The organism is Rhizobium sp. WW_1 (assembly GCF_003610155.1).
Taxonomy (GTDB): Bacteria; Pseudomonadota; Alphaproteobacteria; order Rhizobiales; family Rhizobiaceae; genus Rhizobium; species Rhizobium tropici_A.
Window position 1 is genome coordinate 57,672 of record NZ_RAIN01000012.1, and the last position, 111,583, is coordinate 169,254.

General features: G+C 59.3%; 111 protein-coding genes and 2 tRNA genes (1 of these 113 running past the window's edge). 47 read left to right on the forward strand and 66 right to left on the reverse strand.

Annotated elements, in window-relative coordinates; translation table 11 throughout:
• The 5 genes from gyrB to BJ928_RS27785 form a co-directional block, all read right to left on the reverse strand.
• Nucleotides 1–176, reverse strand: partial view of a DNA topoisomerase (ATP-hydrolyzing) subunit B gene (gene gyrB / locus BJ928_RS27765; RefSeq protein WP_047633987.1) — the 5' end (the start) only. The gene continues 2,254 nt to the left of window position 1, outside the view; only the first 176 of its 2,430 coding nucleotides appear in the window; its start codon is at nt 174–176; the stop codon falls past the left edge of the window.
• Nucleotides 177–324: 148 nt separating this feature from the next.
• Nucleotides 325–690: a helix-turn-helix domain-containing protein gene (locus BJ928_RS27770; RefSeq protein ID WP_047633990.1), complete on the reverse strand. Its 366-nt coding sequence runs from the start codon at nt 688–690 to the stop codon at nt 325–327.
• Complete coding sequence (locus tag BJ928_RS27775) at nt 687–1,271, reverse strand: Smr/MutS family protein (protein ID WP_047633992.1); 585 nt, start codon at nt 1,269–1,271, stop codon at nt 687–689. The genes BJ928_RS27770 and BJ928_RS27775 overlap by 4 nt, the downstream gene beginning before the upstream one ends.
• The gene (locus BJ928_RS27780; RefSeq protein WP_047633994.1) at nt 1,271–2,389 is read right to left on the reverse strand and encodes a murein transglycosylase A; all 1,119 of its coding nucleotides are present in this window, start codon (nt 2,387–2,389) and stop codon (nt 1,271–1,273) included. The genes BJ928_RS27775 and BJ928_RS27780 overlap by 1 nt, the downstream gene beginning before the upstream one ends.
• Nucleotides 2,386–3,087 (reverse strand): Tim44/TimA family putative adaptor protein, encoded by a 702-nt coding sequence (locus BJ928_RS27785; RefSeq protein ID WP_047633996.1) that lies wholly within the window; start codon nt 3,085–3,087, stop codon nt 2,386–2,388. Before BJ928_RS27785 ends, BJ928_RS27780 begins: the two co-directional genes overlap by 4 nt.
• Nucleotides 3,088–3,233: 146 nt before the next feature.
• Between BJ928_RS27785 and BJ928_RS27790 the strand changes: the two genes are divergently transcribed.
• Nucleotides 3,234–3,752 carry an FxsA family protein gene (locus BJ928_RS27790; protein ID WP_047633998.1) on the forward strand — a complete coding sequence of 173 codons (519 nt, stop codon included), beginning with the start codon at nt 3,234–3,236 and terminating at the stop codon, nt 3,750–3,752.
• A gap of 96 nt (nt 3,753–3,848) precedes the next feature.
• Nucleotides 3,849–4,331 (forward strand): protein-export chaperone SecB, encoded by a 483-nt coding sequence (gene secB, locus BJ928_RS27795; protein ID WP_047634000.1) that lies wholly within the window; start codon nt 3,849–3,851, stop codon nt 4,329–4,331.
• Between the two features lie 83 nt (nt 4,332–4,414).
• On the opposite strand, the gene dnaQ is transcribed toward secB, so the two are convergent.
• Genes dnaQ through BJ928_RS27820 form a run of 5 tightly spaced genes read right to left on the reverse strand, consistent with a single transcriptional unit; the run spans nt 4,415 to nt 8,054 of the window.
• Nucleotides 4,415–5,131: a DNA polymerase III subunit epsilon gene (gene dnaQ / locus BJ928_RS27800; protein ID WP_047634002.1), complete on the reverse strand. Its 717-nt coding sequence runs from the start codon at nt 5,129–5,131 to the stop codon at nt 4,415–4,417.
• 17 nt (nt 5,132–5,148) lie between these two features.
• Entirely contained in the window at nt 5,149–5,748 is a 600-nt protein-coding gene (coaE, locus tag BJ928_RS27805; protein ID WP_047634003.1) for a dephospho-CoA kinase, read from the reverse strand.
• 1 nt (nt 5,749) lies between these two features.
• Nucleotides 5,750–6,607, reverse strand: coding sequence for a shikimate dehydrogenase (locus BJ928_RS27810; RefSeq protein ID WP_047634004.1), 858 nt, complete (start codon nt 6,605–6,607; stop codon nt 5,750–5,752).
• Entirely contained in the window at nt 6,600–7,199 is a 600-nt protein-coding gene (locus BJ928_RS27815) for a Maf-like protein (RefSeq protein ID WP_047634005.1), read from the reverse strand. Before BJ928_RS27815 ends, BJ928_RS27810 begins: the two co-directional genes overlap by 8 nt.
• Before the next feature lie 33 nt (nt 7,200–7,232).
• Nucleotides 7,233–8,054, reverse strand: a complete 822-nt coding sequence (locus BJ928_RS27820) for a pyruvate, water dikinase regulatory protein (RefSeq protein WP_047634007.1) — start codon at nt 8,052–8,054, stop codon at nt 7,233–7,235.
• 401 nt (nt 8,055–8,455) lie between these two features.
• On the opposite strand from BJ928_RS27820, the gene hemE reads away from it, so the two are divergent.
• The 8 genes from hemE (at nt 8,456) to BJ928_RS27860 (ending at nt 17,342) form a co-directional block, all read left to right on the forward strand.
• On the forward strand, nt 8,456–9,490 hold the full coding sequence (hemE, locus tag BJ928_RS27825; protein WP_047634009.1) for a uroporphyrinogen decarboxylase: 1,035 nt from the start codon (nt 8,456–8,458) through the stop codon (nt 9,488–9,490).
• Nucleotides 9,490–10,035, forward strand: coding sequence for a protoporphyrinogen oxidase HemJ (hemJ, locus tag BJ928_RS27830; protein WP_183079462.1), 546 nt, complete (start codon nt 9,490–9,492; stop codon nt 10,033–10,035). Before hemE ends, hemJ begins: the two co-directional genes overlap by 1 nt.
• Nucleotides 10,036–10,247: 212 nt before the next feature.
• Nucleotides 10,248–11,513: a transcription termination factor Rho gene (gene rho, locus BJ928_RS27835; protein ID WP_028753790.1), complete on the forward strand. Its 1,266-nt coding sequence runs from the start codon at nt 10,248–10,250 to the stop codon at nt 11,511–11,513.
• Between the two features lie 138 nt (nt 11,514–11,651).
• Nucleotides 11,652–12,971, forward strand: a complete 1,320-nt coding sequence (mnmE, locus tag BJ928_RS27840; protein ID WP_245432576.1) for a tRNA uridine-5-carboxymethylaminomethyl(34) synthesis GTPase MnmE — start codon at nt 11,652–11,654, stop codon at nt 12,969–12,971.
• A gap of 108 nt (nt 12,972–13,079) precedes the next feature.
• Entirely contained in the window at nt 13,080–14,960 is a 1,881-nt protein-coding gene (mnmG, locus tag BJ928_RS27845; RefSeq protein WP_047634112.1) for a tRNA uridine-5-carboxymethylaminomethyl(34) synthesis enzyme MnmG, read from the forward strand.
• Nucleotides 14,961–14,986: 26 nt separating this feature from the next.
• Entirely contained in the window at nt 14,987–15,604 is a 618-nt protein-coding gene (rsmG, locus tag BJ928_RS27850; RefSeq protein WP_047634014.1) for a 16S rRNA (guanine(527)-N(7))-methyltransferase RsmG, read from the forward strand.
• Nucleotides 15,605–15,625: 21 nt separating this feature from the next.
• Nucleotides 15,626–16,423 carry a ParA family protein gene (locus BJ928_RS27855; protein WP_047634015.1) on the forward strand — a complete coding sequence of 266 codons (798 nt, stop codon included), beginning with the start codon at nt 15,626–15,628 and terminating at the stop codon, nt 16,421–16,423.
• 34 nt (nt 16,424–16,457) lie between these two features.
• Nucleotides 16,458–17,342: a ParB/RepB/Spo0J family partition protein gene (locus tag BJ928_RS27860; protein WP_047634017.1), complete on the forward strand. Its 885-nt coding sequence runs from the start codon at nt 16,458–16,460 to the stop codon at nt 17,340–17,342.
• 200 nt (nt 17,343–17,542) lie between these two features.
• On the opposite strand, the gene holA is transcribed toward BJ928_RS27860, so the two are convergent.
• From holA to leuS, 3 genes are read right to left on the reverse strand one after another with little or no spacing between them, the layout of a single operon-like run.
• The gene (gene holA / locus BJ928_RS27865) at nt 17,543–18,580 is read right to left on the reverse strand and encodes a DNA polymerase III subunit delta (RefSeq protein WP_047634018.1); all 1,038 of its coding nucleotides are present in this window, start codon (nt 18,578–18,580) and stop codon (nt 17,543–17,545) included.
• 13 nt (nt 18,581–18,593) lie between these two features.
• Nucleotides 18,594–19,115: an LPS assembly lipoprotein LptE gene (gene lptE, locus BJ928_RS27870; RefSeq protein ID WP_047634019.1), complete on the reverse strand. Its 522-nt coding sequence runs from the start codon at nt 19,113–19,115 to the stop codon at nt 18,594–18,596.
• Nucleotides 19,105–21,735 (reverse strand): leucine--tRNA ligase, encoded by a 2,631-nt coding sequence (leuS, locus tag BJ928_RS27875; protein ID WP_047634020.1) that lies wholly within the window; start codon nt 21,733–21,735, stop codon nt 19,105–19,107. Before leuS ends, lptE begins: the two co-directional genes overlap by 11 nt.
• A gap of 199 nt (nt 21,736–21,934) precedes the next feature.
• Between leuS and BJ928_RS27880 the strand changes: the two genes are divergently transcribed.
• Nucleotides 21,935–22,594 carry a YggS family pyridoxal phosphate-dependent enzyme gene (locus BJ928_RS27880; RefSeq protein WP_047634021.1) on the forward strand — a complete coding sequence of 220 codons (660 nt, stop codon included), beginning with the start codon at nt 21,935–21,937 and terminating at the stop codon, nt 22,592–22,594.
• Between the two features lie 295 nt (nt 22,595–22,889).
• Here BJ928_RS27880 and BJ928_RS27885 read toward each other — a convergent pair whose 3' ends face one another.
• On the reverse strand, nt 22,890–23,597 hold the full coding sequence (locus BJ928_RS27885; RefSeq protein WP_047634022.1) for a DUF1013 domain-containing protein: 708 nt from the start codon (nt 23,595–23,597) through the stop codon (nt 22,890–22,892).
• 223 nt (nt 23,598–23,820) lie between these two features.
• On the opposite strand from BJ928_RS27885, the gene acs reads away from it, so the two are divergent.
• Nucleotides 23,821–25,779 carry an acetate--CoA ligase gene (gene acs, locus BJ928_RS27890; RefSeq protein WP_047634023.1) on the forward strand — a complete coding sequence of 653 codons (1,959 nt, stop codon included), beginning with the start codon at nt 23,821–23,823 and terminating at the stop codon, nt 25,777–25,779.
• A 65-nt stretch (nt 25,780–25,844) separates the two neighbouring features.
• On the opposite strand, the gene BJ928_RS27895 is transcribed toward acs, so the two are convergent.
• On the reverse strand, nt 25,845–26,837 hold the full coding sequence (locus BJ928_RS27895) for an alpha/beta fold hydrolase (RefSeq protein WP_047634024.1): 993 nt from the start codon (nt 26,835–26,837) through the stop codon (nt 25,845–25,847).
• A 37-nt stretch (nt 26,838–26,874) separates the two neighbouring features.
• A complete protein-coding gene (locus BJ928_RS27900) occupies nt 26,875–27,102 on the reverse strand; it encodes a DUF1674 domain-containing protein (protein WP_047634025.1) in 228 nt (75 codons plus the stop codon).
• Nucleotides 27,103–27,210: 108 nt separating this feature from the next.
• On the opposite strand from BJ928_RS27900, the gene htpX reads away from it, so the two are divergent.
• From htpX to purH, 4 genes are all read left to right on the forward strand, one after another.
• Nucleotides 27,211–28,209 (forward strand): zinc metalloprotease HtpX, encoded by a 999-nt coding sequence (gene htpX, locus BJ928_RS27905; protein WP_047634026.1) that lies wholly within the window; start codon nt 27,211–27,213, stop codon nt 28,207–28,209.
• Nucleotides 28,206–29,615: an RsmB/NOP family class I SAM-dependent RNA methyltransferase gene (locus BJ928_RS27910; protein WP_047634028.1), complete on the forward strand. Its 1,410-nt coding sequence runs from the start codon at nt 28,206–28,208 to the stop codon at nt 29,613–29,615. Before htpX ends, BJ928_RS27910 begins: the two co-directional genes overlap by 4 nt.
• A 148-nt stretch (nt 29,616–29,763) precedes the next feature.
• Nucleotides 29,764–31,410, forward strand: coding sequence for a heparinase II/III family protein (locus BJ928_RS27915; protein ID WP_047634029.1), 1,647 nt, complete (start codon nt 29,764–29,766; stop codon nt 31,408–31,410).
• A gap of 172 nt (nt 31,411–31,582) precedes the next feature.
• Nucleotides 31,583–33,199 (forward strand): bifunctional phosphoribosylaminoimidazolecarboxamide formyltransferase/IMP cyclohydrolase, encoded by a 1,617-nt coding sequence (gene purH, locus BJ928_RS27920; RefSeq protein WP_047634030.1) that lies wholly within the window; start codon nt 31,583–31,585, stop codon nt 33,197–33,199.
• A 66-nt stretch (nt 33,200–33,265) separates the two neighbouring features.
• Here purH and BJ928_RS27925 read toward each other — a convergent pair whose 3' ends face one another.
• Both BJ928_RS27925 and BJ928_RS27930 read right to left on the reverse strand, forming a co-directional pair.
• The gene (locus BJ928_RS27925) at nt 33,266–34,654 is read right to left on the reverse strand and encodes an MFS transporter (RefSeq protein ID WP_052227826.1); all 1,389 of its coding nucleotides are present in this window, start codon (nt 34,652–34,654) and stop codon (nt 33,266–33,268) included.
• 48 nt (nt 34,655–34,702) lie between these two features.
• Nucleotides 34,703–39,493: an NAD-glutamate dehydrogenase gene (locus tag BJ928_RS27930; protein WP_047634031.1), complete on the reverse strand. Its 4,791-nt coding sequence runs from the start codon at nt 39,491–39,493 to the stop codon at nt 34,703–34,705.
• A 295-nt stretch (nt 39,494–39,788) separates the two neighbouring features.
• Here BJ928_RS27930 and pdxY point away from each other — a divergent pair, with 295 nt between their 5' ends.
• Nucleotides 39,789–40,664, forward strand: a complete 876-nt coding sequence (gene pdxY, locus BJ928_RS27940; protein WP_047634033.1) for a pyridoxal kinase PdxY — start codon at nt 39,789–39,791, stop codon at nt 40,662–40,664.
• A gap of 72 nt (nt 40,665–40,736) precedes the next feature.
• Nucleotides 40,737–41,378 (forward strand): carbonic anhydrase, encoded by a 642-nt coding sequence (locus BJ928_RS27945; protein WP_047634034.1) that lies wholly within the window; start codon nt 40,737–40,739, stop codon nt 41,376–41,378.
• 93 nt (nt 41,379–41,471) lie between these two features.
• On the opposite strand, the gene BJ928_RS27950 is transcribed toward BJ928_RS27945, so the two are convergent.
• The 7 genes from BJ928_RS27950 to leuB form a co-directional block, all read right to left on the reverse strand.
• Nucleotides 41,472–42,293, reverse strand: coding sequence for a lytic murein transglycosylase (locus tag BJ928_RS27950; protein ID WP_047634035.1), 822 nt, complete (start codon nt 42,291–42,293; stop codon nt 41,472–41,474).
• 288 nt (nt 42,294–42,581) lie between these two features.
• Nucleotides 42,582–43,616, reverse strand: a complete 1,035-nt coding sequence (locus BJ928_RS27955) for an aspartate-semialdehyde dehydrogenase (protein WP_047634036.1) — start codon at nt 43,614–43,616, stop codon at nt 42,582–42,584.
• A gap of 375 nt (nt 43,617–43,991) precedes the next feature.
• Nucleotides 43,992–44,501 (reverse strand): DNA starvation/stationary phase protection protein, encoded by a 510-nt coding sequence (locus tag BJ928_RS27960; RefSeq protein ID WP_047634037.1) that lies wholly within the window; start codon nt 44,499–44,501, stop codon nt 43,992–43,994.
• A gap of 294 nt (nt 44,502–44,795) precedes the next feature.
• Nucleotides 44,796–45,545, reverse strand: coding sequence for a glucose 1-dehydrogenase (locus tag BJ928_RS27965; protein WP_047634038.1), 750 nt, complete (start codon nt 45,543–45,545; stop codon nt 44,796–44,798).
• A gap of 159 nt (nt 45,546–45,704) precedes the next feature.
• Nucleotides 45,705–45,995, reverse strand: a complete 291-nt coding sequence (locus BJ928_RS27970; RefSeq protein ID WP_063769468.1) for a helix-turn-helix domain-containing protein — start codon at nt 45,993–45,995, stop codon at nt 45,705–45,707.
• Between the two features lie 114 nt (nt 45,996–46,109).
• The gene (gene lpxE / locus BJ928_RS27975) at nt 46,110–46,874 is read right to left on the reverse strand and encodes a lipid A 1-phosphatase LpxE (RefSeq protein ID WP_047634114.1); all 765 of its coding nucleotides are present in this window, start codon (nt 46,872–46,874) and stop codon (nt 46,110–46,112) included.
• 202 nt (nt 46,875–47,076) lie between these two features.
• Nucleotides 47,077–48,189 carry a 3-isopropylmalate dehydrogenase gene (gene leuB / locus BJ928_RS27980; RefSeq protein ID WP_047634040.1) on the reverse strand — a complete coding sequence of 371 codons (1,113 nt, stop codon included), beginning with the start codon at nt 48,187–48,189 and terminating at the stop codon, nt 47,077–47,079.
• Nucleotides 48,190–48,516: 327 nt separating this feature from the next.
• Between leuB and BJ928_RS27985 the strand changes: the two genes are divergently transcribed.
• Complete coding sequence (locus tag BJ928_RS27985; protein WP_047634041.1) at nt 48,517–48,810, forward strand: GIY-YIG nuclease family protein; 294 nt, start codon at nt 48,517–48,519, stop codon at nt 48,808–48,810.
• Nucleotides 48,811–49,051: 241 nt separating this feature from the next.
• Here BJ928_RS27985 and BJ928_RS27990 read toward each other — a convergent pair whose 3' ends face one another.
• The 3 genes from BJ928_RS27990 to BJ928_RS28000 form a co-directional block, all read right to left on the reverse strand.
• A complete protein-coding gene (locus tag BJ928_RS27990) occupies nt 49,052–49,870 on the reverse strand; it encodes a sugar phosphate isomerase/epimerase family protein (RefSeq protein ID WP_047634042.1) in 819 nt (272 codons plus the stop codon).
• Between the two features lie 276 nt (nt 49,871–50,146).
• Nucleotides 50,147–50,755, reverse strand: a complete 609-nt coding sequence (gene leuD / locus BJ928_RS27995; RefSeq protein WP_047634043.1) for a 3-isopropylmalate dehydratase small subunit — start codon at nt 50,753–50,755, stop codon at nt 50,147–50,149.
• A 193-nt stretch (nt 50,756–50,948) separates the two neighbouring features.
• The gene (locus BJ928_RS28000) at nt 50,949–51,185 is read right to left on the reverse strand and encodes a hypothetical protein (protein WP_047634044.1); all 237 of its coding nucleotides are present in this window, start codon (nt 51,183–51,185) and stop codon (nt 50,949–50,951) included.
• 111 nt (nt 51,186–51,296) lie between these two features.
• Here BJ928_RS28000 and BJ928_RS28005 point away from each other — a divergent pair, with 111 nt between their 5' ends.
• The gene (locus BJ928_RS28005) at nt 51,297–52,229 is read left to right on the forward strand and encodes a CoA ester lyase (RefSeq protein ID WP_047634045.1); all 933 of its coding nucleotides are present in this window, start codon (nt 51,297–51,299) and stop codon (nt 52,227–52,229) included.
• A 36-nt stretch (nt 52,230–52,265) separates the two neighbouring features.
• Nucleotides 52,266–52,472: a DUF1737 domain-containing protein gene (locus tag BJ928_RS28010; RefSeq protein WP_047634046.1), complete on the forward strand. Its 207-nt coding sequence runs from the start codon at nt 52,266–52,268 to the stop codon at nt 52,470–52,472.
• Between the two features lie 54 nt (nt 52,473–52,526).
• Here the strand turns inward: BJ928_RS28010 and BJ928_RS28015 are convergent, their stop codons facing one another.
• The gene (locus tag BJ928_RS28015; protein ID WP_047634048.1) at nt 52,527–52,964 is read right to left on the reverse strand and encodes a metallopeptidase family protein; all 438 of its coding nucleotides are present in this window, start codon (nt 52,962–52,964) and stop codon (nt 52,527–52,529) included.
• Between the two features lie 276 nt (nt 52,965–53,240).
• On the opposite strand from BJ928_RS28015, the gene BJ928_RS39430 reads away from it, so the two are divergent.
• The 3 genes from BJ928_RS39430 to BJ928_RS28025 are packed head-to-tail and all read left to right on the forward strand — an operon-like array spanning nt 53,241 to nt 59,144.
• Nucleotides 53,241–54,221 (forward strand): hypothetical protein, encoded by a 981-nt coding sequence (locus BJ928_RS39430; protein ID WP_047634049.1) that lies wholly within the window; start codon nt 53,241–53,243, stop codon nt 54,219–54,221.
• A 40-nt stretch (nt 54,222–54,261) separates the two neighbouring features.
• Nucleotides 54,262–55,689, forward strand: coding sequence for a DNA polymerase Y family protein (locus BJ928_RS28020; protein WP_047634050.1), 1,428 nt, complete (start codon nt 54,262–54,264; stop codon nt 55,687–55,689).
• Nucleotides 55,686–59,144 (forward strand): error-prone DNA polymerase, encoded by a 3,459-nt coding sequence (locus BJ928_RS28025; protein WP_052227827.1) that lies wholly within the window; start codon nt 55,686–55,688, stop codon nt 59,142–59,144. The genes BJ928_RS28020 and BJ928_RS28025 overlap by 4 nt, the downstream gene beginning before the upstream one ends.
• 3 nt (nt 59,145–59,147) lie before the next feature.
• Here BJ928_RS28025 and BJ928_RS39435 read toward each other — a convergent pair whose 3' ends face one another.
• Nucleotides 59,148–59,447: a hypothetical protein gene (locus BJ928_RS39435; RefSeq protein WP_245432580.1), complete on the reverse strand. Its 300-nt coding sequence runs from the start codon at nt 59,445–59,447 to the stop codon at nt 59,148–59,150.
• Between BJ928_RS39435 and BJ928_RS28030 the strand changes: the two genes are divergently transcribed.
• Both BJ928_RS28030 and bfr read left to right on the forward strand, forming a co-directional pair.
• Entirely contained in the window at nt 59,337–59,597 is a 261-nt protein-coding gene (locus tag BJ928_RS28030) for a (2Fe-2S)-binding protein (RefSeq protein WP_245432582.1), read from the forward strand. The genes BJ928_RS39435 and BJ928_RS28030 overlap by 111 nt on opposite strands.
• A complete protein-coding gene (bfr, locus tag BJ928_RS28035) occupies nt 59,563–60,048 on the forward strand; it encodes a bacterioferritin (RefSeq protein ID WP_047559539.1) in 486 nt (161 codons plus the stop codon). The genes BJ928_RS28030 and bfr overlap by 35 nt, the downstream gene beginning before the upstream one ends.
• Nucleotides 60,049–60,093: 45 nt before the next feature.
• Here the strand turns inward: bfr and BJ928_RS28040 are convergent, their stop codons facing one another.
• The 7 genes from BJ928_RS28040 to BJ928_RS28070 all read right to left on the reverse strand — a co-directional run bounded on the left by BJ928_RS28040 (nt 60,094) and on the right by BJ928_RS28070 (nt 66,635).
• Nucleotides 60,094–60,633, reverse strand: a complete 540-nt coding sequence (locus tag BJ928_RS28040; RefSeq protein ID WP_047634051.1) for an RNA pyrophosphohydrolase — start codon at nt 60,631–60,633, stop codon at nt 60,094–60,096.
• A 40-nt stretch (nt 60,634–60,673) separates the two neighbouring features.
• Nucleotides 60,674–61,861, reverse strand: coding sequence for a divergent polysaccharide deacetylase family protein (locus BJ928_RS28045; protein WP_047634052.1), 1,188 nt, complete (start codon nt 61,859–61,861; stop codon nt 60,674–60,676).
• Between the two features lie 331 nt (nt 61,862–62,192).
• Nucleotides 62,193–63,521, reverse strand: coding sequence for a S41 family peptidase (locus tag BJ928_RS28050; RefSeq protein WP_047634053.1), 1,329 nt, complete (start codon nt 63,519–63,521; stop codon nt 62,193–62,195).
• On the reverse strand, nt 63,511–64,941 hold the full coding sequence (locus tag BJ928_RS28055; RefSeq protein WP_047634054.1) for a murein hydrolase activator EnvC: 1,431 nt from the start codon (nt 64,939–64,941) through the stop codon (nt 63,511–63,513). The genes BJ928_RS28050 and BJ928_RS28055 overlap by 11 nt, the downstream gene beginning before the upstream one ends.
• A gap of 189 nt (nt 64,942–65,130) precedes the next feature.
• Nucleotides 65,131–65,613: a 23S rRNA (pseudouridine(1915)-N(3))-methyltransferase RlmH gene (rlmH, locus tag BJ928_RS28060; protein ID WP_047634055.1), complete on the reverse strand. Its 483-nt coding sequence runs from the start codon at nt 65,611–65,613 to the stop codon at nt 65,131–65,133.
• 115 nt (nt 65,614–65,728) lie between these two features.
• Nucleotides 65,729–66,175, reverse strand: coding sequence for a ribosome silencing factor (gene rsfS / locus BJ928_RS28065; RefSeq protein WP_047634056.1), 447 nt, complete (start codon nt 66,173–66,175; stop codon nt 65,729–65,731).
• A 160-nt stretch (nt 66,176–66,335) separates the two neighbouring features.
• Nucleotides 66,336–66,635, reverse strand: a complete 300-nt coding sequence (locus tag BJ928_RS28070) for a DUF1330 domain-containing protein (protein WP_047634057.1) — start codon at nt 66,633–66,635, stop codon at nt 66,336–66,338.
• Nucleotides 66,636–66,824: 189 nt separating this feature from the next.
• On the opposite strand from BJ928_RS28070, the gene BJ928_RS28075 reads away from it, so the two are divergent.
• Nucleotides 66,825–67,208 carry a winged helix-turn-helix domain-containing protein gene (locus BJ928_RS28075; protein ID WP_047634058.1) on the forward strand — a complete coding sequence of 128 codons (384 nt, stop codon included), beginning with the start codon at nt 66,825–66,827 and terminating at the stop codon, nt 67,206–67,208.
• Between the two features lie 98 nt (nt 67,209–67,306).
• Here the strand turns inward: BJ928_RS28075 and modC are convergent, their stop codons facing one another.
• From modC to rplU, 12 genes are all read right to left on the reverse strand, one after another.
• A complete protein-coding gene (modC, locus tag BJ928_RS28080) occupies nt 67,307–68,380 on the reverse strand; it encodes a molybdenum ABC transporter ATP-binding protein (RefSeq protein ID WP_047634059.1) in 1,074 nt (357 codons plus the stop codon).
• A complete protein-coding gene (gene modB / locus BJ928_RS28085) occupies nt 68,377–69,078 on the reverse strand; it encodes a molybdate ABC transporter permease subunit (RefSeq protein ID WP_047634117.1) in 702 nt (233 codons plus the stop codon). The genes modC and modB overlap by 4 nt, the downstream gene beginning before the upstream one ends.
• Nucleotides 69,079–69,161: 83 nt before the next feature.
• The gene (gene modA / locus BJ928_RS28090; protein ID WP_047634060.1) at nt 69,162–69,959 is read right to left on the reverse strand and encodes a molybdate ABC transporter substrate-binding protein; all 798 of its coding nucleotides are present in this window, start codon (nt 69,957–69,959) and stop codon (nt 69,162–69,164) included.
• A 331-nt stretch (nt 69,960–70,290) separates the two neighbouring features.
• Nucleotides 70,291–70,464, reverse strand: coding sequence for a hypothetical protein (locus BJ928_RS38930; protein WP_156151451.1), 174 nt, complete (start codon nt 70,462–70,464; stop codon nt 70,291–70,293).
• Nucleotides 70,465–70,518: 54 nt separating this feature from the next.
• Nucleotides 70,519–71,100: a nicotinate-nucleotide adenylyltransferase gene (locus BJ928_RS28095; protein ID WP_245432584.1), complete on the reverse strand. Its 582-nt coding sequence runs from the start codon at nt 71,098–71,100 to the stop codon at nt 70,519–70,521.
• Nucleotides 71,101–71,137: 37 nt separating this feature from the next.
• Nucleotides 71,138–72,421: a glutamate-5-semialdehyde dehydrogenase gene (locus tag BJ928_RS28100; protein ID WP_047634118.1), complete on the reverse strand. Its 1,284-nt coding sequence runs from the start codon at nt 72,419–72,421 to the stop codon at nt 71,138–71,140.
• A complete protein-coding gene (proB, locus tag BJ928_RS28105; RefSeq protein WP_047634062.1) occupies nt 72,414–73,583 on the reverse strand; it encodes a glutamate 5-kinase in 1,170 nt (389 codons plus the stop codon). The genes BJ928_RS28100 and proB overlap by 8 nt, the downstream gene beginning before the upstream one ends.
• A complete protein-coding gene (gene obgE, locus BJ928_RS28110) occupies nt 73,580–74,686 on the reverse strand; it encodes a GTPase ObgE (protein WP_047634063.1) in 1,107 nt (368 codons plus the stop codon). The genes proB and obgE overlap by 4 nt, the downstream gene beginning before the upstream one ends.
• Before the next feature lie 269 nt (nt 74,687–74,955).
• Nucleotides 74,956–75,543 carry a GNAT family N-acetyltransferase gene (locus BJ928_RS28115; RefSeq protein WP_047634064.1) on the reverse strand — a complete coding sequence of 196 codons (588 nt, stop codon included), beginning with the start codon at nt 75,541–75,543 and terminating at the stop codon, nt 74,956–74,958.
• Nucleotides 75,540–76,175: a GNAT family protein gene (locus BJ928_RS28120; protein WP_047634066.1), complete on the reverse strand. Its 636-nt coding sequence runs from the start codon at nt 76,173–76,175 to the stop codon at nt 75,540–75,542. The genes BJ928_RS28115 and BJ928_RS28120 overlap by 4 nt, the downstream gene beginning before the upstream one ends.
• A gap of 128 nt (nt 76,176–76,303) precedes the next feature.
• Nucleotides 76,304–76,573, reverse strand: coding sequence for a 50S ribosomal protein L27 (rpmA, locus tag BJ928_RS28125; protein WP_004127267.1), 270 nt, complete (start codon nt 76,571–76,573; stop codon nt 76,304–76,306).
• A gap of 32 nt (nt 76,574–76,605) precedes the next feature.
• Nucleotides 76,606–76,923 (reverse strand): 50S ribosomal protein L21, encoded by a 318-nt coding sequence (gene rplU / locus BJ928_RS28130; protein ID WP_047634068.1) that lies wholly within the window; start codon nt 76,921–76,923, stop codon nt 76,606–76,608.
• Between the two features lie 305 nt (nt 76,924–77,228).
• Between rplU and BJ928_RS28135 the strand changes: the two genes are divergently transcribed.
• Nucleotides 77,229–77,318, forward strand: a tRNA-Ser gene (locus tag BJ928_RS28135).
• Between the two features lie 406 nt (nt 77,319–77,724).
• Nucleotides 77,725–78,102, forward strand: a complete 378-nt coding sequence (locus BJ928_RS28145; protein ID WP_047634070.1) for a hypothetical protein — start codon at nt 77,725–77,727, stop codon at nt 78,100–78,102.
• Nucleotides 78,103–78,558: 456 nt separating this feature from the next.
• Here BJ928_RS28145 and BJ928_RS28150 read toward each other — a convergent pair whose 3' ends face one another.
• Together BJ928_RS28150 and BJ928_RS28155 are read right to left on the reverse strand one after the other, a co-directional pair.
• Nucleotides 78,559–78,954: a cupin domain-containing protein gene (locus BJ928_RS28150; protein ID WP_047634071.1), complete on the reverse strand. Its 396-nt coding sequence runs from the start codon at nt 78,952–78,954 to the stop codon at nt 78,559–78,561.
• Between the two features lie 235 nt (nt 78,955–79,189).
• Nucleotides 79,190–80,110 (reverse strand): alpha/beta fold hydrolase, encoded by a 921-nt coding sequence (locus BJ928_RS28155; RefSeq protein ID WP_047634072.1) that lies wholly within the window; start codon nt 80,108–80,110, stop codon nt 79,190–79,192.
• Nucleotides 80,111–80,262: 152 nt separating this feature from the next.
• Here BJ928_RS28155 and BJ928_RS28160 point away from each other — a divergent pair, with 152 nt between their 5' ends.
• Nucleotides 80,263–80,730, forward strand: a complete 468-nt coding sequence (locus tag BJ928_RS28160; RefSeq protein ID WP_047634073.1) for a helix-turn-helix domain-containing protein — start codon at nt 80,263–80,265, stop codon at nt 80,728–80,730.
• A 30-nt stretch (nt 80,731–80,760) separates the two neighbouring features.
• Here the strand turns inward: BJ928_RS28160 and BJ928_RS28165 are convergent, their stop codons facing one another.
• From BJ928_RS28165 to BJ928_RS28175, 3 genes are read right to left on the reverse strand one after another with little or no spacing between them, the layout of a single operon-like run.
• Nucleotides 80,761–82,440 (reverse strand): iron ABC transporter permease, encoded by a 1,680-nt coding sequence (locus BJ928_RS28165; RefSeq protein ID WP_047634074.1) that lies wholly within the window; start codon nt 82,438–82,440, stop codon nt 80,761–80,763.
• Between the two features lie 11 nt (nt 82,441–82,451).
• Complete coding sequence (locus tag BJ928_RS28170) at nt 82,452–83,411, reverse strand: ABC transporter substrate-binding protein (protein WP_047634075.1); 960 nt, start codon at nt 83,409–83,411, stop codon at nt 82,452–82,454.
• Between the two features lie 32 nt (nt 83,412–83,443).
• Nucleotides 83,444–84,514 (reverse strand): ABC transporter ATP-binding protein, encoded by a 1,071-nt coding sequence (locus tag BJ928_RS28175; RefSeq protein ID WP_047634076.1) that lies wholly within the window; start codon nt 84,512–84,514, stop codon nt 83,444–83,446.
• Nucleotides 84,515–85,051: 537 nt separating this feature from the next.
• Between BJ928_RS28175 and BJ928_RS28180 the strand changes: the two genes are divergently transcribed.
• A complete protein-coding gene (locus tag BJ928_RS28180) occupies nt 85,052–86,422 on the forward strand; it encodes a GGDEF domain-containing protein (RefSeq protein ID WP_047634077.1) in 1,371 nt (456 codons plus the stop codon).
• Between the two features lie 154 nt (nt 86,423–86,576).
• Nucleotides 86,577–87,239, forward strand: a complete 663-nt coding sequence (locus tag BJ928_RS28185) for a flavin reductase family protein (RefSeq protein ID WP_052227829.1) — start codon at nt 86,577–86,579, stop codon at nt 87,237–87,239.
• Nucleotides 87,240–87,276: 37 nt separating this feature from the next.
• On the opposite strand, the gene tetR is transcribed toward BJ928_RS28185, so the two are convergent.
• Nucleotides 87,277–87,882, reverse strand: a complete 606-nt coding sequence (gene tetR / locus BJ928_RS28190; RefSeq protein WP_047634078.1) for a tetracycline resistance transcriptional repressor TetR — start codon at nt 87,880–87,882, stop codon at nt 87,277–87,279.
• A 75-nt stretch (nt 87,883–87,957) separates the two neighbouring features.
• Here tetR and BJ928_RS28195 point away from each other — a divergent pair, with 75 nt between their 5' ends.
• Entirely contained in the window at nt 87,958–89,205 is a 1,248-nt protein-coding gene (locus tag BJ928_RS28195) for a TCR/Tet family MFS transporter (RefSeq protein WP_063769469.1), read from the forward strand.
• Between the two features lie 73 nt (nt 89,206–89,278).
• Here BJ928_RS28195 and BJ928_RS28200 read toward each other — a convergent pair whose 3' ends face one another.
• Nucleotides 89,279–90,196: a DUF1003 domain-containing protein gene (locus BJ928_RS28200; RefSeq protein WP_047634080.1), complete on the reverse strand. Its 918-nt coding sequence runs from the start codon at nt 90,194–90,196 to the stop codon at nt 89,279–89,281.
• A 474-nt stretch (nt 90,197–90,670) separates the two neighbouring features.
• On the opposite strand from BJ928_RS28200, the gene BJ928_RS28205 reads away from it, so the two are divergent.
• Nucleotides 90,671–91,627, forward strand: coding sequence for a hypothetical protein (locus BJ928_RS28205; protein ID WP_047634081.1), 957 nt, complete (start codon nt 90,671–90,673; stop codon nt 91,625–91,627).
• Nucleotides 91,628–91,692: 65 nt separating this feature from the next.
• Here BJ928_RS28205 and BJ928_RS28210 read toward each other — a convergent pair whose 3' ends face one another.
• The 5 genes from BJ928_RS28210 to BJ928_RS28230 all read right to left on the reverse strand — a co-directional run bounded on the left by BJ928_RS28210 (nt 91,693) and on the right by BJ928_RS28230 (nt 94,598).
• Complete coding sequence (locus BJ928_RS28210) at nt 91,693–92,178, reverse strand: DoxX family protein (RefSeq protein ID WP_047634082.1); 486 nt, start codon at nt 92,176–92,178, stop codon at nt 91,693–91,695.
• A 91-nt stretch (nt 92,179–92,269) separates the two neighbouring features.
• Nucleotides 92,270–93,025: a DNA-binding domain-containing protein gene (locus BJ928_RS28215; protein ID WP_047634083.1), complete on the reverse strand. Its 756-nt coding sequence runs from the start codon at nt 93,023–93,025 to the stop codon at nt 92,270–92,272.
• Nucleotides 93,026–93,035: 10 nt separating this feature from the next.
• Nucleotides 93,036–93,890 carry a DUF692 domain-containing protein gene (locus BJ928_RS28220; protein WP_047634084.1) on the reverse strand — a complete coding sequence of 285 codons (855 nt, stop codon included), beginning with the start codon at nt 93,888–93,890 and terminating at the stop codon, nt 93,036–93,038.
• 110 nt (nt 93,891–94,000) lie between these two features.
• Nucleotides 94,001–94,285: a DUF2282 domain-containing protein gene (locus tag BJ928_RS28225; protein WP_047634085.1), complete on the reverse strand. Its 285-nt coding sequence runs from the start codon at nt 94,283–94,285 to the stop codon at nt 94,001–94,003.
• A gap of 46 nt (nt 94,286–94,331) precedes the next feature.
• Entirely contained in the window at nt 94,332–94,598 is a 267-nt protein-coding gene (locus BJ928_RS28230; protein WP_047634086.1) for a DUF2282 domain-containing protein, read from the reverse strand.
• Nucleotides 94,599–94,889: 291 nt separating this feature from the next.
• Here BJ928_RS28230 and BJ928_RS28235 point away from each other — a divergent pair, with 291 nt between their 5' ends.
• The 4 genes from BJ928_RS28235 to BJ928_RS28250 all read left to right on the forward strand — a co-directional run bounded on the left by BJ928_RS28235 (nt 94,890) and on the right by BJ928_RS28250 (nt 98,220).
• Entirely contained in the window at nt 94,890–95,456 is a 567-nt protein-coding gene (locus BJ928_RS28235; RefSeq protein WP_047634087.1) for a sigma-70 family RNA polymerase sigma factor, read from the forward strand.
• Nucleotides 95,443–96,078, forward strand: coding sequence for an NrsF family protein (locus tag BJ928_RS28240; protein ID WP_047634088.1), 636 nt, complete (start codon nt 95,443–95,445; stop codon nt 96,076–96,078). The genes BJ928_RS28235 and BJ928_RS28240 overlap by 14 nt, the downstream gene beginning before the upstream one ends.
• 240 nt (nt 96,079–96,318) lie before the next feature.
• Nucleotides 96,319–96,392: transfer RNA gene (locus BJ928_RS28245), tRNA-Gln, on the forward strand.
• Nucleotides 96,393–96,480: 88 nt separating this feature from the next.
• Nucleotides 96,481–98,220 (forward strand): site-specific integrase, encoded by a 1,740-nt coding sequence (locus BJ928_RS28250; RefSeq protein WP_147413948.1) that lies wholly within the window; start codon nt 96,481–96,483, stop codon nt 98,218–98,220.
• On the opposite strand, the gene BJ928_RS28255 is transcribed toward BJ928_RS28250, so the two are convergent.
• On the reverse strand, nt 98,207–98,446 hold the full coding sequence (locus BJ928_RS28255; RefSeq protein WP_047634090.1) for a hypothetical protein: 240 nt from the start codon (nt 98,444–98,446) through the stop codon (nt 98,207–98,209). The two genes, BJ928_RS28250 and BJ928_RS28255, sit on opposite strands and share 14 nt — an antisense overlap.
• Nucleotides 98,447–98,922: 476 nt before the next feature.
• Here BJ928_RS28255 and BJ928_RS38605 point away from each other — a divergent pair, with 476 nt between their 5' ends.
• The 4 genes from BJ928_RS38605 (at nt 98,923) to BJ928_RS28280 (ending at nt 102,346) form a co-directional block, all read left to right on the forward strand.
• The gene (locus BJ928_RS38605; protein ID WP_147413949.1) at nt 98,923–99,198 is read left to right on the forward strand and encodes a hypothetical protein; all 276 of its coding nucleotides are present in this window, start codon (nt 98,923–98,925) and stop codon (nt 99,196–99,198) included.
• 25 nt (nt 99,199–99,223) lie between these two features.
• A complete protein-coding gene (locus BJ928_RS38610) occupies nt 99,224–99,460 on the forward strand; it encodes a hypothetical protein (protein WP_147413950.1) in 237 nt (78 codons plus the stop codon).
• Nucleotides 99,461–99,591: 131 nt separating this feature from the next.
• Nucleotides 99,592–101,310: a protein rep gene (locus BJ928_RS38935; RefSeq protein ID WP_183079463.1), complete on the forward strand. Its 1,719-nt coding sequence runs from the start codon at nt 99,592–99,594 to the stop codon at nt 101,308–101,310.
• A gap of 184 nt (nt 101,311–101,494) precedes the next feature.
• Nucleotides 101,495–102,346 carry an HNH endonuclease gene (locus BJ928_RS28280; protein WP_082011936.1) on the forward strand — a complete coding sequence of 284 codons (852 nt, stop codon included), beginning with the start codon at nt 101,495–101,497 and terminating at the stop codon, nt 102,344–102,346.
• 45 nt (nt 102,347–102,391) lie between these two features.
• Here BJ928_RS28280 and BJ928_RS28285 read toward each other — a convergent pair whose 3' ends face one another.
• Nucleotides 102,392–103,378, reverse strand: coding sequence for a hypothetical protein (locus BJ928_RS28285; protein ID WP_047634095.1), 987 nt, complete (start codon nt 103,376–103,378; stop codon nt 102,392–102,394).
• Between the two features lie 496 nt (nt 103,379–103,874).
• On the opposite strand from BJ928_RS28285, the gene BJ928_RS28295 reads away from it, so the two are divergent.
• From BJ928_RS28295 to BJ928_RS38940, 3 genes are all read left to right on the forward strand, one after another.
• Complete coding sequence (locus BJ928_RS28295; RefSeq protein WP_047634098.1) at nt 103,875–104,180, forward strand: hypothetical protein; 306 nt, start codon at nt 103,875–103,877, stop codon at nt 104,178–104,180.
• Between the two features lie 3 nt (nt 104,181–104,183).
• Entirely contained in the window at nt 104,184–105,455 is a 1,272-nt protein-coding gene (locus tag BJ928_RS38615; protein WP_047634100.1) for a plasmid recombination protein, read from the forward strand.
• A gap of 134 nt (nt 105,456–105,589) precedes the next feature.
• Nucleotides 105,590–105,997, forward strand: coding sequence for a putative Ig domain-containing protein (locus BJ928_RS38940; protein ID WP_047634101.1), 408 nt, complete (start codon nt 105,590–105,592; stop codon nt 105,995–105,997).
• Nucleotides 105,998–106,000: 3 nt separating this feature from the next.
• On the opposite strand, the gene BJ928_RS28305 is transcribed toward BJ928_RS38940, so the two are convergent.
• The 3 genes from BJ928_RS28305 to BJ928_RS28315 form a co-directional block, all read right to left on the reverse strand.
• Nucleotides 106,001–106,318 (reverse strand): hypothetical protein, encoded by a 318-nt coding sequence (locus tag BJ928_RS28305; protein WP_047634103.1) that lies wholly within the window; start codon nt 106,316–106,318, stop codon nt 106,001–106,003.
• Nucleotides 106,319–106,514: 196 nt separating this feature from the next.
• A complete protein-coding gene (locus BJ928_RS28310; RefSeq protein ID WP_047634104.1) occupies nt 106,515–107,282 on the reverse strand; it encodes a hypothetical protein in 768 nt (255 codons plus the stop codon).
• Nucleotides 107,283–107,297: 15 nt separating this feature from the next.
• Nucleotides 107,298–107,669 (reverse strand): hypothetical protein, encoded by a 372-nt coding sequence (locus BJ928_RS28315; RefSeq protein ID WP_147413952.1) that lies wholly within the window; start codon nt 107,667–107,669, stop codon nt 107,298–107,300.
• A gap of 2 nt (nt 107,670–107,671) precedes the next feature.
• On the opposite strand from BJ928_RS28315, the gene BJ928_RS28320 reads away from it, so the two are divergent.
• Both BJ928_RS28320 and BJ928_RS28325 read left to right on the forward strand, forming a co-directional pair.
• Complete coding sequence (locus BJ928_RS28320) at nt 107,672–109,135, forward strand: DNA sulfur modification protein DndB (protein ID WP_197070139.1); 1,464 nt, start codon at nt 107,672–107,674, stop codon at nt 109,133–109,135.
• Between the two features lie 79 nt (nt 109,136–109,214).
• Nucleotides 109,215–111,029 carry an ATP-binding protein gene (locus tag BJ928_RS28325; protein WP_052227830.1) on the forward strand — a complete coding sequence of 605 codons (1,815 nt, stop codon included), beginning with the start codon at nt 109,215–109,217 and terminating at the stop codon, nt 111,027–111,029.
• Nucleotides 111,030–111,583 lie beyond the last annotated feature (554 nt).

The window sequence follows — 111,583 nt, forward strand, 5'->3', positions numbered from 1 at the left end:
GCTTCATCGATGGCGTTGTCGACGACTTCGTAGACCATGTGATGCAGGCCCGAGCCGTCATCCGTGTCGCCGATATACATGCCCGGACGCTTGCGCACGGCATCGAGGCCCTTGAGAACCTTGATGCTGTCTGCGCCATATTCGGCATTGCCGCCGTTATCGGTTATATCGGTCATTTTATTGAAGTCTTTCCAGTGTTTAGAGAATCTCGCCGATTGCTGACGAATCAGCGGTTTTTCCTAGCCTGAATATAGGATGTTTCACCCTGAAGTTCCAAACGGAAGGCCCCGAAATCAGGTATAAAACAGGGGATTAAGGCGGTTTTCAGCCGGTTTTTCCGGCATTTTCCAGAACCCGGGATAGCTCGCGGATGGTTCCTGCGTCAAGGTTGCGAATCTTGCCGGCCAAGTGGTTGACGAAGGCCGTATATTCCGGCGAAAGCCCGGAGGTATCGACGACGACGCGCGGGTCGGAAAATCGCGCCAGCAGGAACAGTTCCTCGGCTTCGTCCCAGATGATGTTGAAATATCCGGCAATGCGCTGCAGCAGATCGAAGGTCGGCAGGCCGCGCTTTCCATGTTCTAAGGCGGATAAGTAAGCCGGCGTCACGTTGAGCGCCGCCGCCATCTGCTTTTGCGAGACGCCCTTGCGCAGCCTTAATTTGCGCACCGCTTCGCCGAATGGGGTCAAAGCTTCTCCCCCTTCATGCGCGACAGGCGGATATAGAGCGCGCCCTCGCCGCCGTGATGTTGCGCCGCCGTCTCGTAGGAGGAGATCAAGAACCGGAATTCCGGCTTGGAGAACCAGAGCGGCACGGCACGCTTCAGCGCTCCCTCGCTGCCCATGGAGCTGCCCTTGCCCGTTATGACGAGCACATGGCGAAGGCCGCGGCTATGGGCCCGCAGGAGAAAATCCAGAAGCATGCCGTGCGCCTCGCTCTGGATGAGGCCGTGAAGATCGATCCTTGCTTCGAGCGCCAGATGGCCTCTCGCGATCTTGCGCTTGACGGGACGTTCTAGCGGATGGTGGCGACCGGCCGGCTGCTTGACAGGCGCCGGAGCTTCCTGGGTTTCCATCGATATGGGCGCCGGTTTCGCCTTCGCGGCACGGGCACTTTCCTCACTCTCGGCTTCGGCTTGCAACGCCGCTTCGAAAGCGTCGATATCGGTCATGCGGCCCGGCATGGGGCGCGTGCTTTTGGCGACCTTGCCCCAGAGGATACGATCCTCCGCGCTGAGCTTTCGTTCTTTGTCCTTCCGTTCCGGGGCCATCAGCCGAACCTCTGCGCCGCCGCCTTCGGAATGAGTATATAAAAATCGGCGTCGTTGCGCACGGTGCCGGCGAGCTCGCCTGCATCGTAGCCGGAGCCGGTAAAGATATCGCCACGCGCCGGTCCGACGATCGCCGAGCCTGTGTCGAGCGCCAGCATCAACCGCGCGAAGGGCTTGCCGTCGTCGAGGTGTGTGAGGCTTTCCGAACGGATGAAGAAGGGAAAGCCGAAGGTGTGGATCAGCCGATCAACCGCAAGGGAACGGCCTGATACCAGCGGCACCTTGGCCGCCGCGATCGGCCCGAGAGCGGGATCGCTGACATCGGCTTCGCGGAAGAAGATATAGGATCGATTGTGCCAGAGAACTTCATCGACCTCGTCCGGATGCGCATAGAGCCAGTCGCGGATCGTCTGCATGGAGATCGTCGCACGATCCAGCAGGCCACGGTCTATGAGCAGGCGCCCGACGGCGGAGAAGGGATGGCCGGCCTTGGCGGCATAGGTGATGCGGCCGAGACGCCCATCCGGATAGCGCAGACGCGCCGCACCCTGGACATGCACGAAGAAGACATCGACCTTGGATTTCGCCCAGGCGATCTCCAGGCCCTTGCCGTCGAGATAGCCGCGATCGATTTCGCCACGATCTGGATAGGCGGAAATTGCGTCGCCCTGAAGCCTGCCGAACATGTAGGAGCGATCGAGTTCCGCAGGCCGATTGCCATCGTCGAGATCGATCAGATCGTCCGGTCGGCGATAGAAGGGATAGCGATAGGTTTCGTCCAACGTTGCCGAAACTTCGATCTCCGGCTCGAAGAAGGCGGTCACAAATCCGCTTGCGCCGCCTTCCTTGCGAACGAAGAAGGGCTGGCAGTGCTCCTCGAAAAGGGCTCGTGCTTCGGCTGCGTTACCCGGCTCTTCCCCTTCTGCCGCATCGAGAAGTATCAGGAGATCGTCGGCTGTCAGCCCGGCGACGCCGGTGCGATAGGGCTTCACATTGCGGATATGCGCCCGACAGTCCTTCATTGCGCGAAAAAGGCTGGAAGGATCATCGTCCTTCCAGCCCTTCAGATCGGCGAAGGTTGCCGGCTCCAGCCTGAATTCCTGCGATGGGCTCGTCATTGTTCCGATTCGGTCGCCACGAGTTTCCAGTTCGGATCGCGCGAGCGCGTGTCGCGGGCGAAGGTCCAGAGATCGCTGACTTCGGCCACGGCTTCGGCATCGCCATCGATCAGCGTATCGGCCTTGTCGTAGGTCGCGGAGATCATCTGGCTGACGACGCGCATGGTGACGAAGGCTTCGGTTCCCTTCATCTCGGCGGTGACGATATCGGCCTTGTCGATGCCGACGAAGGTGGATTTCACCTTCTCGCCCTTTGCCTCGCGGTCAGCGATGGCGGCATCGAAGCCGTCATAGACCTCGCGCGACAGCAGTCCCTTCAGCGACTTGCGGTCGCCATCGGCAAAGGCCATGACGATCATCTCGTAGGCCATGCGGGCGCCGTTGACGAATTCCTTCGGATTGAACGAGGGGTCGGCCTTGTTCACTTCGCGCAGCGAATCATTGAGCGGCGTGCCGGCCGGGGTGAAGGCATCGATGGCAGCAAAACGGTCTTCCTCATCGGTTCCGTCGCGCCGCGGCAGCGTCACCACCTTGCCGGCGTCCGGTGCAGTCTGGCTATTTGCCGGATCTGCAGAACCATAGAGATCGCGCGGCGGCTTCTCATTCCCCGTGCGGCGGCCAAGAACGCTGCGCAACTGGAAGAAGATCAGCACCGCCGCCACCAGGAAAAAGATCGTCACAAAGTCGTTTGCACCCATCTCGTATCGGAACCACCGTTAAAATTAAAAGATCAATCCCCATATAGTCCGCATCGATCTATCATTCAAATAGCGGACCAGTTTCTTTATTATATGCGAGAAACCAACGCTTACGCGAAGAAACCCGCTTTCAGGACCACCTTAACATGCGCCTTTCATTTCTTCCTATCTTCGTTTTTCTGATGCCTCTGGCCGAAATTGCCGGATTCATCGTCGTCGGAAAGATGATCGGCGTCTGGGCGACATTGGGGCTCGTTGTCCTCAGTGTGTTGCTCGGTGCCGCTCTCTTGAGAATTCAGGGCATCGGCATCCTTCAGCGCATCTCGGCCGAAAGCCGCAACGGCGGCGATCCCGGTCGCGAGATGGTGCATGGCGCCATGATCGTCGTTGCCGCCTTCTTCCTGATGCTGCCCGGCTTCATCTCCGATATTATCGGCCTGCTGCTGTTCATCCCCGCCGTGCGCGACCTCGCCTGGAAGGTGCTGCGCAAACGCATCGTCGTCGTTGGCAATTCGCGCGCCTTCCGCCGTGGGCAGGGTCCCGGCGCTGGACCACAAGGTCGGCCGAACAAACCCGGAAACGTCGTTGATCTCGACGAAAGCGATTTCCATCGCGAACCGAACAGGAAGTCGCCCTGGTCGGACCAAAAGCGGCTGGAAGACTGACATAACGGCCTCGGAAGCGCCGGAGCCATAAGGGTTGTAAGCCCCTTTTCTAAATGCTAGATGGCGACACCCATCGAGACGTGAGAGGACACCCCCATGGCGAACGAAACCAACGGCAACGGCGCAGCCACCCCGAGCCTCAGCATCCTTGCTCAATACACCAAGGATCTTTCCTTCGAAAATCCGGGTGCTCCGCGCTCGCTCCAGGCCCGGGAAAACGCTCCCGACATCAATATCAACGTCAACGTCAATGCCAACCCGCTGTCGGACTCCGATTTCGACGTGGTGCTGACGCTGAGCGCCGAAGCCAAGGATGGCGAGCGCGTTCTCTTCCACACCGAGTTGGTTTATGGCGGCGTCTTCCGCGTTACCGGCTTCCCGCAGGAACACATGCTGCCGCTGCTCTTCATCGAATGCCCGCGCCTGCTGTTTCCGTTTGCCCGCCAGATCATCGCCGACGTCACCCGCAATGGCGGCTTCCCGCCGCTGATGATCGACCCGATCGATTTCGCGCAGATGTTCACGCAGCGCATGGCTGAAGAACAGGCCCGCGCCCAGGTTTCGGCCGTTCCGAACTAAGCCTGCATTTCTCCATATTGAAAATGAAAATGCCCGGACATCGATCCGGGCATTTTCATTCGGGTCTTGCTCGATAAAACAGCTTACTCGGATGTCCGGTATTTGGACCAGATGCCCTTCACGCCGAGCTTGGCGACGAGTGCGGCATGCGCCGAAAGTTCTTCCTCGCTCACCCGGCTGGGCAACGGATTGGGTCGAGCAAGGACATCGGCGACAGCATCCTCCGCATCATCACTCTGGCGCGACCGCGCGGACGAACCATTGCTGCTGCCGAGACCAAGCGCGGTCTGCCGGCCACCGATCATCTCGATATAGACTTCGGCGAGCAGTTCGGAGTCGAGCAAGGCGCCGTGTTGCGTGCGGTGCGAATTGTCGATGCCGTATCGACGGCAGAGCGCATCGAGCGAATTCGGACCCATCGGATGCTTGCGCCGGGCCATGGCGAGCGTATCGATCACCATGTCCGGCAGGATCGGCGGTCGGCCGAGCCTTGCGAATTCCGCGTTAACGAAGCCCATGTCGAAAGTTGCGTTGTGCGCGATCCACTTGGCACCCTCGAAGAATTCGAGGATCTGGTCGGCGACCTCTTCGAAGGGCGGCTTGTCCTTCAGCGATTCATCGGTGATGCCGTGAACGGCAAGCGCGTCCGGGTGGACCTTGCGATCGCCGGGATTGATGAAAAGATGCAGTGTCTTGCCTGTCGGGAAATGATTGATGAGCTCGATGCCGCCGATTTCGATGATGCGGTCGGCTTTGTTGTCGAGGCCGGTGGTTTCCGTATCGAAAATGATTTCGCGCATATCGGGACTTCGCTTTCCTATTTCTCTATCTGCCGCTTGCGCCGCAGATCCGCAATGATTTCTCTCACCTGTTCGCCGGCCGCCTCGATGCTTCCGCCCGTATCGATAACGTAATCGGCGCGTGCCCGCTTTTCCGCATCGGGCGTCTGGCGGGAAAGAATCATGTTGAATTTTTCCTCCGTCATGCCTGGCCGGGCAAGCACCCTCTCCCTCTGAATCTGTGGATCGCAGCTGACGACGACGATCTTATCCACTCTCGTGTCGGCTCCGGTCTCAAACAGCAGCGGGATATCCAGCACCACCATCTCGGCGCCGGCCTGGCGGCAACGCTCCAAAAACAGGCGCTCTCGCTTTCGCACCAAAGGATGGACGATCGCTTCCAAACGCTTGAAGCCGGAAGGATCGGCCGCCAGCTTGCGGCTGAGCTCCTGACGGTCGACCTTGCCGTCTGAAGTCGTGCCCGCGAACGCTGCCTCGACCAGAGGAACGGCTTCACCGCTATAGAGATCATGCACGACCGCATCCGAATCGTTCACCGGGATTCCAGCTTCGGCGAATAGCTTCGCCGAGGTCGACTTTCCCATGCCGATCGATCCGGTGAGCCCGATCCTGATCATATCAGTGCTTGTCCATGTCCGCGATGATCAACGCTCTCAAGGTTTCATCGACCGCCGGCCGCGTCCCGAACCATTTTTCGAAGCCAGGGACGGCCTGATGCAGCAACATGCCGAGGCCGTCAACAATGGCAAAACCCTGTTCTTCGGCCTGGGTGAGAAGCGGCGTCTTCAGCGGTATATAGACAATGTCGGTAACAACAGCCGCTTCTGCAAGAGGCGAGAAGTCGATCCGCGGCGCCGCTTCACCATCCATGCCGAGCGACGTCGTATTGATAAAGAGACCGGCGCCTGAGATGACTTCGCCAAGCGCTGCCATCGGATGGGCATGAACCCGCTCGCCAAACCGATTCGCCAATTCCTGCGCCCGCTCGACCGTGCGGTTGACGACATGAATTTCCTTAAAACCACGATCGCGAACCGCCTGGATGATGGCACGGCTTGCACCCCCTGCCCCGAGGATCACGGCGCGGTCGCTTTGGTCCCAGCTCGGATGACGTTCGTCGAGGTTGGCCGTGAAACCGCGGCCGTCGGTATTTGTGGCATGGAGCAAGCCATCCTGAAGCCAAAGGGTGTTGGAAGCACCGAGCTCTCTCGAAAGCTCGTCCGGCCGATCGGAGAGTTTGAAGGCCAGCTCCTTATGAGGGATGGTGACATTGCCGCCGACGAAGCCGCTTTCGCCGTCCTTCAGTGATGAGATAAAGGCAGCAAATTCCTCGACGGGCACTTCATGGGCACGATAGCTGCCGGCCAGACCGAGCTGCTTTAGCCAGTAACCATGGATCAGCGGCGAGCGCGAATGCCTGATCGGATAACCCGTTACGAAAGCGTTTACGCCGTGTGTTTCACGTGAATCATCCATCGATCGTCCCCAACTCTCGCAGTTTTTCCAGAAGCGGCAGCATCGGCAATCCGACGATGGTGAAATAGTCGCCGTCGATTTTCGAGAAGAGCTGAATGCCCTCGCCCTCGAGCTGATAGGCGCCGACGCTCGAGAGTGCCTTTTCGCCGACACAGCTCAGATGGCGATGAATGAAATCGGCCGGCAGCTCCCGCATCGTCAGATCGGCGTGGGACACATGCTCCCATATGATATCCCCATTGCGCGCGAGGGCTATCGCGCTGTTCAGCCGATGGGTCTTGCCCGAGAGTGTCCGCAGATGGTTTTCCGCATCGGCCATCGATTTCGGTTTGTGAAAGACCTCTGCCCCAAGCGACATGGTCTGATCCGAACCGATAATGAGGGAACCGGGAAAACGATCGCTCACCTCTTTCGCCTTTGCCTTTGCCAGCACGAGCGCAACGGCATCCGGACCCGCACCGTTCCGCTCCAGCGGTGCCTCAATCGCCCGCTCGTCGATATCGGCGGCAATGGCTTGAAAATGCAGCCCGGCATTTTCCATCAGCATTCGCCGGAACGGGCTGGAGGATGCAAGGATAAGGGGCGAGGTCATGACGGCTGCCTCCGAGATAATGATGTGCAGCGCTTAGCGCAGCTTGGGGCGCAGGGCAACAATGGCGGCGGCCGTCTCTTCGATCGAGCGGCGGGTGACATCGATGACCGGCCAGTTGTGCCGCGCGCAGAGCGAACGTGCATATTTCAGTTCTTCGGAGATCGCAGCCCGATCCGTATAATCGCCGCGATCGAAGCCCGGAGTTGCGCCGAGAATGCGATTTTCGCGGACCTGCGTGATCCGGTCCGTGGTCGCGACCAGTCCGACGATCAATGGTTTCGTCGCCCTGCTCAGGCTTTCGGGCAGGGGGACGCCGTGGACGATTGGAATGTTTGCGGTCTTGATGCCGCGGTTCGCCAAATAGATGCTGGTCGGCGTTTTCGATGTGCGGCTGATGCCGATGATGACGACATCGGCATCGTCATAGTCGTCGGGCATCTGGCCGTCGTCATGATCCATGGTGAAGTTCAACGCTTCGATGCGGGCGAAATAATCCGCATTCATAACATGCTGGGCACCGACGCGACGGCGCGACGCCGTGCCGAGATAGGTTTGGAAAACATTCATGACCGGCTCGAGAACATTGACTGATGGTACTCCCATCTCGCGGCAACGCTCGGCGATGAAATCGGCAAGCTCGCGATCGACGATCGTATAAAGCACAATACCGGGACTGTGATCGATCGCCTCCAACACAGGCAGAAGCTGCTTGCGATTCCGAATCAGCGGATAGACGTGCTCGATCGGCTGGCTGGCATGGAATTGCACGGAAGCGGCGCGGCCGGCGGAGATGAGAGTCTCGCCGGTTGAGTCAGAAATCAGGTGCAGATGAAAGAAGCTTGTCCGGTTTTCCACGCTACTTTCCATCACCTGTTGATATCTCGGGAGAAAAGAGAGGTACGGGAAGGGGGGCGTCATGGGCAAGTGGAAAACGGCCGAGTTTTCCACATTTGGAATTTTCGAGAAGCGGCTTTCGCGCAGGCTGTGGGCAATGTGGACAAGGTGAAAAGCATCGCGACAATCCCCGCTTTGTCCCCAGAAGGGGATAGAGCAAATTTCTCTGCAAGCTGCTCAAAAGATTGAAAGATCGTCTTCGTTTTCCACATATCGACTCCTCGCCTTCGATTTTCTGCAAATTTCCGGGTGAGGCGCGACAAATTGGACAGGCAAGGGATGAACTTTAATCCTTGCTACTCACCGACTCTAAGAAATAGAAACCTTTCAATATATGTTTGATTTTATATAGGACGACGTCTGTGATCGATGAACGCCGGAAGATCATGCGGGTCTTGAGCGGAGAAGCGCTGACCCCTCCCCCGCTCTGGCTGATGAGACAGGCAGGCCGTTATCTACCGGAGTATCGCGAGACGCGCGCGAAAGCCGGAAGTTTCCTCGATCTCTGTTATACGCCAGACCATGCGGTCGAAGTGACGCTGCAGCCGATCCGGCGTTATGGCTTCGATGCCGCCATTCTCTTTTCCGACATTCTGGTGATACCGGACGCGCTGAAGCGCAACGTTCGCTTCACCGAAGGGCACGGGCCGGAAATGGACCCGATCGACGAGGCCGGCATCCTGGCTTTGAAACCGGAAGGGGTGATAGCGCACCTGGAGCCTGTCATGGAGACGGTGCGGCGGCTGCGGTGGGAGTTGCCCGCGGAGACGACGCTCCTTGGCTTCTGTGGGGCTCCCTGGACCGTTGCGACCTATATGATCGCCGGACATGGCACGCCCGATCAGGCCCCTGCCCGGCTCTTTGCCTATCGTTATCCGAAGGCGTTCGAACATCTCCTGATGCTGCTTGCGGAGATTTCCGCCGATTACCTGGTGGCGCAGATCGATGCTGGCGCCGATGCCGTGCAGATTTTCGATTCCTGGGCCGGTGTGCTCGGCGAGAAAGAATTCGAAGCCTTTGCCGCCAGGCCGGTTGCGAAGATGATTGCGTCGGTCAAAGCGCGGCGACCACAGGCCCGCATCATCGCTTTTGCTAAGGGTGCCGGATACCAACTCAAGACTTACAGGCAGAAGACAGGCGCCGATGCGATCGGTCTCGATTGGTCGGTGCCTTTGGCCTTTGCCCGGGAGCTGCAGAAGGAAGGCCCCGTGCAGGGAAATCTCGATCCCATGCGGGTCGTTGCCGGCGGCAGGGCGCTGGAAGAAGGGATCGACGAGATCTTGCAGCAGCTCGCGCACGGACCGCTGATTTTCAATCTGGGGCACGGGATAACGCCGCAGGCGGATCCCGCCAATGTCACGGCGCTTGTCGAACGCGTGCGGGGATGGAGGAACTGATGACGGTGGAAAAGCAGACGGATTCCGCTCCGGGCCAAAGAGCCGGACGGCGCGCCTATTTCATGATCCTGATTTTTGCGGTTTTGGCGATCGGGCTCTTCGCCTGGCATCCGGCCGATCTCTATCTCTGGATCAAGGCTCTGCATATCATCGCGGTCATCTCATGGATGGCCGGCATGTTCTATCTGCCACGGCTTTTCGTGTATCACGTGGACGCCGAGCCGGGTTCGCAGCAATCCGAGACTTTCAAGGTGATGGAGCAGCGTTTGCTGCGCTACATCATCACCCCGGCGATGATCCTCACCTGGATCTTCGGGCTTTATCTTGCCTGGTCGGTTTATGATTTCCACGGCGGCTGGCTGCACGCCAAGATCGGGCTCGTCGTGATTCTTTCGGGTATTCACGGCCATTTCAGCAGTGCGGCGCGTGCCTTTGCCAGGGATGAAAACAAGCATTCGGCGCGGTACTGGCGGATGATGAACGAGGCGCCGACACTGCTGATGATCGCGATCGTCATTCTGGTGGTCGTCAAGCCGTTTGCGTGAGGCCATTTGGGTAAGGAGGGGCTGTATTAGGGGCGACGTTAAATTTCCTTCATTTTGCGCGCCCCCCTTGCGGTTCAGAAAGTGAGTCGCTATTTTCCCGCCATCTTCTCTTCGTGGCATGTATCCATTCTGTCGCCCGCGAGCGCCCCTGTCGCGGTTCTGAATACGAACAACATTGCCTTTCCCCTCCTAAAAAATGAGTACTTCCCTTCATGGCTGAAATGAAGCTTCAGGAACTGAAAAATAAATCCCCGACCGATCTGCTGGCCTTTGCCGAATCGCTCGAGGTGGAAAACGCCAGCACGATGCGCAAACAGGAACTGATGTTTGCGATCCTCAAGGTGCTGGCGAGCCAGGATGTAGAAATCATCGGCGAGGGCGTCGTCGAGGTTCTGCAGGATGGCTTCGGTTTCTTGCGTTCCGCTAACGCAAATTATCTTCCCGGTCCGGACGACATCTATATCTCTCCCTCCCAGATCCGCCGCTTCTCACTGAAGACGGGCGACACGGTCGAGGGACCGATCCGCGGACCGAAGGAAGGCGAGCGCTATTTCGCGCTGCTGAAAGTCAACACCATCAATTTCGACGATCCGGAAAAGATTCGTCATAAGGTTCACTTCGACAATCTGACGCCGCTCTATCCGAACGAGCGCTTCCGCATGGAACTCGATGTTCCCACCTCGAAGGATCTTTCTCCCCGCGTCATCGATCTCGTGGCCCCGCTCGGCAAGGGCCAGCGCGGTCTGATCGTTGCTCCGCCCCGTACCGGTAAGACCGTTCTCCTGCAGAACATTGCCCATTCCATTACGGCAAACCATCCCGATTGCTATCTGATCGTTCTTCTGATCGACGAACGTCCGGAAGAAGTGACCGACATGCAGCGCTCCGTGCGCGGCGAAGTCATCTCGTCGACCTTCGATGAGCCGGCGGTTCGCCACGTGCAGGTTGCCGAAATGGTCATCGAGAAGGCCAAGCGTCTGGTCGAACATGGCCGCGACGTCGTCATCCTGCTCGATTCGATCACCCGTCTCGGCCGCGCCTACAACACCGTCGTTCCCTCCTCCGGTAAGGTTCTGACCGGTGGTGTCGACGCCAACGCCCTGCAGCGCCCGAAGCGCTTCTTCGGTGCTGCCCGTAACATCGAAGAAGGCGGTTCGCTGACGATCATCGCGACCGCGCTGATCGATACCGGTAGCCGTATGGACGAAGTCATCTTTGAAGAATTCAAAGGTACGGGCAACTCGGAAATCGTTCTCGACCGTAAGGTTGCTGACAAGCGTATCTTCCCGGCAATGGATATCCTCAAGTCCGGCACGCGTAAGGAAGACCTGCTGGTGCCGCGCCAGGATCTCCAGAAGATCTTCGTTCTGCGCCGCATCCTGGCTCCGATGGGTACGACGGACGCAATCGAATTCCTGATCGACAAGCTCAAGCAGACGAAGAACAATCCGGATTTCTTCGAATCGATGAACACCTAATCCCAGGCCGGGATATCTCGTGCGGCTCGGCCGCGCTGATATAGGAAATGGTGCTACGATCGGGCCGCATTTTGCGGCCCGCTTTTGTTTGTTGGATCGGTAGTCTTTCGGCAATCGATTCGGATGCGGATCAATCTCATGCTGACGAAGAATGAAACAATCTATGCGCTGTCAAGCGGGTCTGTACCCTCTGGAGTTGCGGTTATCCGAATTAGTGGTGCGATGGCTTTCGTTCTCGCGAGATCTCTTGCCGGAACATTGCCAGCTCCCCGCCAAGCCGCGCTTAAAACGATTCGGACTCGTAACGGTCTGATGATCGACCGCGGCCTTGTCCTGATTTTCCCAGGGCCTGCCTCTTTTACGGGTGAGGATTGCGCCGAGATTCATGTTCACGGCGGCAAGGCTGTGGTGAAGGCGCTTCTTGATGAACTCTCGACCTTCGAGAGTTGCCGTTTAGCCGAGCACGGAGAGTTCTCGCGGCGAGCTCTTGAGAATGGCAAGATGGATCTCGTCGAGGTGGAGGGCCTTGCTGACCTCATCAGCGCGGAAACGGAGATGCAGCGGCGGCTCGCCTTGGAGCATGCCGCTGGCGGGCTGTCGGTCCTTTATAATGGCTGGGCCGACAGACTGACGCGCGCACGGGCTCTGATCGAGGCGGAGTTGGACTTTGCCGATGAGGATGATGTGCCGGGTTCCGTATCGGACATGGTATGGACTGATATGCAGCATCTGCGCGCGGAACTTGCCGATCATCTGGCTGGTGCTGATCTTGGCGAGATCATTCGCGACGGTCTGAAGGTGGTGATTGTCGGAGCGCCTAACGCTGGCAAGTCCAGTCTCATGAATGCACTGGCAAAGCGCGAAGTGGCGATCGTTACGGATATCGCGGGAACAACCCGCGATGTGCTGCATGTCGATCTGAATATCGAGGGATATGCGGTCAGGCTCTACGATACCGCAGGCTTGCGGGAGACCGACGAGATTGTCGAACGTGAGGGTATTCGTCGTGCGCTGCGAACGGTGGCTGATGCGGATCTTGTTCTGTCTCTTGCCGAGATTGGCGATGAGGCGCAGCGGGACTTTCCGGGTTTCACCGGTAAAGTGCTGACACTCGGGACGAAGTCTGATATTCACCCCGGGACTCATGACAGATATGATGTGTTGATTTCGTCAGCCACGGGCTCTGGATTGGCGGGCTTGCACGAGCTTCTTCGTCAAGATCTGCAGCTGCGTTCAGGGATGCTGTCTCTGGCTTTGCCAAGCCGACTGCGCCATCGCAAATTGCTGACAGAGAGTCTCAGTGCTGTCGAAGCCGCACTCGGCGCAGAAAATCAGGGTCTGGATATCAGGGCTGAATACTTGCGTCAGGCAGCGACCAGCCTTGGGCGCATTACCGGGCGTGTCGACGTGGAAGATCTACTGGATGTGATCTTCTCGGAATTCTGTATTGGAAAATGATTCACGTGAAACAGGGCGTCACGCGGCTCCTGGTTGACGTTTCACGTGAAACCTTCTTGACTCCTGAAATTGGTGTGCCAAACAAACGGCACGACCGAGGACGTGATGATGTTCGATGACGTGTATGATGTGATCGTTGTGGGTGGTGGCCACGCAGGCAGCGAGGCTGCCGCTGCGGCTGCGCGCCTCGGCGCGCGTACGGCGTTGGTGACGCATAGGCGTGACACCATCGGGGTTATGTCCTGCAATCCGGCGATTGGCGGTCTCGGCAAAGGCCATCTGGTTCGGGAAATTGATGCTCTGGACGGCTTGATGGGCCGCGTCGCCGATGCAGCCGGTATCCAGTTCCGAATGCTGAATCGCAAGAAGGGTCCCGCCGTGCGTGGCCCGCGTACACAGGCGGACCGTAAGCTCTACCGCTTGGCGATGCAGGCCGGGATTGGCGCCATCGACAACCTCGATGTTATCGAGGGTGATGCGTTCGATCTTGCTTTTGAGCACGGCCGGGTGTCGGCAGTTGTCCTGAAGGATGGCCGTAGCATTCAATGTGGTGCCGTCGTGTTGACCACCGGCACTTTCCTCCGTGGCCTTATCCATATTGGCGACAAGAAGATACCGGCTGGCCGGGTCGGCGAAGAGCCGTCCGTCGGGCTTTCCAGCACGCTGCTTCGACACGGCCTCGCGCTCGGACGGCTGAAGACCGGAACCCCTGCCCGCCTCGATGGTGCGACCATTGATTGGGATTCGGTCGGACGACAGGGCGCGGACGAAGATCCGACGCCCTTCTCCTTCATGACCGATTCCATCGTGAATCCACAAATCGAATGCGGCGTCACCCGGACGACGCCGGAAACGCATAGGATTATTGCCGAGAACTTGAAGCGTTCGGCGATGTATTCCGGCCAGATCGAAGGTGTGGGGCCGCGTTACTGCCCGTCGATTGAAGACAAGATTGTCAAATTTGGTGAGCGGGACGGCCATCAAATCTTCCTTGAACCGGAGGGTCTCGATGACACGACTGTCTACCCCAATGGCATATCGACCTCGCTTCCCGAGGAAGTCCAGGACGAATTCATAAGAACCATTCCGGGTCTGGAACGAGTCCGCATTCTTCAGCATGCTTATGCCATCGAGTATGATCATGTCGATCCACGGGAACTGAAGCTGTCGTTGGAAGTGGAGAAAATTCCCGGCCTTTTCCTGGCGGGCCAAATCAATGGCACGACGGGATATGAAGAGGCTGGCGCTCAAGGCCTCGTTGCTGGGTTAAACGCCGCGCGGCTTGCGTCTGGTGCCAAGCCGATCGAGTTCAGCCGCACGGATTCCTATATCGGCGTCATGATTGACGATCTGACATCGCGCGGCGTTGCCGAGCCATATCGCATGTTCACGTCGCGCGCAGAATACCGCCTGTCGCTTCGCGCCGACAATGCAGACGTCCGTCTGACTCCTGCTGGTCTCTCCATCGGCTGTGTCGGTTCTGCCCGCGCTTCGCGTTTCGATCGATATATAAAGAGCCTCGAGCAGGCCCGCGAACGATTGAAAGGTCTAACGGTAACGCCGAACGAGGCAGAGAAGGTCGGAATGCATCTTAATAAGGATGGTCAGCGACGCTCCGCCTATGAACTTCTCTCGCATCCTGGTCAGTCCGTCGGAAATCTCTCGCGCCTTTGGCCAGAATTGCAGTCGATCGAGCGCAAGGTTGTCGAGGCTATCGAGATTGAAGCGGCCTACGCCGTTTACATGGATCGACAGACTGCTGATATTGTCCAGGCTCGGCGGGAAGAAGAGCGCGCTATTCCGCCGGAGTTCGACTTCTCCGTCTTGTCCGGTTTGTCCAATGAGCTGAAACAAAAGCTCGAGATGGCACGCCCGAAGAACATTGCGCAGGCCTCGCGGATAGACGGCATGACGCCAGCTGCAATCTCTCTGCTGTTGGCATATTTACGGAAAACGGGCGCCGCGGAACAACAGCAGCTTGTTTCCTGATACTGCAAGGTTAGAGAGTCCATAGAATGGAATTGAACGGTGTACGTGTTTCACGTGAAACACAGGAGCGGCTGCAGCATTTTGCCGAGCTTTTTCAGAAGTGGGCGAAGACGATTAATCTCGTTGCACCGTCTACGATTGATGATCTTTGGCGCCGCCATATCGCTGATAGTGCGCAGATCTTCCAGCTGCACCCCTCAACCGATCACTGGGTCGACCTGGGTAGTGGTGGCGGGTTTCCAGGGGTGATAACGGCGATCCTGTTGGCCGAACGAGGCGCAGGACATGTCGATCTGGTTGAAAGCAATCAGAAGAAGGCTGCTTTTCTGCGCGTTTGCCTGCGCGAATGCGATGCACGCGGCGCGGTTCATGCAATTCGAATCGAGGAAGCACCTGCGGTTATCGGAAATTGTGATGTGATTTCCGCGCGGGCGCTCGCCGAGCTCGAGATGCTGCTGGATTACGCAGCTCCCTGGCTTGAGCGCAATGAAAATCTGCGCCTGCTGTTGCATAAAGGCCGGGATTACGAGCGGGAGCTCAAGAAAGCCCGTGGTCGTTGGGAATTCGATCTGGTAAAACATGAGAGTGTCGTCGAGCGAGATTCCGTCATTCTGGAGCTAAGTCGCCTTCGACGCTTGATTTAACCATAATTGGATATGCGGCAGATGATCGGCGAGCGAAACCGGATTATTACCATCGCAAATCAAAAGGGCGGCGTCGGAAAAACCACGACTGCGATCAACCTGGCGACAGCCCTTGCCGCCATCGGTGAGCGCGTCCTGATTGTCGACCTCGACCCTCAGGGCAATGCCAGCACGGGTCTGGGCATCGAGCGACGTGATCGCAAGCTGTCCTCCTATGATCTGATGGTAGGAAGTCATGGTATCAAGGATACGGTTCAGGAAACGGCCGTGCCCAATCTCTTCATCGTGCCATCGACTATGGATCTGCTTGGCATCGAGATGGAGATCGCGCAGCAATCGGATCGCGTTTTCAAGCTTCGTCGCGCGCTGAATGCGTCGGACGCCCTCGCCTTCTCCTATATTCTGGTGGATTGCCCGCCTTCCTTTAATCTGCTGACGATGAACGCCATGGCGGCGGCACATTCCGTTCTGGTACCGTTACAGTGCGAATTTTTCGCCCTGGAGGGCCTCAGTCAGCTTCTGGAAACGGTCGACCAGGTCCGTCGGACAGTCAATCCCTCCCTTGATATTCAGGGAATCGTCTTGACCATGTTCGATTCTCGCAACAATCTGGCGCAGCAGGTTGTCAGCGATGTCCGCACGCATTTGGGCGAGAAGGTCTACCATACGTTGATTCCGCGCAACGTTCGCGTGTCCGAGGCGCCGTCCTATGGCAAGCCGGCCATTCTTTATGATCTGAAGTGCGCGGGCAGCCAGGCCTATCTGCAGCTGGCGTCTGAAGTGATCCAGAGAGAGCGGCAGCGAAAGGCTGCCGCCTAATGACGTAATATTTGTTCCAGAGTGAGTATCGGCGATGAATGATGATCTTTCGAAGCGGCGTCTCGGGCGCGGATTGGCGGCTCTCATCGGGGAGATGGATCAGCCGGTGCCCGTGGATGCCGGTAGACCGGCCGTCAATCCCGATCGCCTGATCCCGATCGAATTCATCAGCCGCAACCCGCGCAATCCTCGTCGCTACTTCGATGAGACCGAACTGCACGATCTCGCTAGTTCCATTCGTCAGCATGGCATCGTCCAGCCGGTAGTGGTCCGCACTGTTTCCACTGACCGGTTCGAGATTATCGCCGGTGAAAGACGCTGGCGGGCGGCGCAGCTTGCCGGTCTGATCGAAATCCCGGTCATCGTTCGAGATGTCGATGACAAGACCGCGCTTGAGATTGCTATCGTCGAAAACGTCCAGCGCGCCGATCTCAATCCGCTGGAAGAGGCGTTGGGCTATGAGCAGCTGATTGCCGAGCACGGCTATACGCAGAACGATCTCGGCGAGATCATCGGTAAGAGCCGCAGCCACGTCGCCAATTCTCTGCGTCTGTTGAAGCTTCCCGATCCGGTGCGCGATATGCTCGCTGCGGGCTCGCTGTCTGCCGGCCATGCCCGCGCTCTCGTTTCGACGTCCGATCCGACGGCGCTGGCGCGCACCGTCGTTTCAAAGGGGATGTCGGTTCGCGATGCCGAGCGACTGGCTCAGAACGATATCAAGGCGCAGAATGACCCTCGCCCCGCCGGGGCGCGCAGGGACGAGAAGGATTCCGATACGCTCGCGCTGGAGCGCACGCTCTCCGATACGCTCGGTCTGGATGTCTCGATCAACCACCGCGGCAATGGCGGCCAAGTCAAGATCAGCTACAAGACGCTGGAGCAGTTGGAAGAGATCTGCCGGCTGCTGGAACGCCGCTAGAGCCGGATGATTTTTGGGTATGTTCGATCTAAAATCTGAATCCGCCCTAGAATCAAAGAAGTAGAGCATGGTGTCGTCCGAAAGCCGCTCACACTTTTCGGCATCATGCTCTAGAAGCTCTATAGTAGTTTAAAAACAAATAGATAGCGTCACCTACAGATTGCCGCGCGATAGGCGCGTGACGTGTTTCTTGTGAAACATTAGCCCTTGCGGGCCGACTGCAGAGTGGTTGCCAGCAGGGTCTGTGTTGCGATCGTGTCTTCAAGGCTTGCACGCTGCCGCGTCTGCAGAATGGCGGATTGAAGCCTGTTCATTTCACGGGCGATGGCGGCCGCAGACCACGTTTTGAGAGCCTGTTCGATGATTGGCTTGCGTCTGAAATGCAGGTGGCGTCCATGCGTCTGCATGACTTGCGTGGCCGCAATCCGCTTCTCATCCATCTCTGCCCGCATGGTGTCGAGCATCTGAAACTGTCGGAGGCATCCCTGCAGCACGAGAAACATCGGGGTCTTGGAAGATGCTATCTTCTGCATGGCGTGTAGAAATGCTTCCGAATCGCCCTTCAGGATGGCATCGACGGCATCGTCGGTGGAAATCGCACTGGCGTCGCCGATGATTTCATTCACATGGTTTTCTTCAATGGTCCCCTGCCCTCGGCAGTAAAGCGCCAGCTTGCGAACCTCGTTGCGCGAGGCGATGCGGTCGCCGCCAAGAAGCTCGAGCAAGGCCTGACGGGCAGACGGCGCAATGCGTAGCCCCTCACTTGCCAGTTCGGTGTCGATCAGACCATTGAGAGCTCTGGCATCGTCGGCATAGCAGGGGATCGCTGCGACGGAGCGCGCCGGCTCCGCTACTTTCCGCAAGCCTGAGCCCTTCTTGAGATCTCCGGCTTCGATGATGACGAAACTGGCATCCGGCGGGCTTTCAGCAATGATTTGCAGGGAGTCGACCAGCGACTTCTCGTTAGCGGCGCCGCGAATCCATACGAGTTTCTCGCCGCCGAACAGGCCGATGGCGTTGACTTCATCAAGCAGGCGTCCGGCATCGTTCTGCAGATCGCCAACGTCGAGCTTGATAAGGGAAAAGGCGTCGTTCAGATCGACGCCGGTCTTGCCGGCGATCAACGTGGCACGCTCGGAAACCAACCCGCGATCGGGGCCGTAGATCACGAAGACCCGGTAGTTGCGCGCGGCATTTTGGAGGAATCCATCGAATTCGTGAGATTTGACTTCCGCCATGCCGCGCCCTTGATCAGCGGCTGAGCGCAGCGGCGATGTCGGCCGCTACCATCTCGGCAACTTCCCTGGCGGCGCGGTCTTCCGAATCGCGAATTGCGCGCTGCTTGGCGAATTCCTGCGTCGGGAAGTCGACGAGCGATGTCACCGCGCGGCTACCGGACTTGATGACTTTGCCAGTGCTGATTTCCTTCAAGGTAAAGGAGGCTGTTACGGTCGTGCGACCTGCGCCGGACGTGTCCGAAGATGGAAGATAGAGCACGCCGCCAGTACCGGAGCTGACGCTCAGATCGACATTATATTTCGGCGTCTTGGTCTCGCCCGCGCCTCGTCCAGCGATGAAGATCAGCTGATTGCGGACTTCCTGGCTGACGCGCGTACCGACTTGGGAGAAGGAAACCTCCGAGAGCTTCTGCGTGACACCCGTGCTGACGGCATAGAGCGGCCGTACCTGGCAGGCCGACAGAAGGCCAGCAACAGCCACCAGAGACGCAACGCCGGCGATGCGGGCGAACTTGAAAAGAGTATCAGACGACAATGTTTACGATCCTCTGTGGAACGACGATGATCTTCTTTGGCGCCTGACCGTTCAATGCGCTCGTAACGGCATCCAGGGCGAGCACGGCCTGTTGCACGGCATTCTGATCTGCATCGCGCGCGATTGTCAATTCGGCGCGCTTCTTGCCGTTGATCTGAACGGGATAGATGATCTCGTTCTCGATGACGAGCGTGTCGTCGTAAACGGGCCATGGGCTGGTTGCGACCATGTTGACGTTGCCGAGCGCCGCCGAACATTCTTCAGCCAGATGCGGTGTGATCGGCGCGACCAGCGCAATCAGAATTTCGACGGCCTCGCGAGCGGCAGAGCGATAAGCGTTATCCGCCTGGCCGGCCGCGACCTTGTTGAGCGGTGCCGCCAGTGCATTGACGAATTCATAGATGCGCGCCACGGCCTTGTTGAAGGCGAGCTTGTCGTAATCGCCCTGAACCGCTTTCAGCGTGCGATGGGCGATCTGCGATATAGCCAGCGCTTCGCCTTCCTTAGCCGGAGCCGATTCGACGGCTTTCAGGGCATCGGCGGCTTCGGAGATCAAGCGCCACATGCGCTGGGTGAAGCGATGCGCACCTTCGACGCCGGCTTCCGACCAGATGACATCGCGATCTGGCGGGGAATCGGACAGTACGAAGAAGCGCGCGGTATCGGCGCCATAGGAAGCGATGATGTCGTCGGGGTCGACGACATTCTTCTTCGACTTCGACATCTTCTCGATCGAGCCGATGGTAATGTCTTCGCCACTCGACAGCAAAGTGGCTCGGCGCTGGCCGTCCACTTCCACGATGTTGATGTCGGCCGGAGAGACCCACTCGCGCGTCAGGCCATTGCCGCGGCTATAGGTTTCATGCACGACCATCCCTTGCGTGAACAGGCCCTTGAAGGGTTCCTTGACATCGAGATGGCCGGTTTCGCGCATGGCGCGGGTGAAGAAGCGCGAATAGAGCAGGTGCAGGATCGCGTGCTCGATGCCACCGATATACTGATCGACAGGTAGCCAATGGTTCGCGGCAACCGGGTCCGTCGGCTGGTTTTTCCAGGGAGCGGTGAAGCGGGCGAAATACCAGCTCGAATCGACGAACGTATCCATCGTATCGGTTTCACGGCGAGCATCCTTGCCGCATTGCGGGCAGGCGACATGACGCCAGGTGGCGTGCCGGTCGAGCGGATTGCCCGGCTGGTCAAAAGTCACGTCGTCGGGCAGCCTGACGGGCAGATCCTTCTTCGGCACCGGCAGCACACCGCAATCGTCGCAATGGATGACCGGGATCGGGCAGCCCCAATAGCGCTGGCGCGAAATACCCCAGTCGCGCAGGCGGAAATTCACCTTGCGCTCGGCCTGCGGCGCGTTGCCGAGGCTCGTTTCCGAGAGCTTCGTCGCCACTGTCTGGAAGGCGTCCTCGGTGCTCATGCCGTCGAGGAAGCGCGAGTTGATCATCACGCCGTCGCCGTCATAGGCGGTATCACCGATGCTGAAGCTTGCCGCATCGGCATCCGCAGGCATGACGACGGGCACGACGGGCAGGCCGTATTTGCGGGCGAAATCGAGGTCGCGCTGGTCGCCGGACGGGCAGCCGAAAATAGCGCCGGTGCCGTAGTCCATCAGCACGAAATTGGCGATGTAGACGGGGAGTTCCCAGGATGGGTCGAAGGGATGGCGAACGCGGATGCCGGTATCCATGCCCTTTTTCTCGGCGGTTTCGAGCGCGGCCAGCGAGGTGCCGGCGCGGCGGCATTCCTCACAGAAGGCCTCGATCGCCGGGTCCTTGGCAGCAGCTTCCTTGGCCAGCGGATGGTCGGCCGAGATCGCCAGGAAGGAGGCGCCGAACAGCGTATCGGGACGGGTTGTATAAACCGAGATCTCGCGATCGCTATTGGGAGCGGTTTCCGGCACGATCTCCCAGCGAACGGTCAGGCCCTCGGAGCGGCCGATCCAGTTCTTCTGCATCAGCCGCACTTTTTCCGGCCAATGATCGAGCGTATCCAGGGCATCCAGCAGCTCCTGGCTGAATTCGGTGATCTTGAAGAACCACTGCGTCAGCTCGCGCTGCTCGACGAGCGCGCCGGAGCGCCAGCCGCGGCCGTCGATGACCTGTTCGTTGGCGAGAACGGTGTTGTCGACCGGGTCCCAGTTGACCTTGGACTTCTTGCGATAGACCAGATCCTTTTCCATCATGTCGATGAAGAGCATCTGTTGGCGATGGTAGTAGTCGACGTCACAGGTTGCGAATTCGCGGCTCCAATCCAGCGACAGGCCCATAGCCTTCAGCTGGGTGCGCATCGAGGCGATGTTCTGGTAGGTCCATTCCTTCGGATGCACCTTGTTGTCGCGCGCGGCGTTTTCGGCCGGCATACCGAAGGCGTCCCAGCCCATGGGATGGAGAACGTTGTAGCCGCGGGCGCGCTTGTAGCGGGCAACGACATCGCCCATGGCGTAGTTGCGTACATGGCCCATGTGGATGCGGCCCGACGGATAGGGAAACATTTCTAGAACGTAGTATTTCTCACGCGGATCGGCATTATCTGTCACGAAGACCTTTTCTTCGTTCCATTTTTCCTGCCAGCGGGGCTCGGCGTCGCGCGGATTATAACGTTCGATAGACATCTGATCTTGTATTCCGGAAAATCATGGGGAGTAAGGCGTGACCTTCACCACGAAACCACCCAAGCGTCAAGTTTAGCAGGTGCAGCAAGTGCCTTATCTTGCAAAGCAAAGCCGGATTCCGGCCCATTCGCCCTTGGCAAAGCCGACCAGCCTCATTACTGCAGGGATTGAGAAGCAAACGAAATATCGAGGCGAAAATATGGAACTTCAAGAGCGCCTGAACGAAGTTCGTTCCCATATCGAGGCTGCCGAGCGCCAGGCCGGCCGGGCGGCTGGCTCCGTGCAGCTCGTCGCCGTTTCGAAGACATTCAACGCCGATCAGATCCGTCCGGCAATTTCGGCCGGCCAGCGGGTGTTCGGCGAGAACCGGGTACAGGAAAGCCAGGGCAAGTGGCCGGAGCTGAAGGCGGAAACGGCCGGGATCGAGCTGCACCTGATCGGGCCGCTGCAATCGAACAAGGCGGACGATGCCGTGGCGCTGTTCGACGTCATCGAAACCATAGATCGGGAAAAGATCGCACGGGCCGTCGCCGATGAAATGAAGCGGCAGGGCAAGGCCATGAGGCTCTATGTGCAGGTCAATACCGGGCTGGAGCCGCAGAAAGCGGGCATCGCGCCTGACGATACAGCTGCTTTCGTCGAGCTCTGCCGCAAGGAGCTCGGGCTTTCGATCGAAGGTCTGATGTGCATTCCGCCGGCCGAGGAAAATCCGGGGCCGCATTTTGCCCTGCTCGCAAAACTTGCCAGGGAGGCCGGCGTCGAAAAACTCTCAATGGGCATGTCGAGCGACTATGAAACCGCCATCGCCTTCGGCGCGACCAGCGTTCGCGTCGGCTCGGCGATTTTCGGCGCGCGGTAGATTTGGTCGAAACAAAAGGCCAGGCGACCCGCCCTCGTGGTTCGAGGCTTCGGCCCCTTCGACAAGTTCAGGAACCTACGCACCTCATCATGAGGGCTGATTTCCTGTGCAAGCCTCTGTATTGAACTGATCTCAGGCTACAGGAACTGGCTTTATGCCACGGAGTTTTCTCCATCCTCACCCTGAGGAGCGCAGCCTCGAAGGGCGAGGATGGCCCGGTCCTTCCGGCTAACAAGAACCAACAAAAAAGCCCCGGTCGAAAACCGGGGCTTTGGGAAATCCCTATCGTTGGATCTTAGAACTGATCGTCGTCTTCGTCGTCGCGGCTGGTCGACTTCAGCGACTTCAGCTTGGCGAAAACGGCGTCGGCGTCGATTTCCTTTTCCTTGGGCTCGTCGCGCTCGTAGCTGAAGCCGAGCTTCTCGGTTTCCTGCGCCGGCTGCAGCGTCGCGCCAAGTTCGGCGGCGGTCGGCAGCGGGCGACCCTTGGCGGCCTTTTCGACTTCCATGTCGAGGTCGATCTGGCTGCACAGGCCGAGCGTTACCGGGTCCATCGGCGCCAGGTTGGCGGAATTCCAGTGGGTGCGGTCACGGATCTGTTCGATGGTCGACTTGGTGGTGCCGACGAGGCGGGAAATCTGCGCATCCTTCAGTTCCGGATGGTTGCGCACCAGCCAGAGAATGGCGTTCGGGCGGTCCTGACGCTTGGAGACCGGCGTGTAGCGCGGGCCGCGGCGCTTGGATTCCGGCACGCGGACCTTGGGCTCGGAAAGCTTCAGCTTGTGGTTCGGATTGCCTTCCGCGCGGGCGATTTCATCGCGGGTCAACTGGCCGGTCGAGATGGGGTCGAGGCCCTTGATGCCCTGCGCAGCTTCTCCATCGGCAATAGCCTTCACTTCGAGCGGATGCAGCCTGCAGAACTGCGCGATCTGGTCGAATGACAAGGCCGTATTGTCGACAAGCCAGATGGCGGTTGCCTTCGGCATGAGCAATTGTTGAGCCATGGATATAGTCCTTCTGTCAGTCCGCGCCGGTGTCGCGGTCCGGGGTGTAACACCACAATGTCCGGGAAATACGGCCCTATATAACGATAGTGTCGCGGAATTGCAATTCTTTGCGCATGAAATGCACTTTGTCCAATTGCTGTCGTAGTTTGACCTGCTATTTATTGCGCGGAAAGAGCACTCGCAGTTGCAAATCGGAGTGCGAGGATTTGAGGAGGAAACAATGTCGGAAAAGATCCATCCTGTGACGAAGCCGGTCAAGGCGCACGCCCTGATCGACAAGGCGAAGTACCAGAAATGGTATGAGCAGAGCGTCCAGGAGCCCGACAAGTTCTGGGGCAAGCATGGCAAGCGCATCGACTGGTTCAAGCCCTATACCAAGGTCAAGAACACGTCCTTTACCGGCAAGGTTTCGATTAAGTGGTTCGAGGATGGCGTCACCAACGTTTCCTATAATTGCATCGACCGGCATCTGAAGAAGCACGGCGATCAGGTCGCTTTCATCTGGGAAGGCGACAATCCCTATATCGACAAGAAGATCACCTACAACGAGCTTTACGAGCAGGTCTGCCGGCTGGCGAATGTGCTGAAGAAGCACGGCGTCAAGAAGGGCGACCGCGTCACCATCTACATGCCGATGATCCCGGAAGCTGCCTATGCGATGCTCGCCTGCGCCCGCATCGGCGCGGTGCATTCGGTCGTCTTCGGCGGCTTCTCGCCGGAAGCGCTTGCCGGCCGTATCGTCGACTGCCAGTCGACCTTCGTCATCACCTGCGATGAAGGCGTCCGCGGCGGCAAGCCCATTCCGCTGAAGGAAAACACGGATACGGCCATCCATATCGCCGCACGCCAGCATGTTGTGGTCAACAATGTTCTCGTCGTTCGCCGCACCGGCGGCAAGACGGGCTGGGCTCCGGGCCGCGACAGCTGGTACCACGAGGAAATCGCCAAGGTGAAGGCGGATTGCCCACCCGCGAAGATGAAGGCTGAAGACCCGCTGTTCATCCTTTATACATCGGGTTCAACCGGCAAGCCGAAAGGCGTGCTGCACACGACGGCCGGCTATCTCGTCTATGCGGCGATGACGCACGAATATACGTTCGACTACCATCCCGGCGATATCTACTGGTGTACGGCCGATGTGGGCTGGGTGACCGGCCACTCCTATATCGTCTATGGGCCGCTCGCCAATGCCGCGACCTCGCTGATGTTCGAAGGCGTGCCGAACTATCCCGACCAGGGCCGCTTCTGGGATGTCATCGACAAGCACAAGGTCAATATTTTCTACACCGCGCCGACGGCGATCCGCTCGCTGATGGGCGCCGGCGACCAGTTCGTCAAGCGCGCCTCGCGCTCCAGCCTGCGCCTGCTCGGTACGGTCGGCGAACCCATCAATCCTGAGGCATGGGAATGGTACTACAAGGTGGTCGGCGACAGCCGCTGCCCGATCGTCGATACCTGGTGGCAGACTGAAACCGGCGGCCACATGATCACCCCGCTTCCGGGCGCGACCGATCTGAAGCCCGGCTCGGCCACCCTGCCCTTCTTCGGCGTGCAGCCGCAGCTGGTCGACAATGAAGGCAACGTGCTGGAAGGGGCAGCCGACGGCAATCTCGTCATCGCCGACAGCTGGCCGGGCCAGATGCGCACCGTCTATGGCGATCACGAGCGCTTCATCCAGACCTACTTCGCCACCTACAAGGGCAAGTATTTCACCGGCGACGGCTGCCGCCGCGACGAGGACGGCTATTACTGGATTACCGGCCGCGTCGACGATGTGCTGAACGTCTCGGGCCATCGTCTCGGCACGGCGGAAGTGGAATCGGCGCTGGTGTCGCACAAGCATGTGTCGGAAGCGGCCGTCGTCGGCTATCCGCATGCGATCAAGGGCCAGGGCATCTATTGCTACGTGACGCTGATGGTCGGCCAGGAAGGCTCGGATGCGCTGCGGCAGGAATTGGTGAAGCATGTTCGCGCCGAAATCGGTCCAATTGCCTCGCCGGACAAGATCCAGTTCACCCCCGGCCTGCCGAAAACCCGCTCCGGCAAGATCATGCGCCGCATCCTGCGCAAGATCGCCGAGGATGATTTCGGCGCGCTCGGCGATACCTCGACGCTCGCCGATCCCGCCGTCGTCGATGATCTGATCGCCAACAGGCAGAACAAGTCGGACGCGGCTTGATCTGAGCTACGGCGCCGAGCCTTGCTACCTTGGGCGAGAGCTAGCCTCTCGCCTAAATTCCATTTTCATGTCGCAGCGCTGAAAAAACTAATCGCGATCTGAGCAACATGGTCATGCACGTGTTCTCGCACCAAACCTTCGACGTCGGTAAAGACGTCTGGCGCTGCTCTCAAGCCCTGTGGTGTGGGCTCCGGTAAAAACGCATAGTGGCCGACCCCGCCCTTCAGGATGTCCAGAGAGCTGGTTTGCACGTTCTCACGGAGCCAGGAGCAGCACTCTGCCGCTGGAGCTATGACATCGGCGTCGCCACCGATAATGTGAATGGGCACGGTTATTTGTTCGAGGCTTTGCTTTGCAAACCCAAGGACCGAGCGACCTGGCGCGATCGCCAAAGCGGCTTTTACTCTGTCGTCCTTGAAGCTGTCTCGTCGTCGATTCCACGATTCCAAAAACATTCTGTCTTGGAGAAGTGACGGGATGTGATCTGCCAAGTCAGGGAATTCTCTCGGGCCGCGTATGGGGCTCTTTTGCGGATTGTCCGGCTCGAACTGGGAATAGGCAACACGTGCGCCGACAAGCAGCATAGCCGTATAGGCGCCCGCTGAGAAACCCGCGACATAGGCATGGTTCTCGACGGCCCCGCCCAAAACCTCTCTCCAGTCATCGCTATCAAGCAAGGCAGTCAGGTCGGCGGCTCGTTCCCAGAGACAGAGGAACCCCTCGGCTCTATACGGTTCCGACCCTGTATGGCCATGATGGTCGATGCCCAGCGCGACAAAGCCGGCCTGCGCCAAGCGATGTCCGAGCCATTCCAATCCGATGGCAAGGCCGCCCGACCCGTGGGACAGCAGTACCAGAGGGTGCGGATCGGAAGACTTCCTCAACGGCGCGTTGGGCGCGACCGGCTTTTGCTTGAACCAAGATGGCGAAGGTACAATTTCGGCTGCATCATCATCGGCCGGATACCATGCGCACCAAGCCAAAGGGCGATGGTCCGTATCGCTCCAGTTTGTGCGCTTCCTGTCAAAGGACAGACCTTGAGAGAAACCTACGGGCATAATTCTCTCATCGAATGATGGCTAATCTAAACTTATCTCAAAAATCGATCGCCCGGCCGTTGATTTCCCAGTCACCAAATCGGGCGGGGTCGGCGCCGCCGCGGCCGCCGATTTCGGGGGGGAGTTCGGTCTGTGCTTGAGCTTCCTGTGCCTTGCGGCGCTCCTCGGCTTCTGCAAGCGCGCGTTTGGCCGCAGGCGATAGTGGCTTGCGAGTGATTTCACCGGTTTCGGCGTCGAGTTTGTTGTCGTTATCGGCTGTCTGCATGATCTGATCGGTCCGGAACCGTTGAATTAAGCGGAGGAATAGCCAAATCATAGTGCGTCCGGCCGCAAAGAAAAAGGTTTGGACGACAGATGTGTTGGAGGCCTTTCGATGAATCTCATGCGTACTGCCATGCTGCTTGCCTTCATGACCGCGTTGTTCATGGGCGTCGGCTATCTGATCGGCGGTCAATCGGGCATGCTGATCGCATTTGTCGTCGCAGCCGGCATGAATTTCTTTTCCTACTGGAATTCGGACCGCATGGTACTATCAACCTACGGTGCGCAGGAGGTGGATGAGCGCAACGCGCCGGAATTCTACCGGATCGTTCGCGATCTCGCCCGCAATGCTGGCCTGCCGATGCCTAAGGTTTATCTCTATGACAGCCCGCAGCCGAATGCGTTTGCGACAGGCCGCAATCCGGAAAATGCCGCCGTTGCCGCCTCCACGGGCCTGTTGCACGCGCTAACTCCGGAAGAAGTGGCCGGTGTGATGGCGCACGAGCTTGCCCACGTCCAAAACCGCGACACGCTGACCATGACGATTACGGCGACGCTTGCCGGCGCTATTTCCATGCTCGGCAACTTCGCCTTCTTCTTTGGCGGCCGCCGCGACAACAACAATCCCCTTGGCATGATCGGCGTTCTCGCGGCGATGATCGTTGCGCCTCTGGCCGCCATGCTGGTGCAGATGGCGATCAGCCGGACGCGCGAATATTCGGCCGACCGCCGCGGCGCTGAGATCTGCGGCAATCCGCTATGGCTCGCCTCGGCACTTGGCAAGGTCGCCCGTGGTGCGGCGCATATTCCGAATGAGGAAGCCGAGGGACATCCGGCAACGGCGCATATGTTCATCATCAATCCGCTCTCCGGCGAGCGCATGGACAACCTGTTTTCCACCCATCCGAACACGGAAAACCGCATCGCCGCGCTGCATGACATGGCCCGTTACGGCGGCGGTAGTGCCTCGCCGATGACACCCTCTTCAGGCCCATCTTCGGGCTTTGGCTCGACGGGGCCGGTTCTGACTGCTAATCCGGAGCGCAAATCGCGCTCCGTGCCGAATACGGGTCGCGGTGGTTCGCAACCGCCGAAGGGTCCCTGGTCTTGAGTTCTGACACGAAAAACAACGCTTCCAACAAAGACGGAAAACGATCGGGAAAGCGGCCGCAACAGTCGCGGCCGGCCGATTCGTCTCCGCCAAAGCCCGGCCTTGCGGCCCGCGCGGCGGCGTCGAAGATCCTGGGAGCGGTGCTGGACCGCAAGACGCCGCTCGACGGCATGCTCGACGCCGAAGGCGGCAGCGCTGCCTATACGACACTCAGCGATGGCGATCGTGCGCTGGTACGCGCCATCTTGAACAGCGCGCTGCGGCACCTGCCGCGCATCGAGGCGGCAATATCGTCGCTGCTCGATTCGCCGCTGCCCGAGGGTGCCCGCGCCCTGCATCACGTGCTCGTCGTCGGCGCGACGCAGATCCTCTATCTCGACGTGCCGGATCATTCCGCCGTCGATCTCGCTGTCGAGCAGGCCAACCGCGATCCCCGCAACCGCCGCTTCGCCAAGCTGGTCAACGCCATCCTCCGCCGCATCGGCCGTGAGAAGCAGGAGATTCTCGAGCGTGTCGCGAAGGTGCCGGCCATGCCGGACTGGTTCCTGTCTCGCCTCGAAGCTGCCTATGGCGCGCCAGCCGCGTTTAAAATTTCCGACACGCAGCTTGAGCCGGCCGCGATCGATCTCACCGTGAAATCCGATCCCGAAGGCTGGGCGAAGCGGTTGAACGGCACCGTGTTGCCGACCGGCGGCGTGCGGCTTGCTGCATTCGAGGGGTCCATTCCCTCGCTGGAAGGCTTCGACGAGGGCGAGTGGTGGGTTCAGGATGCCGCCGCCAGCATTCCGGCCAAGCTTTTCGGCCCCTTGACCGGCAAGCGGGTGGTCGACCTCTGTGCGGCACCAGGCGGCAAGACGGCCCAGCTTATTCTCGCAGGCGCCCACGTCACGGCTCTCGATCAGTCCGCCAACCGGCTGAAGCGGCTGTCAGGCAATCTGGCACGCCTCGGCCTGGAGGCCGAGACTGTCGTTGCCGATATGAGCAAGTATCAGCCCGACGAACTTTTCGACGCCGCTCTGCTCGACGCTCCCTGTTCTTCGACGGGAACGACGCGCCGCCATCCCGACGTGCTGTGGACCAAGGGGCCGGAGGATATCGCCAAGCTCGCCGGCCTGCAGGCGCGTCTGCTTCGCCATGCCCTGACACTGGTCAAACCCGCCGGCGTGGTGGTCTTTTCCAACTGCTCGCTCGATCCCGAAGAGGGCGAGGATCTCGTCGCGCGGCTGCTTGCCGAGAAGGACGATGTCGAGCGCGTGCCGATCGACGCGGAGGATTGGCCGGGCCTGGAGGCGGCGATTTCGCCGCTTGGTGCCTTCCGCACCACGCCGGATATGCTGCCGCTTGCCGATGGTTTTGCCTCCGGCCTCGACGGCTTTTTCGCGGTCGTGCTTCGACGCACGCGCTAGCTTTCGTTCGGCTCGTCACCCACCAAGCGGTTAAAAAGCCGGTAATATGTCCTTAATTGGTATATCTGTAACCTCTTTTTAACCACGGGTAATGAGAGTAAGCAGAAGCAAATATGCAGATCTGCGGCAGGGTTTTGTGAGTTCATACATGCGGGAAGCATGGCGGCGGATGTCGCGCCGCGCGGCGTTGACGCGATTGCGTCTCACCCGCCACACGATGCGTGTGCCGGAACGATTAATCGTGGCGCCGACCGACCTTCGCAGCGTCGATCCTTTTTTCGTCGAAGAGCTTCTGAACGGTCGCATCCTGCTGGCCGGACGCGTTCTCGAAACGCAGGGTGCTTCGCCCTTTTCGCTTGAATTGCCGTCGCTCGCCTTTGCCGCGCGGCTGCATAATTTCCGCTGGCTGCGGCATTTACGGGCGGAAAAGAGCGATCAGGCCTCGGCCATGGCGCGCTCGATCCTCACCGATTGGATCGCGGTTCACGGCCGCCGACTGCATGGCCTTGCCTGGTCGCCCGATATAGCGGCGCAGCGGCTGGTCGCGCTCCTCTCGCATTCGCCTGTGCTCCTGCAGGGCACCGATAGCGGCTTTTACCGCCGTTTCATGCGCATGCTCGTCTTCCATGTGCGCTTTCTGCGGCGGATCGTGGCCTCGTCGCCCGATGGCGTTACCCGGTTCCGCGTGCGCATCGCGCTTGCTATGGCCTCCGTTGCCATGCCGAGCAGTTCGCTGACGCTGAAACGGGCCGGTCAGGCGCTCGACCGCGAGATCGACCGGCAGATTCTGCAGGATGGCGGCCATATCTCCCGCAATCCGCGGGCGTCGCTGGAGCTGCTCCTCGATCTGCTGCCGCTGCGCCAGACCTACGTCAATCTCGGCCATGATGTGCCGGTGCGGTTGATCCCCGGCATCGACCGCATGTACCCGGCGCTGCGCTTTTTCCGCCATCAGGATGGCGATCTGGCGTTGTTTAACGGGGCGACATCGACGCTCGCCAACGAACTGATGTCGGTGCTGCGCTACGACGAGACGGCGGGACAGGCCTTCAAGGCGCTGCCGCATACAAAATATCACCGGCTGGCGGCCGGTCAGGCCGTCGTCATTGTCGATGCCGGCGCTGCGGCCTCGACCGATCTCAGCCGGACGGCGCATGCGGGTTGCCTCTCCTTCGAGATGTCCTCGGGCAAGACGCGCTTCATCATCAACTCCGGCGCGCCGGAGTTCGCGGGCGATCGCTTCATGCAGGCGGCGCGAGCGACGGCTGCGCATTCGACCGTCACGCTCAACGACACCTCGTCCTGCCAGTTTTCCAAGTCGAAATCGCTGGGGCCGATCATGGTCGGCGGCGTCAAGAAGGTCATCGTCGAGCGCGCCGAGACAGAAGACGGGCGCGATTATGTCCGCGCGGCCCATGATGGCTACCTCTCCGCCTTCGGTTACGTCCACGAGCGCGAGATAAGCCTCAACGCCAGCGGCACCATCGTCGCCGGCCGTGACCGGTTCTTTACGCCAGAAGGCAAGAAGCATCAGCCGAAGGGCGAAGGCATCGCTTCGGCCCGTTTCCACATCCATCCCTCCATCAGCCTGCTGCAGACCGAGACGGATGCGGCACTGCTGATTGCGCCGGACGGAGAGACCTGGGTCTTCTCCTCGCCCGGTAACGAGGTGCTGGTGGCGGAGGATATCTTCTTTGCCGATCCCTCGGGGATGCGCTCCTCCGATCAGCTCGAGATCGTTTTCAAGATCACCGAAAAGCCGGAAATCCGCTGGTTTTTATCCCATCGGCCATAGGCTAAGCGCGTCAGCTATGCTAACGGGGCGGCATTCCCGTCCCGCGCTATTTCTGCCGGACCTGTTGTCTCCCTATGCCAGAGCGCTTCCGCTCTGTTTTTTTGTTATCGCAACTCCGGACGGAAAACCGCCATACACTTTTCCTGGAGTTGCTCTAGATCGGAGAAAGCCCATGGCCGTCGTTTCCAAGAAAATTCCCGCTCCCGACAAGGTGAAGGTGAAAACCGCGCTTCTGTCCGTCTTCGACAAGACCGGCATCGTCGAGCTGGCGCGTGCGCTCAGCGAACAGGGCGTACGGCTGCTGTCGACCGGCGGCACGCACAAGGCGATCGCCGCGGCCGGCCTTGCCGTGACCGACGTGTCGGAAGTAACGAATTTTCCGGAGATCATGGACGGCCGTGTCAAGACGCTGCATCCGAAGGTGCATGGCGGCCTGCTCGCCATCCGCGACGATGCCGAGCATCAGGCTGCGATGAAGGAGCACGGCATCGAGGGCATCGATCTTGCCGTCATCAACCTCTATCCCTTCGAAGACGTTCGCAAGGCCGGTGGCGATTATCCCACAACGGTGGAGAATATCGATATCGGCGGCCCGGCGATGATCCGCGCTTCGGCCAAGAACCACGCCTATGTGACGACGCTCACCGATCCCGCCGACTATACCGAGCTACTGGCCCAGCTCTCCGCAGATGCCGGCCAGACGACCTATGATTTCCGCAAGCGCATGGCTGCCAAGGCTTTTGCCCGCACCGCTGCTTACGACGCGATGATTTCCAACTGGTTTGCCGAAGCGCTCGATATCGCCACGCCGCGCCACCGCGTCATCGGTGGCGTTCTGCGCGAGGAAATGCGCTACGGTGAAAACCCGCACCAGAAGGCGGCTTTCTACCTGACCGGCGAAAACCGCCCCGGTGTTTCCACGGCAACGCTCCTCCAGGGCAAGCAGCTTTCCTACAACAACATCAACGACACCGATGCGGCCTATGAGCTCGTTGCCGAATTCCTGCCGGAAAACGGTGCGGCCTGCGCGATCATCAAGCATGCCAATCCCTGCGGCGTCGCCACCGGCCCGAGCCTCGTGGAAGCCTACAAGCGCGCGCTTGCCTGCGATTCCACCTCGGCCTTCGGCGGCATCATCGCGCTGAACAGCCTGCTCGACGCCGAAACGGCGGAAGAGATCGTCAAGCTTTTCACCGAGGTCATCATCGCGCCCGATGTTACCGAGGAAGCCAAGGCGATCATCGCCCGCAAGCCGAACCTCCGTCTGCTTTCGGTTGGTGCCCTGCCCGATCCGCGTGTCGCCGGCCTGACCGCAAAGACCGTCTCCGGCGGCCTGCTGGTGCAGAACCGCGACAATGCCTTGGTCGAAGACATGGAGCTCAAGGTCGTCACCAAGCGCGCGCCGACGGCGCAGGAGCTTGGCGACATGAAGTTCGCCTTCCGCGTCGCCAAGCATGTGAAGTCGAATGCCGTCGTTTACGCCAAGGATGGCCAGACGGCCGGCATCGGCGCGGGACAGATGAGCCGTGTCGATTCCGCCCGCATCGCTGCCATCAAAGCAGAAGAAGCCGCCAAGGCCATGGGGCTCGCCGAGCCGCTGACGCAGGGCTCCGCCGTTGCCTCGGAAGCCTTCCTGCCGTTTGCCGACGGCCTGCTCTCGGCGATCGCCGCCGGCGCCACCGCCGTCATCCAGCCGGGCGGCTCGATGCGTGACCAGGAAGTCATCGACGCGGCCAATGAGCATAATGTCGCGATGGTCTTTACCGGCATCCGCCATTTCCGCCATTAATCGTCGGATATACCCGATCGAAAAATTTTATATCCCGGCAGGCAAACCTGTCGGGATTTTCTTTGCCTACTTCGTCTTGTCGGCCGGATAGGGCGTCGGCAGCAGAAGCAGGAGGCCGCCGGCAAGGAAGATGACGAGTGTCGCCATGCCGAGGCGGGCCGAGCCGCTCCAATAGGTTACCAGCGAAAAGAACAGCGTCGCCATGAAGCTGGTGGCGCGGCCGGAGAGGGCATAGATGCCGAAGTAACGGCCGGCTTCCGAGAGGCTGACGCTGCGGGCGAGATAGGAGCGCGAGGAAGCCTGTACGGGGCCGAAGGCGATGCCGATCAGCAGGCCGTAGCCGATATAGGCCTTTTCTGCTGCCGTGCCGAAAAGGCCGCCGGAGCTGACCGTGGAGAGCGGAACGAAGCCGAAGAGCGTGAAGCCGGGACCGGTCGAGAGAATGCCGAAGGTGGCGATGAGAAGCAGCGTCAGGCTGATGATAACCGTCGTCTTCGAGCCGAGCCAGCGATCGACATAGCCGGCGGCAAAGCAGCCGAAGATGGCGATGACGTTGAGGATGATGCCGTAGATGCCGATCTCGATCGTCGCCCAGCCGAACATGCCGGCCGCGAATGTGCCGCCGAGGATAAGCAGGCCGTTGACCCCGTCCTGATAGACCATGCGGGCGATGAGGAAGAAGCTGATGCCGCGCCGGCGCTTCAGCTCGCCGAGGGTCGTCGAGAGTTCGCGCAGGCCCGAGCGGACGGCGGTGCGAAGCGGCAGGCCACGGGCGGCGTCCGGCGTGAACAGGAACATCGGCAGGATGAAGATCAGATACCAGACGGCCGAGATCGGCCCGGTGATGCGCGCATCCTCGCCGAGCGTGGCATCGAGGCCGAAGAGCGGCGTCAGGCCGAGGATGGTCCTGCCGGTCTGCGGATTACCGGCCAGCAGCGCGACGACGGTGATCAGCACGATCATGCCGCCGAGATAGCCGAGGCCCCAGGCGGCGTTCGACAGCCTGCCGACATCGTTCTTGCTGACCAGCCGCGGCATCATCGAATCGTTGAAGACGATCGAGAATTCGGCCGAGATCGAGGCCAGGATCATGAAGATGACAGGGTAGATGACAGGCGATCCGGGGGCTGCACCCCAGAGACAGAAGAGGCTTGCGATCTTGATGACGGCGAAGAAGGCGATCCAGGGCTTTCTGGCGCCAGACTGATCGGCGATGGAGCCGAGGACCGGGGAGAGAATGGCGATGATCACCGAGGAGATCGTCGCCATATTGCTCCATGTCGTCTGCGCGGAGACGGGATCGGCCGTCAGCCGCGCAACGAAATAGGGGCCGAAGATGAAGGTGGTGACGACGGTGAAGAACGGCTGAGCCGCCCAGTCGAAGAACATCCATCCCCAGATGCCGCGTGCCGGCACTTTGGCCGGCACGTCATTGTCAATTTCGGTTGCCACCAATCCCGCCCCTCAATCCCTTACCCGTATGCCGGGTCTGGGCGGACTGTGTCACCTTGCCCGGCCGTTCGCAAGGTCGCTGAGCAGGCCGGCGGCAACGGTGATGCGGGCGAGATTCGGATCGCCGCTTTCGCTGAGGCCGCCGAGCTCTTCGGCGATGCGATTGATGCGGATACGGTCTTCGGCATGCCATGCCTGAACCGGCTGCTTGTCCTTCGGATGATTGGACAGTGCCGAGATGACAATATCGCGGCGGGCGCCGGCGATCTGGTCGAGGCTGCGCGCAAGCGCGAGGCTCTCATAGTGATCACCTGTCACGATGCGGCTACCGGCAAGCAGCAGGCGACCGACACGGAAGGTTTGCGACACCGTGAAGTAGCTTTCGGCGGCACGGTTCAGCGTGTCGCCGGTGCGCTCGGCGATCTGCATGATCTCCGGCACGAGAACGAGCGCATAGATTATCGCGATCTCCGAAGCCAGCTTTTCCGGCAGGCCGGCGGCCTGATATTCGGCTTCGCGGGCCGCGATCTCGGCTGCGAAATCCGCCGGGATGTGGGTGAGGAAGACGGGTCGCAGCTTCTTCAGTGCTGCGCGAAGCCGGCTAACGGTTTCCTCGATTTCGCCCTTGGCCGCGCCGGTCTTCAAGAGCAGGCGGGTCAGCACGGTATAGACCTCGGTGATCTCGCCGTAGACGCGGTTCTGCATCTGGCCGCCAACCTTGCCATCGAGCGCGTCCGTCTCATTCCAGAGCCGGTCGAGATCGAACCCGTCGCGGGCGATGACTGCGGCCTTGACCACTTCGGCAGCCGATGCCGCCGTCGCATCCATCATGCTCACAGCAAAGCCCGGGCCACCGCGGTTGATTGCTTCGTTGGCAAGCGCCGTGGCAATGATCTCACGGCGCAGGCGATGGCTTTCGATATCGGTTGAATTCGAGCGCTGCATCTTGGCCGGGAAATAGCGGCTGAGCGTTGCGGCGAAGTAAGGATCGTCGGGCAGGTCGCTGGCAACAAGCGCGTCGAAGAGGACGATCTTTGCATAGGAGAGCAGCACGCCGATTTCGGGGCGAGTCAGCGGACGGCCATTGGCGTAACGCTCGGCGAAGGTCTGGTCATCGGGCAGGGTCTCGACCTTGCGGTTGAGCTGCTTGGCCGCTTCCAGCACGCTCATGAAGCGGCTGAGTTCCAGTCCGTTGCCGGTGCCCTTGCGCTCCGTCAGCGAGATCGCCAGGGATTGCAGGTAGTTGTTGCGCAGGACGAGCGCGCCGACTTCGTCGGTCATCGATGCCAGCAGGATATCGCGCTTGGCCCGCGTCAGCCGGTCATCGAACATGGCGTTCGCGAGCGCGATCTTGATGTTGACCTCGACGTCGGAGGTGTTGACGCCGGCGGAGTTGTCGATGGCGTCGGAGTTGCATCGGCCGCCCTTGAGGCCATAGGCGATGCGGCCCTTCTGCGTCACACCGAGATTGGCACCCTCGCCGATCACCCTGGCGCGGACTTCCTCGGCCGTGATGCGGATCGGATCGTTGGCGCGATCGCCGACTTCCGAATCCGTTTCGGACGGCGCCTTGACGTAGGTGCCGATGCCGCCGAACCACAGGAGGTCAACGGGAGCCTTGAGGATCGCCGTCATGATCTCGAAGGGCGTTGCGACCGACTTGTCGATGCCGATGGCAGCGACCGCTTCCGGCGTTAGCGTCACTGATTTGGCCGAGCGGGAGATGATCATGGCGCCCTTCGACAGGACGGACTTGTCGAAATCCTGCCAGCTGGAGCGCGGCAGGTCGAAGAGGCGCTGGCGCTCTGCTAGCGTCTTTGCCATGTCCGGATCGGGATCGATGAAGATGTCGCGATGGTCGAAGGCGGCGAGCAACCGGATCTTCGGGGAGAGCAGCATGCCGTTGCCGAAAACGTCGCCGGACATGTCGCCGACGCCGACAACGTTGAAGGGCGTCGTCTGGATATCGATGTCCATTTCGCGGAAATGCCGCTTCACGGTTTCCCAGGCGCCGCGGGCGGTGATGCCCATCTTCTTGTGGTCATAGCCGGCCGAGCCGCCGGAGGCGAAGGCATCGTCCAGCCAGAAGCCGGCTTCCTGCGCCAGCGCATTGGCGGTGTCGGAGAAGGTGGCGGTGCCCTTGTCGGCGGCGACGACGAAATAGGGATCGTCGCCATCGAGGCGCACCGTATCGGCCGGCGGAATGATATCGGCGCCGGAGATGTTGTCGGTGATCGACAGCAGCGTGCGGATATAGGTCTTGTAGGCCTCGCGGCCGGTGTTGAAGATCTCGTCGCGGCTGCCGCCGACCGGAAGCTTCTTCGGATAGAAGCCGCCCTTGGCGCCGACGGGCACGATGACGGCGTTCTTGACCTGCTGTGCCTTCACGAGGCCGAGCACTTCCGTACGATAGTCTTCAGCGCGGTCCGACCAGCGCAGGCCACCACGGGCCACCTTGCCGAAGCGCAGGTGAACGCCTTCGACTTCGACGCCGTAGACGAAGATTTCGCGGAAGGGGCGCGGCTCGGGCAGGCCGTCCAACAGCTTCGGATCGAGCTTGAAGGCGAGCATGGCCTTGGGGCTACCGTCCGCATTTTTCTGGAAGTAGTTGGTGCGCAGCGTCGCATCGATGGCATTGACGTAACGGCGCAGGATGCGGTCGTCGTCGAGGCTAGGCACATCGGCAAGCTCGGTTTCGATCGCGGCATGGAGATCGGAAAGCTTCTTAGTGCGGCTCTTGTCGCTGAGCTTCGGATCGAGCGTATCGTGGAAGAGGCGGAAGAGCGATGCGGCGATGCGCGGATACTTATCCAGCGTCGAGGAGATGTAATCCTGCGAATAGGCAATGCCGGCCTGGCGCAAATAGCGGGAATAGGCGCGCAAGACGTTCGTCTCGCGGGCGGAAAGATCGGCGGAAACGATCAACCGGTTGAAGGCGTCATTGTCGATCGTGCCGCCGAAGGCAGCGAGGAAAGCTTCTTCCAGCGCGGCGCCATGACGGGCGAGATCGATCGTCAGGCCGCCACGGGCTTCCAGCTCCATGTCGTGCAGCACGACATGGCCGGTGGAGCCGTCCTTGGCGGTGACGTAGATATCGAAGGTGCGTTCGCTGATGACGTTGAAGCCGAGATTTTCGAGGAGCGGCACGCGGCGCGACAGCGCCAGGTTGCCCTGCCCGTGGAAGATCTTCAGCGAGAGGATGTCGCCTGCCTCGTCCTTGCGGATATAGAAGCCGATGCGGATCGGCTCGGCGCCGGACGTGGCGACGATATCAGGCAGATCGGCAAAGGCGTCTTCCGGCGAGAAGGCTTCCTGGAAGGCCTGGCTGACGGAGATGCTGGGCGCCTTCGGGCCGGCCAGCATAAGGAAGCGTTCGTCCCACCGGGCGGTGATGGCGCGGATTGCCTCTTCAAGCTTCGCCTGGGGAACATGCGGTGTCTTGTCGGCGCTGCGGCCGATGATGAAGTGCACACGCGCCACGCCGCCTTCGGGGAAGGCCGGGTAATAGGCGGAGACACGGCCGTCATAGACCGTTTTCAGGTAATTGCCGATCTTCTCGCGGACGACGGAATCATATTCCTCGCGCGGAACATAGACGATGACGGAGACGAAGCGGTCGAAATGGTCGATGCGCGGCAGAGCTCGCACGCGCGGCCGGTCGGTCAGGTCATTGATCTGCTCGGCGAAGCTTGCGAGCAGGGTCGTATCGATCTGGAAGAGGTCGTCGCGGGGATAGGATTCCAGCGTGTTTTCGAGCATGCGGCCGGAGTGGCTGGTGGGGTCGAAGCCGAAGTGATCCTTGACCTTTTGCACCTTCGAGCGCAGCAGCGGCACTTCCGCCGCGGCGCTGGTATAGGCCGTCGAGGTGAAGAGGCCGACGATGCGCAGCTCGCCCGTCACATTGCCATCGGCATCGAAGCGCTTGACGCCGACATAATCCATATAGGCGCGGCGATGGACGATCGACTTGACGTTCGCCTTGGTGACGATCAGGAAATCCGGGCCGTCGAGGAAGGCGAGGATTTCCGGTGTCGTGGTGACGGCGTCCTTGCCCTGGCGGAGAACGCGCACGTCCGGATTGGAGAGGATGCCGAGGCCGGCACCGCGATCGCGCTCGACCTTGGCGTCGGCACCCTTGCCGGAATAGACATATTCGCGCATGCCGAGGAAGGTGAAGTTACCATCCCTTAGCCAGGCAAGGAAGGCGAGCGCTTCGTCGCGGTCGTTCTTGCGGCGGCCGGCCGCTTCATAGGTCGACAATTCCGATATCACGGTGTCGAGGCGCGCCAGCATCGGCTTCCAGTCGGAAACGGCAAGATGCGTCTGGTCGAGCACGGTCTGGACCCGCTTGGTCAGATCCGTTGTCTGCGCCGTCGTCAGGGGCGAGAGATGCAGCTGGATATGGCTGACGCGGTGGGCCGGATCGCTCGGCTGATCGGCGGAATAAAGGCTCGGCTGCTTGCCGGCTTCGACGACCAGGATCGGATGCACCGCCATATAGAGATCGCGGTAGCTGCTGGTCACCTCGCCCATGATCGATTCGTAGAGGAAGGGCATGTTGTGATCGGTGATCGACAGGATCGACACGGCAACGCCATCGGGCTCGATATTGGCAACCTGTTCGATGCTGACGCGGGGAGAGGTGCCGCTCCAGGCCGCCAGTTCCTTGGCCGCGTGCGCTGCGGCAAGCGCCAACATTTCCGGGCTGTAACGCTCCATGTCGTCATTGCTTGCCCGGCCGAACAGGATCTCGGGGTCGAGATGCGTCTCGCCCGTCGCCGCCGCTATTTTGCGTGCCGCTTCGATCTGCTTTTCCCGTTTCGGATTGGTTTTGGGCGCCATGGAATTCCTCCCGATTTTCGAATTTTGACGACAGTAGCAGAAGGTTTAGCGAAAAAACTGGCAAAAAGAATGCGAATTTGGTTGCTTTCGGACTGATTTTGGCCGGTTTTTTTAAAAATCTTGCCGGAATGCGCGATCCTGATGAAAAGCGGATATCATCCGCGTGAAATCGGCGGGAATCAGCCCGTCAACAGAGGTTTTCATGACTCTGTGAAGTGCGGTTGACAGAGTGCGGTCAAAGGGATCATCAACGGCGCCATTGCAGTTTGAAGCCCTGAACTTGAAAGCTAGCATCATGTCGCAAGTGTCGGCCGGCGCCGTTATCGTCATCTCCAGCCATGTCGTCAGAGGGTCCGTCGGCAATCGCGCTGCCGTTTTCGCGCTGGAAACGCTCGGCCATCCCGTCTGGGCGCTGCCGACTATCGTTCTGCCCTGGCATCCGGGTCATGGCCGCTCGACGCGGCTGACCTTCAACGAGGCAGATTTCGAACACGCCATCGACGATCTCATCGCCGCGCCCTGGCTTTCCGAGGTCAAGGCGGTGCTGTCGGGATATTTCGGCAATGCTGCTCAGGCGCTTTCTGTTGCAAAGCTGGTGACGGCTCTGCGGGAAAAGAACCCGGATCTCATCTATGCCTGCGATCCCGTCATCGGCGATGCCGGCGGGCTTTACGTGCCCGAGGCGACGGCGGAAGCGATCCGAGACCACCTGATCCCCCTGGCGTCGCTTGCAACGCCGAACCGCTACGAACTCGCGTGGCTGGCTGGCGCCCCTCTTGAGGATAACAACGCCATCATGGAGGCGGCTCTCGCGCTCGGGCCGTCGCGCATGCTGGTGACGTCGGCGGTGCCGATGATGGCAGGCGGCATCGGCAATCTCTATCTCAGCGGCCGAAATGCGCTGCTTGCCGAACATCGCAGCGTCGAGGGCGCACCGAACGGGCTTGGCGATCTGTTGTCCGCCGTCTTCCTGTCGCGCCTGCTGTCGGGCATGGACGAGGAGCGTGCCTTGCAGCTGACGACGGCCAGTGTCTTTGAAGTGCTGGCGCGTGCCGTCAAGCGCGGCAGCAACGAGCTGACGCTCGCCGTCGATTCCACGAGCCTGTCGACGCCGATGGCTATGGTGCAGCTGAGGCACCTCGTCCACCCGGCGCAGCGGAAGAAAAAATAGCGCCCGCGAGGGCGAAAGCTTTTTGCAGCGCAACAGTTGCCATCGGCCACAGCGCGCTGTAATCCAATATCCATGCAAAGCTTTCCCGACACCCTTCTGAACGGCTATCGCAATTTCATGAGCGGGCGTTACGTCGATGAGCGCGAACGCTATCGCACTCTGGCGGAGCTCGGCCAAAACCCGTCGACGCTCGTGATTGCCTGTAGTGACTCCCGCTCGGCGCCGGAGATCATCTTCGATGCAGGACCGGGAGAGCTGTTCGTCATCCGAAACGTTGCCAATATGGTGCCGCCCTATGAGCCGGACAGCAATTTCCATGCGACCTCGGCAGCGCTCGAATTCGCGGTTTTGTCGCTGAAAGTTTCCGACATCGTCGTGATGGGTCACGGCCGTTGCGGCGGTATCCGCGCAGCACTCGATCCGAATGCGGAACCGCTGTCGCCGGGCGACTTCATCGGCCGATGGATGGCGCTGCTGAAGCCTGCCGCCGAGCAGATCCAGAGCAACGACATCATGACGCAGACCGAGCGCCAGACGGCGCTGGAGCGTATTTCGATCCGCAATTCGCTGAACAATCTTCGCAGTTTCCCGGAAATCAAGGCGCGCGAGGAAGAGGGCAAGTTGAACCTGCACGGTGCGTGGTTCGATATTTCGACCGGCGAACTATGGGTCATGGACCCGAATACCAAGGATTTCATCCGACCGGAGATCTAAGGTCGCCTCCACATCCAGTGGATGGAGTTGGACCAAACGAAAAGGCGCTGCAGACCAACGGGTCGCAGCGCCTTTTTTATTCATGAGATCAGGTTACCTGCCGTCGATCTGCTGACCGATATAGGCGATTGCCTGCTGATAGACCTTTGCATCGTTCCAGCCGGCGATGGCGGCGAAATTCGGTTCGCCCGGCTGATAGCCGGCGCCCGGCTGCCAACCATGGCCGCGCAGGAAGTTGGCCGTCGAAGCCAGCGCGTCTGCGCGCGATCCCACAAGATCGACCCGGCCGTTGCCATCTTCATCGACGCCGTAGAGGACGACGTTCTTGGGCATGAACTGCGTCTGGCCGATTTCACCATGGGCGGCGCCGCGGGCCGACGGGTTGAGATAGCCTTCGCCGACGAGTTTCAGGGCGGCATAAAGCTGATCGGTGAAGAAGGCCGAGCGGCGGCAGTCGTAGGCAAGGGTCGCTACAGCCGAAAGCGTATGCTGGTCGCCCATATAGCTGCCGAAGCCGGTTTCCATACCCCAGATCGCGATGATCGGGCCGGGGGGGACGCCGAACCGCTTCTCGATCTTGGCAAACAGCGCCGCATTGGCCTGTTTCATGCTTTTACCACGATTGATGATTGTCTGACCGCCGCGCTTCTTCATGAATTCCTCAAAGGAAAGCTTGAAGCTCTTCTGGCCGCGATCGGCGCGAATGGTGGGCTGGTTGTAATGAACGTTCGCGAAAGCCCTGTCGAGGGTGGAGGGGCTGACACCCTGTCCCTGCGCTTCCCGCTTGAATTCCTGCACCCAGTTTTCGAAGCCGGCGGAAGTATTGCCGCAAGAGGCGGCATTTGCCGCAATCGGCATTCCCAGCAGCAACCCGCCCGCCACGAGAGCTGCCATTCCAGACTTTGTGAAGCGCATTCAGTGTCCCCGAATTCTTACCGCGATGCGAACGCGGTAACCGTTTTTCAATGGCGCGCAAACCCTTACAAGCCAGGGGATCGCGCGCGGTTAGTCACCATCGGACCATGCCAGCATCCGACCGCCATGTCATTACTACATTTTAGCGACCGGTGTTTTTCGTTTCATGTGAAACATTGCCGCCGATGCATTTACAAAAGCCCCGCCTTTCATCCGAAATGGCGAGGCTTCCATTCTATCCTGCATAGCCAATGAGGGTTGATAAACCGTAAATTGGTTTACAGATCCTTATGCAGCCTGCTTGCGCGGCTTGATCAGGCCGCGATTGACGAGCAATTCGGCGATCTGGATGGCGTTGAGAGCGGCGCCCTTGCGCAGGTTGTCGGAGACGACCCAGATGTTGAGGCCGTTTTCGACGGTCGCATCTTCGCGGATGCGCGAAATATAGGTCGCATCTTCGCCGGCGGATTCGTAAGGCGTGATGTAGCCGCCGTTCTCGCGCTTATCGATGACGAGGCAACCGGGAGCCTCGCGCAGGATGTCGCGGGCCTGGTCGGCCGTGATCTCGTTTTCGAACTCGATGTTCACCGATTCCGAATGGCCGATGAAGACGGGGACGCGCACGGCCGTGCAGGTGACCTTGATCTTCGGATCGAGCATCTTCTTGGTTTCGGCCAGCACCTTCCATTCTTCCTTGGTGTAGCCGTCTTCCATGAAGCTATCGATATGCGGAATGACGTTGAAGGCGATGCGCTTGGTGAACTTCTTCGTCTCAATCGGATCGGCAACGAAGACGGCGCGGGTCTGGTTGAACAGCTCGTCCATGCCGTCCTTGCCGGCGCCGGAGACCGACTGGTAGGTCGAGACGACGACGCGCTTGATCTTGGCGAAATCATGCAGCGGCTTCAGGGCCACGACGAGCTGCGCTGTCGAGCAATTCGGGTTGGCGATGATGTTGCGCTTGGTGAACTGCGTGATGGCATCCGGGTTCACTTCCGGAACGATCAGCGGCACGTCGGCGTCGTAGCGCCAGGCGGAGGAGTTGTCGATGACGACGCAGCCCTGGGCGCCGATCTTCGGCGAGACCCTCTTCGAAACGTCGCCGCCGGCCGACATCAGGCAGATGTCGGTGTCGGAGAAATCGTAGTTTTCCAGGTTGGAAACCTTCAGCGTCCGGTCGCCGAAGGAAACTTCGGTTCCCTGCGAGCGGGCCGATGCGAGCGCCACGACCTCATCGGCCGGGAAGCCGCGTTCGGACAGGATGTTGAGCATTTCGCGGCCGACATTCCCGGTCGCGCCCGCTACTGCAACTTTGAAACCCATTTCTCAAGCTCTCTTTCTCTTCTCTCCTCTTTGGCGAGGGGGGAACCGCGGCCGTGACGACCGGTTCCTGTCCCCGACCGAGCCGGGGAGAGAGCGGCAGGCCAGAGACGTCAGACGGTTTTCGTCGTCGTTTTGGCCTTGGTTTTGGAAGAAACCGGAAAACAGACATCCTGCCCAGCGTCATCCGCTAGGTGACTGAGACTATCGATCTGTTCGAAACGAACCATGGAAGTCTTCCTTTTCCGCCGCCGGTTCTAAGATGTTTTCCACAGGAGTCAAGGATTTCCTCGCCGTTGCCGGGGCGCGAGCGGGGAAATCGGAACTGCTGCGAGCCACCTTCAACTTATCGTGTTCGAAGGCGGAGGCTTTTTCATGTCAACGGTTGGACTTGCGCGTGGTTTCAAACAGGAACCAGATGCGGCGCTCGGTTTCGTCCAGCCAGTTTTCGAGCAGGCTGGCGGTGGCGACATCGCCATATTCGTCGCAAACGTCGTGAACCGCGCGCATTTCGGCCGAGAGTTTGAGGTTGTCGTCCGCCAGCTCGGCGAGCATGTCCTGCGGATCGACATATTCCGCGTCATTGTCCGGAATGCGCTGGAGCTTGGCGATCTGGCCAATCGAGCGCAGGGTCGTTCCGCCGATCTTTCTGGCGCGTTCGGCCATGGGGTCGGTCATCGCGAAAATCTGATCGCCGTGCTCGTCGAGAAGCAGGTGATAGTCGCGGAAATGCGGGCCGCTCATATGCCAGTGAAAGTTCTTGGTCTTCAGATAGAGGGCGAAGACATCTGCCAGCAGGGCACTCAGAGCCGCGGAAATATCGCGTGTCGCTTCCTCGCTGAGATTGGTGCGCGTGCCCAGCTTCGACTTGGTATTGGTGGTATTCATAAAGGCGTCCTCCGTTTTTTGTTCACGACAGCGATCGCCGGCGGATCTTAAGGGAGTTCGATGACATCAGCTGCTGCGTGGGATCGCATTGAAGACAGGGTCTGTTTTTAGATCGCGCGGAGGACATGCGCTTCACGGCATGGTCGACTGCGCTGTTACGCGGAAAACCCGAGCAGCTTTACTAAATAGGAAAATGAGGCGGTTTGGCAATCGTCCGCTAACATACCGGCGCGGCGTGCGTTTATGCCGCGCCGGAGACACCGCCCCTTGCCGGGGCAGTGTTGTGATTGATGGCTACTTCAATCCGCCGCCGACATAGATGGTTTCGCCGGTCACCCAGGCGGCGTCCTGCGAAGCAAGGAAGACGGCGACCGGGGCGATGTCGGTCGGCTGGCCGAGGCGGCCAAGAGGCGTCTGGGAGACGAGATGCTTTTCAAAATCGCTGCCGATGACGCCGGCGGCGACGACGCCTTCGGTCTCGACGCCGCCCGGGGCCAGATTGTTGACCCGGATATTGCGCGGACCGAGTTCCTTGGCGAGGATCTTGGTGATGGAATCCACGGCTGCCTTGGTTGCTGTGTAAACCGAAGCGGTTGGCAGGTTCATGCTGACGGCGTTGGAGCCGATATTGATGATACTGCCGCCTTCCGGACCGAAATGCTTCACGGCTTCGCGCGTGGTCAGCAGCGTTCCCAACACGTTGATATTGAATTCACGATGGAATTCTTCCTCGGTGAATTCCTCGATCGGCGCGAATTGGTAGACGCCGGCATTGTTGACGAGGATGTCGACGCGGTCGAAGGCCTGCCTGGTTTCGGCAAAGAGACGCTTGACGTCCTCGGATTTGGAAACGTCGCCGTGGACGGCGAGTGCCTTGCCGCCCTTGGCGGAGATTTCTGCAACCACCCTGTCGGCGCCTTCGCGGCTCGATGCGTAGTTGACGATGACGGTAGCACCCGCCTCGGCCATCGCCTTGGCGATGCCCGCACCGATGCCCTTGGATGCTCCGGTCACGATCGCGACCTTGCCTGTCAGTTTGCTCATGTCAGTTTCCTTCGGAAATTATTAGACAATTTTATAATCATCAAACTATTTGGCGCATGCGACCCGAAAACTGATCCGCATCGTCACTTTGATATTTAGATAATCATCTAATTGATACAAGAGCCATGGCAAGAAATGCTGATGGCAGGGATGGAAGCGTCAGATTTTGGAAAGCTCCGCCATATAGGCGTTCAGCGTGTCGCGGCGCAGCACGAGGCTTGCGAACTTGCCTTCGCGCTGGATCTCGATGAGCCCGGCGTTTTCAAGTTCCTTGATGTGATGCGACATCGTCGCGGCGCTGACCGCGTGGCATTCGTTCAGGGTGCTGCAGGGCATGGGTTCGGTGCGCGTGCCGATCTCCTTCAGGATCTGCACGCGTCGCGGCTCGGCAAGGGCCCGGGAGATCAGCCCCATCTGCCTTTCGCTTAAACGTATCGGCCCGGCATCCATGGTGTTCATCGCAAGCGGAAACGAAATCGGATTGACCGCCTTCGGTCATCCCTGCCTGCAGATATATGAATGCGTGAGGGTCTTGGCAACCTTTGCGATGCAACCGCAATCAGCTCAGGAATCGGTCTGTTGCGGTTTGCTGCGTTTGAAGAGCGGCCATCGCAGCGTCGGCCAGCCGGCGGAATTGATGCGGAAGAGCAGGCCGTAGCGCGAATAGACGATCGCCATCATGAAGGAGAACCAGCCGCCAAGAGCTAGGCCGGCGATGACATCGCTTGGATAGTGGGCGCCGACAATAACGCGGGTGATCGCCAGCCAGAGCGCACAGGCGGCAAAGATGTAGCGATAGCGGGGAAACAGGAGGGCAAGCGCCACGAACAGAGCACCTATCGTGGTCGCATGGCCCGATGGGAAGCTTTCGAAGCTGGCGCGGCCGTTGAAGGGCGAGAAGCCGAAAGGTCCCCAATCGGCAAAATGCGTCGGGCGGGCGCGGCCGATGGCGCGCTTCAGCAGATTGGCCAGGAGGCCCGAAAGCGCAATGGTTGTCAGCAGATAGCCGCCAACCTGGCAGATACGCAGCGCCTGACAGCGACAGCGCTGCGAATGCAACAGCCTGCTGCCGGCCCATCCTTCGAAGAACAGGAAAGCGCTGACGAGGAGAATCCAGCCGGATTCACCGAAATTGGTCAGCATTCCGCCGAAGAAGCGAACAGATGGCGACAGGCTCTTGAGTGTGGCGCCGACAGGCCAATCGAACAGGAGAGCCGAGAGAAGGACGATATTGGCCGTTATAAACAGGCAGATTTTCCAGTGAGAGGGTGCAAATGCCGCATCGCTCCGCCGCCAACGCCTGTCGAGAGACGTCAAGATCGCCTGCATAATCATCGCCTATTGTCGATTTCCAATCAGTTCGACAAATAACAGGCAGTTGTTACAGTTTTTCTAAAAAACGGTGACAAGAGCCGAAGCAGCGATCCTGGATCTGGACGAGCCTATCCTGTTTGCAACGAAAAACCCCGCTCCTTGCAGAGCGGGGTTTCATGTTTCACGTGAAATATATCAGACGATCCAATGCCGGAGATCAGGCCGACAGAGCCTTGAACTCGGCAAGGATAGCGTCGCCCATTTCAGCGGTGCCGACCTGGCGGCTGCCAGCCGACATGATGTCGCCGGTACGGATGCCGCTGTCGAGTACGTTGGCGATCGCCTTTTCCAGCGCGTCGGCATCGGCAATGAGGCCGAAGGAGTAGCGCAGGCACATGGCGAAGGAGGCAATCATGGCGATCGGGTTGGCGATGCCCTTGCCGGCGATGTCGGGTGCCGAGCCATGGACTGGCTCGTAAAGCGCCTTGCGCTTGCCGGTCTTGGCATTCGGTGCGCCGAGCGAGGCAGACGGCAGCATGCCGAGCGAGCCGGTGAGCATGGCCGCGACGTCGGAAAGCATATCGCCGAACAGGTTGTCCGTGACGATGACGTCGAACTGCTTCGGTTGGCGGACGAGCTGCATGCCGCCGGCGTCAGCGAGCATATGCTCGAGCTGCACGTCGGCATATTTTTCCTTGTGCGTCGCGGTGACGACCTGGTTCCAGAGCACGCCAGACTTCATGACGTTGCGCTTTTCCATCGAGCAGACGCGGTTGTTGCGGGTGCGCGCCAGTTCAAAGGCGACGCCGGCGATGCGCTCGATCTCGTAGGTGTCATAGACCTGGGTGTCGATGCCGCGCTTCTGGCCGTTGCCGAGGTCGATGATTTCCTTCGGTTCGCCAAAATAGACGCCGCCGGTGAGCTCGCGGATGATCAGGATATCGAGGCCGTCGACCAGCTCCGGCTTCAGCGACGAAGCCGATGCCAGCGCCGGATAGCAGATGGCCGGACGCAGGTTGGCGAACAGCTTGAGATCCTTGCGCAGGCGCAGCAAGCCGGCTTCCGGGCGCACTTCGTAGGGAACATCGTCCCACTTCGGACCGCCGACGGCGCCGAAGAGAACCGCATCGGCGGCCATTGCCTTTGCCATATCGGCATCGGAGATCGCCGCGCCATGCGCATCATAGGCGCTGCCGCCGACGAGGCCTTCATCCGTGACGAAGCCGGCATCCTTCGCCTCGTTCATATAGGCGATGATCTTGCGAACCTCACCCATGGCCTCGGGGCCGATACCGTCGCCCGGCAGGAGGAAAAGATTGCGAACTGTCATGGGAAAGCCTCCGCGAAAGAAAAAGTTGCGGGGTTTTTAGACCTGCAAATGCGGCTTTTCAAGCGAGGAAGCGGCCGAAACGGTACGGTTTTCGGGCTTTTGCGACGTCACCCACCCTCGCTCTTCGAGGGCCTGCGAGCCACCTCAGGGTGAGGGCTGATCTTTTGCGCTCGCCGGAATCAATTCCACACTCATCCTGAGGAGCGCAGCCGAAGGCGGAGCCTCGAAGGACGAAGGTGGCCCTGATTTGGAAGCGGCGGAAAAGAATTGATCACTCAGTGCAGCCAATGGTAGAAGATTTGGCAATCTTAAACCGAAAGTTCTGTCATGGAAGTCACTGTCTGCATTCTGCGTTGCAGCGACGGTTCCTATTACACGGGCCTTACGAAGCAAGGGATAGAGGCCCGGGTGTGGGAACATAATGCGGGTATTTATGATGGCTACACGACCAAGCGGCGACCAGTCGAGTTGGTGTTCCATGAAGTCTATGACCGTATCGTTGATGCGATCGCGCGTGAACGGCAGATCAAAGGCTGGTCTCGCCGGAAGAAAGAAGCGTTGATTGCGCTGGATTATGAAGTGCTGCCGGCGTTGTCCCGGCGCGGGCCTGCGCGACAATAACCGGGATTTAGGGGCCGACCCTCGTGGTTCGAGGCTACACCCTTCGGGCTTCGCACCTCACCATGAGGGCGGAGGTGGTGCCGCGCAACCACAGGACACATCTCGATCTCTTGGCAAATTCATCCTTCGACAGGCTCAGGATAAGGACGGAGCAAGCTGAGGGCCGAAAGAGGAGACTAGCCCTCATGGTGAGGAGGCCCAAAGGGCCGTCTCGAACCACGAGGGCGGGTGATCGTTTCACTTACTCGGCCAGGCCGAGCGAAGCGAGGTAGGCGGCCGATGCCGGGATCTTCGACTTGTCCTTGATCTCGATGATCAAACGCGGATTGCTGCTGAGCTTGGCAAGGGCGGCAAAGACGGCGCGCCAGTGGATGTTGCCTTCGCCGAGGCTCCAGTGGCGGTCGGCATAGCCGTCCGCATCCTGCAGGTGGACGTGCTGCAAGCGGTTGCCGGCGGCGTGGACGTAGTAATCGACAGGCGGGGCGCCCGTGTAGCCATGGGCATAATGGGCATGGCCGGTGTCGATCGAAACGGCGACGGCGGGCGAATTGAAGCTGTCGGCGAGACCGACGCGGATATGCGGGTCCTTGTCTTCGATATTCTCGATGACCATCGTGAGCCCGATGTCTTCGGCGCGCTTGACCGCTTCCTTCAGCGTCTGATGCGTATATTCGATGATCTTCTCGCGCTCGCCCCTGTTGTTGTCGAGGTTGTTGTAGGACCAGGACGTATAGGGGCTATGGATGACCATCTGCGTGGCGCCGATATTGGCGCAGACGTCAAGGGCCTGCAGCAGGCGCTTGGAAACGACGGCGCGGACATCCGGGTCCTGCGAGGCGATGACGAAGCCCCAGAACGGGCCGTGGATGCCGAGGCGGCCCTGATGGCCGTCGAGCAGCTTGCGGGCACGCTCGGCAAGCGGGCCCCAATCGCCGTTCAGGACTTCGGCTTCGACGAAGCTCTGCAGTTCCAGATCACGCGGCTTTTCGAGCAGCCAGTTGCGATGGATTTCGACGTCGTCGAGCGTCATGGCGGCGCCGACAATGGGAAGGGAGGTCATGGAGAAGCTCCAGTGTGTGGAGAGGAATGGGGGTGGGAGAGAGGCCCGAAAAGCCTCGGCAGGCCTATATGGACCCGCTTCTTGTCGATCATATTACAGCCGACGGGAAAGATGGTGTCGAGCTGTTTTCAGAGATTTGCGTTTTCCGCTTTTGAGGTGCCGTAACTGCGGAATGGTCCCCTCTCCCCGCTTGTGGGGAGAGGGGGTGTTTTCGGCATGAAAAAAGCCGGGCTGTAAGGCCCGGCTTTGAAACACTTAGAGATAACGATAAACCGATCAGGCAGCCCAGGGGCGAGATGCGGCGTTCGTCTTTTCGAAGGTGTCGATCGCGGAGGATTTTTCCAGCGTCAGGCCGATATCGTCGAGGCCATTCAGCAGGCAGTGACGCTTGAATTCGTCGAGTTCGAACTTCAGCGAGCCGCCGTCCGGGCCGGTGATTTCGAGGTTTTCCAGATCAATCGTCAGGATGGCGTTGGAGCCGCGCGAGGCGTCGTCCATCAGCTTGTCGAGATCTTCCTGGCTGACCTTGATCGGCAGGATGCCGTTCTTGAAGCAGTTGTTGTAGAAGATGTCGGCGAAGCTTGTGGATATGACGCAGCGGATACCGAAGTCGAGGAGTGCCCAGGGCGCATGTTCGCGCGAGGAGCCACAGCCGAAATTATCGCCGGCGACCAGGATTTTGGCGTTCTGATAGGCCGGCTTGTTCAGCACGAAATCCTCGTTCAGCGAGCCGTCTTCGTTGTAGCGGGCTTCAGCGAAGAGCCCCTTGCCGAGGCCGGTGCGCTTGATGGTCTTCAGATAATCCTTCGGGATGATCATGTCGGTATCGACATTGACGACCGGGAGGGGCGCTGCGACGCCGGTCAACTTCACGAACTTGTCCATGGGGTCCTGCCTTCATTCTCGTCTAAGCACGAATTATCCAGCCAATAGAACAAATCCGGCCCGAAATGAAGGAGAATCTTGGAAATGCTCTAAAAGTGAGCGCTTTGGTCGCCCTGCCCTTGAGGGCGAACCATGATCGGCGAAAGGGTTCTGGTGGCCGGCAACAGCGAGCCACCTTGTCCTGCTTTCAACCTCAGAGGTCGATGATCGTGCCGCGACCGTCGTTCCAGATGCGCATTTCGCGCTGGCCGTTCGTCTTTGCCTTAGCACGGACCGGCGCCGGCTTCATGCGCAGCGAAATCGCGCGCGCTGCCATAAGCACGGTGAGGATACCGCCCACGGCAAGCGTGATCGAAACGGTAAACAACGCCATGGCTGCAAACACGGTGATACCGGCGAGCGCAATGAACAGGGAACGAATATTCTGCATGGTCGAGACCTCTCTACTCCCAGCAATGTGGTCCTCTTCTTTTCCCTCTGCAAGAGGAGCATGGCTTTTTGTTGACTTGTGTGGCGATTAAAAGCGCGGCAAAACGGCACAATGAGCGAATTTTCCCCGTCCCGTCCCGCCCGCCTGCGCCGTTCGGTCTTGAGCGTTCCCGCAATCAACCGTCGAGCGCTGGACAAGCTTTCGAGCCTCGATTGCGATGCCGTCATCTTCGATCTGGAAGATTCCGTCTCGCCGGAGAAGAAGGCCGAGGCGCGGGAGAATCTAAGAGCCTTCTTCGCGGCCTCGCCGCTGCCGGGCAAGGAGCGGATTATCCGTATCAATGGGCTTTCCTCCAATTTCGGTGCCGAGGACCTGGCGCTGGTCGCGGAGCTGGAACCGGATGCCGTGCTGCTGCCGAAGGTGGACGATCCGCAGGATGTCATGGTCGTCGGTGACTGGCTTGCGGAAGCCGATGCGCCGGAAAGCCTGCGCATCTGGGCGATGATCGAGACGCCGCGCGGCATCTTGAACGCGGCTGCGATCGCCGAGGCCGGGCGCACGGCCGGCAGCCAGCTCGATTGTTTCGTCGTCGGTCTCAACGATCTCAGGAAGGAAACCGGCGTCCTGCCGCAGCCCGGCCGCCCCTATCTCGTGCCCTGGCTGATGCAAGTGATCTTGGCTGTCAGCGCCTACGGGCTCGAGGCCATCGACAGCGTCTTTAACGATTTCAAGAATGCCGGGGAATTCGAGGCCGAATGCGGCCAGGGCCGCAGCATGGGCTTTTCGGGCAAAATGCTGATCCATCCGAACCAGATAGAAGCCGCCAACCTGCATTTCGGCCCGGATGCGGCGGCCATCGCCGAGGCCGAAGCCATCATATCAGCCTTCTCGGAGCCGGGCGCCGACGCCCTTAATGTCGTGAACCTTGGCGGGCGGATGGTGGAGCGGCTGCACCTTGTTCAGGCGGAAAGACTCATTCATAAAGCTCGCCTGATCGAACAACGCTCTTCGGGCGCCGTCGCAGCGTCTCGCATAGAGACCTGACGTCGCACTGACTGGTCAAACAAGAAAGATGCCTTGATGAAACTCTACCGCTTCCTCACCGGACCCGATGATGCTTCCTTCTGCCACAAGGTGACTGCGGCGTTGAACAAGGGCTGGGAACTATCGGGCTCGCCGACCTACGCCTTCAATGCCGCGACCAATCAGATGCAGTGCGGCCAGGCCGTCGTCAAGGAAGTGGCCGGCAAGGATTACGATCCGGATATGAAGCTCTCCGAGCAGTAAGCACGGACTGAAATTCTTCGCCTCTCCCCGGCCGTCTTGCGGTCGGGGTTGGTATCACCGATCCGTCGCTTCTTCGGCGCTCGCCTCGATGCGCTCCATGTCCTCGTCGCTCAGGCCGAAATGATGGCCGATCTCGTGGATCAGGACGTGGGTGATGATGTCGCCAAGGGTTTCGTCGTTCTCGGCCCAATAATCGATGATTGGCCGGCGATAGAGGCGAATCTTGTTGGGCATGTCGCCGGTCTGGGCGGTAAAGCGCTCCGAAATTCCACGCCCTTCGAAGAGGCCGAGCAGGTCGAAGGGCGTTTCCAGCGCCATGTCCTCGAATACCTCGTCGTCCGGGAAATCCTCGATGAGAATGACGAGGTTGCCGGTGAGCGAGCGGAATTCGTCCGGCAGGTGGCTGTAAGCCTCCATTGCCAGGGATTCGAATGTGCTGATGGAGGGCGAGTGGCGGTCCCGCCAATCTTCGCTCTGGTCGACGCGAGCCATGAATATTCCTTCCTTGGCTGGTCATATAGAGACTTTGCGCGGCTTTTACGAGAGCGGATTAGAGCATGATGCCGAAAAGTGTTTGAGCGGTTTTCGGACGATATCATGCTCTACCTTTTTGATTTTAGAGCGGATTCAGATTTTTGGTCGATCAGACCGAAAGTCATCTGACTCTAGGCAAAGGAATATTTTCTCATAAAATGGTGTTGACTCTTTTTCCGACCTCTGGAATCCATAAGAACATAACAGGAACATTGTCGATCTGGAGTGAACGTCATGGCCGAGGCTGCCGTGGCGCGGGAAACGCTTTTTGCCCTGCGTGAAACCATTGCCCGACTGGAAGGCAGGCCGATCCCGGCACTGGCAGCAGTGGCGCATGACATGCTGGCAGACAAGCCGGCGATGGGGACGGTGGGCATTGCGAAGCCGATGTCTACCCAGCCTATGCCTGAACAGCCACTCCTTCCGATCGGCGTCGATAATCTCGACGCGGCGCTGCAAGGCGGCCTGCCGCTCGATGCGCTGACGGAAATCCGTTCGCTCGGCCTGCGCGATGCCGGGGCGGCAAGTGGTTTTGCCTTGGCGCTCGCAGCGCGGCTGCATGCACAGGCGTCGGATGCGGTCGTGTCCAAGTCCCCGATCCTGTGGATCGGTGACACGGTCGCGACGATGGAGGCGGGCCTGCCCTATGCCATTGGGGTCAGCGATTTCGGGCTGGAGCCTGCGGCTTTCCTGCAGGCCTCGCCGCGCAAGCTGGACGATGCGCTCTGGGTGGCGGAGGCCGCACTTGGCAGTGCCGCCTTTGCTCTCGTCATTCTGGAAGTGCGCGGGAATCCCGCCCGTTTCGGCCTGACCGAAAGCCGGCGGCTGGCGCTGAGGGCCAAGGCGGCGGGGCGGCCCTTGTTTCTGTTGCGACAGGGAGGCGAGGAGGAGGCAAGCAGCGCCCTCTTCCGCTTTTCCGTCGAACCTGCGCCGGCGCAGGCGCGGCCCCTGCCGGATGGATCGCTGCTTGGCGGCAGCATCGGTCATCCGGCCTTTCGTCTGACCTTGGAAAAGAGTCGCAACCCGGCGCCCCTTTCCATAACCCTGGAGTGGAATGCCCATGACCGCCGTTTTGCCCCCATCCTCGACACTCAACGCCCTGCCTTTCCCGGGGAATACGCAGCGCATTCTGGCGCTGACCTTCCCGCATCTGCCGACCGACCGGATCGCGCGCAAGCGCTGGGGTCTGTCCTGGCGTTCGACAGGCAGGCTTGAAGCCCCGCCGCTCGCCTGTGCCGGCAAGCTCAACAATGCCATGCGACTGACCGCGCTCAACGAGCGGGCTGAAATGATCGGCCTGAAGCCGGGTCAGGGCGTGGCGGAGGCCAAGGCAATCTGCCCCAATCTCGATGTGGTCGAGGAGGACCCGGCGGCGGACCGTAAGCTTCTGGAAGCGATCGCCGACTGGTGCGACCGCTATACGCCGCTGGTGGCGATCGATGGCAAGGATGGCCTGTTTCTCGATATTACAGGCTGTGCCCATCTTTTCGGCGGCGAGGAGGCGCTGCTCGAGGACATCCTGATCCGGATTTCCCGGCTGGGGCTCGATGTGCGCGGCGCCATTTCCTCCGCGTCTGGCCTGTCCTGGGCCGTCGCTCGCTTTGACGACAGCCGCATCGTTCCTCCCGAAGCCATGGAGGAAGCCTTGGCGCCGCTGCCTGTCGTGTCCTTGCGGCTCGGGGAGGAAACGGTTGCGGCCCTGCAGAAGATGGGCCTGAAGCAGGTGGGCGATCTTCTGGCCGCGCCGCGCGCGCCGCTTGCCCGCCGTTTCGGTGCGCAGTTGCTGCTGCGGCTCGATCAGGCCGTCGGCCTTGTCGAGGAGCCGATCTCGCCGCGTCGCCCGGTCGCGCAATTGTCGGCCGAGCGCCGGGTGGCCGAACCGGTGCAGGCGGAAGCCGATCTTCTGGAACTCGCCCGGCAGCTCGCCGAAACGTTGAAGCCGGGGCTGGAAGCGCGGGGTGTCGGCGGCCGTTCCTTCGAGCTTCTGCTCTTCCGGGTGGATGGTGCGGTCTTCCGCATTGCCGCCGGCGCATCGCAGCCGTTGCGGGAGCCGAGCCGGATTTCAAGCCTGTTCACGGAGCGCTTTACCGCCATTCATGATGACCTCGATGTCGGCTACGGTTTCGAGATAGTCCGCCTCAATGTGCTGCAGCATGCGCCTTTCGATGCAGCGCAAGGCGATTTCATCGGAGAGAACCGCCAGGATGGCTCGCTCTCGGCCTTTGTCGACCGGGTGGCCGCACGGCTGGGGCCGGATTGCCTGCAAGGGTTCGAACTGCGGCAGAGCCATATCCCCGAGCGTGCCGTGCGGCCGCTGCCGGCCATGGCTATCCTCGCTTCGAAGCGGCGCACGGGCAACGAGGATGCGGGGTCCGGCTTCTTCCGCGGCGAGCGACCGCTACGGCTGTTTCGCATGCCGGAGCTGGTCGAAACCATTGCCGCCGAAGTGCCTGATGGCCCGCCCCGGCAGTTTCGCTGGCGGCGGGTCATGCATCGGGTCAGCCGGGCCGAAGGGCCGGAGCGGCTTTCGGCAGAATGGTGGCTCACGGAAAAGGAAGAGCCTGCCCGCGATTATTTCCAAATCGAGGACGAGGAAGGCCATCGTTTCTGGCTGTTTCGCAAGGGGCTCTATGGTCGAGGCGGCACGGCGCCGGATTGGTATATGCATGGGGTCTTCGCATGAACGCGCGCCCGAGCTTTCACGACCCCCTGCCCTTCTGCGAGATCGGAGTGAGAACGAACTTCTCTTTTCTCGAAGGGGCCTCGCATCCGGAGGAGATGGTGGCACAGGCTGCCCTCCTGAAATTGTCCGGATTTGGCATTGCCGACCGTAATTCGGTGGCCGGCGTCGTCAAGGCGCATGCGCATACCAAGCTTCTCCAGGCGAAATATGATGATGTCATCAAGGAAAACCTTGTGCTTCGAGCCCAGGGTAAGCCGGCGGAGCCGTTCTTGAAGCCGGTTCGTTTCCAGCCTGGCGCCCGTCTAGTGTTTTCGGACGGCACGCCCGATATTCTTGCCTATCCGCAGAACCGCAAGGGCTGGGCGCATCTCTGCCGGTTGCTGAGCGCCGGTAATCTGCGCGGCGAGAAAGGCGTATGCATCCTTCATGAAAGCGACCTCGTGGAATGGGGTGACGAGATGATGCTGGCGCTCATTCCCGATGCTGAGAGTGTCGAGATGCCGGAGGGGCAGGTAAGGCTGGAGGAGTGCCTGAAGCGGCTATGGATGCGTTTCGGCAGAAAACTCCATATGGTCCTGTCGCCGGCCTACGACGGGCGGGACCGGATGGTCTTTGCCACGCTTTCCATTATCGCACAGCGCAACGGCGTGCGGCCGATCGCCAGCAACCAGCCGCTCTATCACGCGACCGAACGCAAGCCACTTGCCGATATCGTCATTTCGATCCGCGAGCACGTGCCGATCACTGAAGCCGGCTTCAGACTGGCGGCCAATGCCGAACGCTATATGAAGGACGCTGCGGAAATGGCGCGTCTCTTCCGGGATTATCCGAAGGCCATCGCCAATACGCAGAAGTTTTTTAGCCGGCTGTCTTTTTCGCTGGATGAGCTGAAGCATAACTATCCTGATGAAAGCACCAAGGGTGAGACCGTTTCGGAAACGCTGGAGCGACTGACGTGGGAGGGGGCGAGATGGCGCTTCCCTGAAAAGATCCCCGAAAAGGTCTCGATGCAGATCGAGCATGAACTCAAGCTCATTCATGAGCGGCAATATGAGCCTTATTTCCTGACGGTGCACCGGATCATGGAGTTTGCCCGTAGCGAGAATATCCTTTGTCAGGGAAGGGGATCGGCCGCCAATTCGACGGTCTGCTATTGTCTCCGGATTACCGAGGTCAACCCTGAAATAACGAGCTTGCTCTTCGAGCGCTTCATCTCCACAGACCGGGAAGAGCCGCCTGATATCGATGTCGATTTCGAGCATGAAAAACGCGATCAGGTCATCAAGTTCATTTATGATCATTACAAGATGGAGCATGCGGGATTGACGGCGGCAGTCACCAGTTATCGTGCGCGCTCAGCCGGGCGTGAAGTGGCGAAGGCCTTCGGCATGTCAGAGGATGTACAATCCGCTCTTGCGAGCGGCGTTTGGGGTTGGTCGACGGAAAAATTGTCTGATCGCGAGGCCAGGCTCGCCGGCCTTGATCTTAAGAACAAGACGACGGAACGTATTCTTTTGTATGCCACCACACTGATGGGTTTTCCACGGCATCTGACCCAGCATGTTGGTGGTTTCGTTATTACCAGAGATAGATTGGATGAGGTGGTGCCGATCATGTACACGGCGATGAAGGATCGCTACATGATCGAATGGAACAAGGACGATCTCGACAATCTCAATATATTAAAGATCGATGTCCTGGCTCTCGGCATGCTGACCTGTCTCGCCAAGGCTTTCGATCTGCTGCTCCTACATTACGACGTGAAGAAAGAGCTCGCCGATCTTGGTAGCGGCGAATATCCCGATCGTATACCGGTCTATGACATGATCTGTCGCGCCGACACGGTCGGCGTCTTCCAGATTGAGAGTCGGGCGCAGATGAGCATGCTGCCGCGTCTCCGTCCTCGCAAATTCTACGATCTGGTCATTGAGGTAGCGATTGTCCGACCTGGTCCCATCCAAGGCGACATGGTTCATCCTTACCTCAAGCGGCGGGATGACGATCTTCATAACCGGCCGATCGAATATCACCGTCCGGAATTAAAGGCTGTCTTGGAGCGAACATTAGGGGTTCCGCTGTTTCAGGAACAGGCGATGCAGATTGCGATTACGGCAGCCGGATTCTCGGCGGCGAAGGCCGATAGATTACGCCGATCCATGGCGACGTTCAAACGGACAGGGAAGGTTGACGAATTCAAGCAGGACATGGTTTCGGGTATGGTCGCGAACGGTTATCCTCGAGACTTTGCCGAGCGCTGTTTCAGCCAGATCGAAGGTTTTGGCGAATACGGCTTTCCCGAAAGCCATGCGGCGTCCTTTGCCTTGCTCGTCTATGCCTCCTCCTGGCTCAAGGCCTATTATCCCGATGTCTTCTGCGCGGCGATCCTCAATGCCCAGCCTATGGGCTTCTATGCGCCGGCGCAGCTGGTGCGCGATGCGCGCGAGCATGGCGTCGAGGTTCGGCCGGTGGATGTCAATCATTCCAGCTGGGATTGTCTGCTGGAAAAGGCGCGCTTCGATCCAGGCGCAATCGACCGGCGGCATGCCTCGATGCACGACGATATCAAAACGCAATGCGCGGTCCGTCTCGGCTTCCGGCAGGTCAAGGGCCTATCCGAGGATGAGATAGAGCAGCTCGTCAAGCACCGTGGTGATGGCTATCGGTCCGTGCGCGATCTCTGGCTGCGATCCGGGCTTGCCAAGGCGCAGATCGAGCGTCTGGCGGATGCGGATGCGTTCGGCTCCATCGGCCTTAGCCGGCGCGACGCGCTTTGGGCCGTGCGGGCGCTCGATGCTGGCAGTGCCGCCGAAAAGCTTCCCCTCTTCGATCTCGGCGACCATGCGGAGCTGCAGGTCGAGCCCACCGTTTCGCTGCCGGAAATGCTGCCCGGCGAACAGGTCATCGAGGATTATCGCTATCTGTCGCTATCCCTGAAGGCGCATCCGGTATCTTTCCTGCGTGACGATTTCGCGCGGCAGGGCATTGTGCGGAGCCGGGATCTGCCCGGCATCGCCAGTGGCCGGATGGTGACGATCGCCGGGCTGGTGCTGGTGCGCCAGCGGCCGGGTTCGGCCAAGGGCGTGATTTTCATGACTTTGGAGGACGAAACCGGTGTGGCCAACGCGATCGTCTGGCGGAAAAAATTCGAAAAATACCGGGCCATCGTCATGGGCGCGCGGCTGGTGAAGATCCGCGGACGTCTGCAGAGCGAAAGCGGCGTCATTCATGTGGTGGTCGATCATATCGAGGACATGACACCCGCACTCGGCATTCTCCAACGCGAGGCACGGCGCTTCGGCGTGAGCGACCGGGCGGATGAGACGCTGCGGCCGACGATGGATCACAGGCAGAAGAAGTCTGCTCAGCCGCCGCGTGGACCCGTGGCAGCGGCGGAAGGCCGCAGCAATAGCGCGGAAACGGCAAGAGTCATGCCGAGAGGGCGCAATTTTCATTGAGATTCAGGGTGCCGTAACTTGGAGCAAGTGGCCGCCGGCCTTGCCGGCGGATTCATTCGAATCGTTTCTTTCTTGACAAAGGGCGTCTTCTTTAGCAGATAACAAGACAGCGGATGTCATGTTTGACGGGCTGAGCGAAGAATGCTGGTTTGCAGTTGTAATTACATCACCGACAAAGAAATCCGGGAGGTCATCACCGAACTCCTCGATCGGGACTGTTGGCAGCTCATAGTTCCCGCCAAGGTTTATCACGCCATGGAGAAACGCGGCCGTTGCTGCGGCTGTTTCCCGAATGTTGTTGATATCATTATACAGACAACCGAAGAGTATCATGCCCGTCGCCACTCGACGGAAGCCGAAATTTTTGATTTCATGTCCCGCCTGAAGAAATTCCATGAAGACAACAGGAGAGCGGACATTGAAAGGCGACAAAAAAGTCATCGAGCGGCTTAACGAGGCACTGTTCCTCGAGCTTGGCGCAGTCAATCAGTATTGGGTTCATTATCGACTCCTCGAAGATTGGGGCTACACCAAGCTCGCCAAGAAGGAGCGTGCTGAGTCCATCGAGGAGATGCAGCACGCCGATCGTCTCGTCGCCCGCATCATTTTCCTTGAAGGTCATCCCAACCTGCAGACGCTGGCGCCGCTGCGCATCGGCCAGAACGTCAAGGAAGTGCTGGAAGCCGATCTTGCCGGCGAATACGACGCCCGCACGGCCTACAAGAAGTCGCGCGATATCTGTCATGATGCCGGCGATTATGTTTCCATGAAGCTGTTCGAAGAGCTGCTGATGGATGAGGAAGGCCATATCGACTTCCTCGAAACCCAGCTCGAACTGCTCGGAAAGATCGGCGAAGCCAAATACGGCCAGCTCAACGCCGACTCCGCCGATTCTGCGGAATAATCGACATCTTGCGAAACCGGCCGCAAAGCGGCCGGTTTTCTTCATTCAGTCTTCGGCCTTCAGGCCGGCCAGGTGGCTGAATTCCGCAACGACCTGCTCGTAGACCGATCGCTTGAAGGCGACTATCAATCCGGGAAGTTCGGCCATCGGCTTCCATCCCCAGGCATCGAATTCCGCTTCATGGCCGCCGGGCGGTGGATTGATGGCGATCTCGCTTTCATTGCCGTCGAAGCGGAAGGCGAACCAGCGTTGCGTCTGGCCGCGATATTTTCCCTTGAGGCCGATGCCGATCAGCTGCGGCGGCAGATCGTAGTTGATCCAGTCCTTTGCTTCCGCCATCAGGGTCACGGTTTTCATGCCCGTTTCCTCGTAAAGCTCGCGATAGGCGGCTTTCAATGGGTCCTCGCCCTCGTCTATGCCGCCCTGCGGCATCTGCCAGAGCTGCGGCGAACCGTCATATTCGGAATTGCCGTCAGGGATGCGGCGGCCGGCCCAGACCAGGCCGTCGCGGTTCAGGATCATGATGCCGACACAGGGGCGGTAGGGCAGGTCTTCGGCTCTCACGGGCGCGTGGGGCGTGCTCATTTCTCTCTCCAGCAGTCGGGCCCAGGGATCGGGCCGGGGATCACGGATGTTTCGGGTCGTCGGCAAGCGCCGAGACGGCAACGATTTCAATGCCGCGCATGGCGGCCTCCTCGCTCCATTTGCTGATGGCGTCGACGCTTTCGTCGAAGGCGGAAGCGACGCCGATCGCGGAGCCGTTGCGGCGGGCGATGCGCTCAAGCTCGTCGAGCTTCCGGAGGATCGCGTCCTGCTGCAGTTCCCCGTCGAGCTGGATGTCGGCAAAGGCGTGCGGCACCTCCAGCGTCTTGGCGAGCATTCCGGATTTCGATTGCGCTGAAGAACCATCATCCAGGAACAGCAGACCGCGCTTGCCGATATCGCGCAGCACGGGTTCCATGGCGCCGGGATTGGCAAGGAAGCGGCCGCCGAGATAATTCATCACGCCGGTATAATTGGTGATCTTACCCATGGCCTTGTGCAGGTTGTCGATGTTCTTCGCCGCCGAAAGCGACGTCAGCAGCGTATCCGGGCCGGGATTGTTGCTGGGATAGTCGAAAGGCTCGAACGGCACCTGGATGAGGATCTCGTGGCCGCCGCGGCGCGCCTCCTGCATCCAGCGCTGCAGGCTGTTGCCGCTGACGGCGAAAGCGAGCGTGATTTCCTCCGGCAACTTCTCGATGGCGCGCTGCGTGCCGGTCTGGCTAAGGCCAAGGCCGCTGACGACGATGGCAATGCGGGTGCCGCGGGCGCCAGACCAGGGCCGGGCATATTGATCCATCGGACGCAGGCCGCTCGGTCCGATAATCGGCAGTTTGCCGAACGGCGAATCTTCGAGCAGGCTGTCATTCGGCGTTGCCGCCATGCGCGGGTCCTGACCCACCTGATTGGCGTTGATCAGGACCGGGCCGCTGCCGTCGCGGTTGCTGGGGCTGAACATGGTCACGACGGAACCGTCGCCGGTGACGATGCGCGTGGTATTGGCGCCGGATTGGGGGCCGACATGCGTCAAGCCCGCCTGGGCGTTTGCAGCCGGCTTCGCGTCAGCCGGCGGCGGCGGAGCCTCTTCCTTTTTTGCCGTCTCGACCGGCTGGGTCTTTTGCAGATGATCGCGCAGAAGCGCCGAATAAAGAGAAAAGCCAGCGACTGCGATCAGACAGAAGCCGCCAAGGATGCGTCCAACGGGGATTGAGCGCCGGCGGCGGCCGGGGCCGCGATTCTGTCCCAACGGTGCATGCAAATCCGTTCCCAAAGTTCCAATCCACCCCAAGCGGAAAATCGTATCGACAGCGAGTATAGCGTTCGTAAAGGAACGGAAAAATGCCCACGGCAGTCAAAATGCCCGAGCATTTCCGCCTTTTTCTCGAATTGCGAAAACGCCCTCTTTTCTTCAAGCATTTCGGACGGAAAAGCGTTGTCCGCCTTTCCCGGAAATGCTCCAAAACATCAACGAAACCGTTTTGAACATGGCCGAATTCATTCGGCTGCGGAGAGCGGAACGACGCGTGCCATCCCGCTCCCTTCTTATGCCCGTTTCCTCCTTATGAAAGCGCCGGGTCTGTTTCCAGCCCGGCGCGATCTCCTTACTTGGAAGAAACTGCCTTTTCGGGGTTCGGCGGGAAGGCCGGGTCCGTCTTCGCGCCGCGCAGCAGGTCGAGCGCGTAGTTGAGCTGGATGTCGTCCTTCGGGTCCGGCGGCACGTAGGCCGAAGAGCCGGAGCCCTTGTCGGTCTCGCTCTGGCCCTTGATGTGGCCCGGCAGGCTGGATTCGCCTTCCGATGTCAGCTTGCCCTTCAGATCATCCGGCAGCGGCTGGTCGACCTTGATGTCCGGCGTGATGCCGGTGCCCTGGATCGAGCGGCCCGATGGCGTGTAATAGAGCGCCGTCGTCAGGCGCAGCGCGCCGTTGCCGTCACCCAGCGGGATGATCGTCTGAACGGAGCCCTTGCCGAAGGACTGAGTGCCGAGAACGGTGGCGCGACGCAGATCCTGGAGGGCGCCTGCGACGATTTCCGAAGCCGAAGCCGAGCCGCCGTTGATGAGCACGATGATCGGCTTACCGTCCGTCAGATCGCCCGGGGTCGCGTTGAAGCGGCGGGTTTCGTCCGGGTTGCGGCCGCGGGTCGACACGATCTCGCCGCGTTCGAGCACGTCGTCGGCGACGTTGATCGCCTGGTCGAGCAGACCGCCCGGGTTGAGGCGCAGGTCAAGAACGTAGCCCTTCAGCTTGTCGGCCGGAATATCCTTCTTGATCTTGGCGATCGCGGCTTCGAGGTCCGGCGTCGTCTTTTCCGTGAAGGAGATGATGCGGATATAGCCGACATCGCCGCCTTCCTCGCGCGACTTGACGGCGGCGATCGCGATGATGTCGCGGATGACGGTGATTTCGATCGGCTTGTCGACGCCCTTGCGCATCAGGGTCAGCTTGACCGGGGTCTTCACCGCGCCCTTCATCTTGTTGACGGCGTCTTCCAGCTTCAGGCCGCGAACCGACTGGCCGTCGATCGCGGTGATATAGTCGCCAGCCAGGACGCCGGCCTTGGCGGCCGGCGTATCGTCGATCGGGGTGATGACCTTGACGAGGTCATTGTCCATCGTCACTTCGATGCCAAGGCCGCCGAACTCACCCTTCGTCTGGGTGCGCATGTCTTCAGCATCCTTGGCGTTCATGTAGCTCGAATGGGGGTCCAGCGAAGACAGCATGCCGTTGATGGCGGCTTCGATGAGCTTGTCTTCCTGCGGCGGCGTCACATACTGCGCGCGGACGCGCTCAAAGACGTCGCCGAAAATCGACAACTCCTTGTAGGTGGAAGTGCCTGCGGCTTCCGCCGGCGCGACCGCCGAGTAGATAACGCCCATCGCGGTCGCACCCATCAATGCGCCGACGAGAACAAGAGAAGCCCTACGTATCATTGCGTGCCTTTCCAGTGTCTTTGGAGGTCCACCAGGGCCGAGAATCGACCGGTTTTCCATCTTTTCGGAATTCAATGTAAAGCGTTGGCCGATCCGTTTCCAGCGCCAATGCGGTCGCGCTCGCGACTCTTTTTTGGCCCATGGTGGCCAGCGGCTCGCCAGCAAACACAAATCTGCCAGGGCGCGTCTTGATCGCGTCCATGCCCGACAGCACCATGTGATAGCCGTCGCCCGTATCCAGGATGATCATCTGTCCGTAGCTGCGAAACGCGCCGGCATAGACGACCGTGCCGTCGGCGGGAGCCGTGACAAGCGCATCCGGGCCGGTCGCAACGGTCAATCCCATCGCGGTGTGGTCGGTGCCGTCGTCGTCGCCGAACTGGCGGAGAATATCGCCCGCCACGGGCAGCTCCAACTTCTTCTTCAGGTCTGAAAAGGGATATGCGGGCGTAATGCGGTTTTTATCGGGCACGCCGTTCTCTGCAAGGGCTTTGGCCTGCTCGCGCTGCTGCTCGGTCATCTGCGCCCGGCGCGCCTCTTCCGCACGGGCAGCGGCGGCGGCATCGCGCACCGAGCCGATCTGGCTTTCGAGAGAGGCGACGAGCCCTTCGAGGCTGGTCGCCTGGCCCGCCAGCTCTTCGGCGCGCTTGCGTTCCGCGTCGAGTTGATCGGCATTCTCCCTGCCGTGCTTGTCGTTCTCGGCGATCAGCAGGTCCATGCGCCGCTCCTCCTCCAGACTGTTGGTCATGGTGGTGGTGAAGCTGGCCTTTTCGGCCGTCGCATCGGCCTGCAGCTTGCTGAGATCCGTGAGATCGGCGATGAGCTTGTCCGTCTCCTTGCGCATTCCGGGCACCACGGCGCCGAGAAGGATGGCGCTGCGCACCGAGGCAAGCGCATCGTCCGGCGTCACCAGCAGCGCCGGCGGCGGATTGCGTCCCATGCGCTCGAGCGCGCCCAGAACTTCGGCCAGCAGAGCGCGACGGTCGTGCAGCGACGCACGGATCTTGTCTTCCTTGACGGCGAGATCCGTCAGCGTCTTTTCGCTTTGCTGGATCTTGCGGTCGAGATCCTTGCGGCGGGCGGCGCTGTCGATCAGCGCCTGGCGTAGGCTGGCCGTGCTCTTGTCGAGCGAGGCGATACTGTCTTCCAGCTCCTTGGTCTTGTCGGAGGAGAGGCTGATCGTCTTCGAAAGCGCATCGAGTTGCGCGCGGGTTTCGTCGCGCTTGCGGGCGAGGTCCGCCGCCGGATCGGGCGCCTGTTGAGCCGGCGTCGTCGCGGAAGGGCGGTCGTCGGGCGCTTGCGGTGCGGCGGCATCGGCTTCCTGGGCGATGGCAACGTCCCGCTGCGAGAAAGGGCCTGCCATATAAACGCCCACGCCGAGAGATGCCGCCAAGGCTGGCAGCATGAGACGCGAAAGCATGGGCGGGGCTTTTCTCATCCAGTCGGTTCGGGCCTGGTCCCTTCGGATCGCGCGAAAATAAGCTGATTTGCCGCGATCAGCTAGGAAGCATCGTCATTTTCAGGGCGGGAATCAAAACACGCCTGTGTGAGCGTTTCGTTAACGCAAAAACATCGAAAGCCAAACTGTTTTCGAAGCCGGGATAGGCGCTCACACCCGATGGTAGGGGTGACCGGAGAGGATGGTCACGGCCCGGTAGAGCTGTTCGGCGATGAGGATGCGCACCAGCTGGTGCGGCCAGGTGAGCTTGCCGAGGCAAATGGTCATGTCGGCCTTGTCGTAAAGCGCCGGGTCGAGACCGTCGGCGCCGCCGATCGCGATCGTCAGGTCGCGCTTGCCCTGATCGCGGTATGTGCCGAGCATGGCGGCGAAGGCTTCGCTGTCGAGCGCCTTGCCGCGTTCGTCGAGAAGGATGAGGACGCCGCCTTCCGGATGCGCCTTTTGCAAGAGACCCGCCTCTTCGCGCTTGCGGGTCTCGCTATTGGAGGCACGGCTTTCGGCAACCTCGGTCATGCGCGCCATTTCCAGGCCGATAGCTGGTCCGGCCTTGGCGAAACGGTCGAGATAACGAGCCGCAAGATCCTTTTCCGGGCCGGCTTTCAGCCGTCCCACCGCAAAAAGACCTATCCGCATTCCCGCTCCCACGCACATCCGCCGTCATAGCGGCACAAAACGAAACTCTTGCCGGAGGTTCATCTCCGGCGATCAAAAGCTGCGAACCGAGCCGGGAAAGCGTTCCTGGGGTCCGTTAGTGCAGCCTGCCTTCATCGAGATCGGGTGCTGCCCACATCTTTTCGATGTTGTAGAACTCGCGAATCTCGGGTCTGAAGACATGAACGATGATGTCGCCGGTGTCGATCAACACCCAGTCGCCGCCATCGAGACCTTCGACGCGGGCATTGCCGAAGCCCTCGTCCTTGAGATCGGTCATGAGATGGTCGGCAATCGCCAGGACATGGCGGTTCGATCGGCCGGAGACGACGACCATGTAGTCTCCCAGCGCAGACTTGCCAGCAATGTCGATGGTGACGATATTTTCGGCCTTGGAGTCCTCGAGGCTTGCGAGGACGGCTTGCAGGGCGCGGGCAGCGGCATCGGCGCCACGTTCCGTGCTCTTCGGGATAACGACAGGCGTTCTTCCCTTGGCGTGTACTGTTGTCAGTGCTCTTCCTTCCTTGAGTAACAGAACATGCACATAAATGATCTGAGTCGATCACGCTACAAAGATAGGCATCAAAGCATTAAGGTTTCAAGACGCAGACGTCCAACTTCGAGCGTTCAGGACAAGGATTTGTGCCTGAACAGGGCTCTTTTGCACCAGATATAGGTGAACATCCGTCGAAAAAGGCCGGGAATCAGCCTTCCGGGCTCACTCCGTCGACGAGAATGAGGTTGCGGCTAAGGGCATGATCGCGCACCTCGAGGGCATGCGCATATTCCGGCGAGCGATACCAGGCCCTCGCCCGTTCCAAGTCCGGAAACTCGACGATCACGATCATTCGCGGCGACCAGCCGCCCTCCAGTCTTTCGATCGGGCCGCCGCGGACGAGATAATGCCCACCATGATGGGCGATGGAGGCGGCTGCGCGGGTTCGGTAGGTCTGGAACGCTTCTGCATCCCTGACGGTGATATCGGAAATGATATAGGCCGGCATGGTGTCTGAAATCTCCCTGATATCCGGGTTGTGAGATCCTGGGCCCGTGCGGTTCCTGCCCGGCACGCGAAGGCTTTCTGACATTGAGATCGGATAGGCGGACTCAACCGCTTGTCCATTTCCCATCGGCATGTACAGCCGCATGAAGACCGCATATACACTACGGAGACCTCAAACGTTACAGATGCCATGACAGATGCTCCGCAGCCATCGTTGAAGCCCATCCTCCGTATCAGTTTTTCGGGGCAGGACCGGCTCGGGCGCGGCAAGATGGAGCTTCTCGAACATATTCAGGAGACCGGCTCGATTTCGGCTGCTGGCCGCGCCATGGACATGTCCTATCGCCGGGCCTGGCTGCTCATCAGCGAATTGAACCACATGTTCCGCGAGCCGGTGGTGGAATCGCAACGCGGCGGCCAGAAGGGCGGCGGAGCGGCTCTGACACCTTTCGGCGAGGAACTGCTGCGGCGTTTCCGCGGTATGGAAACGACGCTGCGCACGGCGATCGCCGACGATCTGAGCTGGCTCGAGATTAATCGTAACCCGGCGGACACCGCGTCCAAGAAAGCCTGACCGGCCCGAGCCTTTCCGCCAATTGCGAAAACGCTCGATGCTTTTGTTTTTACGCAATTCCGGACGCAAAGCCGCCAGGCTCTTTTCCTGGACTTGCTTCAATGCTCCAGTGCCACGGTCTTGATGACCGCATGGATCGGCAGACCGATCCGCAGCCCCATCCGCTCGGCCGAAAATTGCGTGATGCGGGCGCTTACGATGTCGCCGCCGCAATCGACCCTGACCTCAGTCGTTCCGTCTGTCGCCGTGCCGATCCCCAGCACTTCGCCGTCGAGGATGTTCAGGGCGCTGAGGCCTTCCGGCCGGGCGGTCGCGAGCATGACGTCGCGGGCTGGAATATGGACGCGTACGGTCTTGCCGACAGCGGCGGCCTGACCCGGCACGAAGAGTTTTGCCGTCTTCAGGGCGACGACGGTCAGATGATGCCGATCATCCATCGATTCGACGCGGCCTTCCAGAAGCACGCCGGCTTCACGGCGGTCGGTGGCGAGAGGGCCGGACAGCTGGCTGAAGATATCGACGGCAGCGCCGATCGTCTCGACCTTGCCGTCGCGCATGACGACGACGCGGTTGGCAAGCCGCGCCACTTCGGCGATGGAGTGGCTGACATAGATGATCGGTATCTTCGTCTCGTCGCGCAGCCGCTCGAGATAGGGCAAGATCTCTGCCTTGCGGGCTTCGTCGAGCGCGGCAAGCGGCTCGTCCATCAACAGAAGTCGCGGTGAAGAGAGCAGGGCGCGGCCGATCGCGACGCGTTGCTTTTCGCCGCCGGAAAGTTTCGCCGGCCGGCGATCGAGAAGCGCGCCGATGCCAAGGAGATCGACGACGCCGTCGAAGCTTTCGTTGCGATCGCCTCTGGGGGCGAACCAGCGGCCGTAGTTGAGGTTCTGCCGCACCGAAAGATGAGGGAACAGACGCGCTTCCTGAAAGACGTAGCCGAAGCGGCGGCGATGACGCGGCACGAAGATCTTGTTGTCGGTATCGGCAAGCACGGTGTCATCGAGGCTGACGCGGCCGTGATCCGGCCGGATGAGGCCGGCGATGATGCGGACGATCGATGTCTTGCCGGAGCCGGAACGGCCGAAAAGGGCGGTCACGCCGCCCTCGGACGTAAAGGAGGCTTCCAGCGAAAAGGCGCCGAGGCGGTGGCGGATGTCGACCGAGAGCGTCATTCGAGATCAACCCTCCGGCCGGCGAGATAGGCGAGGAACTCCGAGGCGAGCAGCGCCGCCATGGAAATGATGATGGCGACGATGGTGAGCCGCATGGCGCCGGCATCGCCGCCCGGGACCTGGGTGAAGGTGTAGATCGCCGACGACAAGGTCTGCGTCTCGCCGGGAATGTTGGAGACGAAGGTGACGGTGGCGCCGAATTCGCCCATGGCCTTGGCAAAGGAGAGGATCATGCCGGCAATGATGCCGGGCAGGATCAGCGGCAGGGTCACCGTCATGAAGGTCCAGACGGGGCTGGCGCCGAGCGTGCCGGCCGCCTCCTCCAGCTTGCGGTCGACTGCCTCGATCGACAGGCGGATGCTTCTGACCATCAGCGGAAAGCCCATGACGCCGCAGGCAAGCGCCGCGCCCGTCCAGCGGAAGGAGAAGACGAGGCCGAGATATTGCTCGAACAGCGCACCGATCGGCCCCTTGCGGCCGAAAAGAATGAGAAGGATGAAGCCCGTGACAACAGGCGGCAGGATCAATGGCAGATGGATGAAGCCATTGAGGATAGACTTGCCCCAGAAGCGGCCGCGCGCCAGCAGATAGGCGGCGCCGATGCCGAAGGGCAGGCTTACCAGCATGGCGACGATGGACACGCGCAGGCTCAGCTCAATGGCTGTCCATTCGTCGCTGCTCAAACCCAATATGTCCAATGCCCGCCTCTCGAAACAAATCAGGCTCGCCATGAACCGGCGAGCCTGGGTTCTTCCCTATCCCGGATGTGTCGCGATGATAGTTATCGCTTCAGGACCGTGAAACCCTCATGTTCGAAGAATGGAACAGCCTTAGCCGATTTCAGATAGTCGAAATAGGCTTGTACGTCGGGGTTCTTGCTGCTGGCGGTGATGGCGATCGGGTAGACAATCGGCGGGTGGCTGTCGGCCGGGAAGGTGCCGACGACGGCAACACCCGGATCGGCCGAGACATCGGTCTGATAGACGATGCCGTAAGGGGCTTCGCCGCGCGAAACCAGCGCGAGGGCTGCGCGCACGCTTTCAGCGCCGGCAACCTTCTTTTCGACCGACGACCAGACGCCGAGCTTTTCCAGCGCGCTCTTGCCGTATTTGCCTGCCGGCACCGATTCCGGCTGGCCGATCGCCAGTCGGCCGTCGCCGAGGAGTTTGGCCAGATCGAAGCCGTGCTTGATCTCGACCGGCTTTGCCTTGTCCTTGGCGGCGACCAAAACGAGCTTGTTGCCGAGAAGATTGACGCGGCTGTCGTCCTTGATCAGCTTCTTGCCAGCGACATAGTCCATCCAGTTGGTGTCGGCGGAGATGAAAACATCTGCCGGTGCGCCGTTTTCAAGCTGCTTGGCGAGCGGACCGCTCGCGGCGTAGGAGACGGTGACTTCCTTGCCGGTTTCCTTGGTGAAGGCGGCGTCGGCATTGTCGAGCGCGTTCTTCATGCTGGCGGCGGCAAAGACGACGATCTTGTCGGCGGCGAGCGCCGGCGTCGGAATTGCCGAAAGGCCAAGCCACGCGGCTGACACTGCGGCAGTTGCAAGCTTGATCCATTGGCGTCGGCTGGTGCCCATCTTAATTTCTCCCCAAAGATGTCGACATGCATCGACAGATATAACGGCGCGAGCAACTTAGCTAGGGATATGTTTGCAAAAATATAGCGTGAAATCGCCGCGTAACCCCACGAATTCTATGGATTTTCAGTTGCGTGGCGCATATGAAGGGTGCTGGGCATTACAAAAATGCATGACTGGATTCGCCCAATAGATTGGCGAACGCTCACGAAACGAGACGTAACGTTACGAACCGTGCGATTATCGGCCCTTATTGCAGCCGCTCGATCCCGATCTTGAAAATTCGAACGCCGCGAAATTGCAAAAGAAGCGTTTTTTGGGCAGGAAATTTTCATAGCCATGCTTTCAACGCATTGCTGCATTGCGCAATCGACCATTTATCAATCGGTAAAATCTGGTAAAACACAATCATCGAAACGGCGATCTCCTCCTCCCAATGCCGTTCGATATGGATCAGCAACTCTCCTCCTCCCAGTTGCTGATCAGGTTCAAAAGCCCGACGCATCCTCCTCCCGCGTCGGGCTTTTTATTTTCCAGACTTTCTCAAGAAATCAGCTAGTTATTGTGCGGCGCGCAAGGCGGTCGAGCTAAGTGCCGAGCGCGGTCCATGGATGAAGGTCCAGGCCGGCGCACGCTTCTTCCAGAGCACACGCGCGTCGTCTTCATCGACGCGGGCATAATGGAATGTCTTTGCCATCTTTGCCGAGAGGTAGGAGAGCGTCGATCCCGGCCGGTCGATGACGGCGATCGGGAAGGTGCGAGCGATTTCTTCCCATTTCTGCCAGCGATGAAACGTATTCAGGCTGTCGGCGCCCATGATCCAGATGAAATGCACATGCTTGTTGCGCGCCTTCACATGCGCGAGCGTATTGGCCGTATAGCTCATGCCCAGCGTCTGTTCGAAAGCTGTCACCTTGATGCGGGGATCGTGAAGCATTTGTTCGCTCAGCGCGATGCGCTCGGCGAGCGGCGCCAGATGGTTGTGGTTCTTCAGCGGATTGCCCGGCGTTACCATCCACCAGAGCTGATCAAGGCCAAGCCGGCGAATGGCGATCTCGGCGACAAGCGCGTGGCCGCGATGCGGCGGGTTGAACGAACCGCCGAAAAGACCGACCACCATGCCGCGCTCGGCATGGGGCATGCGCAGATAGCGTTGATCGACCTCTTCCTTCAGCACGTCAGGGCCGTATCTGTCCGGTGCCGCGAACGCGATATTTGAAGGAGGTGAGCTGCTCGACGCCAACAGGCCCGCGCGCATGCATCTTGCCGGTGGCGATGCCGATTTCCGCGCCCATGCCGAATTCGCCGCCATCGGCAAACTGCGTCGAGGCATTGTGCAAGAGGATTGCCGAGTCGATCTCCGTAAAGAAGCGTTCGACAACAGCCGGGTCCTCGGCGATCACTGCCTCGGTATGGTTCGACGAATATCTGTCGATATGCTCGATTGCGCCCGAGATACCGTCGACCAGCGCCACCGAAATGATCGCGGCCAGATATTCCGTCGTCCAGTCTTCCTCGGTTGCGACCTTGAGGCCGGGTTCGAGCTTCAGCACGTCAGCCGAGCCGCGGATTTCGCAGCCTGCCGCAGCCAGTCCGTCGAGCAGCGGCTTCAGATGGGTAGACGCAACCTTGTTGTCGACCAGCAGCGTTTCAGCGGCGCCGCAGATGCCCGTGCGGCGCATCTTGGCGTTGACGACAATGGATTTCGCCATGTCGAGATCGGCCGAGGCATCGATATAGATATGGCAGAGGCCCTCGAGGTGGGCAAAGACCGGTACGCGGGCCTCGCTCTGGACGCGGCCGACGAGGCTTTTGCCGCCGCGCGGCACGATAACGTCGATATTGCCTTCCAGCCCGCGCAGCATGGCGCCGACCGCTGCGCGGTCGCTGACGGGTACGAGCTGGATCGCATGTTCCGGCAGGCCGGCGGCCTTCAAGCCTTCCACGAGGCAATCATGAATCGCTTGCGACGAGCGGCGCGAATCGCTGCCGCAGCGGAGAATCACGGCATTGCCGGCCTTCAGGCACAGCGCGCCGGCATCGGCTGTCACGTTCGGCCGACTTTCGAAGATGACGCCGATGACGCCGAGCGGTGTGCGTGTGCGCTCGATCTTCAGGCCGTTCGGGCGATCCCAAGCGGCGATGACTTCACCAACCGGATCGGCAAGCGCAGCAATGGCGCGGATGCCTTCGGCCATCTCGGCGACGCGCTTGTCGTTGAGCGTTAGGCGATCGACGAAGGAGGCGAGCATATCCGTGCCCTCGACGTCCTTCAGGTCTTTCGCGTTTTCGGCGAGAATATGATCCTTGCGGGCCAGAATGGCGTCCGCCATGGCATTCAACGCCTTGTTCTTGCTCTCAGTCGAAGCAAAGGCCAACGGTCGCGACGCAGCCCGGGCCTTGCGGCCGATATCGTTCATCAACGCATCGATGTCGGGGCTTTGTGCGACAGTATCAAGCATGAGCTTCATCCTTCTTCAATGTCTCGGCCTTCGTCTTGACGGACGCGGTCATGACGAGGTCGTCGCGGTGCACCATGGCGGCGCGGCCGGCATAGCCGAGGATCGCCTCGATGTCAGCCGATTTGCGGCCGGTGATCTGGCGGGCCTCCTCGGCGTCGTAACCGGCAAGACCGCGGGCGATTTCGCGGCCCGAGGGGCCAATGACGGCAACCGTGTCGCCGCGGCCGAAATGGCCGACAACGCTGCGAACGCCGGCGGGCAGCAGGCTCTTTCCCGCGCCGAGCGCGGTAACGGCGCCGTCGTCGACATGCAATTCCCCAGCCGGCTGCAGCTGCCCGGCAATCCAGGTCTTGCGGGCTGTCACGGGCGTGCCCGATGGCGCGAACCAGGAGGAGCGGGCGCCGCTTTCGATCGCGTTCAGCGGCCGGTCGGTCTTGCCCGATGCGATGATCATGGCGCAGCCCGCGCCAGTGGCAATCTTGCCGGCATCGATCTTGGTGCGCATGCCGCCGCGCGACAGCTCCGAGGCGGCGCCGCCGGCCATGGCCTCGATCTCAGGCGTGATGTCGGCGATCGTATCGAGGAATTTCGCCTGCGGGTCGAGATGCGGCGGGGCGGTATAGAGCCCGTCGATGTCAGACAGCAGCACGAGCAGATCGGCGCCGGTCATCGTCGCGACGCGGGCGGCGAGGCGATCATTGTCGCCATAGCGGATTTCGCTGGTCGCAACCGTATCGTTTTCGTTGATGATCGGCACAGCGCCGATCTTCAGAAGCTGGTTGATGGTGGCGCGGGCGTTGAGGTAACGGCGGCGCTCTTCGGTGTCGCCGAGCGTCAACAGGATCTGGCCGGCGACGATATCGTCATGCGACAGACTTTCCGACCAGGCGCGGGCAAGCGAGATCTGGCCGACGGCCGCGGCTGCCTGGCTTTCTTCCAATTTCAACGCGCCGGAGGGCAGATCGAGCACGGAGCGACCGAGCGCGATTGCGCCCGAGGAAACCACCAGAACATCGATGCCCTTGGCCTTCAATGCGGCGATATCGGCACACATGCCGTCGAGCCAGGATTTCTTCAAGCCGGTCTTGCGATCGACCAGGAGGGCAGAGCCGATCTTGATGACGATGCGGCGGTAGCGGTCGAGCGGCTTGCGGGCTGTCATCCCTGATGATCCCCGTCTTCCCCAAGACGTTCGTCAGCGGCCTCATCGTCTGAGGCCTGCATGTCGCGATGCCGTACCTTGGGGGCCTTTGCCGGCTTGTCCGCTTCGCCGGCATTGGCCTCGACGATCACATCGCGCAGCGCGCGCAGCACTTCGGTCATGCCGCGGCCGGTGACGGCGGAAATCTGGAACGGCGTCTTGCCGCAGGCACGCGCCAGTTCGCGGGTCTTCTTCTTCAGCGTTTCCTCGTCCACCACGTCGATTTGCGAGAGCGCAACGATTTCAGGCTTGTCGGGAATGCTGTTGCCGTAGGCTTCGAGTTCGTGCTTCACGGTCTTGTAGGCCTTGCCGACCTTCTCTTCCTGGGCGGAAACCAGATGCAGCAGCACGCGGGTGCGCTCGACATGGCCGAGGAAGCGGTCGCCGATGCCGACACCCTCATGCGCGCCTTCGATCAGGCCGGGAATGTCGGCAAGAATGAACTCCTGGCCGTCGATGGTGGCAACACCGAGATTGGGGTGCAGCGTCGTGAACGGATAGTTGGCAATCTTCGGCCGCGCGCGGCTGACGGCGGCGAGAAAGGTCGATTTGCCGGCATTCGGCAGGCCAACGAGGCCGGCATCGGCAATCAGCTTCAGCCGCAGCCAGATGGTCTTTTCTTCGCCGGGCAGGCCGGGATTGGCCCAATCCGGCGCCTGATTGACCGAGGATTTGAAGTAAGCATTGCCGAAGCCGCCATTGCCGCCGGCTGCGAGACGGAAGCGCTGGCCTTCCTGCGTGATGTCGCAGATCAGCGTTTCGCCGTCTTCCTCGAAGATCTGCGTGCCGACAGGCACCTTCAGCGTCACGTCTTCGCCCTTGGCGCCGGCGCGGTTCTTGCCCATGCCATGCGTGCCGATCGTGGCCTTGAAGTGCTGCTGATAGCGGAAATCGATCAGCGTGTTGAGGCCGTTGACGGCCTCGACCCAGACATCGCCGCCGCGGCCGCCATCGCCGCCATCCGGGCCGCCGAATTCGATGAATTTCTCGCGTCGGAAGGAAACGCTGCCTGCGCCGCCATCGCCCGAGCGAATAAAGACTTTTGCTTCATCGAGAAATTTCATCTTGCTACGTCCGTCACCCGGTATCGGCGCATATCCCTTCGGATCGAATGGGATTCACAAAGCCTATGCGCTCTTTTCAATTGCTGCCATCTTTTACATCCGGAAGGACGCATCGGACGGCCATTTGCCCGTCATGTCGCCTTCGATATAGGCGCTTCGGGCTGAGGTCAAAGAATATCGTGCGGTTCCAGTGCCATAAAGGGGCGGAACTGCATTGATGGCATGATGGTCATCGCCGTTTTGATCGGCGACGACCGTTTTCGAGGACCTTAGGCCGCCTGCGAGAGCCGCAGCGCGCCCGGCTTCAACACGGTTTCGATGTGCGGAACCATGGTGTTGCGGGCAAAACTGTAGATCTCCGAGCAACCGGTGATCTCGAAGCCGAGCCTCTGCTGCAGCTTCAAGGATGCCGGATTGTCGGCGAAGGCGCCGGAATGGATGGCGACTTCGGGCATGCGACGGGCAAAGCGTTCGAGCGTAGCCTTGACCGCTTCGGTCATGATGCCTTGCCGCCAGTAGAAGCGGTTCAGCCAGTAGCCAAGGTGCCAGCGGCCGTGGCGGAGCTCGATGCCGACGCAGCCGATATGGGCGTCATCCCGCTCGGTGATGGCCAGTTCCCAATCGGCGTCGAGGCCGGAGGTGTGCTCGACCAGCCAGTCGAGCGCATCCTGCCGGTCATAGGGCGCGGGGACGCGGGCCAGCATGCGGGTGACGGCGAAATCGGACAGCGATTCCGCAATCATATCGGCATCGCCGAGCCGGTGCGGGCGCAGCGTCAGTCGGCCCGTCTGGATGACCGGCGTCGGCCCGGGCATGAGGATCCGGGCATCGCGGCGGGTGAGGGCGAGAGCGTTCATCTCATGCCTCCCCAGCTGCGCAACGATATCCAGGTCTTGCGATCGAGCCTGTACCATTCGACCGGCACGGTGCTGCCGAGCGCGAGCGACGCGGCAAGGCCGGAGCCCTGGAATTGGAAGCCGCACTTCTGCACGACCCGCCTCGAAGCGACGTTCATGACCCGGCAACGGGCGTCGATCTGGGCAACGTTCTCGCGGGTGCGGAAGACCATGTCGACCAGCGCATGCGCCGCCTCGGTTGTATAGCCCTGGTTCCAGTAGGGTTCGCCCAGCCAGTAACCGATCTCGACGGTGTTGGGATCGCCCGTGGGTTCGACCCCGCAGCAACCGAGAAAGGCGCCGTTGTCGGCTTTGGTAATGGCATAGACGCACTTGCCAATCTCGCCAAGCTTCGTGCGTCGCACGAAATCGGCGGCATCGGCGATCGTATACGGGTGCGGCATACGCGATACCATTGTGGCGACATTGGCGTTGTTGGCGAGATGGGCAAGGGCGTCGATGTCTTCTTCGTGGGGCGCGCGCAGAACGAGCCTTTCCGACAGTAAGACAGGGCAATCGGTCCTTAACCGTTCCGGCCTCAGCCGCTCTTCGGGAGACCGCGATTGGCCTTCCCTTAACAATTCGCCTTGCATGGTTCAGTCCTCCTTGGTTGAGGGTAAAGAAAAAGGGGAGATGGCGCCCCATCTCCCCTTTTTCTTGACTGAACCTTGTAGCGTCAGCCGGGTCGATGAGACGCCGGCTGTTTTAGAGCGCTACCGGCTTATTCCGCTGCTTCCGCTTTCGGCATTACAGACACGTACACGCGGCCATTGGCCTTCGTACGGTAGTTCACGTTGCCCGCCGTAAGCGCAAAAATCGTGTGATCCTTGCCGAGGCCAACGTTGGAACCCGGGTGCCACTGCGTGCCGCGCTGACGCACGATAATGTTGCCTGCGATGACGGCTTCGCCGCCGAACTTCTTCACGCCAAGGCGCTTGGATTCGGAATCGCGACCGTTGCGCGAGGAACCGCCAGCTTTTTTGTGTGCCATTGGAGTTCTCCTTTAAACCTTGATCCCGTTACTTACTTGGCAGCCACGATGTCCGTGATACGGACAACGGTGTGGTGCTGGCGATGGCCGCGCGAACGCTTCGAGTTCTGACGACGGCGCTTCTTGAAGGCGATGACCTTCTTGCCGCGGTTGTGCTCGACCACTTCGGCCTTGACGGAAGCGCCCTGGACGAAGGGAGCACCAATCGCAGCGTCGGCGCCTTCGCCGATAACGAGGACTTCGGTGAATTCTACGGTGCCGCCGGCGGTGACTTCGAGCTTCTCGATGGTCAGCACGTCGTTTGCTGCCACTCGGTACTGCTTACCGCCGGTCTTGATGACTGCGAACATTTTTTATCCTTTCATGTTCGTTCCGGCTCTCTCGCCATGAGGACGAGCGGCCGTCTTTTTATCAGTCGAAATTTAGCAGGAATTCCAAAGGCCTGAGGCCTTGTAAAAGATCTGCCGGTGAAACCCTGCGCGATGCAGGGCGGGCAAGGCGCAGACTTATCCACACCTATTGCGTCGCACGGGATATATAAGCGTCCCTGATCTGTCAAGGCAAAAGGATGAAAAGCTTTCATATTCGCCCTTGCTATCCTCTTCGTCTCTCGCTATGTAGCCCTCCGCGCCGAACAGCGCCGACCAGCATAACCGGAGAGGTGGCAGAGTGGTCGAATGCACCGCACTCGAAATGCGGCATGCCTGCAAGGGCATCGTGGGTTCAAATCCCACCCTCTCCGCCATAAACATGTGTATTATCATGTATTTACAGTGTTCACGCTTGCGACAAGCGTCACCTGTTTCGCTCTCTGCGATCACAGTTGATCACAAGGCCACGCTGCAGGCGCTCCCGAAGAGTTGCCGCGAAGCTCGCTGACTTCTCCTTACGACATCCTCGGACTGCGGGCCGAATCGAGTGAGATATTTCATGAGTCGGTCGGTATCGTTGCGGTTCTTTTTTCTAAGAGCAAACGCGACTGTTAACACGTTCCTAAGAATGTTCTGCAGCAGATAGATTTTTGCGTGTGGCGAATGGTTCACACCAGCCTGAGGCTGCATACCGCTCAACCAGATTGCCATCCACGGATAGAAATGTAGATGCTTAGAAAATTTTTTGCCGAACTTCTTTCTATAGAACTAGGAAAGAGAATGGCTGCAACTAAACATATATCCGACTATGTCGGCGTCCTTACGAGAATTTCATTTTTGATAGGTATATTAACCTACATAATTAACAAGTGGGAGTGGAGTGAGTTCCTATCTTTACATTTTATGACCGGACTATTTGTTTGTGTTTTTATTTCGATCAATATTTTATTGATGATTATTTCGATGGGCCTCGTTACGCATCGGGCCTTTTATCTCTCAGTATTGTTTGAACCGGAGAAATTTGAGGAGGTCGCTAACAGGAAGATTCCGGTTAGAATACAATCCGCCTTTTGGGGCACCGCTTGTTTCACAATATTGTTTTTCGTGGTGATCATCGCTGCGATGGTTCAGCTGGTTTCTTCGCTCGTTTTCTTCTGAACGGCAGCCGAGCCAGGCAAACATAAAACCCACCTGCCTGACCTAGCTCGCTTTTGGACCAAAAGCCTGAGTCGAGGTGGTTGATGATCAGGCCGGGATAGTCCTTGGCCCTCCTCCAGGGGAGGCCGCTCGTCGTCTTGGACGTCGATTGGCGATTATGATGTGCTTGTCTTTGCCGGTGATCGGACGTTAATCGCTTTCTGTCATTCCTGAGGGAACAGGAGACGGTAATGTTTAAGATCGAAAAGGCAGATAATCGGATCGAGCGGCTTCCGGCGAATCCAATCCGCGCAGGTTCGCCGTCTCTTTTTCTGCCTAAGTTCCCTGTCCATACGCGACCTCCTCAATCCTTCAGAGGATGAGGCAGCGGAAGGACCGGCGCAAATTCTGCGGATATTCCCTGCTGTCAGTTTTTCTCAACCGAGATGACGGCAAGGGGGAACGACAGAGAACGCCTCACCCCTCCGGAAACCGATAGACCACATCCGCAAACGATCCCGTCGGAAATACATAGAAGAATTTCAGGTTGGCGGATGATTCGTTGCGGATGCCGTGTTCGGCGTTGCCGGGGATGAAGACGGTTGTGCCTGACTTGACCGTCGTTTCCTCTCCGTCGATCCTAACGATGCCGGTTCCCTCGAAGATGAAGTAGATTTCCGAGGGGTCGTGGCGATGCGGCTTCAACTCGCCGCCGGGCGCGAGATCGGCGATGCCGGCGCTCATGCTGTCGGTGGGGGTGATGTCGCTGCTCAAGAGCGTGTGCCAGGAGATGGAGCCGTGGACGGGGTCGTTCCATCCGTCGCGCGGACGTTCTTCTGCGGTGGTGATAACGGCTTGCGATCGCTTTGTCATTTTGCCTCAAGACGGTGGTCAGCTGCCGTGCGGAACGGTGTCACAACCGTGGAGAATGTCAATCGAATCGGCATTCAATCGTCTGATATCGGCCGCCGTTCGCCGGCTCTCAAGTGCTTTCCGAAAGCGCCATGTGGCGGGGCTGGCGGAGGGTCGAGCCATGCCGTGGCTGACAGAAGCGGGAAGATTTCTCGCCTCTGCACTTTGCATCGAACTCAGTCCTGAATCGTGGTGCTCAGCTCCGTCGCAGGAAATCCGCGATCAGGCCCGAGACAGTCTCCGGAGCATCTTCGAAGCAATAATGGCCGACGCCGGGAAGGCGTTCGATCCGGGCTGATGGGAAGATGGCCGAGAAGAGCGGCAGGAAATGCTCGGCATGCAACGTCCTGTCTGCCTCGCCCCAGATGGCGAGTGCCGGCTTGTTACGGATGGCGCGATCGGCGGCCGGATCGGGCGTTTCGAATTGATGGGCGCCGGTCGCAAATCCCTTGGCCCAGCCGAGCGCGCCGAAACACTCGGCTGCCGTGGCAAAGGGCGCGCCATAGGCGTCGAGCCAGGTGTCGGTGATGACGGCATTGTTCTCGAAGCCGTTGAGTTTGAGCGTGCTGAGAATGTTGAAGCCGAGATTGTTGAGCACCGGTTCCAGTGTGCCGTCGGCCTCGGTCTTGATGATCCATTGAAACCATGGGGAGACGGCGGCGTTTGCCATCACCCGATCGACAAGATCCGGCTGGCCGAAGGGTGTCGGGCCGTTTGCCGAGATGATGCGGCGGATGCGGTTGGGGTGGCGGGCGGCAAAGCCCATGCCGGCCAGGCTGCCGAAGTCATGCATGACGAGGGTGATGTCGGTGAGGCCGAGCGCAAGCGCGAAGGCCTCGAGATTGACGACGTGGTCCTGCAGCCAATAGCTGCGTCCTTCGGGCGTCTCGCTCTTGCCGAAGCCCATATGGTCGGGAACGATGACGCGGTGCGTGCGGCTCAGCGTCGTGATGAGATGGCGAAAGAGATAGCCCCAGGTCGGTTCGCCATGCAGGCAAAGGAGGACCTCGCCGTCGCGAGGCCCTTCGTCGACGTAGTGCATGCGGAAACCCGGTGCGTCGGTGAAATGCGGAGTGAAGGGAAATGTGCCGGCGAATGTCTCATTGGCAGGAATCACAGTTGTTCTCCTAGTGTGGTTTTAATTTGCAACCATGATTTCAGTATCTCTTGTGGTTTTAATTTGCAACCGCTATATTGCGAGCGTGCTATAGGCGCTCATTCGCGCCTGTAGCGATTGGGACATAGGAACGTGAGCGAGGGCAGGGCGGCATGGCCAAGAGAGTGAGCCACAAAGATTCGATGTGCGGGGTGGCGCGGCCGCTGGATGCGATCGGCGACTGGTGGTCGCTGTTGATCATCCGTGATGCCTTCGATGGCCTGCGCCGGTTTGGCGAGTTTCAGAAGAGCCTCGGCCTTGCCAAGAACATCCTCTCGGCCCGGCTGCGCAATCTCGTCGCGCACGGCATCATGGATATGGTGCCGGCTTCAGATGGCGGCCCCTATCAGGAATATGTGCTGACGCAGAAGGGCCAGGGCCTGTTTCCGCTGCTGGTGGCGCTTCGCCAATGGGGCGACGATTTCTTCTTCGAACCGGATGAGCCGCATGTGACGCTGGTTGACAGGGTGACACACCTGCCGGTGCGGCGGCTGGAGCTGCGGGCGCAGGATGGGCGCATGCTGATGGCGGAGGATACGGTGATCGTGGTGCCGCCGGAAAAACAAGAGCAAATAAATTAGCCGGAGAATATCTTTCGGCTCTTTACGCGATTACTCGGCGACGAGGCCGCTGCGGCGCAGGAGCGACAGGAAGAGAAGCGGGATCAGCGTCGTCAGGATGATCGTCACGAAGGCCATGGCCATGCCGAGGCCGATCGAGCCCTGCTCGAACTGCCGCCAGATGAAGGTGGCGATGGTCTGCATGCCGACGGGTGCGAGCACGATCGAGGCGACAAGCTCGCGCGAGGCCAGTGCAAAAACGAGCAGCATGGCGGATGCCAGGCTCGGCAGCACCAGCGGCAGCAGGATGCGGCGGAAGACCGTCAGCGTGCCGGCGCCGGAGACGCGGGCGGCGGCCTCGAGATTGTCGCCGATCTGCTGAAAGGCGGCCGAGGAATAGCGCGCCGTCTGCGGCAGCAGGATGCAGCAATAGGCGAGCAGCAGGATGATGCCGGTGTTGTAGGGCGTGAATGGCAGACCGGGCATGTTCCAGACGAGGATCAGGCCGACGGCGACGACGATGCCGGGGAGCGCATTCGGCAGTACAGTCATGATGTCGATCAGCATGCGGCCGCGCATCTTCGTCTTGACGACGGTATAGGCGGCCACGACGCCGATAAGCCCGGTGATCACGGCAGTGCCGACGCCGAGCGCCAGGCTGTTGCCGAGTGCTGCGAGCGCGCCGGCGCTGTTGCCGAAGACGGAAGCAAAATTGTCGAAGCCGAGATTGTCGATGACGAGGCCGCGCGAGATCGTCTTCGAAAGCGCTGTTGCGAGGATCGACAGCATGGGCACGCCGGTCGCGAGGAAGGAGACGACGCCGAAAGCGAGCAGGACCGGCGCGGTCATCGCGCCGAGCGGCCGCTTGTCCTTGTTCTGCGGTTTGCCGCTGACGGTCTGGTAGGAGCGGCGCGAAAGAATCCGTCGCTGGATGAGGAATGCGACCAGCGAGATGATGACGAGGGTCAGCGACAGGACGGCCGCGCCCGGCAGATCGATCGGCCAGTCGCCGATGCGGGTGTCGATGCCGGTCACAAGGACCTGGAAGCCGGCGCGGCGGCCGAGTGCTGCCGGCGTGCCGTATTCCTCGATCGCGGCGGCAAAGACCAGCAAAAGGCTGGCGGCGAGGCCGGGGGCGGAGAGCGGTAGCGTGATGCGCCAGAAGGCGCGTGCCGGCGAGGCGCCGAAGACGCGACCGACATCGGCATAGCGGGCGCCGACGGCTTCGACCGTGCGCGAGACGGCGAAGTAGACGACCGGAAAGGTGTTGAAGGTCATGACCACGGTCATGCCCGCCAGCGAAAAAAGGGTCGGGGCGAGGTTGAAGCCGGCGATCTGCTGGAGATAGCCGCGCGGCTGCAGGGTCATGATCCAGCCGAGCGTGGCGATATAGGGCGGGATCATGAAGGGCGTCAGCAGCAGCACGTCCCACACCGGCGCGAAGGGAATGCGGTAAAGCGCCCGCAGCACCCCGAGGGGAACCGCGATCAGCGCGGAGGCTAGGACGACGGCGCAGCCGAGAAGGATGGTATTCGCGGTCATGCCGAGCAGCGCTTCGTCGGCCAGCGTCTTGCCGATGGCCGAGAAGGGGGCTGCAAACGAGCCTTGCCCGAGCGAGGGAAAGACGGCCTGCAGCACGACTGCGACGAAGGGAAAGGCGACAATGATGATCAGCCCCAAGGCTGCGAGCCAAGCTGCCGGCACCGGAGCGCCTGTTCCCTTCGCACTCATTCTTTCAAGCCTTACTTGCCGCCGAACAGATCGCTGATCTGCTTCAGGGTTTCCTTGCGCTTGCCGTAGACGGCGTTGACGTCGTAATCGAGCAGCTTCAGATCGCTCATCAGCGGCCGCGAGGCCGGGATGTCGGAACGGGCCGGCATCAGGTAGGTGGCGGCAACCAGCTTCTGGCCTTCATCGGACAGCATGTAGTCGACGAACTTCTTGGCTTCGTCCTGATGCTTCGACCAGTTCAGGATCATGACCGGCCGCGGCGCGATGACCGTGCCGGATTGCGGGAAGATGACGTCGATGCTCTCGCCCTTGGCCTTGGCGGCGAAGGTGATGTAGTCGACGGCGCCGAAGACGGCGGCCTTGGCGCCCTGCAGCACCGGGTTCAGCGCTTCGGCGTTGGCGCCGGCGATGATGGCGCCGTTGTCCTTGAGATCCTTGAAGAGCTTGTCATTGTCCTTGGCGCCGAGGGCGGCGGTCAGCTCGAAGGAGGAGCCGGACTGGGCGGGATCGGGAATATTGACGAGATCCTTGAACTCGGGCTTGGCGAGATCGGCCCATTCCTTCGGCTGAGAGGTGCCGCTCTTGGTGTTCCAGGCAATGCCGAGCGCTGAGACGCCCTGGGCGACTGCGGTGTCCGTCTTGAGGGAGGTCGGAACCTTCTCGGCATTCGGGCTGGTGTAGGAGACGAGCCAGCCGCGCTTGGCGAAATCGGTGGCCGTATCCCAGGAGGCCGAGATCAGCACGTCGACGGCCGGGTTGGCGGCTTCCGCCTCGATGCGCGCCATGACCTTACCGGTCGTTGCCTGGAAGACGTTGACCTTGATGCCGGTCTGCGCGGTGAAGCCGGCGGAAAGCTTGTCGATGAGGTTCTGCGGGCCGGCGGTGTAGACGGTGATATCGGCATGGGCAACGCCACCCAAAAGGGCGGTCGATAATGCGAAAATTGCAATCGATTTCAGCGGTTTAAACATATCTTCCTCTCTATGGTTTCGTCATGTTCCTGCTAGAACCACAGGATGCTGTTGGCGTCGACGACAAGGCCGATTTGCTCTCCCGGCCGGACCTTGATCGGGCTTAGGACCTGCAGTTCGACACCCGTCGTGCCGTGCGGCGCGACGGTGACGAGATGGCCGTCTCCGCGGAAATGCGAGCGCAGAGCCGTCGCTGGCAGGCTCGGCCAGGCGGCTTCACCGATCGAGATGGCGCGCGTCGGAATGAGAATCCTGGCCTTGTCCTGCCCTGGCCGGACTGCATCGGAGAGCACATGCGGGCTTCCCGCCAGCCGCCAGCCATTGTCGCTCCATTCGAGATCGGCAGTGCTGCCGAGCCGCAGGAATTCGGCAACCTCCGGGGAGGCCGGGCTTTCGATCAGCATATCCGGCGAGGCGAGCTGGGCAATTTCGCCGGAGCGCATGATGGCGACTTCGTCGGCAAGCGTCAGGGCTTCGCTGTGGTCGTGCGTGACGTAGATCGCCGTCAGGCCGAGCGTGGCGATGAGTTCGGCAAGCTCGCCGACCATGTTTTCGCGCAGTTCGCGATCGAGGTTCGACAGTGGTTCATCAAACAGGATCAGCTGCGGTTCGGCGACGATGGCGCGGGCGATCGCGACGCGCTGCTGTTGGCCGCCGGAAAGATCGCTCGGGCGGCGCTGCGCGAGGGTTGCCAGCCCGACGCGCTCCAGCGCCCGCATGGTGCGTGTTTCCCGATCCGCCTTCGGGATGCCGCGCATTTCAAGGGGGAAGGAGACGTTGCCGCCGACTGTCAGATGCGGCCAAAGGGCATAGTCCTGGAACACCATACCGAGATTGCGCTTTTCCGGCGGCACGAAAATCTTCGTCGCAGCATCGGCAACCACCTGGCCGGAAATGCTGATCCGGCCCTTGGTCGGCGCAAGAAGACCGGCAACGAGGCGCAAAAGAGTGGTCTTGCCGCAGCCGGATGGGCCGAGCAGCGCCAGTGTCCGTCCCCTGGCGAGCGCAAGATCGATGCCACCAAGAACGATCGTCTTGTCGTAATGAAGTTCCAATCCCGTTGCCGAAACGGCAGCCTGGATACGGTTCGCGTCGCTTGTCATCTAAAAATCGGTGTTTCGAAAAGTTGCAAGCCTGAGTAGAGGCGCCGCATGACAGCGGCATGACAATGGCGTGACGAATTTACTGCAAAACTAGGTGGCAGAAGACGATGCGACAATGATCACGGAAGTGGCCACAAGAAGATCGTTCCTATAGCCGGCATGTCATAAGTTGATCACATGGAGAATCGGCACAGAAGGCCCCTCAATTTCACTAAAAACAAGATTTTGATCGATTAGATCGGCAATACAGCCATTCATTTTTAGTGCAACAGAAGGGGTTTACTCGTCACCTTTATCGGCTATTTGAGCCACTCAACTCATTTGTTCGATTCTGATCCGTCTCGATTTGCGGTCGAAATGTGTGGGTGACGGAGCGCCGGCGGATCATTTGCATGGGGTTCCGGCCCTCATTGCAACTTCGGGACGGAAACGGGATTCGTGCAATGGGCGTGCCTCCGAAGTCCGGTCTCAAGGGCGGAGCACCGATCGAACGGCGCAATATCAGGGAACCGATTCTTGAGTGTAGAAAGTACCGTAATGCCTGAACGTATCGCGCGGGAATGGAATAGCCTTGTCGAGCAGACCTCGGCCGAAACACATCAGATCATCTATGCGATCGTCCACGATCATGAAGGCGAGTTGCAGCAGCGCTACCGGGCCTATCTGGAAGGCGATCCAGACCTCGCTTCCCTCGTCGGTGAGGATGCCAGCCTGACGGCTTTCACGGCCCGGTTCATGGAGTGGATGAAGAGACTTGTCGACCCGAATGCGACCTCCGGCGAGCTATTTTTCTCCGAGCAGGACAGCCTTGGCGAGACCATGGCGCGCATCGGTTTTCCGCCGCACGCCGTCTCCCGGTCGATACGCAAGATCAAGCTTTGGTTCCTGCGGCATCTCGCCGAAGCGGATTTTTCCCGGCAGCAGTTGGTCGATGCGATGGCCTTCGTCATCGGGTTGTTCGATATAGCGCTGGAGGTTCGCGAAGCCAGCTATCAGAAGGGCGTCGCCTCGAACGCGCGGGTGAACGAAGCCTATCGCTTGCATCTGCTCGGCCAGAATCTGGCGATGGAGCGGGAACGCCAAAGGGCTGCCCTGATGGAATGGGGGCACGGCATACTGGCCGCCTTCTATCAGAATGTGGCTTCCAACGAGCTGCCGCGGCTCTGGAAAAGCGAGTTCGGCCTATGGCTGAATCACAAGGCGCATATTCTGTTCGAGCGCCAGCCGAAACTCGAGCTCATCAAGCAGCTCGTCAGCCGCATCGACGTCGAGCTCGTTCCCGTGCTGGAACGCGCAAGCTTCGGCGATCGCTCACAGATCAGCGACGCCGCCGGAAAGATCGAGGAGGAGTTGTCAGCGATCAAGTTCCTGCTGAACAGCATCTTCGAAGCGCATATCGAAGTCGAAAGCGGCCGTGATCCCCTGACGCAGTTGCTGACGCGCCGGTTCATGCCATCCGTGCTGATGCGCGAGATACAATTGCAGAAAATGTCCGTTGCTGCCGGCTTCTGTGTGTTGCTGCTGGACATCGATCACTTCAAGCGCATCAACGATACGCATGGCCACAAGATCGGCGATCAGGCATTGAGGGCCGTCGCGGCGGCGATCACCGAAACCGTTCGGCAGACCGATTTCGTCTTCCGCTACGGCGGCGAAGAGATGCTGATCGTGCTTGTCGAATGCGACGAGGCGATGGGTTTGCAGGTCGCAGAGAAGATTCGGGCGGAGATCGCCAGGCTCTCGCTTCCTCTGGCCGATGGCGGCAGGCTTGCCGTTACCGCCAGCATCGGCGTCGCCGCCTTCGGGGGCGAACTGGATTATGAGCGTATCCTGGCCCGTGCCGACAAGGCGGTCTATGAGGCGAAGGAAGGCGGGCGAAACAGGATCACGCTGGCGCCGGCCGCCTGACGACTGTCAAGGCGCATTGTCGGGCCGGGGCCACACCCCCGATTTTGGCTTGCCGGCGATGGATTGCTCGGGATCGTTCCGCAACAGTTCGGTCGTCGCCGAACTATTTCCGCTCCGCGTCGGCTAGACTCAAGCTCTCAAAGGAGAGTTTGCAATGTTGACGAACAAAGCCGAATTCAACGCGGACGAGAGCGATCGCGAACATATCGAAATCAAGCCCAGCGTGCTTTATATCGGCACTCCTGTCGTGCTGATTACGAGCCTCAATGCCGACGGCACGACGAATGTTTCGCCGATGTCCTCGGTCTGGGCCCTATATGACCGCGTCGTTATGGGCCTGACCTCGACCAGCAAGGGGCGGGAAAATCTGCTGCGCGAGCGACAGCTCATATTGAATTTCCCATCGCCGGAGCTGTGGCCGAAGGTCGAGGCGATCGCACCGACGACGGGCCGCGATCCGGTTCCTCCGCACAAGGAAAAAATCGGCTACCGTTTCGAAGCCGACAAATTCGATGTCGCCGGTTTCACGCCGCAGGCAGCCGATCTCGTGCGGCCGCTGCGCATCGCCGAATGCCCGATCCAGTTCGAGGCGGAGGTGGTGGCGGCGCATTCGCCCGGTGCGGAATGGTCCTCGGAGCGGCCCGAGGCGTTCTCCATCATCGAGGCAAAGGTCATTCGCGTCCATGCCCACAGAGATATTGTGATCCCCGACACCAACCACATCGATACCAATAGATGGAGCCCGCTGCTTTACGTGTTTCGGCACTATTTCGGCACGGGGCCGGATCTCGGCCGCACCTTCAAGGCCGAGAGATGATTCATTCCATGGGTGAGGCTGCCCGAGCGGTCACACCCTATCTGCCGGCTTGAGCTCCGGCTATCAGCAACTCCAGACCGGCCTCAAACAACGCTTCATGGCCGTTGGCGCGGTAGAGCGACAGCGCTTTGGCCAGATTTGGATGGCTTTCAGCGGCGGCATCGAGCGCTGCCCGATCCTGGGAATCGGCCGCATCCGCCTGCTCCTCCAGCACGCATCCGACCACATACCGGCCAACGGCAATCATCAGCCCCAGCGCCTGTCCCGGCGCGAAGCCGGCCGCAAGTAGGCATCCGAGTTGTGCTTCGATCGCATCGAGGTGCGAGGGGTCGACCTCGGTCCCCGCGTGGACGCGGGCGCCATCCCGCCATGCCAGCAGCGCCGAGCGGAAACTGCGGGCATTGGCCCGCAGGAATTCCTGCCAGCTCTCCCCGGCCAAAGGCATGCTGCGCGTATGGTTCCGCCTCAGCATCTCCGTGTTCATTGCCGCGAGCAATGCCCCCTTGCCTTTGAAATGCCAGTAGAGCGCCGGTTGCTGGACGCCGAGGCGCTGGGCGATCAGCCGCGTCGACAGGCCGTCGATGCCGACCTCGTTCAGGATGGTCAGCGCCGCATCGACGATCTGCTTCCGGTCGATTTTCATGGGTTCTCCGATTGACAGTCTCTTCTGCATAATTTATCGGCGATAAATCTCCTTATCAACGATAAGTTTTACGCTATGAACAAGATGCTTCTGACCATTCTCGCCGTCGTCGTTCTCGATGCCGCCGGCACCGGCCTGGTTATGCCGATCCTGCCGGAGCTTCTGAGGAGCGTGGCGCATACGCCTGAGCTCGGCTGGCGCTATGGGGCTTTCCTGTCGCTCTATGCCGCGCTGCAGTTTCTGGCCTCTCCCATCCTCGGAACGCTCAGCGATCGTTACGGCCGCCGGCCGGTGCTGCTTGCCTCGCTGGCGGGCGGCATGATCGATTATGCCTTCATGGCGTGGGCGCCGGGTTTCTGGTGGCTGTTTCTCGGGCGGGCCATTGCCGGTCTGACGGCCGCCAATGCCGCCGTCGCGGCCGCCTGCCTTGCCGATATCACGCCGGAGGAACGCCGGGCGCGCGCTTTCGGGCTTCTCAGCGCGTGCTTCGGCATCGGTTTCATTCTAGGACCAGTCATCGGTGGAACGCTCGGCACGATCTCGCTGCGTGCGCCGTTCGTGGCGGCGGCGTTTCTGGTGATGGTGAATTTCATCGTCGCGCTCGTCGTGTTGCCCGAGACACGGACAGCAAAGCCCGAGCAGATCGACCCGGCTGCCTTTCATCCCCTGGCGCCGCTGCGCTGGATCGGTGCGTTTCCGGCGCTACTGCCGCTGCTGCTCATATCCGTCATCCTTGCCATCATCGGCGAGGTCGGCGGCACAGTCTGGGTGCTCTATGGTCAGGACAAGTTCGGCTGGGATACGGCAACCGTCGGCTTGTCGCTTGCCGGCTTCGGCCTGTTCCACGCGCTGGCCCAGGCCTTCGTCGCCGGCCCGTTGAGCGAGCGCTGCGGCGAACGCGCGGCACTTGTCGTTGCGATCGTCTGCGATGGTGCGGCCTATGTTGCCATCGCCTTCGTGACGCGCGGCTTTCTCGTCTTTCTTCTGTTTCCGCTTTTTTGCCTCGGCGGAATCGGCCAGCCGGCGCTGCTGTCCCTGATGACCAAGAGCGTGGGCGCTGACGAGCAGGGACGTCTGCAGGGTGTTTTGACCAGTCTGACGAGCCTCGCCTCCATGGTCGCGCCATTGGCGATCAGCGAGATCTATTTCGCCTCAAGGCACGTCTTTCCCGGTCTGGTCTGGGTTCTCGGGGCTTCGCTCTACCTTCTATGCATGCCGGTTCTGTTCGCGAATCGACAGTGGACAGGACGAGGCAACCGCGCCGAAGGCACGGCGCACCGAGAAGACGAAGCCGTTGCGAAAGGCGCGCAGCCGAGCGATTGAGTGACGCTGAAGCATTAACGGGCTCAAGAGCGACGCCATGGCAGAGCGAGGCCGTGGCGCCGCCCGGCAGCCGTCAATTCACGGATTCATCCGGGTCCGGGTCCTTGACCTTGCCGAAAAGGCTTTTCAGAGCGCTGGTCTTTGCTTTCGCCGCCTTGTTCGTCTTGAGTGCGCGTGTCGCGGCCTTGGCCTGTTCGAGCATCATCTCGATCTGGATCTGCTGGATTTCGGTCAAGCGCTCCCACTGGCGATTGAGGAGATGGTCGACCTTTTCATGCAGGTGGCGGATTTCCAGTTCGGCCTTCAGGTTGACCTTGTAGTCGTTGAGCGCATGCAGGCGATCCTTCTCTTCCTGGCGGCGCTGGCTCATCATGATCACGGGCGCCTGCAGCGCAGCGATCGTTGAGAGGACGAGATTCAAGAGAATGAAGGGATAGGCATCGAATGCCTCTTTCTCGCCGATGATGACGTTGACGGCCATCCAGACCCCGAGAAACAGACAGAAAGAGATGATGAAGGTCCAGCTGCCGCCAAAGGAGGCGACGGCATCGGCCATTCGGTCGCCGATGGAGCGGTTGTCCTCGTAGTCTTCTTCGATGTTCTCGGCTAGCGTATCGTGCGTCTTCAAGCTTTCGACGACCTCGTCCTCGAGGTTGGAAAGCTCGCCGCGCTCCACAGTCAGCAGTTCGGCAATATATTGAGCGCGATAGTCGTCCATGACCTTGCGGCTGACATAGTCGTCGGCCCGCAGTTCGGGATGCTTGAGCCGCATGAAGTCCGCCAGAGAAGGGCGGAGGTCGTCGATGTGGACGGCATCCTTCTTCTTTAGCACCTGACCGGTGATGGCATCGACCAGCTTGACGGACTTGGCCTTCGCCTGGGCCAGGCTCTTGGTGTAGTCGTTCATCTCCACAACGGTCGGGGTCTCACCCTCGCCCGCATCGAAATCGACGATGCCTTCCGCCGGCTCAAAGCTCTTCGTTTCTGTCATATAATGGGGCCTCTTTGACGCTTTGTCGCTCATTTAGCCAATAATGCGAACAGGAATATGACTGTTAGAAGACAGGGAAAATTGCAAAAGGCACGGCACACCGCTGCCTACCCGCAGCTTCCTCTTTCATCTGCTTCTGCTGTATTTCTAGCGGCATTATCCTAAACAACGGCAAATGAAATGCGTGGTTCCCGTGTCTCCAGCGCGGGTTCAGACCACCAGTCTGGAAGAACAACCGTTCCGGGCGATTTCGTAAACGTTTTCAAAAGCCTTGCGTGTTTCTGCAGGAATTTCTACCGATTCAATCAGGTTTTGACTTCTCGCCCCTTGACCAAGGTCGCCCGACCGCTATTTGCCGCGGTGCAACAGATATTCGCTGCTGCGAATAAACATTGAAGTTTCAAAGGATTACATCGCATCAACAGGAGTTGGGCCTGTTGCCACGGGTTTTGCACATGTGCGGAAAGGATAGCTATGCACAATCCCCCGGCAAGAGACTTGGAGTCCGTCGCCCGGCAGGGTAGCCGCTTCAAGCGTATGGCTGTTAGGATACCGACTTACCTGACCGATCTTAAGGAAAATCCGGCCTGGTTGCCGATGTTCCTGTTGGCCAGAACCCTGCCGTTTCGGCGAATGCACTGGTTTGCCACGAGGCAGGCTGTCAGGCTGCCCGTTTCCGGCGCTTCGATGTTTACAGGTGTCGAGCGTAGCGCCGTCGTCAAGGCCTTGCGGACGGATGGCATCTACCCGAACCTGATGCTGCCCGACCATATCCATCGCGAGATTGCCGAATTCGCGTTGAGCACCGGTTGCTATGGCAATTTCAACAGGGAGCTCGAATTCGTCGCGAGCGACCATCGGCAAGCGGAGGCGCGCTTCGCTCGGCCGATTCTCAGCGGGCACTTTTTCGAGCGCTCGCTCGATTGTGATGCCGTCATGGCCGTCCAGCGTGATCCGCTTTTGATCGACGTCGCCCGCCAATATCTCGGCGGGCAGGCCAAGGTGATTACGACCCGCGTCTGGTGGAGCTTTCCGACGCAGGCCTCCGAAGCAGACAGAAGTCTCGCCTCGCTCGACAAATATCACTTCGATCTCGATGACTGGCGGATGCTGAAATTCTTCTTCAACCTCGTCGATGTGGATGAGGGCACCGGCCCGCATGTCTTCGTCAAGGGAAGTCATAGGCGCCGTCGAGTGCGGCACCAGCTGACCTTGCTGGTCGGGCATCCGGCCAACGAGGTGCTCGACTACTACGGGCAGGCGAATGCGCTGACGCTGACCGGCAAGGCCGGCTCCGGCTTCGTCGAAGATCCCTTCGGCTTCCATATGGGCACCGTGCCGACGCAGAAGCCGCGGCTGATGATGGAGGTGGGTTTCGGCGTCTCGAAACCATCGCGTCGCCGCTTCCACGGCGAGCCCGTCCTGCGTTAGGTCGATCACCTTAACCTGGCATCGCGGAGCGCCATCTGCAATTGGCGCTTCCCGTCCGACCGGTCTCAGGCCGGGCGGGTGAACCGCTTGGCGATCAGGTGATCAAGCGCGATGCGTCCGGGACCGCCGGCTATGATGACTAGAAAACAGGTGGCCCATGTGCCGTGTGTCGGCCATGCATCGGGGTAGACGAAGATCTCGATGACAAGAGTCATGCCGAGCAGCGCCAGCGCCGAAAGCCGGCTTGCGAAGCCGATGACCAGCAAAAATGGAAAGAAATGCTCGCTGAAGGCGGCGATATGAGCTGCGATCCAGGGATCGATGAGCGGAAGCTTATATTCCGTCTGGAAGAGATAGACGGCATTGTCGGTCACATGCCAGCCGTCCACCTTGGTCTGGCCGGACTGCCAGAAGACTGCGGCGATCGACAATCGCGCAATGAGCGCGATCAGATCGTACGGGATGCGGTCGAGAAGCTTTAAGCCGCTATAGAGCCTTTGGGGCATGGTTTCGCGTTCGGCCGGAGTGGCCGTCATCATCTGGTTCTGCATCTCGGTTCTCCCGAGAGCATGATGCCGAAGTGCGAAGGGATTTCGGACGACCTCATGCTCTACTTCTTGGATTTCGGATCGGATTCAGCGTTCAGCGAATGGCAATGAAAGCGCCCGCCGTGAACGCGCCGGCGAGGTTGGCGGAAAGATCGAAATCGGCGGCTTCGGCAAGAGCGGCCTCATAGGCCTGACCAAGCGCGGCGCCGGCAAATAGTTGCTCCAGAAAGGTTGCGCCGCCTGCCGGGAGGCGATGTACCTCGACGATCATCTGCGGGCGGACGACAAGGGCATCCTCGCCAGACCAATCGTCGATATCTGCAAGCACGATCTCACCGATGTTCATCGCCCAGATGGTGACGGCCGGATGGGCGGAACGCACGATCGAGGCGGAGGAATGCGGCATCAAGGCAAGTTCCGCCAGGCCGGCCGGCTCGATGGTCGCGACTAGGGTCGCATCGAGCGGTACAACATCCGCCGCATGATAAGCCCGACCCCGCAGCGCTTCCAGCCGCATGACATCGGCCAGATAGGGGATTTCCCGCGCCGGTTCGAATCCCTCGACGAAATCGGGGAAACCATCGCCATAGGCCAGGAGCAGCGGCGACTGCGGCGGATGCAACCGGATGAATTCATGCGCCATGGCCGCAAAGAATTTTTCTCCGACGATCCTTTCGGCCGCCGGAAAGCGCGAGGTGAGCGCGCTGATCAGGCCGATGGCGACATTGTTGCGATAGACGCCGAAGCGCCGTGCCGGCTTCTGGTCGTTCCAGGCCGTCAGCCCCTCGGGCACGTCGAGGCTGGGGTCGATGAGTGCCGCGGCGAAGCCGCTTTGCGTGGCGAGAGACATCGATCCCTCCTCAGGCTGCCCGACATGCGGCGGCGCGTTTCAAAATTGCGTCGGCGGCTTCGGCCTCGGCTCTCAGAATCCGCCATTCCGGCACGTCATTATCCCATTCGACCAGGCTGGCGATCGGTCCGGTCCGACCGATGAGGTCTTCGTAGAGCACCCAGACAGGGTCCTTGACCGGCGTATCGTGGCTGTCGATCAAGAGCGGCGCGCCGGCATCGTCGATGGTCTCGGAATGACCGCTCAGATGGATCTCCCGTACCCATTGCACCGGGAAGCGCTTGAGATAGGCGCGCGGGTCCATGTGGTGATTGGTGGCGGCGACGAAGACGTTGTTGACGTCAAGCAGCAAGCCGCAACCGGTGCGGCGGGCGACTTCGGCCAGAAACTCGGTCTCCTCTATCGTGCTCTCCTCGAAGAGCAGGTAGGTAGCCGGATTCTCCAACAGCATCTGACGGCTGAGCAACGTCTGAACCTCATCGATATGGGCGCAGACCTGCTTGAGCGTCGCCTCGGTGTAGGGCAGGGGCAAGAGATCGTTGAGAAAGGTCGTATCGTGGCTCGACCAGGCAAGGTGTTCGGAGAAGCTCTCGGGCTCGTAGCGGTCACAGACGATCTTCAGGCGGGCGAGATGCTCCCCGTCCAGCGGCTGCATCGAGCCGATGGAAAGGCCGACGCCGTGGATGGACAGAGCATAGTCCTGCCGCAGCCTGCCGAGCTGCGCATGCGGCGGCCCCCCGGCGCCCATATAGTTTTCAGCGTGAACTTCGAAGAAACCGATCGGCTGGCTTTCGGCATCGATCGCGGAAAAATGCTCTGGCTTGAAGCCGACGCCAGCGCGACGAGGGAGTTCTGACGGTTTCATTGCAAGCCTCCGGACTGGCGCAATTCCAGTAAAGTTGCGAAGCGGTTTGCGTTCGGAAGGCGGACGGCGCCGGTGAAGACATGCGCCGTCCACGCGTTTGCGCTGCCTTGTCAGACGGGCGCCGCCCCTTGTGCCAGGGTGCCGTGGCCGTTCGGGGTCTTGATCGTCTCGCAGGTTCCGGCGGGAACGAGCTTCCACGAGTTGCGCTGGTAGTCGACCTTCGACGTGCCGGCGCAGGTCGTGCCGGGGCCGGCGGCGCAATCGTTCTGGCCCTTGAGGGCGACGCCGTAGCATTTTTCCTTGGCGTCTGCGGCGGAGGCGGTCGTCGCGCCGGCAACCAGCGTCACCGCGGTTGCGACCGATGCGGCCAGGGCGAGTGCGGACATCTTGTTCATGGCAAACTCCTTGCGAGCGATGATTGACGAACGATCCGGTATCGGATCAGGCCGGGGTCAGCGTGCCGTGGCCCTTCGGGGTCTTCATGGAGGTGCAGGTCCCCGTCGGAACGAGCTTGAAGGACATCTTGTCGTAGCTCATGGTCGACTTGCCGGCGCAATCATGCTTGCCGGCGGCGCAATCGTTCTGACCCTTGAGGGCGACGCCGTAGCATTTTTCCTTGGTATCGGCGGCGGATGCCGGGACGGCGACGGATGCAAGCGCGGATGCGATCGAGCCAGCGATGGCCAGGGTGAGGATGCTGTTCTTCATGGACCTGTCTCCTAGATGGATGCGAGCCGTCATTGGCTTGCATCGGGGTCTACGGAGCGTGTCGGCCGGATGTTACAGGCGCATCGAAAATTTTTCCGGGATGGCAGCAATTATTGTGTGCCGGCTATCCGCCGCGGTCGCAGTCGTCTGCGTACGCCATGCCGGTGTGCCTGGTATCTGCAAGGAGACGGCGCAAGAGGTCGACGCGGGCTGGCGGCAATGAAAGAGCTTGAAAAATATGTGCTGTTGCCGGTAACGAAAGCGTGCGGTCCCGCGTAGAGGAGATGTCGAGTGAATCATTCGGCGCGCGAAGAGGAATGGGCAGTCTGGATGCGCGCCGCCATTGGCGGCGATGCGCAGGCCTACCACCGTTTCCTGTCCGCGGTGACGCCGCATCTGCGCGCCATGGCGAGAAGACGTTGCGATCAGCTGGGCGCGCCGGTGAGCGAGGCCGAGGATGTGGTGCAGGAAGTGCTGCTGGCCGTCCATCTGAAGCGCGGCACATGGGACACATCGCGCCCGATCGGCCCCTGGCTGTCGACGATCGTGCGTAACAAGCTGATCGACAGCCTGAGGCGGCGCGGGCGGCATATGAGCGTGCCGATCGACGACGTGATCGATTTTCTGGAGGCGGAAGAACACGCCGACTCCTTGGACCGGTTCGACGTCGATCGTATGTTGGAACAGTTGAAAGATCCGCAGAAGACGATCGTGCGCTCGATTTCCGTCGAGGGAACCAGCGTCAGGGAAACGGCGGACCGGCTGAAGATGACTGAAGGGGCGGTGCGCGTGGCGCTGCACCGGGCGTTGAAGGCGCTTGCGGCCCTCTATCGGAGTGAGACCAGTGAAAACCGATGACCTCATCAATCTTCTGGCGCAGGACGCGCCGGTCCGCACGCGGATCGGCAAGGCCCTGACCATGGCGGTCATCGCGGGCATCCTGATCAGCGGCGGCCTGTTCTTCGTCATGATCGGCTTTCGCGCCGACATCGATACCGCGATGGAGACCATCCGCTTCCTGTTCAAGTTCGTCGTGACGATCGCGCTTGCCGTGACGGCTTGCGCCGTCGTTTTCCGCATCGGGCGGCCGGGTGTATCGCTGCGCCTCTGGGGCTGGACGCTTCTCGCCGCCCCTCTGCTGCTGCTTGCCGCCGTGGCCGTCGAAATGGCCGTCATGCCGGCAGACAGCTGGAGCGCGCGAATGATCGGGCACAATGCCCGCTTCTGCCTGACGCTCATCCCGCTTTTGTCGATCGGCCCGCTTGCCTGTTTCCTCCTGGCGCTACGCCATGGCGCGCCGGAAAAGCCCGGCGTCGCCGGCGCCGTCGCCGGTCTTGCCGCCAGCGGCATCGCCGCGACCTTCTACGCCTCGAACTGCACCGACGACAGCCCGCTCTTCGTCATGCTCTGGTATCCGATCGCAATCGCCATCGTCACGGCCGTTGGCTATATCCTCGGCAAACGCCTCTTGCGCTGGTGAAGCGATCAAATGCGCGACGTCGAAACCGGCGAAATCGCCTTTCGGGCAGCCGTCTTGGGCCATTGGGACAGCATGGCTTGGAAAACCTGCTGATAGCAGGCAGATTCATGGCCTGTCACATCCACCGGGCGCCACTTTTAAAAAATAGCATTTCCCTGCGTTAAAGTGTTTGCATCCGCAGTAAATTCGATTATAGAGGCGCAACCTTCGCCGCGAACGATTTCATCGCTTCGCGAATGTTGGGGAATAGTTCAATGGTAGAACGACGGACTCTGACTCCGTTAATCTTGGTTCGAGTCCAGGTTCCCCAGCCAAAAACTTTGTTTTAATTCAATAATTTACGCCAATTTTGTCGATGTTGGGAATACCCCCACATTGCACCCCCACACGGGCGATTTGGCGATGTCGAAATACCTGCGGCGGGAAGCCGATTCCTTTTTCTTTAGACGACGCGTTCCTCCTCACCTTCAGAGCCGCTTCGGAATCAAGGAAATATACCGGTCGTTAAGAACGACCGTGCGAAAAACAGCTAACGTCCGTGCGGCGCAACTCTACGTCGCAAGCGAAAGGCTGTTTGACTTGGCGGCAGATGAGACTCTGACAGATGAGGATTTCCGTGCCGCCGCGCGGCATTGGATGAGTCAGCCGCGAATTAAACAATATTTGAAAAGGCACGTTGACGACCTGACGCCGGGTCGGCTCAAGGCAAGTCTAAAGTTCTTCCCGGACAACTTGCTTGTGACCATTGCTCCGGACGGTGACTACAACGAACGCGCAATCATGCTTGAAGAGGCTGGGGATGCGTTGGAGGATGCGGGGTTTCGCGAAACCCCCGAGGCCTTGGATTTGATGTTGGATGCGATGCGTCAAGTTCTCGATGAGTATGTTGGGAAACGGGTAAGAAACGTCTTTCAGCCTGAGCTTGACCAAGTTCCGACAGTGGTAACGGGTCATTCCCTCTCGCAAGCGGCGTCTGTAACTGCTGCAAGTTTCAACAGAATTTCGACCTTCATCAAGCCGTGGCAAAAGGATATAGCGGTCGGGTACAACCACAATAAGCCTGTGAAGGATGCGGACCAATACCTCAAGACCGTCGAACTGTTTGTGGGTTTGTTGGGGGACTTGCCTCTCGGCCAGATTACATACGACAAAGCCGCTGAGTTTCGTGAACTTGTGCTGCAACTGCCATCTACGCATGGGAAGGGCGCGACACAGTCTTTGAAAAAAGAACTCGTCCGCGCCCGCGACGACACGACCCTGCCACGGGTAAGCATGAAGACTGTCAAACGCCACTTCTCGGGCATGAATTCAATATGGAAGTGGTTGATATTCAGGAAGCACGTTCCAGCCAGCCACAATCCTTTCTCAGGACACTCATTCCCTGGAACCAAGTCCAAGAAGTCCGCCCGTGACGACTGGTCGAGCGAAGACCTTCAACGGTTCTTCACGTCGCGCATCTATCACGATGCGACGGGCGGAAGCGCACTCCGCTGGTTGCCGCTCATCGCTCTACATTCTGGGATGCGCCTTGAAGAGATTTGCCGATTGCGTCCCGCTGTCGACATTGTCATGAAGAACGGCGTACATTGCTTTGATGTTGCTCCCCGCGAAGGCTGGGACCCAAAGACCGAGTCTGGAACTCGCGTCATTCCGGTGCATTCATGGTTGATCCGTCACGGCTTCATGGATTTTGTGAAGGCCCAGCGAGGGCGAAACGTGGAACATCTTTTCTCGCCTGAACTCTCGTTGCACAAGGGCAGCCTCAGTTCCGCGTTCAGTCGCGAATTTTCCAGGATCAAGATCGACCTGGGTGTCGGGACAAAGACGACCTTTCACTCATTCCGTCATACGTTCAGGACGGTGCTGGAGTCCACAGACCTCAAGGACTCGCATATCGACGCTGTTATGGGGCATGAAGGTGGCGGCAGCGAAGGGCGTACATACACAAAGCGCGTCAGTACGACTAAGCTCAAGGAAGTCGTTGAAAGCTTTCGTTCGCCGCTTGATCTGTCCTTCCTTGATAAGGGGGCATCCGACCTGTCGCCTCCTCCGTTGAAAGTTCAAATCAAAAAGCGGAAGCTGACACCGCCTGTGTTCGGTGCAGACGGCAAGTTGATACGGCCTTCTTCTAAGCGCGGCTAAGCCGGTCGAACGCTCTTATTCCGTCACGCTGGATTTCTTTCCGCAGTTCCGCCGCCGCTCCCGGCAAACGGCTCTTGCGAACCAGTGTCTTTTCTGCGCTCCCACGCTCCTGAATCCAGATCGCCGCGTGGTACCAGAGGATGCCGCCTTGGGCGTCGGTTTGGCATACTTCGACGACTTCGATATTAACTGTCAGCCCCCTGATTTTCGTAATAGTCTGGCGCATTGAAAATCTCATTTCTATCTGATTTCATTGAGAAATTTATAGCAAAACTGGTGATTCTTGAGAATCCTTGTGACGGGAAAGATGTCGGATATGGGATGGTATCCGTGAACAGAATTGATCGGATTTTATTGAATCTGGGGAGGGATCGGTTGCCACGATCTCGGTGGCAGGCGGGGGTTGACGGCAGGCGCGGCGGCATAGGCTCTTGTCCCGCCTTGGCCAGAATGGGCATGGCGGTGACCGCAGGTCATAAAGAGCCGCCGCGCTGGCTGTCACCGAGCGAAAAGGTTCCGTGTCTATGCGGGAGGGGCGGTGCGCCGCAGGCGCATGAAGGCGGGACCTGCGGCCCGTCTTCAAGCCCTGGAGCATCGACATGGAAAAGAGCGAGGCTGCCCCTGCCGGATTGCTTGCGAAACGCGGTTTCGTGCCACATGTCTGTCGTCAGTCAGAATAGGCTGACAGATAGAGGACCTTATATGAGTGACATGATGCGTATTGTCCGCGAGAAAATCGATGGGATCGATAGCGGCAAATATCAGATCGACCGTTTTCCCGGCTCCACCACCATTAGGTACACGGTTGGCTTTGCTCTCGACCGTTTTGACGAGATTGGTAGCGAACGTACGGCACAGGACGCGTTTGACTGGCTGGATCGTGGGCAGATTCAAGTTGTCGAAGTTATTCGCGCTGAACGTGGTTTACACTCGCTCCAATATCGGCAGAGCCATCATCGTCATGGATACGGACGTTGATTGTGTAAGGAAAGAGGAGCTACCCATGGAACATCTCACCTTAAACGCTATCCCGCACCGTTCGAAAGTTGTAGCCGCGCTCGAATATTATGGAATGGAATTCGATCATCTTTGGTCGATCTTAAGGGCTCCAAGCGGCGTTTCTGCTCAACGCTATGCGTTAGCCCTGGAGCAGATGGAGGCTGTCAAAGCTCAGATGAAATTCCTTCTGAGCCGTATCCTGAACAAGGATTATATCGATGACAGGCATTCCGGCTCTTGACCTAGCCATCGCCGCACCTGACCATAAAAAAACACCGCGTCACAGGGCAGGAACCCTCAGCGGTGTTTTTATCACTGTTTAATAAAGATGAACGATATCATGTATGTTGTAAAGCTCCCATTGACAATTGAGTGACCCCGGCGCTGGGACATATCCCAGCCGACGAAACGCCCCATTCTGTCACAAAAAAATGTCAACATATCTCGCCTTCAGATTGCAGCAAGGCGAAGAATAAAACCTCCTTTAAACTCCTTTTTGCCGACCATCCGAACGCCCATTCCATCGATCCTTATGCGGATGGTGAGCTGGCCATTCGTGCTGCCGTTTCCGCAGGTTTTAAAGCCGGGACCGCAAGGCCGAAGGCCGCGCAGAAGCACGCCGAAGGCCGGGCTCTTGATAACAGAGGAGCTACGTTTCCAGGCGAGCTAGCAACAACAGTTGATGAAGACAACGACCAAAAGAAAAGGAAAATAACTGGTGCGTCTCGTTGGCGGATGAAGAGCAAGGTCGTCGCCCTGCTTCGCCCGAAAAATGAAAAAGGACCAGCCGTTTGCGGCTGCGGCTATGCCGGGGAGCGGGTCAAGAAAGAAACGTACGTTGACGAAATGGGCGATGCACGAATCAGGAAAACATCAACGCGCATGAGCGAGATCACGCTTCATCGCAGAGAGACTGGCGCTGCCGTTTCGGGCGTCTTCCGCTGCGATTCGCCGTGGTTGTGTCCGACCTGTGCCCCTGCTCGCGCGTTGCGCCGCAAGGAACGCGTGCTTGCTGTTATTAATAATACCGAGGCTGTTGGTGGTCATTGCGCGTTTGTGACGTTGACCGTCAAGCATGACCTTTCCATGTCGCTCGCATTGGTGAAGAAACTGCTTTCCGAGGCGTCCCGCAAAGCGAGACAAGGGCGGAAATGGCAGGAGATACAGGCGCAAGGAGGCCTCCTTGGCGTCGTCCAGGGCATCGAAGTCCTGCATAATCGCCGCAGTGGGTGGCACTACCATGCCCACATGATCATTCCCGGAATGAGGAGCAAGGAGGAAATAAGGAAGGCTGCCCGCCGCTTGGTCGCCCGATATATCAGAGAAGTGCGAAAGCTGGGCGGCGTCGCAAAGAAGATCGGTCAAGATGTGACCATGGTCTGGGATGAGGAGAAGATTGCCGGATACACCGGCAAGGGGTCAGCGTGCTGGGAAGTGGCAGGTGGTTTAAAGGAAGCCCGCGATGCCGACAGCCGCACGCCGTGGGATTTGGTTACACTGGCGACCGCTGGCGACGACCATGCAAAATCCCTTTTTACCGAGTACGCAGCGATAATGCCCGGAACGCGTTCCTGCGTTGTTTCCCCGGCTCTCGCCGCGAAGCTGTGCATCGTTGTCGACGATGACGCCGATCAGGCCTCCGAACAACAGTTTGAGGAAGGCGATGATGTCGTCGGCAAGGTCGAGGCCAGTGTCTGGGCGAAAATTCTTAATCGCGGCGTTGCATGGCGGGTGCTGAATGCCGTCGAACGACAATGGGAATGGTCGGAAATCGAGCGTTTGACGTGCGTGCTGTCTCAGCCGAGCGAAGAAGTTGCTGAGAAGAAGAAGCACGCGCCTACAGCCTTCGAGATCGCCAGACACGCACAGGCGCTGGTGTTCCGGTTCAAGGGGCGAATGGATCGCGCGATTTCGCATGTCCTCGACAGCGAGGAGCGCGAGGCCGTTGCCAAGGGGCTTGACTTCAAGGCCCCATCAATCCGTCGAGTGATGGAACTGGTAATGGCCGACCGTCCCGAACCTGCGAACGACGATCTGAATGCGTTCTTGGAAATGATCGAAGACATGTCGGCAACGCAGATCGCAGCGTAACCATCAGTGTATGTTGACCTCCCCGGTCATGGAGGGGGCTACCGGCAGGTTCCCGATGAAGTCGTCCCTCGGAAGAGCCGATGGTTGCTTGCAATCAGTAGTCGGTCACTACCAATTACCAGAAGACGGTTACCTCGTTGCCAGCTAACATTCACCGCAACGCTTCCAATCTCGCTGATTCTTCATGTCCCACGGTCCAACATACTACCCCTCGCTTGGGTACTGTATTTATTGCAGAGCCGAGGGTGTGAGACTCACCGACGAACATATCGTTCCGTACTCGCTAGGAGGAAGTCATGTCCTCAGGGACGCAAGCTGCGACTCGTGCGCTAAGATTACTTCCAAGGTTGAACTGAAGATTGCCAGGGGACTTTGGGGCCAAGCTAGGCAGAGTTTCGGCGCAACTTCCCGCCGCAAGAACAAGAAGCCAGTGACACAGTTCATACCTGATGGCGAAAAAATTGGCCGCGTCCAGGCCATACCAAACGAGGACGTCCCAGCGGTATTTGCGTTCTACAAGATGCCGCCCGCCGGAATTCTTCTAGGGTTGAATGAGACGGTTGACACGCTGCCATCCTGGACGATGGCCGTGATTGCTGACTCCAACAGACAAGAGCAGTTCGAGCAAAAATATAACTTTAAGCCTGCGGTCGGATTCAGACATCAGCCAACGGAATTCGGCCAACTACTGCTGAAGATCGGATATGGACAGGCCTTGACGCATCTGGATTGTCGGGATTTCGAAGCGATTTGCGTGCCGTATATCCTGGGCGAGAAATCAAATGTTTCCTGGTTGGTTGGCACCAATATGCAGGAACCCGAAGCGCTATTGGATTTCGGTTATTCGCTGCGGACAAAAGTTCTGGGAACGACCGAGCTTTTATATATTATCTCAGAGGTGAAGCTTTGGGCAAACACCTTCATGCCATGGTACCACACCGTAGTTGGGCGAGTTCAAGGCCGTAACAATGTTGGCCATGTTATTGAGAAACTCAACAGCATCAACGCCGCAGAGATAAATAGCCCCCGAATATAGTAGACAGCAGCTACAGCTGTCCCCGGCCCCATATGAAATGGCCTTCTAAATCCCCTCCCATGAGTCCGACAAAGGATTTTTTTCCCAGTACGTAGGCAGATAAGATAGGAACAATTCATCCAACGTACGGCAGCGATACTTGAACCATTTGCGAGAGCGCCATCCCCGGAGGCTCTTCCAACGATGCTGCTCCCAAAGCAATCTCTCGATTCTCAGCAAGGTAATCCAAAGGTATAGCAGGCAGTGGACGAGTGTCGCCCTTGACGTTTCTCCCACATTTCCGAGCATCGCAAGCGGTCGAGAGCCCCCATTGGCGTCAGCTGGATGAGCCGCAACTATGTGGGCAACGAAATTCACATGTACGAATTCGGAAAGCCATTGATACATACCGTCTCTAATTTCATTTGGCGTCAGGTCGATTGGGATTGAAAGCGGATCGCCGTCCTCCAACTGCGAAACAGCAGCCCGAATTTTTGATGGAGATAGGTGGCTTCTCCAGTGCTTGTAGCTGTCTTTGGGGTCTTCGAAGGATTTTATGAATTCTCGATACGTCGCTTCCCTTGCCAAAACCATAGTCAGCAAGTCCGCAGTCTCGATCACCCCTCTAAAGGTTGCTCGGGCCTGGCTTTCAAATCCGTGAAGAACCAGTAGACGAAAGGCCTGCATGGATTGAGCTAGGTTGGAGGCCAAAACATAGAAAACGGCATTGGGCGATGGCCGGGTTGGTAATTGGGCTTCTGGCCAAATCACTCGGCTTCGATGACGTCTATTCTTCAGCCCAAAGTGTGACAGATCGCAGACCTGCAAGAGCGCCAAATCATATAGGAGGCATAGAGGCTGTAGTGCTTCTTCAGCGGAATCATAGACGCTCTTGCGATCCTGCCATATTGCCCCCAGGAAACCGGATATCTCATTTTCGATTGATTTCGCGCTTTCGTTTGGGGACTCTCGCTGGCTCCTTTGTAAATCAGGATGACTTGCTGCCGTAGCTTCGCACGCAGCTTTGAGCAGTTCATATTCCTCGGGCTTCACGCTGGAATCTCCGCATACAAATCATCCCGCCGCGAAACGACTGGTGGCGGCGATCCATCCATAAATTCTGAACGCTCTAATTGGTAGATCGGCGGCCTCCAAGCCCTGGGTTACCAAGCCACATTTCTCAGACCTGGGGAATTTCCTTTCCGCCGACAGCTTTTGCCCCGAAGCTTGTAGGAACCCTTTCCTACAAGAGCGAAGCGATGAAAGAATACGAACGACAAGCAACAAATATCAACCAGGGACTGCCTACTCAGGCAAGGTTAAAGGTCATCCGACTGCCGACATCGTGGTATGCGGTAATCTGGGAAAATCAGGACCGGTACGCCTCCGTGTCTCAGGATAGGTCAGACCGCAATGGCGGGCATGAGCATCTGACCGACGATGAATTTCTAGGCCGCGTGCAGCTTGTCGCCTCGTTCGTCCAAGGGATCGATTTCCTTTACGATGCCGTCGTGCCCCAACGAAAGAAGAGGGATCGGAGGACGCACTGATGGCCTACGGAGAAACTGTTTCCCGTGTCCGTGCAGAGTTTCGTGAATTCAGGTTCAAGGAATCTCTCGTCCGGGTTCGGAAAGCTGTCGATGTAATTCACGTCTCACGCAATCGGGTTTTGATCCTTTTTCCTCTCACCAAAGCTCCCGTTCTGAAAGCGTTGACGGCAAAGCAAATTTCTCTCATCGCACCGGACGGGCGTGACCTTGTGAAGGAGTGGAGAGAACCGCACTGCGTCCGCGCCAGCATCAAAGCGGGCGTCGAACCATTTTCAGGGTTCGACGATTTGCCCCGCAAAGGGTGACGCATGGGCTACCAGTTCGTGCATTTGGAGTCTTTTGCCCGTAAGGCTGATGCGAAGGGCCGGAGTACGGACTTCATATTTGCTGAGGCCAGCCGGAAGCCTGAAGCCTCCGTCCACGTTTCAAATCCACTGCCGCCCGTCGTCGTATATGGCGTCGGCATTGAGGCTGTGCAGGATATGCACGATGCCGCTGCCGCCGCCGCGACGATCACGGTGAAGGGTGGCCACGTCCGGAAGGTCGCAAAAGACAAAAAGACGCTTAATACGGTTGTAGCATCGCACCCCTTCACCATGGACGAAATCCGCGCCGATCCGGCAAAACAAAGGGAAGTCGAGGAATGGGAGCGGCGCACGGTCCAGTGGCTAAAGGACCAATACGGAGATGATCTGAAATCCGTAATCCGTCACGAAGATGAGTCACATTTCCATGTTCACGCTTATATCGTGCCGACTGCCGATCCGGCGATGGCAGCGCTCAAATATCACCCCGGCACGGTCGCAAAACGCGGAATCATGTCTGCCTGTCTAGCCGAAGGCGAGGATACAAAGGCGCTCTCAAAGCGGGCTGATGCGGCATATAAGCAAGCAATGAGGCAATGGCAGAATTCGTATCACGAGGCCGTCGCTGTGCCCTGCGGCCTTACAAGGCTGGGTCCCCAACGCCGCCGTTTGAGCCGGGATGAGTGGCAGCGCGAGCAGGTGCAGGCGAAAGCACTGCAAACGGTTATCGAGCGGGCAAAGAAGGTCAAAGCATCGGGCGACATCTTCGTGACGCGAACGAAAACCGAGGCGGAAGCAATCCGTGCCGCCGCCGCCCATGAGAAGGAAATTGCCGAAAGAGCAAAAACTGCGGCAACTGCGGCGCGGGAACAGGCAGAGAAGGCACAGGAAGAGGCCAAGGAAGCTCTTGCTCGCGCCGAACGCTATTCAGGCGTTACCGGTCGCTTGAGAGCAATGTGGGACGCCCTGGGCGAATCGAAGCTGGCGACCAAAATCAGGGAGGAATTTGCCACCGAAATCGCCCATGTCCGTGCCTTCGCCAGGACGATTCAGGAAAGCTTGAGGGTCGAAGAAAAGCGCCGTCATGAAGCGGAAAAGAAGGCCAATGAGGCCGCGCTGGACGCCGAGCGAGCGCGGGACGCGGCCTTGCGAATGCAGATCGAAAGGGATCGAGCATGGTCGCTTCTGCCACCGGATCGCCAACAGGAATTGGCAGCAGCGGGACCGGAAATGCGGATGACGTTGCGACCAAAACAAAAGAAGGAGGGAAAGTGAGGTGGCTACTACCGGGGGACGGGTTCGCCTTCAAAAATTACAGTTCGTCGGCGCTGTCGGCGCAAGTCCCAAATATCCTTGTCGCTTGCTTGATGACGTGCGGCAATTTCCATGTGTTCATTGGAGATCGCAGCATGCGTCTGCTTCTTGTTGCTCTTGCTGCCTTGGTACTTTCGTCGTCTGCGCATGCGGGCGAAATCATATGGCGGTCACCGACAACGGGCACCCTCAAATTCGTCTCGCCGCCGCCTGAACTGGAAATTCCCGATCCTGCGACACCGGTTGATTTCGGAATTTCCTATGGGTCGACAAGAGTCCGGGCAGGTAATAGCCTGTACACAAGCCCGATTTGGTCGTCAGGCGGCTTGAAAACGGGATATTCATTTTCAAGCGCTGACCTGCCTTCAACGCTTTCGATGGACCTGTCTGCTGGGCTGATCAGGGGTCGGATTTCCGTGACCGGGACTTATGATTTTTCTGTTACGATCTCCGATGGCGCGGGACGGTCGCAGACCGTGCCGGTTGCGATCATCGTTGAGTAGCTTTCAGGTCACTACATTAAAAACCGGTGGCTTCAAGAGCCGGATGAACGCGGCTTCCGCCGCTCGCTGCGCGGTCTTGATGTCGCGAGCAAAAGCCATGACGACTTCCTCATGTACCTCATCTGTATCGTCTTGGTTTCTTCCGCTTTTGTCGATCCACCAGAGCACTCTGTTCGCTGGATCGAACGGTAATTCCAAGTAATTTAGATAAAATAGCGGAAAATCAGGGAACTTTACTTCTGCGAAGCCGCTGCGCTCATCCGGTGCGGTATCCCAATCGAAAATCAGCGGTTTCAACTTGTTTCGTTTTTGCTTCGCCATATTTTTTCTTTTCGCAGTCGTTGGTGACGACGGCAAATGGATATCGAAAAAATCACAAAAGCAATTCAATAAAATTCATAAGTATATCAAAACTATTATATTGACAAGGAAATGTAATAAAACGCTATACTCGACTTTAGCGAGATTAATATTCGAACATTTCCTTGCCGTCAACAAAGTATATTCAGATATTTCCTTAATCGACGCCGGGGGGTTTTGGGCCGCTGGTAGGAGTTTCCTTCGCGTCACGTTTCTTTTCCTCAGCGTCCCGGCGTAACTCTTCGCGCCACCGAGCGGCGGCTCGGGGGAATTCATAGACGGTCAAATCCGGAGTCCGCATCCAACATTTCTTTAGGTCTTTCCAGCCGTCATCTAATGACGCGCATGCCGTGATCCAATCATGCGAGGCTGGATCGACGATGAACTTAAGAGCCGCAATCGCATCTCGTCTTGCGTGCGGATATTGCATCTCAAACAAGAGGGTCCAGACGTGCACCGGCTCGCTCGAATAGCGGGCAGGCATGCCGGGGATTGGGACGAACCTTGGAAAGAGATGCGGGCGATGAATCTTGTTGTATGCGACAATATCGTTCCAGGTCAGCCCGTCATAAACTTCCTGACTTTCCTCGCCATAGCGCGGCGCGTAGTCGTATAAAAAGCGGCGCTCGTCATCTGTTCGCGTGTCGACAGTCTCGCTCCTTTCTTCAGAGTTCCTTGACGGTTTCAACTGTCGTTTTTGCTGGGGCGGATCCGCCTCGGCAAAATGAACAGGAAAAAACATCTGAACTGGTCTGGAATCAAGAAGCGCGAGAAGGAGAGCGATCAGCCATTTCCTTCGGCGGTCGCGATCTGCCTGCTGCTGTCGGCGACGTAGGTCTTCTAGCCAGCGCCGGAAGCGCTCGGCGGCACGGCGGCGCTCGCGGGTTTCTTCTTTTCGGATTCGTGCGGCTGCAGACGGCTTCATGGCGATCTTCCTCGATCAAAATCCAATGATCCAAGCAAAAATCGCAATCAACAAACGCCGAATACCAGTTGGCCAAGCGGAGGTATCGGTGGCGATATCGGTGGCGGCGAAATTATCTTTTATATTAGTCAGGGTGATTTGATCGAGGAGGATCGCCAGGAAGCCGACTGGAGCCCAAGTGCAAGCTACGGGATCGCCTCCCACCCAAGCTTTGCCTCCCAAAACACAATGATAGTGACTGTGGGCTTGAGACTGAGTCCAGAATTTCCCTGCGAACACGTCCTGGACTGTACGCTTTTTCATCCAGGAGGAAAATAAAATCATCCAGGATGATTGCTTTTTCGAGAAACATGCGCTATTAACGAATGCAACAACGAAGGAGCCCAATCATGATACCCAGCCAAAATGGACTGCCTACCCCTCTCGGAACACTTGATGACATCCTTGAGACGGGGGACACTTCTGAGAAGCCTATGAAGGTTTTCATTGGCCATAACTTGGGTAACCGCACCTTCCTAATGCAGATGCCCATGCACGAGTTTTACGGGATGTCGGAGGTTGCGAACGACGCTGGACGCGATGGCGACACAGTTGCTCAGCGCAAGCTCGACCCGGTCCATGCTCATAAGCTGGCGATCTATCTCCTCAAGGGCCTCGTTTCTGCGGCCATTGAACGCCGAGAAATACTCAAGAAAGAACCAAGCAAGGCGCTTCTGGAAGTGATGCGCCGACTGGGTCGACAGCCTTACATGGCGATACAGCCTTTGGTAGTTAACATTCGAAACTGTGACCCACGCGGGGCGGATATTCGCGGGGATCGAATGCTGGACCGCAGAACTGAAGAGACGGCGGCCTTCAAAATCTTTTTAGCGCAGCGTCATGTTCTCTGGGTTATCGATGGTCAACATCGAAGGAAGGCTATGCAGCTAGTTTTCGACTTCCTTGAACAGGTTCGAGCCACCAGGCTCTATCCGAAGAAGGGGAATCTTTTGGGATTTTCGGATGGTGAGGCTCTGTCTGCAGACGAGTTGACCGTGTGGGAAGAGTGCTTCGAGGTAGCCAGAACCTACTGCACGATACTGGTCGAAGTACATTTGGGCTTGACTCCAGATGAAGAACGTCAACTGTTTCATGATTTGAATAGACTGGGTAAGAAGGTCGACACAAATCTTGCGCTTCAGTTTGACAATTCAAATCCAGTCAACTTGTTCATCAAAGAGAGACTTATAGACAAGCTCGGACTTAATGTAATTGAGAACGATGTAAAGAACTGGGAAGATGACGAGGGCGGCCTACCGAGAAAAGATGTTGTCGGTGTGAACGCTCTTCTCTTTCTAAACCGAACAAACATCAGTGGCGCGAATCCGTCGATGGTTGATGGCAAGACCGAAATGGCTTACCGATTCTGGACCGCCATTCAAGCAATTCCGGGCTTCGGTGAAGATCGTTCCCGAGAAAAAACTGTGGCAGCACAGCCAGTTGTTTTAAAAGCACTGGCAAAGCTTGTTTACGATTTTAGCTTCAGCAACAGAAAGCCAGAAGACGGCGACAAATTCTCGGATATTCTGTTGTCGAGGTTGACAGACATAGATTTTAGTCATGGAAATCCAATGTGGCAATATTATTCTCTGACGCCAGAGGAGAGGACTGCGAAGGGGTTGGATGGCCTGGAAATATACTTACCTTCCGAGGAGGGGGGCAACCGAGACCTTGGCAGTCACCAGCTTGGATTTATGCGTTTCGGTGCCAAACACAACGATATCTACCCAATTATTGGAGACATGATCCGTTGGCGTCTTGAGTTGCCGCCTCGCCGAAGTGTCGAAGCCCGCGCTGCGCTGGCAGCAGAATAGACGCCAAGCTCTACGTCGAGGGCCTGTAGTCAGGCCCTCATCGACTCGATCCAAAGCTATATAAACTCAGGGACCTGTTATGTTTGCATCGCAAGATATTGCCCCGCTTAAAGTGGCCGATGAGCTTTTCCTAGTTTCTAGCACGATTGAGAGATGCCCAAAGACCATGATGATTCGCGAGCTCTTTATGAACGCGGTGGAGGCAGCAATACAGGCACCTGAGGGAGGACAGCTTATCGAGCTCCGGTCGAACAAACTGGGCACCTCGCAGAAGTTGTCAATCTGGAATACCGGACCTGGTATGTCTAGTGAAGAACTCTACCGAGCTTGTGATCTCGCCGCTTCAATCGGCAAAGTGAAGGGCCTAGATGAAAACTTCGGAATGGGCGCAAAGGTGGCTTCCTTGCCATCAAATAAAATCGGCCTTCGCTACCGCTCTTGTAAAGGCGGACAGGTGAGTGAAGTCATTTTGTGCGAACGCGATGGCGTATATGGACGCCTGAGACGAGAGAGCTCGCTGGGTTCTTGGGACGAAGTTCTTGATGTTACCGAAGCTGTCGCAGAGGAAGGCGTCGACGTTGCTTCCGATTGGACTGAGGTCACGCTGTACGGGAATCGTGTTGAGCAGGACACTGTCCGCGATCCTTACGACGGCAATCCGATTGTGGCTGGCCAATGGCTCGCCGACTACCTCTATTATCGTTTCTTCCGGCTCCCGAAGGGGCTGATCGTAAAGTTCCTGCCAGGGACGCATAAGCTCGATGGCACGCGGACTTTCCGCACTATTCCGGATCGTGCTTTTCCACTGGGGAAATCTGAGACCATCATAACGCCGTCCGGCGTTGCGATCCACTATTTCTATGATCCCCCGCTACTTAACACCAGCCACAACAAGTCTGTAAGCGGAGCGATAACGTCCGACGTAAGCGTTTGTGCCGTCGTTCACAAGAATGAGTTGTATGAAGTTAAGCGGAGTCGGCAGTGGACTCTTGACGCGCCGCTTTATGGCGTCACCTTCGGTGCAAAGCACATTTCCATATACATCGAACTTCCTGACGATTTTCCAGTTCGGCCGGAGGCCTACCGCCAATTCCTGCGTTACAAGGAAGGTGATCAGAGACAGGTCGATGCGCGGGACTTCTGTGACATCGCTCGGGAGAACAGACCGGGATGGCTGATCGATCTTATTGCCTCTTTTGCTCCAGCGGACTCCGGCAGCACTGATGAAATACGCGACGAACTTCAAAAGCTGTTAAACAGCCTTCGTGTGAAAGCGCCCAGTCTCCGTGCTGAGCAGAACGGAGCCGTTGAAATGGATGTAGGGCCAGGCAAAGGCTATCGTCCGGATCGGCAAGGCGGCGAGACAACTGGTGCTGAAGGTGCAGACAAAAAACTGACGTTGGAGGACTTGCTCGCGATACCCAGCGGCTCCAAAAGGGCATCGATTTCGCTGAATGCCGAACGTGCACCAGAGATCGTGCTTCTACGAAACGACGCTCAGATTGAGGAAAAGGGTCTGAAGGGTAAGGCAGCGAAGTTCTATCAAGACGCCTCGCAGCTTTTTGTAAACATGCGATATGCTGCGATTGATGCCATGAAACGTCAATTGGAATTAGACTACGCCGCTTCGCCCGACCCAGAGGCAATGCGGCATCTTGCCCTGGAGTTGTCAGAAAGGACAATGGTCAGCCGAGTGGGGCGAGCCGTAATCTATGCGCTCGCGAAACAGCTAAATCGCGAATGGACGAATGATGACATGGCGCGAGCGCAGTCTCCCGAAAGCCTTAGCTTAGCTGCGGACGACTACCTGGATGCATTACAGAATGCTCGTCGCCGTATGAGCCAGGCATTGCGAATAGGCAAACAGGAAGCCGAGATGGTGACCGCAGACTAAGACGCGATGCTGGCTATCAGCGTGTGTCTTTTTGATCTTACGCCAGGATAGCGCAACCGCATTACGAGCGGACTTAGCAAGCTTTGCAATGCTGAGCACAGTTCGCTGTAGCTTCAGCTAGTGGTTTTTCAGTCCGCTAAGGCCGCCTGACGTAAGCATCATCGATTTTGCCTACCTTGACAGTACCGAATCCCACCCCCAATATGTTGACATGAGATTGCGTAACTAATTGACTGTCAACAATTTTTCGCTGCCGGTAGTCATCATCCAGGTTCCCCAGCCAATCCCAAGCTCCCATGAATGAATCCGTACATTGCTCTTGTCTCGTTACCCGAGGCAGATATGACTTCGGCTCAGCTTGAGGGCTTTCGGCAGGAGACGTCATCCGTTATAGCGAGATTTGACTTGCATGAGTTTTGTGCCGACAATTTGGCCATATGACATAAAGTGAGATTGGATTTTTCGATGACGATATTGGTCTCAGGCGGTGCCGGTTTTATTGGTGGGAACTTTGTTCTTGACTGGCTGGTGCAGCATGATGAGACGGTGGTCAA

Coding starts and splice junctions, on each gene's coding strand:
- BJ928_RS27775 (WP_047633992.1), bottom strand. CDS start 1,271: ATGGCCCCGGAACGGAAGGACAAAGAACGAAAGCTCAGCGCGGAGGAT.
- BJ928_RS27780 (WP_047633994.1), bottom strand. CDS start 2,389: ATGACGAGCCCATCGCAGGAATTCAGGCTGGAGCCGGCAACCTTCGCC.
- BJ928_RS27785 (WP_047633996.1), bottom strand. CDS start 3,087: ATGGGTGCAAACGACTTTGTGACGATCTTTTTCCTGGTGGCGGCGGTG.
- BJ928_RS27790 (WP_047633998.1), top strand. CDS start 3,234: ATGCGCCTTTCATTTCTTCCTATCTTCGTTTTTCTGATGCCTCTGGCC.
- secB (WP_047634000.1), top strand. CDS start 3,849: ATGGCGAACGAAACCAACGGCAACGGCGCAGCCACCCCGAGCCTCAGC.
- dnaQ (WP_047634002.1), bottom strand. CDS start 5,131: ATGCGCGAAATCATTTTCGATACGGAAACCACCGGCCTCGACAACAAA.
- coaE (WP_047634003.1), bottom strand. CDS start 5,748: ATGATCAGGATCGGGCTCACCGGATCGATCGGCATGGGAAAGTCGACC.
- BJ928_RS27810 (WP_047634004.1), bottom strand. CDS start 6,607: ATGGATGATTCACGTGAAACACACGGCGTAAACGCTTTCGTAACGGGT.
- BJ928_RS27815 (WP_047634005.1), bottom strand. CDS start 7,199: ATGACCTCGCCCCTTATCCTTGCATCCTCCAGCCCGTTCCGGCGAATG.
- hemJ (WP_183079462.1), top strand. CDS start 9,490: ATGACGGTGGAAAAGCAGACGGATTCCGCTCCGGGCCAAAGAGCCGGA.
- rho (WP_028753790.1), top strand. CDS start 10,248: ATGGCTGAAATGAAGCTTCAGGAACTGAAAAATAAATCCCCGACCGAT.
- mnmE (WP_245432576.1), top strand. CDS start 11,652: ATGCTGACGAAGAATGAAACAATCTATGCGCTGTCAAGCGGGTCTGTA.
- mnmG (WP_047634112.1), top strand. CDS start 13,080: ATGTTCGATGACGTGTATGATGTGATCGTTGTGGGTGGTGGCCACGCA.
- rsmG (WP_047634014.1), top strand. CDS start 14,987: ATGGAATTGAACGGTGTACGTGTTTCACGTGAAACACAGGAGCGGCTG.
- BJ928_RS27855 (WP_047634015.1), top strand. CDS start 15,626: ATGATCGGCGAGCGAAACCGGATTATTACCATCGCAAATCAAAAGGGC.
- BJ928_RS27860 (WP_047634017.1), top strand. CDS start 16,458: ATGAATGATGATCTTTCGAAGCGGCGTCTCGGGCGCGGATTGGCGGCT.
- holA (WP_047634018.1), bottom strand. CDS start 18,580: ATGGCGGAAGTCAAATCTCACGAATTCGATGGATTCCTCCAAAATGCC.
- leuS (WP_047634020.1), bottom strand. CDS start 21,735: ATGTCTATCGAACGTTATAATCCGCGCGACGCCGAGCCCCGCTGGCAG.
- BJ928_RS27880 (WP_047634021.1), top strand. CDS start 21,935: ATGGAACTTCAAGAGCGCCTGAACGAAGTTCGTTCCCATATCGAGGCT.
- BJ928_RS27885 (WP_047634022.1), bottom strand. CDS start 23,597: ATGGCTCAACAATTGCTCATGCCGAAGGCAACCGCCATCTGGCTTGTC.
- acs (WP_047634023.1), top strand. CDS start 23,821: ATGTCGGAAAAGATCCATCCTGTGACGAAGCCGGTCAAGGCGCACGCC.
- BJ928_RS27895 (WP_047634024.1), bottom strand. CDS start 26,837: ATGCCCGTAGGTTTCTCTCAAGGTCTGTCCTTTGACAGGAAGCGCACA.
- BJ928_RS27900 (WP_047634025.1), bottom strand. CDS start 27,102: ATGCAGACAGCCGATAACGACAACAAACTCGACGCCGAAACCGGTGAA.
- htpX (WP_047634026.1), top strand. CDS start 27,211: ATGAATCTCATGCGTACTGCCATGCTGCTTGCCTTCATGACCGCGTTG.
- BJ928_RS27915 (WP_047634029.1), top strand. CDS start 29,764: ATGCGGGAAGCATGGCGGCGGATGTCGCGCCGCGCGGCGTTGACGCGA.
- purH (WP_047634030.1), top strand. CDS start 31,583: ATGGCCGTCGTTTCCAAGAAAATTCCCGCTCCCGACAAGGTGAAGGTG.
- BJ928_RS27930 (WP_047634031.1), bottom strand. CDS start 39,493: ATGGCGCCCAAAACCAATCCGAAACGGGAAAAGCAGATCGAAGCGGCA.
- pdxY (WP_047634033.1), top strand. CDS start 39,789: ATGTCGCAAGTGTCGGCCGGCGCCGTTATCGTCATCTCCAGCCATGTC.
- BJ928_RS27945 (WP_047634034.1), top strand. CDS start 40,737: ATGCAAAGCTTTCCCGACACCCTTCTGAACGGCTATCGCAATTTCATG.
- BJ928_RS27950 (WP_047634035.1), bottom strand. CDS start 42,293: ATGCGCTTCACAAAGTCTGGAATGGCAGCTCTCGTGGCGGGCGGGTTG.
- BJ928_RS27955 (WP_047634036.1), bottom strand. CDS start 43,616: ATGGGTTTCAAAGTTGCAGTAGCGGGCGCGACCGGGAATGTCGGCCGC.
- BJ928_RS27960 (WP_047634037.1), bottom strand. CDS start 44,501: ATGAATACCACCAATACCAAGTCGAAGCTGGGCACGCGCACCAATCTC.
- BJ928_RS27965 (WP_047634038.1), bottom strand. CDS start 45,545: ATGAGCAAACTGACAGGCAAGGTCGCGATCGTGACCGGAGCATCCAAG.
- BJ928_RS27970 (WP_063769468.1), bottom strand. CDS start 45,995: ATGGATGCCGGGCCGATACGTTTAAGCGAAAGGCAGATGGGGCTGATC.
- lpxE (WP_047634114.1), bottom strand. CDS start 46,874: ATGCAGGCGATCTTGACGTCTCTCGACAGGCGTTGGCGGCGGAGCGAT.
- leuB (WP_047634040.1), bottom strand. CDS start 48,189: ATGACAGTTCGCAATCTTTTCCTCCTGCCGGGCGACGGTATCGGCCCC.
- BJ928_RS27985 (WP_047634041.1), top strand. CDS start 48,517: ATGGAAGTCACTGTCTGCATTCTGCGTTGCAGCGACGGTTCCTATTAC.
- BJ928_RS27990 (WP_047634042.1), bottom strand. CDS start 49,870: ATGACCTCCCTTCCCATTGTCGGCGCCGCCATGACGCTCGACGACGTC.
- leuD (WP_047634043.1), bottom strand. CDS start 50,755: ATGGACAAGTTCGTGAAGTTGACCGGCGTCGCAGCGCCCCTCCCGGTC.
- BJ928_RS28000 (WP_047634044.1), bottom strand. CDS start 51,185: ATGCAGAATATTCGTTCCCTGTTCATTGCGCTCGCCGGTATCACCGTG.
- BJ928_RS28005 (WP_047634045.1), top strand. CDS start 51,297: ATGAGCGAATTTTCCCCGTCCCGTCCCGCCCGCCTGCGCCGTTCGGTC.
- BJ928_RS28010 (WP_047634046.1), top strand. CDS start 52,266: ATGAAACTCTACCGCTTCCTCACCGGACCCGATGATGCTTCCTTCTGC.
- BJ928_RS28015 (WP_047634048.1), bottom strand. CDS start 52,964: ATGGCTCGCGTCGACCAGAGCGAAGATTGGCGGGACCGCCACTCGCCC.
- BJ928_RS39430 (WP_047634049.1), top strand. CDS start 53,241: ATGGCCGAGGCTGCCGTGGCGCGGGAAACGCTTTTTGCCCTGCGTGAA.
- BJ928_RS28020 (WP_047634050.1), top strand. CDS start 54,262: ATGCGACTGACCGCGCTCAACGAGCGGGCTGAAATGATCGGCCTGAAG.
- BJ928_RS28025 (WP_052227827.1), top strand. CDS start 55,686: ATGAACGCGCGCCCGAGCTTTCACGACCCCCTGCCCTTCTGCGAGATC.
- BJ928_RS28040 (WP_047634051.1), bottom strand. CDS start 60,633: ATGAGCACGCCCCACGCGCCCGTGAGAGCCGAAGACCTGCCCTACCGC.
- BJ928_RS28050 (WP_047634053.1), bottom strand. CDS start 63,521: ATGATACGTAGGGCTTCTCTTGTTCTCGTCGGCGCATTGATGGGTGCG.
- BJ928_RS28055 (WP_047634054.1), bottom strand. CDS start 64,941: ATGCTTTCGCGTCTCATGCTGCCAGCCTTGGCGGCATCTCTCGGCGTG.
- rlmH (WP_047634055.1), bottom strand. CDS start 65,613: ATGCGGATAGGTCTTTTTGCGGTGGGACGGCTGAAAGCCGGCCCGGAA.
- BJ928_RS28070 (WP_047634057.1), bottom strand. CDS start 66,635: ATGCCGGCCTATATCATTTCCGATATCACCGTCAGGGATGCAGAAGCG.
- BJ928_RS28075 (WP_047634058.1), top strand. CDS start 66,825: ATGACAGATGCTCCGCAGCCATCGTTGAAGCCCATCCTCCGTATCAGT.
- modC (WP_047634059.1), bottom strand. CDS start 68,380: ATGACGCTCTCGGTCGACATCCGCCACCGCCTCGGCGCCTTTTCGCTG.
- modA (WP_047634060.1), bottom strand. CDS start 69,959: ATGGGCACCAGCCGACGCCAATGGATCAAGCTTGCAACTGCCGCAGTG.
- BJ928_RS38930 (WP_156151451.1), bottom strand. CDS start 70,464: ATGCGTCGGGCTTTTGAACCTGATCAGCAACTGGGAGGAGGAGAGTTG.
- BJ928_RS28095 (WP_245432584.1), bottom strand. CDS start 71,100: ATGCCCCATGCCGAGCGCGGCATGGTGGTCGGTCTTTTCGGCGGTTCG.
- BJ928_RS28100 (WP_047634118.1), bottom strand. CDS start 72,421: ATGCTTGATACTGTCGCACAAAGCCCCGACATCGATGCGTTGATGAAC.
- proB (WP_047634062.1), bottom strand. CDS start 73,583: ATGACAGCCCGCAAGCCGCTCGACCGCTACCGCCGCATCGTCATCAAG.
- obgE (WP_047634063.1), bottom strand. CDS start 74,686: ATGAAATTTCTCGATGAAGCAAAAGTCTTTATTCGCTCGGGCGATGGC.
- BJ928_RS28115 (WP_047634064.1), bottom strand. CDS start 75,543: ATGAACGCTCTCGCCCTCACCCGCCGCGATGCCCGGATCCTCATGCCC.
- BJ928_RS28120 (WP_047634066.1), bottom strand. CDS start 76,175: ATGCAAGGCGAATTGTTAAGGGAAGGCCAATCGCGGTCTCCCGAAGAG.
- rpmA (WP_004127267.1), bottom strand. CDS start 76,573: ATGGCACACAAAAAAGCTGGCGGTTCCTCGCGCAACGGTCGCGATTCC.
- rplU (WP_047634068.1), bottom strand. CDS start 76,923: ATGTTCGCAGTCATCAAGACCGGCGGTAAGCAGTACCGAGTGGCAGCA.
- BJ928_RS28145 (WP_047634070.1), top strand. CDS start 77,725: ATGGCTGCAACTAAACATATATCCGACTATGTCGGCGTCCTTACGAGA.
- BJ928_RS28150 (WP_047634071.1), bottom strand. CDS start 78,954: ATGACAAAGCGATCGCAAGCCGTTATCACCACCGCAGAAGAACGTCCG.
- BJ928_RS28160 (WP_047634073.1), top strand. CDS start 80,263: ATGGCCAAGAGAGTGAGCCACAAAGATTCGATGTGCGGGGTGGCGCGG.
- BJ928_RS28165 (WP_047634074.1), bottom strand. CDS start 82,440: ATGAGTGCGAAGGGAACAGGCGCTCCGGTGCCGGCAGCTTGGCTCGCA.
- BJ928_RS28170 (WP_047634075.1), bottom strand. CDS start 83,411: ATGTTTAAACCGCTGAAATCGATTGCAATTTTCGCATTATCGACCGCC.
- BJ928_RS28175 (WP_047634076.1), bottom strand. CDS start 84,514: ATGACAAGCGACGCGAACCGTATCCAGGCTGCCGTTTCGGCAACGGGA.
- BJ928_RS28180 (WP_047634077.1), top strand. CDS start 85,052: ATGCCTGAACGTATCGCGCGGGAATGGAATAGCCTTGTCGAGCAGACC.
- BJ928_RS28185 (WP_052227829.1), top strand. CDS start 86,577: ATGTTGACGAACAAAGCCGAATTCAACGCGGACGAGAGCGATCGCGAA.
- tetR (WP_047634078.1), bottom strand. CDS start 87,882: ATGAAAATCGACCGGAAGCAGATCGTCGATGCGGCGCTGACCATCCTG.
- BJ928_RS28195 (WP_063769469.1), top strand. CDS start 87,958: ATGAACAAGATGCTTCTGACCATTCTCGCCGTCGTCGTTCTCGATGCC.
- BJ928_RS28200 (WP_047634080.1), bottom strand. CDS start 90,196: ATGACAGAAACGAAGAGCTTTGAGCCGGCGGAAGGCATCGTCGATTTC.
- BJ928_RS28205 (WP_047634081.1), top strand. CDS start 90,671: ATGCACAATCCCCCGGCAAGAGACTTGGAGTCCGTCGCCCGGCAGGGT.
- BJ928_RS28210 (WP_047634082.1), bottom strand. CDS start 92,178: ATGCAGAACCAGATGATGACGGCCACTCCGGCCGAACGCGAAACCATG.
- BJ928_RS28215 (WP_047634083.1), bottom strand. CDS start 93,025: ATGTCTCTCGCCACGCAAAGCGGCTTCGCCGCGGCACTCATCGACCCC.
- BJ928_RS28220 (WP_047634084.1), bottom strand. CDS start 93,890: ATGAAACCGTCAGAACTCCCTCGTCGCGCTGGCGTCGGCTTCAAGCCA.
- BJ928_RS28225 (WP_047634085.1), bottom strand. CDS start 94,285: ATGAACAAGATGTCCGCACTCGCCCTGGCCGCATCGGTCGCAACCGCG.
- BJ928_RS28230 (WP_047634086.1), bottom strand. CDS start 94,598: ATGAAGAACAGCATCCTCACCCTGGCCATCGCTGGCTCGATCGCATCC.
- BJ928_RS28250 (WP_147413948.1), top strand. CDS start 96,481: ATGTCGAAATACCTGCGGCGGGAAGCCGATTCCTTTTTCTTTAGACGA.
- BJ928_RS28255 (WP_047634090.1), bottom strand. CDS start 98,446: ATGCGCCAGACTATTACGAAAATCAGGGGGCTGACAGTTAATATCGAA.
- BJ928_RS38605 (WP_147413949.1), top strand. CDS start 98,923: ATGAGTGACATGATGCGTATTGTCCGCGAGAAAATCGATGGGATCGAT.
- BJ928_RS38610 (WP_147413950.1), top strand. CDS start 99,224: ATGGAACATCTCACCTTAAACGCTATCCCGCACCGTTCGAAAGTTGTA.
- BJ928_RS28280 (WP_082011936.1), top strand. CDS start 101,495: ATGTCCCACGGTCCAACATACTACCCCTCGCTTGGGTACTGTATTTAT.
- BJ928_RS28295 (WP_047634098.1), top strand. CDS start 103,875: ATGGCCTACGGAGAAACTGTTTCCCGTGTCCGTGCAGAGTTTCGTGAA.
- BJ928_RS38615 (WP_047634100.1), top strand. CDS start 104,184: ATGGGCTACCAGTTCGTGCATTTGGAGTCTTTTGCCCGTAAGGCTGAT.
- BJ928_RS38940 (WP_047634101.1), top strand. CDS start 105,590: ATGCGTCTGCTTCTTGTTGCTCTTGCTGCCTTGGTACTTTCGTCGTCT.
- BJ928_RS28305 (WP_047634103.1), bottom strand. CDS start 106,318: ATGGCGAAGCAAAAACGAAACAAGTTGAAACCGCTGATTTTCGATTGG.
- BJ928_RS28310 (WP_047634104.1), bottom strand. CDS start 107,282: ATGAAGCCGTCTGCAGCCGCACGAATCCGAAAAGAAGAAACCCGCGAG.
- BJ928_RS28320 (WP_197070139.1), top strand. CDS start 107,672: ATGATACCCAGCCAAAATGGACTGCCTACCCCTCTCGGAACACTTGAT.
- BJ928_RS28325 (WP_052227830.1), top strand. CDS start 109,215: ATGTTTGCATCGCAAGATATTGCCCCGCTTAAAGTGGCCGATGAGCTT.